The sequence below is a fragment of the Pseudomonas sp. GW822-FHT02D10 genome, from assembly GCF_058802345.1.
Genome location: NZ_JBXAOB010000008.1, coordinates 1 through 113,139, shown reverse-complemented (window position 1 = coordinate 113,139; position 113,139 = coordinate 1). Strand labels below are relative to the sequence as shown.

Below are 113,139 nucleotides of genomic sequence, written 5' to 3'. Positions count from 1 at the left end.
TTTAATATGAACTAACAATATCCTGCACTACACCAGAATATTCCCGCGAAAATTGACCCGGTTGTTTATTTAATCCCGCCACCCCGGCCCGTAAACTCCGTAGTTATGAAAAAGCACAAATGCGGCCCACGCTTCAAAGCGCTCCTGAAAGCGGTGAACATCACCCCGACGGAATTCGCGGCCTTCTGCAACGTTGAGCCCCAGCACGTGAACAACTGGTACATCCGCGGCGTTCCCTACCCGCGGATGGACGAAATCGCCCGCCTTTTAAGCGTCAATAGCCTGTGGCTGCTCAACGGCGAAGGCCCCATGCCCCCCTATCCGGGCCAACTTGCCGATCAGACCGGCAATGTTTTCGACGCGCAAGAAACACGCGGCGTGTACATCGTGAACGTCGATTCGGCCGATATAGAAATTCCGCTGTATAAAGAAGTCCCCACGGCCCCCGGCGCCAGCGACACCCAGGTTGCCGAAATACCCGGCGAGTTCGTCCGCCTGCCGCGCCACTATCTCGAGGGCCTGGAAGTCGAGCCGGCCCAGGCCATCTGCGTGCCTATGGTTGGCGACAGCATGTCGGAGAAAATCGAGGACGGCTCAACGCTGGCCATCGACCGCAGCCTGACCCAGGTCGTCGACGGCCAGATCTACGCCCTCGAACACGCCGGCATGCTGCGCATCAAATACCTGCACCGCCTCCCCAACGGCGCTCTGCGACTGCGCAGCCACAACAGCAGCGGCTACCCCGACGAAATCTTCAGCGCCAAAGAGATCGAAGCGCAGAACATCGAAATCCTCGGCTGGGTTTTCTGGTGGTCCACGCTGAACAAACAGCGGCCGCCGGTGCCGTTCAGTTGAAACCCCACCGCCCTTTTAAGCAGCACAATGCTCTGGGTAGCACTTCAAGCTGGGAATTTTCCAAAAAAATCAGTATGCTGCGCCCCACATTTGCATCGACTCGCCCTGCGCCGGTCCGATCGCACCGACAAGGCAGATGACTTTCTCGCCAAGTCCCACAGCCGGACGCAAGATCCGGGTGTACGTTTTGAAGGCTGGTACGGTTTACCAAAAATGAACCAAGCCCGTCCCCGAGAAGCCGGCCACAAGCCGGCTTTTTAATGCCTGAAATAATCCTGTCACTGCCATAGCCAGCCCCTTGAGGGCTACTTAAGCTGAAACTGCGGGTCGCCCGTCAGTTTGAACATTAACTCAACGCCTTCGGGCCAGGGTCCATATCCGGTTTGGCCGTTGATATGGCCAGCACTTTCCACCCAGACCAATTCACTGCCCCAAGCCTGGGCGCACCAGCACGACGTCCCCATCAGCTGCAGCTATTGCCTCATTCAGGCGCTCAACCCAATCCTCAGCGACTGGCGTTTCCCAGTCCTGTTGCTCAACCCTGCGCAAGCTTGAAAACTGCCGCTAAAGAACCATTGGGCTGCAAAGAACACCAGCACACCGATGAAACTCGACAATGGAACTTTAGACATTCTTCACCTGGGCAGAGGTTAATCAAAAGAATTAAAAACGCAGCTCAAAGTTAAACTTTAACGACTGCCTTACAACCCCCATAAAACACCTTCAAAAAAACATAAACACCACCCACCCCGGCACAACGCAACGCAACATAAACTTTCCAGTTTCAACACATATTTATGCTGGACGCACGCAGGCACCCGTTCCAAGTGGAGGCGTTACTAAAAACGTTGAAACCACGAAACTGTCCGAGCGCACAGCCACAACTAAAGCACCGACGTCTAGTCGACGCTTCGCGAATGCTGGATGCGCATCCTCACTGACTTCCTGGAGGGATCGGGCTAGCCGGCATCAACTCCTTGACAGACATCATGTTTCTCCTGAATCCCTTTCAGTCACCGGTCGAAAGGCATGCCAAGTGCGCCCGATAAAAACCGACGAACATGTGTAGCTGCCACCCCGGCAAAAATCAACCAGCCCCAACGACAAAGAAAACTCCCCCTATGCGTTTAGTAAATTTCACTACATGCGCGCACAATTTTTAATCTGTCTTTAAAAAAGACAACGCTATAGCATCTGGCCATCGAACAACTCCGCAGAAAGGCACTACTTATGTTATGGACAACTAAGCTTTCAGATGACTCGGCAACCTTTATTTTAAGTGCGGATGCCGAAGCGCTGACCCACTACTGTGGCGCCAATGCCTTTGCTCAACCTCGCACCTTCTATACAAGTAGCCCGTATCAGCGACCTTCCAGGCCGCAGGATGTCAACGAATCAATCATCAGCACCCGCCTGACAAGCGACCAGCTTTCAAACAGCCAACATCTATTGGCGCAGCGGTTGTTATTGAATATTTATGAGCAAGACCTGGTCTTTTTACCCAAGCCGCCAATGGAGCTGGACCTCAAGGAATTCAAGAATTTCTACGATCCCCAGCAAGTAGCCTGCGGCAAAAAGATTCGTCCGCTGCTGGAGTACTACCTGTACAACTGGCTCAAGGAAGAGGTCCACATCAACGGTCCCTGGTGCCTGGAATCCTTCGTGGCCCACACCGACAAGGTATTGGATGACGTCGCCCAGTCCGAATCCAAACTCTATGAGGTGCTGACCACCAGCCGGCAGCCAGAACGTGCGGCCAGGTTTTTCATGGCTCAATGCGCAGGCGACTTTCTCAGTGAAGCCTCGGCCATGGCGCGCAATGTGCTGGGCAACTGCGGTGTTTACACCAGCGAGTTGTTCAAGATCCTGATCGACGAGTATGGCTACGGCATCGACAAAAAAAAGCACAGCACCATTTTTGAAGACATGCTCAAGGACCTGGGCATGTCGCATCACGTGCACCACTATTGGCAGTTCTATACCGCCAGCTCGCTATCGCTCACCAACTATTTCCACTATGTTTCGGCCAACCATGGCGAGCTGTTCCGGTATATCGGCGCCATGTACTACACCGAAGCCACGCTGGCCCTGACGACCAAGCATCAGTCACGCGCCATCAAGACTATCTTCAACGGCACTGTGTCCACCGAATACTTCGATGAACATTCACACATCGATGTCCATCACGGAAGAATGGCCCTCCAGCGCCTGATCATTCCCATGATCAAGCAATTCGGCAACAAGATAATCCCCGACCTTATCCGCGGTTTTGAAGAGTTCAAGTTGCTTCAGGACATCGCCGACGAAGAACTCTATGCCCATATCAAATGGCATGACGAGATGGACGAACATCGTGCACAGGCCGCTGCCCTCCAGGGCCGCAAGCCGGTGGACCTGACCATTACCGAATCCGAACATGAACTGTCGGTATTACACACCCACCCGAATGATGAGTTGTTCTGGGTCGAATCGGGCGAGCTGGATTTCATCGCCAGCCCCGAATTGACCATCCGCCTCAAGGCCGGGGAAGGCGTCGTGATTCCCAAAGGGATGATTCATGGCACGTACGTCACCAGCACGTCCTGCACTTACACCGTCACGGCCATTTGAGTAAACCCGCCCAATGAAAGCCATCAGCCTGAGCATCACCCACGCCAACTATGTAGCCGTGGAAGAGAAAACCTACTTTCTCAAGCGCCACGCTTATTCAACCCAACTATTGCCAACGGCTTGCCCCCATCGAGGTGGCCCGTTGCACATGGGCGAAGTGAGCGGTGACGGACAGAGTGTGATCTGCCCGTGGCACGACAATGCTTACAAGGTGTGCAACCTGGAAAAGAAGTCCCTGCCCACCGTCCGTGTCAGAAACCAGATCAGTACTGTCGTGGGCGCCACCGACCGGTGTGTGCCTTTACTTAAAATCTCTCGTTACGATTGACGGATCTTATGACTAATAAATCAACACTTGCGGCGTTCTACTCGATCGTAACCCTCTTTACCGGCCTGGACATGGCGATCGTCATTGCCATGGTCTGGTTTGGCCTGGAGACCACCGGCTCGACGTTCCTGGTCGGTGCGACCTTATGTGTGGCGACGGTGGTGCCTTATTTGTGCGAACAGTACATCGGCAAGTTTTTCACCATTGAACTGAGCATGAAACGGTTGTTGTACATTCGCCTGACAGCGTTCGTCGCCGTCCTGGGCCTTTCGTTTACCGACGCCGCCTTGCTGCCGATCGGTTTCCTGGCCATCGCCTTTGTGGTGGGTGTCACTGACTACTTCACCATCAGCACCCTGGAATCGAAAAACACCAAGCTGGTGCTCGCCGGCCTGACCAACAGCGACACCTCGTCGCGACTGATGCAAACCTCCATCCAGATCGGCGCTTTCGGCGGCGCCCTGCTGGGCGGCGTGATTGTGGATGTGTTCTCGGTCAACCAGACCCTGCAGATCATCAGCCTGGGCGCGATCCTCTCCCTGGTGGCCATGCTCTTCGTCGTGGCGACACCCACTGCCGACATGCACGAGCAAGCAGCAGACATCAACACCGCACAGCCGCTGCACCTGCCGCGCAACCTGTACATCCTGATCATCGTACTGAGCATGATCGGTTTCCATATCGGCGCGTTCAACAGCCTGGTGCCGATCGTTTTTCAAAAGCTCAATGAGTGGAACGCGACCCTGTTTGGCGTAGCCAGCGGCCTCGCCGGTCTGGGTGCATTCAGCGCGGCGGTGTTGCCACGTATCAAGCTCAACAGCTACAGCGCCATCTTGCTGGTGATCCTCGCTGACGTGGCGATCGTTTATTTCCAGAATCTCTACGTGATGATGGCGGCCGCCTTTCTACTGGGCTTCTGTATCAACAGCCTGCGGATCCAGCTGCGTAAAACCCTGATTGAGTCCGCGCCTAACGCTCGGATAGCCGACGTCATCGCCGCCAAAAGCTCGCTCTACTACCTGCTGGTCAGTGGCTCGGCGCCGATGATCCTGACGTTCTTTACCACGGCAGGATTCCTCGGGCTCGAAGGGGCACGCCTGTTGATGATCGTCTCCGCCGCCCTGTTGGCAGTTGCCGTACTGGCCTGGAATCTCACGCCAGCCGTCGTGGCCACCGCCACCACTGAATAAGGAGTACATGACTTGAAAACCGTACTGATTGTTGACCCGTTCTCCACGGGCAAACTCTACGCCCCTTTGCTCAATGCCCAAGGCGTGCGTTGCATTGCCGTGATCTCCACACGCAATTTGCCCGAGCACTTCAGCAATGACCTGATCACGGAAAATTTCCAGGAGGTTTACTACTGGGAAGAGAGCCTGCTGATTACCCTGGAAACCCTGTCGCTGAGCGCCGTGATCGCCGGGTGCGAAACCGCGATCTACCTCACGGATTACCTGACGGAAATCCTCGGTATCCCGGGCAATAGCCGCATCACCAGCGACCTGCGTCGCAACAAGTTTTCCATGCAGCAAGCCCTGAAAAAGCACCAGTTGGCGAACATTGCATCACAACTGCTGAGTTCGCCGACCCGCATTGCCGAAGTGGTCGCCTCACTGGATCCGGCGGCCACCTACGTGGTCAAGCCGCTGAATTCGGCCGCCACCGAGGGCGTGGTGTTTGCTCAAGGCAAGGACGCAGTAGAGACCGCATTGAACAACGCGGCCTGGCAGCAGAAAAACGACCTGGGGGAAATCAACCTAGGTTTTATCGTGCAGCCGTTCGTATCGGGCCCGGAGTACGTTGTCGATATGGTCGCGTTTGCTGGAACGTACATTATTGCCTCGGTGTGCAAATACACCAAGATTCAGAAAAACGGCAGCATGTTTGTCTACGAAAGCCTGGACACCCTCGATCCCCGGGCGCCGGACCTGCAACCCCTGATCGACTATGCCCGCCAAGCGGCAGCGGCCTTGAGCATCGAGGTCGGCCCGATTCACATGGAAATCATCTGGTCTGACGCCGGCCCCGTGATGATTGAAGCAGGCGGCCGATTGCACGGCGGCATCGCACCGCAGCTGTTTCAACAGGTGTACCAGCCCGACTTGCTGTCGCTGGCCATTGACTGCTATCTGAAACGCCCACGCCCCCAGGCTGATGCTGTCAGCCAGACCAGCCATGGCCGCATCGGCTTCTTCTGCTCCGACGAAAGCCGCACCTTCCGTGCGCCATCGCCGCAGGTATTGCAGAGCGCGGTTGAGGATGTTGCCTATTGCGGTCACCGGTACTTCATCAGCCCAGGCGACACCACTGCGCTCACCATCGACTTCGCCACCTGCCCAGGCCTGTTCTGGCTGCAGCATCCCTCGGCTCCGCAACTGGACATCAGTACCGACAATCTACGCAAAAAGTTATGGTGTTAAGTTTATGAAAAGTCGCTTGATCATAAGAAAGTCAGCCCGTGACCTGGGCATCAATAACGCGTGTGCCGCCGTTATCGAAGACATTACAGTGTCTGATGATCAGAGTTTCGTGGGCGTCCTGCAAAGCAACTTGAATCACGTTGCGTCCCGCCTGAACGAGTTGGACTCGAACATCATTTACGACGGCTTTGCCAAGCAACTTAAAAAGCTGGGTTATGAAAACACCGTCAGCGCCAACGAAAAACTGCTCCGGCGCTTCATCGCCAAAGGCGTCCACCCCATCAACAATATCGTGGATGCCTATAACGCCGTGGCGATTCGGCATGGGGTCAGCATCGGCGTGCACACCTATCATCAGCAGGATGATATTTACGTCATGCGTTCGGAGAAACCCAGGGCTTTCCGCCCGCTCTTCGCCAAAAAGGACGTCACGATTCCCGTCGGCGATATCATCTATACCTGCGGTGACGTGCCCTTGGCGAGCATCGGCAAGGTCGACGCCGATGCCCATGACTTCAGGCTGACGAAAGAGTCGTCAAGCCTGCTGGTGGTGGTATTGGGACATGACGACACGCCGTTCGAGTTCAATCAGGCGGTTATTGAAGAACTGGTCGATACCCTTCGCCAGAGAATGCCAGCCTTGAGTCATCACTTTCTCGAAACCGTACACGATCTGAAATACAGCTAACCTCAGGCATCATGCAGCCGCAGCCGCGTACCACGGCGGCGGCTGCATTGCTAGCGCCAGGCCTTCAGTACCGGGTTTACCACCACTTCTCTCACATGCTCGATCTTCAGCAGGTTTTCCTTGAAAACCATCAGTTCTTCAAAGCTCCTGTATTTGACGTCGAGCATCATGTCTACATCGCCAAACAGCGAAAAGGCGTGAACCACCTCGCGATACTGGTAGATCTTCGGAAACACTAGATGGCAACTGCTGCCATTGAGCTTCAACATCAAAAACGCTGATTGCTGTGCTTCATCATCCTCAGCAACACTGATGGTAAAGCCCAGGATAATGCCCTTATCGATCAGCTTTTGAACGCGCGACTCCACAGCGGTTCTAGACTTGTGAACTTGTCGCGCAAGCTGCGCCAGGCTGACCCTGGAGTCATCCTTCAAGGCAGCAATTATCAGTTCATCAACCTTGTCCACTCTGCCGCCCCCACATTTATCTTTTCTATAGCAGACTTTCATTACCGATCACGCACACACCATTGGCCGCACTTGCTAGCACGGCCCTAAAGGTCAGACGAGTGGCTTTACCATGGACTCAAAGGTAGCCAACTGCTCAACGTCGCAGATTTTACCCCGTGGGGAGCACCGAGGTGAGCTTAAATCTGTTCGCTTAACCGCTGCGGCTTTGGTGAAGTGGTCGCGGTGCTTTGTGGGCTTTGCCCGAGCGCAACCATCCGAGGGATTCTTATTCCAACGGGTCTTCGGCCATTAGGGTCGCTAGCTTGATCGCCTACTTGATCGCTTGCTGGAACCCACCAAGACCTCAGTTCATACCGATCCAGAACCTGCCCCCGCGGTACGTGAAAACGATTCCGTCACGGGTGATCTGCTGCAGTTGCAGTTCAGCACTCAACTGCTCGCCTTCGTGCAGAGTCCGGCCGCTCACGCGGATAAAGCGTGCGGGGGGGTTAGCCGAATAAATGTGTACGGTGAAAGCCATTTCCCGTAGCTGTTTCTGGATATCTGCCGGCAGGGTCTTCCAGTGACTCACCCCGTTCAAGACTTCCGCGGGCGGCGCTTCACTGGTCGCTCGCGGGGCCGGTAACGGCTGCCGCGGCACCGTTTCGCGTGGTATGACGCCACCGCCGACCGGCATTTCCAGCACCACCCGGGGACTTGCCGACACTGCCGAGGGGTTCGCCGAAGCGGCACCGGCGCCAGGCATGGCACCCTCCTCGAGATGAATCCGAACGCCGGCCATATCCTGCAAGGCCGGCAGCCCGGGAGCCCGCTCCTGCGACTCCACCACTGGCAAAACGGGCGGCACTACTGGCACTGCTGGCACTGCTGGCACTGCCGGTAAGTGAGGGGGCGCCGCCGGGGCTGCAAGTGGCGGCGACTTAGCCGGGAGCGGCTCGCTGATGACGCTCTTTTCCCCACCGAAGCGAGCCCAACCCAGGCTGAGCAGCAAGGCTGTAACGGCGAGCAAGGCCGCCCATTTCCAGGCACGCTCGCCAAACCTGCCCGACAGGGTCTTGACGAACTCCGGTTGCGAGTCGATGTGGGGAATCTCTCCAAGATTGCGTTGGTTCTCGGAGTTTTTGAGCGCATTGAGGATGTAAGACATGCTCAGTCACTCTCCGGCTCGACGGCCGTCAACAAGGGAATGTTCGTTTCCGTCAGGGTGCTGAGTTGTATGAGGGTCTGCGGCCCGACCACAGCATCGGTCACCAACCGATAATGGTGCTGAAAGGCCAACACTTGCAGCTGCAAGGTCTGATCGTAGTAATCCCTCCTGGTCGCCTGGACCGGGTGCCCTTGCAGTCGCGCCAGCTGTGCGTCCAGCCAAGGTACCAATGCACTGCGCGCCTCCGGACGCAGCGGCATCTGATAACCGGGCGGCATGCGCCAGAGTACCAACTGATTGTGCTGCAACCAGCGACGCAACTCCTCCAGTTCAACACTGCGTACCTCTCCGGCGATGTTCAGGCGCGCCAGGCCCTTTGGCCGCTCGACGCCGATCAAGGTGGCGAAGAACGACTGCCCGGCCGCATTGAACAAATTGATCACCGCCGGCTGATTCAGCTTCAGCAACTCATCGAGATCGGCCGGCTGCTGCAGGCAGCTCAGGCTGTGCAAACGGGCGAATCGGCAGATCAACGGGGTAGCAACCGGGTCGTACTCGATCCCCCATAGACGAAACAGGGCCTGATAGGCCATGGCCTCGGTCGCGGCCAGATCCGTGCCGTCCGGCCAGTGCCAGAGCGATGGGCTGGACGGTAGTGCTGGCCGCTCGGTCTGCGCGCTGATGGGTATCGGGGCTGGCGGTGGTGCAGGCGCTTCTTGCGGCACACTGACCACGGGGGTCTGTACGGGTAGCATGGCCGGGGCGACAGGCTCGGGTGTCTGTACAGGCGCAACGGCCGGAGCGCCGGGTTCGGATGTCTGTGCAGCCGCAACGGCCGAAGCGACGGGCTCGGGCGGCTGTACCGGCGCAATGGCCAGGGTTGAGGCCTGCACCGCGGCCGGCAGTGGCTGCAGCAGGCTGACCTGCTCGAGCCGAAATCCTTTCGAGTACCAAAAGCTCCCCAATAGCAAGCCGATCAACGTCAAGGAGAGCAGCACCAGTCGCCAGCGCGGCGCAGGCCGAGGACGCTGCCCCCGAACTTCACGTGCCGCCCGCGTCAACACCCCCCAACCGACTCTGGAACGGCGCTCCACGAAAGCCCCGAGCAGGGCCCGATCGCAAATGATATTGACCATCCTCGGCACACCGTGGGTCAGCCGGTGCAGTCGCCACAGGGCCGCCCGGGTGAACAACGCAGCATCGCTGCCGCCGACCGCCAGCCGGTGGCACACATAGGCCCCCAGTTCGGAACGGGACAGGGCATTGAGGTGATAACGCGCAGTGATGCGCTGATTCAACTGGCGTAACTCGGGCCGAACAAGCATGTCCAGCAGCTCGGTCTGACCGATCAGAATGATTTGCAAGAGCTTCTGACTGCTGGTTTCCAGATTGGTCAGCAGGCGAATCTGCTCCAGCACCTCAAGACTGAGATTCTGCGCCTCATCGATGATCAAGACGGTATTGATGCCCCGGGCATGTGCGGCCAGCAGATGGGCGTTCAACGCATCGATATAACCCTTGATATTGCTCCGACTGGGGCAATAGTCGATTTTCAACTCATCGCAGATAGCTTCCAGCAATTCGGTGATGCAGTACTTCGGATTGAGGATGAAGGCCACCTCGGCGCAGGCAGGCAACTGTTCGAGCAGACAGCGACAGACGGTGGTCTTGCCCGTGCCGACATCCCCCGTCAGCAGGACGAAGCCACCGTTACAGTTGATGCCGTACAACAGGCTAGCCAGTGCCTCGCGGTGTTGCGCGCTGAGGTACAGGTAGCGCGGATCCGGCGCAATGGTAAACGGCAGTTCCGAGAAGCCGAAATACTTGCTGTACATGGTTATCGAACCTCACCAGCCTCAAGCAACTATAGAGGCCCCAGCGCCAGTTTCCAGTGATCGGCCAAAACCTTTGTCTCGTACTGGCTGGTCGCCATTCCTTTCGTCACTTGGTCAGAAAACTACCAGTGCTGAAACTATGCTCCTAAGTGAGTTGTAACAATTCTGACAGCAGGTAGTTGCAACGTAATAAATGTGTATCAAGGGCTTGAAAAATGTCTTCGACCACTCATCCATTGCCAGGATCGTCCCGCAGAGCACTGCTGCTCGACCTGTCAGACGATGAGCGGTTATATGCCAGCCTGCAGCTACCCTCCTGGACCTTCGACCGGATCACCTCGGCGAGCCATAACCCAACCTTGCTCAAACAAGGCCGCTATCGCATCGGGGTCGCCCTGTTGCCGAACACCCTCACAGAGGAGCAGCGCGAGCAGGTCGAGGCCTTGCTCAGTGCCGACGAGCACCTCTCCTGGGTCGCCCTGACCAACCCGGCGAACCTTGATGATCTGGAGTTCCGTCGGTTGATCTACGAGCATTTCTACGACTACTTCTCGTTGCCGCTGAACGACAACTGCACCCACCTGAAAAACGCTCTCGGCCATCTGCAGGGCATGTCCATGCTGCGCGATCTAGGGCAGGAAATGCTGCTGCCGATCGAGGAGTGCCAGATGGTCGGTGGCACCAAGCAATTTCTCGCGATCTTCGATCTGATCCGCCGGGTCGCGGCGGTCGAAGCGCCGGTGCTGATCCGCGGCGAGACAGGCGTCGGCAAGGAGATGATCGCCCGCGCCATTCACCAGCGTTCCAAACAACACGCCGGCCCCTTCGTCGCAGTGAACTGCGGTGCCCTGCCCGAATCCCTGATCTACGCCGAGTTGTTCGGTTATGAGAAGGGCGCCTTCACCGGTGCCTACAAACGCAAGATCGGGCGCATCGAGTCGGCCGAGTCCGGCACCATCTTTCTCGACGAAGTCGGCGACCTTCCGCTCCAGTTGCAGGTCTATCTGCTGCGTTTTCTCGAACAGAAGACCATCGAGCGACTTGGCGGCAACCAGACCCTGCCGGTCAACGCGCGGGTGGTGGCGGCGACCCACGTCAACCTGGAGCAGGCGGTGATCGATGGGCGTTTTCGCGAAGATCTCTACTATCGCCTGAATGTCCTCAATATCGACGTGCCATGCCTGGCAGAACGCGGCAGTGACATCGAACTGTTGGCACGTTATTTCCTGCACAAATTCGCCAAGGAGCAAGTGAGTAGCGTGCACGGTTTCACCCACCAGGCCATCGCCGCCATGCGGTGTTACAACTGGCCGGGCAATGTCCGTGAGCTGATCAACCGCATCCGCCGCGCGCTGGTGATGAGTGAAAATCACATGATTACCGCCAGGGACCTGGGACTGGAGGAAAGCGAAGAACAGCTTGAGGTCAAACCCCTGGAACAGGTGCGGGCACATGCAGAAGAACTGGCGGTGCGCAACTGCCTGAACCATTCGATGAACAATGTATCCCAGGCTTCCAAGCTGCTCGGCGTGTCCCGCGTCACTCTGTACAGGATCATGGACAAGTACGGCATCCGTTGAGACCAGACACGACTGGCTCGCTTTTTGCAATTTTCTCCCCGAATCGGGAGGAAAACGACTATGTACCGGCGAGAGCGACGCTCAACCGACCGCAAACCACTGCTGAAGAGGCGCGCGGAGGATGTCGACAAGGTGACGCCAGACCGGAAAGCCGACCAGTACACCTTCCCCTTGTTCGCTGCCCCGCCCTTCCTGATCTGGTACCACCGCCACCACAAATACCTCTTGTGGCAGCGGCTCCACCCCAGCGTCACGCCGATGATCCTGCTATGGGATGAGGATGAGGACGCCGAACCCGAACTGCAGTCCTGAACTCAAATCCGCACCAACCATCCCCCACCCCAGGCTTGCACCCGTGCTCGAACCGACGAACGGCGAGCGCCGGGCTAAATGGCCTGGTCCTTTTGGCAAGACCATTTTCAGATCATTTTTTAACCAATTTATACTTGGCTATGCCTTTTTTGTATAAAAAATGAGCAAGTGTCATGTTAGATTTCCGCCCCTTTTAACGACTGCTCAGAAAACGAACAGTGAGTAAAGCATGCTGTACAGGAATCAACCCCGCTGCCACAGGCAGTGAACAGGAGGTATACGGTTCATCCGCTGACGTTACAGTTCTAGTGAGTGATCAAGGGGTCTTAATCAGGTAGCCCGGCTGCCCTCAATCAAGTTGCAGAAAGATCCTCTCCCGACAAAAGCAAAGCCCGAGCAATTGGGCGACGCAACGTCATGGGGCCCACTGGGAACACCGAACTGCCGAAGGAAAACCTCCCTCATGGCACGCCGTGAAGAGGATCTTTTCTGACTCTGCTCAGGAGAGACCCATGCGTCCGCTTCGCCCTTACACGGCCTCCATTCTGGCCATCCTGGCTTTCACCAGCAGCCTGGCCCTCGCCGACCAACCGGTCGCCTCCACCCAGAGCCTCGCCCAGCCCGACATCCCCAGCCTGCAAGCTGCCCGTGAGTCTGCCAGCGGCCGTAGCCAAGAACTGCTGAGCCTGTACAAGCGCTGGAAGAAAGCGCCGGCCAGCGAGCGCTCCGCGCTGCTTGAACAACTGATTGGCAAAGCCGAACAGCGTCGTCAACTGCTCGTCGATCTGGCACAGAGCCATCCGCAGGAAGTGCTGCGGGTGACCGTGCCGACCGACCAGCAGACGGGTATGCCGCCCGAGGTGGTGGCCAAGCTGGAACAGCACCTGGAGCTGGAAGGCGAACTGGAAGTGGTTTACGAGGACTACGAGAACGGCGATCACAAGCTGCGCCACTTCCTCAAGACCCCCTTCGGCGAACGCTTCGAACTGCGCCTGGCCAACGCCCAGCGGGAATGGCGCAGCGGCCTGAAGGTGCGCGCCCAAGGCTGGTTGCTGGCAAATGTCGATGGGGCGAGCGCCTCGATTCAGGGTGATCTGGTGGTCAACGACGACGATACCGGCCTGCTCCTGCTCGCCGGTGGCCCTAACAACACCAGCACCAGCACCAGCACTAGCACCAGCACCACCAGCACCACCAGCACCCCCAGCACCAGCACCACCACCAGCGCGATGCCCAATACCTTGGGCGCCCAGCGCACCCTGGCGGTCCTGGTGAACTTTCAGGATGCCCCGAGCAACAAGCCGTGGACCACCGACCAGGTTAACAGTCTGATGTTCGGTAGCGGCGGCGTCAGCGACTTCTACAAGGAAAACTCCTCCCAGCAAACCTGGCTGACCGGCAGTGTCGCCGGCTGGTACACCATCCCGGTGAGCAGCACGATCTGCGATGCTTCTGCCATCGAAACGAATGCCAGGTCGGCGGCCCAGGCGAGCGGCTACAACCTGAGCCAGTACGACCGCTTCGTCTACATCTTCCCGAAGAACGCCTGCGGTTACTCCGGCATGGGCCAGGTCGGCGCCTTTCCTTCCGCCGCCTGGATCAACGACAGCATGATTCTGCACACCATCGCCCATGAGATGGGCCACAACCTCGGCCTGCAGCATGCCCATGCCCTGGACTGCGGCAACACCACCCTGGGCAGCACCTGCACTTCTCAGGAATACGGCGACACGCTGGACGTCATGGGTTATTTCGGCACCGTCGGTGATTTCAACGGCTTCAACAAGGAGCGCCTGGGCTGGTTGGCCAGCAGCAATATCATCACCGTCAACAGCAGCGGCAGCTTCTACCTGAAGCCGGCAGCCGCCCAGACCTCCAGCGCCAAACTGCTGAAAATCGCCAAGGGCCTGGATAGCAGCGGCGCGCCCAGCTACTACTACGTCGAATACCGCCAGCCGGTTGGCTTCGACGCGCAGCTCCCCAATCTCGGCGTGATCGACCCGAACAACATATTCAGCGGCGTGGCCGTGCGCGAGGCCAGTCCGAGCGACGGCAACAGCGGCTTCCTGCTGGACATGACCCCGGGCAGCGACTTCGTCGACATGAAGGATGCAGCCCTGACTGGCGGCCATAGCTTCAGCGACAGCGGCATCAACATCACCACCCAGTCGACCGATGCCAGTCAGGCCTTGGTCACCGTCGACATCGGTGGCGGCAGCGCGCCGACCTGCACCCGCAGCGCACCGACCGTCAGCGTCAGCCCGGCGCAAAGCACCTGGCTGCCGGCCGGTAGCAGCTTCAGCTACACCGTCACGGTGACCAACAAGGACAGCAGCGCCTGCGCCAGCAACAACTTCAGCCTGAGCCCGATCAATCCCGCTGGCTGGAGCGCCAGCCTGGGCAGCAGCCTGAGCCTGGCCCCTGGTGCCAGCGCCAGCGTCCCCCTCAATGTCACTACGCCGAGCACCGCCGTCGACGGTTTCTATAACGTCGGCGCCAGCGCCGCGGCCAATGGCCTGAGCGCCAGCGGCAGTGCCAACTTCGTGGTGAACAACCCCGCCACGGCGAACCAGCCGCCCAAGGCTGTGAACGACAGCGCGCTGCTCACCAGCCTGAACCCGGTGGACATCGCCGTGCTGGCCAATGACAGCGACCCGAACGGCTATACCCTGAGCATCGTCACCTTCACCCAGGGCAGCAAGGGTAAAGTCAGCCTGAACAGCAACGGCACCCTGAAGTACAGCCCGACCAAGTCGCTGAAGAGCACTGACCAGTTCAGCTACACCATCAGCGACGGCAAGCTCAGCGCCAGCGCGACCGTCAGCATCAGTCTGACGCCCTAACAAAGCGACCGAAGCCGCAAAAAAAAGCGCAGAGCCTAAAGCCCTGCGCCTTCTTTTTAAAAAGGGCGCTGCTGCACAGCGCCCTTTTGCCTTTTGCCAAGCCGGCGGCCCTGTCCTAGAGGGTCGTAAAGCCATTACCCACTATTGGCAGAGAGGGCATTTGGCAGTGTCCGTTTTCGGAGCGACAGGAGTGCCGGTGATGGCCCCCAGGCCCTGAGCACTGGCGGTGTTATTAAAGAACACGGTGCCAGGAGCCGGACCACCCGTGAAGCTGGTAGGAGTGTAGGTCTGTTTGAGCACCACCTTCTCTCCCAACGCCAGGCTGCCGGTGCACTGGCCGCTACCCGCCGTGCAAGTCAGGTTTGCCCCACCGCTATCCTTGACCAGGGTCGGTACTGCCGAGTCTTTGATGAGCACACTGTTCAGTCCCTCTTGGCCGGTATTGGTGACGGTGATGATATTGCTCGACTTGATCACCACCTGACCGTTTTCCACAACTACCTGTACGCCATTGCAGACCTTGGCGATGCTCAGATCCGGCTGCAGAGTCAGTTGGCAGTTCGCAGTGGCGTTCGAGCCACCCAGGAGCGGTCCGCCTGAATTGGCGAAGAAGCTCAGGGCCACTGTATCGGAGTACGAGACAGTCGTGACCGGGCTCACCTGATAGCTGCCCTGGTAGAGCGCCTGCTTATGGGGGGCCAGAGTAAAGCTGGCGGAAGAGCCCAGGGTCAGGTCGGCGGGCACGATATCAGTGGGGTCGCCGCAGACCCCGTTGCCGTCATCGATGCACACCGCGTTGAACGTGGAGCCGGCGGCGTTATCATCCAGCTTGATAAACAACGACTCTCCGCCGGTATTGCTGGCGATACCTGTGAATTTCACCGTGGCTGTATCCCCGGTCGCATTGATGCTCGTGGTACAGGCCTTGGTGACACTGGCGCCGCAGACTGGGAAAGAACTCAGCACGAAATCCTTCAGCTGGGCAGTTTGCGACTCGGCTGAGCGGGTTTCGGCGAGGAAGGAGGCGAAGCAGGGAGTGGTCCCCAACAGCCGGGTGACGTTGATCCCACCCTCGAAGAAGCTCTCGAAGGGCAGCCCGCTGCCAGATTTCGACGCGTAGGGCCAAGGTGGCGAACTCTGCGACGTCAGGTTGGTGATGGCGCAGGCCAGTTTATCGCCGGCCCCATCGCATTTGGCACTGGTCGACCTGATCACCAGATCAAGCGGGCTGAACTTGCCGCTCGTCTCGTCGGGGTCGATGTTACCGTTGTGGTTCGCGTCATTCGGGTCCCATTGATAGACCTTGACGATCGGCACCGCCCCACTGGCCTGCGGGTAATCCACGATAACGAACATATCGCCCGGCAGAAACTTCCCAGGGTTGGCCGGGTCCGGACGCAATGCCACGTGGGTGCCGGTGAAGGTGCCGTTCGGGCCTGGGGTAACCGGGTTCTGGAAGAACCAGAAGCCAGCAAAGGCATCGCCGTTATTGGCTAAACGGTCCAGGCCGAAGTAGACCATCAGATCGCCGGCCTTATGGACCGGAGGCCCGACCGCCGTGGGATCCGAGCAGAGCACCGGCATCTTGCTGCCATTCACGCAGACGTCGGTCGGGTTGGTGTAGGCCGCCGCATAGGCATCGGTGATGTCGTCCTTGTCCGGTACCGCACCGTTGGTAAATCTCCAGGAACTGACATCATTGACATCCTTGGAACCGCCCGTGGTGAAGATGCTGAGGGGTGCCGGGTCGGCAATGATCCCGGTAAAGGTAACCAGGTTGGCGCCTTTGGTGCCCGCAAAGAGTCCGCCCCAATCATCACCAGGGACAGCGGGATCGTCCGGAATATTGCCGTCCAACTCGAACAGCCCTGGGGGGTTACCGTCGACGGCGTGAGCCATCGTGCTGACCATCGTGCTGGCCACGCCAGCCGCAAAGATTGCGCCGAGCAAACAGCTCGGCAGCTTTCTCAACAAGTTCCGCGTGTTCATATGATTGCTCCTCCGCCTTGACCTCTCAGGTCCTGCAAGAGGTGGCGAGCTCAGCTTTCCACTCCGCCCGAGCGGAATACCAACGGCTTTGGACAAAGCCCTTGAACCGACTGGTCAGCTGTAAATCTGGCAGGTGTTAGCAGATCCCGATTTTATTATCTGGCAGAACGCCTCCATCGAAATCCCGATCCGGAGAACAACAGACTCTCCTCGCGATTAAAGCAATCAATTCTTATGCCAGAATATTAACTATCTGTTTTATAAGAACTTTAATAGAAAGCAAGGTAACTAAATAGAGCATTAGAGAGCATTGGCGGGACGCCAAAGGGAAATCGCGGGGAAGGTTGTTAAAGCGGGTTAACAGCCGCACCGGCAATCCAGCCGGCAATGGTTCCATACCTCAATTATTTCAATACCTTGACGGCATGACAGGGGAAATCGCACCTGTACAGATAGCGTAACAGGCCCGAACCTGCTCTGTGTCCGGGCTTGGCTCACGCCATCGCTAAAGCTGACGACCCTGGCCTTGCCAGGCATCCTGCGGCAGTGTCACGCCCTTCAGTTTGTTGCGGTATTCCTTGGTGACATCTCGGGCTTCATCCGTGCTGGTCACCGCTGTCGGGGTAATCATCACCACCAGTTCGGTGCGGCCCTGCTTCTTGCCCTGACTGCCGAACAACCAGCCCAGTACCGGGATGTTTCGCAGGTAAGGCAGCCCCTCGTTGTGGCGCTCGGTGTCCTCCTTGATCAGGCCGCCGAGGACCAGGGTTTCCCCGCTCTGGATCGCCACGTTGGTCTTGATCTTCCTCTGGTTGATGGTCGGCGAGTCGATGCTGGAGGAGGCGGTGGGAGTCACATCGTTCACCTCCTGGGTGATCTCCAGCACGATCATGCCGCCGGAGTTGACCCGCGGGGTGACCTCCAGCAGGACACCGGTGTCGCGGTACTGAATCGTACTGGTGACCAGCGCCGAGGGGTTGGCGATCGGGTTATTGACCACCCCGCTGGTGTTAGCGGTTTCCGAGGTGCGCACCGGCACCTGGTCACCGACGCGAATCGTCGCGGTATGGTTGTCCAGTACCATCAGGGTCGGCGAGGAGACCACGTTGATTTTCGAATCCGCTGCCAGCAAGTCGAGCAACACCTTGGCGCCGGCCGCATCGAAAACGCTCAACGAACCCGTGGGCTTCAGGTCCGTCGGGGTGACCAGGGGAAATTTGCCGAGCGTGCCACTCAGGCTTTTGCTACCAATGGCGCTCTTGAAGAACCACTGCAAACCGTAGCGCAGCTCGTCTTGCAGGGTAACCTCGACAATGGTTGCTTCCACCAGCACTTGCAGCGACAGCACGTCGAGCTTCTGGATCGCCTGCAGGACCTTCTCGTAATCGGCAGGTGTGGCCATCACCAGCAGCGCATTGTTCTCGTCGTCGGCGATGATACTGACGTTGCCCACCTCCATAGCGGTGCCTTCCCCGCCCGTAGTGACCAGTTGCGGAGCGCGCTCGACCTTGGGCTTGGCGTTGGCGTTGGCGTTGGCCTCAGGCTCAGCCGCCGATGTATAGGGCATAGCCGTAGCCGATGCGGCTGGCGTAGCGTCCTTCCCGTTCTCATGGGCGGCCCGCTGCCCCTCGAACAGCTGGGTAAGGATTTCCGCCATGTGCTCTGCCTTGCCATTCTGCACGTGATAGATGTACATGCTCGCGCCCTGGCCGTTGTCGGCAAGATCGAGGCGCTCGATCCAGGTTCGCGCGTCCTCCAGGTATTTGGCCTGGGGGGTAATCACCATCAGGGCGTTGAGCCGTTCGATCGGCAGGAACCGCACCATGCCCGCCAGCGGCCCGGTGGCGGCGTCACCGAAGATGGCCTCCAGTTCCTTGAGCACCACTGGGGCATTCACCGACTGCAGGCGGAACAGACCAATGGACATGCCACGCAACTGATCGACATCGAAGACCCGCACGGTGTCGCGAATGTTGTTCAGCTCCTCCTGGGTACCGGCGACCATCAGCAGATTGCGTGTCTCGTCGACCCGCATCAGCCCCTTGACTGGCTTGAGCGGCTCGAGAATCTTTTGCAGTTCGGCGGCCGAGATGTAGCGCAAAGGGATCACCAGCAATTGGTAACCGCGCAGTTCCACCGGATTCAACCGCGGCACCAGCGCACTCGACGGTGCGGACTCGACAGGCACCACTTCATAGAAGTTCTGTGACTTCACCAGGACCGCGCCGTTGACCTGCAACAGCGTCTCCAGGGTCGGCAGCAGCGCCTCTTTGGTCAGCGGCCGGCTGGTCTGCAAATTGACCGTGCCACTGACGTCTTTGTCCACCACATAGTTCAGATGAAGGATCTCGCCAAGGATGATCTTGATCACCTCCGCGATCTCCATCTGCTGAAAATTCAGGGTGATATCGCCCTCCTCGGTCAAGGGCTGAACAGCACCATTGCCCAGCTCGACCATGCTGCCGGAGCCACGGTATATCTCGGCGCGGGGTGACTGATTGGCCGCGCGGGGCGGCGAGGAAGAGGCCTCACGGCGAAACGCCTCCGCCCCCGTCTTCGGCGCCGTGCGTGACAGGCGCGTGCTACCGGGCGCCGGTGCCGCGGCCTGCTCGGCCTTATGACCCCACGGATTGTCCAGGGTGGCCCGATCGCCACCGGGAGTCATTGCGCAGGCCGCCAACAGCAAAAGACTGTTGAGCAGAAAAGGGCGAGCCACGCACCAGAACTTCTTCATCAGCCTTCTCCTCTACCCCTGCCGGGCCGGCGCGGCGGGTGCCGGCGTGGTCGCGGGGGTCGCTCGAATCGTTGTCTTGCCAGTCGGCGCTTTTGGCGGGACGGGTTTGCCCGGCTTCGTCTTGGCGGTCGGCGGTCTGGAGCCTTCCTGGTGTTCGATCGGCTCACGCAGTGGCATTTCCACCTGCCGGTTGCCGTTACTGAGCAGCACGCGATCAGTGTCGATGCGCTCCAGCCGCCAGTTGTCGACGAGCACCATGTCCAGCTCCAGCAACAGGTGTTGCGTGCCCCGACGCTCGCTGAAGGTCGCCAACCGGCGCCCCTTCTCCAGCGCAATGCCGGTCAAGCGCCAGGCCTCGCGTAACTGCTGCGCATCCAGGCTCTCCTGCCCCCCTCCTTCCCTGACCACCGGCGGGCGCCGTGTGTTGCTGAACAAGGGGCGGTCGATCATCGGCTGGAACTCGGCGAAGGACGGGCGCGCAGCGTCCGGCACAGTCGTAGTCGCAGTCGCAGTCGCAGGCTTACTCGCCTCCGTCTCCTTGGCACCGGCCAGCTGCGGCAAGACAAACAGCACGAGCACGAGCAGCAACACCCACCACCACCAGTGCGCCCGTAGCCAGCGCAGCAGCTCATTCATGGGACGCCTCCTCACGGGAGATGAAGCCCTTGAGATCGAAGGTGACATCCAGCGAGGGTACAGCCTTGATATCCGCCGCCTGACGGACGCGCTGCATGTCGACCCGCGGGTTGCTGAGTACCACCAGGTTCTCCACCAACAGCAACGGTTCGTGATACGCCAGCTCATAGAGCAAATGCACCAGATGTCCGGTTTCGCCGCGCATATGCACCTTGATGCCCACGGATGGCAACACTGTCTCGGCATCCGGACTGTTAAGAATCTGGGTGCTGACCACCTGCCCCCCGATCTGCCCGATCAGTTGGCCGATCAGTTGCTGTAACGCGGCACTGGCCAGCGCCGGCCGAGTCTCGGCAAACACCAGCCGCGACATCGGGTCGTTACGTCGCAGTTCGGTCAGGCGGGCTTCCTGCTCGGGCAGCTCGCCAACCAGGCGCTGATAAACAGCCAGCCGTTGTTGCAGACTGTCGATGGCCTCTTCATCGGACCGGAAACGGCTGAGCAATGGTCCAAGCACCACCCACAACAACAGGCTGACCAGCACCAGCAGAATAAGCACAGCCAGCAACTGCCGCAGACGTAGCGGGATCATGGAGTCTCCTGCACGGACCGACGCTCGGCGAGCAGGCTGAAGCGATCCTTCAGGGTCGTTGGATTACTGGTGATCGGTGACGCATAGCTGACGTTGTGCAGAGTCCTGGACTTTTCGAGCAGACCGATCAGTGCCGAGGCCTCGGCCGATTCACCTTCGAAACGTACCCGCTCACCGCTCAGTTCGAAGCGGCTGAGCCAGGTGGTGTCTGGAAGCAGGGCTGTCAATTCGTTGAGAATCCGCAAAGCCTCACTGGCGTGAACCTGTTGTTCGCGCAGATAACTGCGTCCGGCCTCCAGCCGCTGCAGTTCGACACGGACCGCTGACGCCCGCTCGGCGGCCACCTTGGGCACACCCAGTTCGCTGGCCAGGCGCTCGGCGCGTTGGTGCTGTTGTAACAGCGGGAAAGCCACCAGCAACAGCAGCCCCAGTAGCGCGGCCACCTGCAAGCGGCGGTTACCGCGCCAACCCGCGTTGCGATTGCGCACTCGGCTACCCGGCAACAGGTTGACTGACTTGCCCGTCCAACGCTCCTCACCGTCGGCCAGGGTGATCACTGAAGGCTGCACGCCCAACCCATCGAGGCGCTTGAGCAGCTCATCCAGGTAGGCGCGCAGCACCACCAGCAACTCCACGTGCAAGCGCTGCTGGCGGCGGTCGCGTTCCAGAATACGGTAGCCGAAGTACACCTGATCGCTATTGAAGGGGGTATGACGATCCATCTCGAAGCGCAGCACGTTGCTCAGCCCTGCCTCCGTGGCGGCGGGCAGGCTGAGAATCTTGCGCAGGACCTGCTGGCTCGCCAGCAGCACAATCACTTGGGAGGCCTTCGTCGTCCGGCTGAGCAACGGCTCGATAAGCTCCGTCGGCAGCTCGCCGTCTTGCCCCAGAGCGGCGCTGACCAGCGTTTCACTCTGGCTGTAATTGCCGAAACGGATACTGCACTGTCCCTCTTGCAGGACGATAAACAGCAGATTGCCGCGGCGCCGCAAACGCTCCAGCCAGCGTTCCGGAATCAGGCCGAGCAACTCCTGACTCCACCACAGCCAGAACCGCTGAACCACGACGATCAGGGACGCCATTGCCAGGCGCAAGCGGTTGTTCATGCGTGCCTCCCGTGTTCAAGGACGCTTCAATAGCAACAGACGATCACTGTCGCTCTGTGCTCTGCAATACATCGAAACTCTGTCCGCGCCCGAAACCTTGCACATGTGCCAGCACTTGTTGCCGGGCCGTTACACCTATGCCCAGCGTTGTATCGGTAACGATAGAGTAGTTGACGCCCGGCGCATTGGGTGCCAGAAGCATGGGGTCCACGCCACTCAACAGCGGCGGCCGCTGACCACTGGCGTAGCTACGTCGACGTTCCTCGATAAAGCGATCGACGCTATCGGGGACGATGCCCGGCAATGCCAGCAACACCTCGCGCGGAGCGACCAGGGGATTGACCTCGGCCTTGTTCGAGTAAATGGTCAGTGCCGGTAGCACCTGCTGGTAAAGTTCCTCCGTCATGCCCAGCACCTGGCGCAGCTCCTCCACACTCTCGAAGGGTGCGTTGCGCGGCCCCGGCTTCCCGGCCGCCTTGTACTGCTCCTCCTCGGCACCCATGGGGCTCAGTTCCTGGTCCTCATCACGCCAGTCGATAATCGCACTCGTCATGGCCAATGCTGCCTGCTCTGTCAACCCTACGGATTTGAACAACCCTTGCAGTAGTTGCGGACCCGCTTCGTTGAGGTCAATCTTGCCCTGCTCGTCGAACAGCGCCACCTCGACGCTGATGCCATCAAGCACCAGCGTGCGCGTGCTGCCATCGGCCAGCCAGCCGGCGGTGTTCGTCTGCAGCAGACTCCACAGGCCCCAGTTGACCCCCGCCTCAGTGACATGCCGACCTTGCGCCGCCAGACGCAGGTTGCTGGCCAACTGCAGCTCGATGCGAGTGCTGGCAGAGAGACTCAGAATGATCAGGGACAGCAGCACCAGCAGCCAGAGCACGCTGACCAGCGCTACCCCGCTGCTACGCCTGGGTGCATCAATGGCCATTGACGATGGCATAGGCCATATCCTTCGGCGCCACCAGTAATTGCGGAGCACTGTCACGCTGACGCTTGGGCGGTGTCAGGCGCAACAAGACAGGCAGACCGGCCTGTTTCTGCCATTGCGACTGCCAATCCAGCCCGCCCTCGGGGAGCCGCTCCAGGTAGCCGAAATGCCAGGCGCTGGGCTGGCCCTCGATCAGTACCTGACGTTTGCCGTTATTGGCCAGAGCTTTGACAATCAGCGCCCAGCTGACTTTCTCCGACTTCTCGAAGGGCAAATAGCGCAATTCCAGTTGCCAGGCGAGCCCCTTGCCCGCGAGCTGCTTGTCCTGCACCAATTGCACCCAGTAGAGCTGCTTGCTGTCACCCAGGACCGGCAGGCGCGCAACAAAGATCAGCCCCTGTTCCTCACCGAAGAAGGCCATCTGCTGCTTGTCTTCGTCATCCTGTACCTGGATGGAAACAGGGCTCTCCAGCAGACGGCGCAGCAGCGTCTGAGTCATATAGCGCTGTTCCATGTCCTGCTGGCGCAGCTCGGCAGCATCCCAACTGCGCAGGGCAACATGCAGCCCGCCATAGGCCAGCATCGTCACCAGCATCGCGAGGATCAGCGCCACTAACAACTCGACCAGGGTGAAGCCATGATCCACGCGACTCATGGTGCCTCCCGCAGCAGCCTGACCGTGCTCAGAGAGACCCGCTCGGCCGGACCCGCGCCCCAGCTGACCGAGACCCGGATCAACCAAGGGCTGATGCTGTAATGCTCGCCAGCCTGTTGATTGTCGAAGTGATAGGGTTCGATCTCGCTTTGCCAGCGGTAGTGACTGTCCAGCCGCCCCTCCTTCTTGCCCCGGCTATCGGCGTTGAGCCGGGTCAGCACATCCGCCAGCTGTGACTCGGCCAGTTGCAGGGCCACCTGATGATGCTCGGCGGCTTCCAGGGCCTTGAACGACTGAGAAACAATGCGCATCAACACGCTCATGCTGAGACTGAGGATGAGGAAGGCCACCAGCACTTCCAGCAGGGTAAAACCGCGCGAATTATTCATGCGGCTGATCCTCTGCCTGCGCCGCTGTGCGCTGTACACGCCCGCTCAGCCAGTCGACGCTGATCACCTCATTACGCGCTTCCATCCTCAGCCTGAGGCTGCCGCCGGAGGAGTCGCCGCTCGGGTAAAAAAGGATCTGCGCCGCACCTGTCGCCCTCTCGCCCTGGACCGGGCCGTCCTTCAGATCCAGCTCCAGGTGCTCGGGCAAGGTGTAGGGCTGCTCCCGATAACTCAGGTGCAGGCCTCTGTTCTCGGCATCCTGGCTGATACTCACCACGGTGCCAGTGAGGATCGCCTGACTGCGTGCGTGACGCAGCAGGGCCACCATTTTACGGCTCTCCGCCTCCAGGGTGAGGCCTGGCAGAAAGCGCTGGAACCCCGGGCCTACCAGGCTGATCGCCAGACTGGCGATCACCAGCACCACCAGCAGTTCCAGCAAGGTGAAGCCCCGCTGCTCAGTCCCAGCTATGCACATCGCGGTCCTCTCCCTCACCGCCCTCGCGCTTGTCGGCCCCCAGGCTCCAAAGGTCGAATTCACCGTGCTGCCCCGGCGAGCGGTATTGGAAGTCGTTGCCCCAGGGGTCCTTGCGGATCACATTCTTCTTCAGGTAGGGCCCGTTCCAGCCTTCGACATTGCGCGGCTTGGTGATGAGTGCATCGAGCTTCTGCTCAGTGGTGGGATAGCTGCCCAGCTCCAGCCGGTACAGATCCAGGGCCGCACTCAGTTCCTGAATCTGCAGCGCGGCCGCCTTGGTCTTCGAGCCGCTCAGTTGTTTGAACACCTGCGGCCCGACCAGGCTGGCCATCAGACCCAGGATCACCAGGACCACGAGGATTTCCAGCAAGGTGAAACCCGCACTACGCTTGCCTGTACGGGTCGTTGAAAAAGGATGACGCCAACGTCGATTGTCCATGTGGTTCTCCCCGATCAGATCGGTAGTTCAGTAATACTCATGATGGCCACGAGCACCGAGAGGATGATTCCGGCGATCAGCATGCCGAGGCCAACGATCAGCAACGGCTCCAGCACCGCCAACAGCCGCTGGATGGAGATCTCCACCTCACGGTCGTAGGTGTCCGCGACTTTCAGCAGCATCTCGTCAAGGTGGCCGGTCTCTTCGCCCACCTGAATCATCTGTAACGCCAGCACGGGGAACACACCTGATGCGAGCAGCGGCGCCGCCAGCTGACGGCCTTGTTTCAGACTTTCGGCGGCGATCCCGACCTGCTCCACCATCAACTGATTGCTCAGGGTCTGGCGGGCGATGTTCAAGGCCTGCAGCAATGCCACCCCGCCTGTGAGCAGAGTGCCCAGGCTACGAGCGAAGCGCGCGGTTTCGATGCGCTGGCGCAGCGGCCCGAACAGCGGCAGATGCAGCATCAGGCGGTCCCACTGTTTGCGGTAGCCGGGTTGTTTGAGCATTTGACGCCAGAGCACACCGGTCGCCAGCACGGCCAACAGCAGCCAGATACCCGCGCTGCGCAACAACTCCGCCACACCGATGACGATCTGCGTCGAAAACGGCAAGGCAGCGCCCATGTCGTCAAACAACTGGCGGAACTGCGGGATGACATAGGTAAGGATCACCAGCAGCGACCCCACCGACACCACCAGCAGGATCACCGGGTAGATCAGCGCCGATACCAGCCGGTCGCGCAAGGACTTGCTGCGCTCCAGGTAATAGGCCAGGCTGCCCAACCCCTCCGCCAGGTTCCCGGCCACTTCCGAGGCTTGCACCATGCTGATATAAAAGCCGGAGAACAGCTGCGGGTACTCCACCAGGATCCGCGACAGGCTGACACCACGGCGCACCCCTTCCTGAATCGGCGTGATCAGTTGCTGCATGGGCTGATCGGCGCTGACCCGCAGCATGATCTCCAGCGAGCGGTCCAGCGGCACGCCGGAATGCAGCAACGAGGCCAGGTGCTGAGTGAACAGGATCACCAGCCGGTTACCGCGCGAACGCTGCAACAGATCGTTCAGGTCGAAATGCAACCAGGCCTGCCAGCCACGCCGGGTGCTGATCTCGATCGGGATCAAGCCGCGCGCGCGCAACTGCTCGAGTACTGCCTGCTCATCCGCGACGTCCAGCTGACCTTGCTGGATCTCGCCGTTGTCGCTCACCGCGCGAAAGTGAAAGAGAGCCACACTCAGCCCTCCTGCGTGACGCGAAGCACTTCTTCGATGTTGGTCGTCCCGTCCAGCGCCTTCAGGCAGCCATCTTCATACATGCTCAACATACCCTCCTCGCGAGCCGCATGCCTCAGCGTCCCGGCATCGGCGTGCTGAAGGATCAGCCGACGGATGGCATCGCTCACGACCAGGACTTCGATGATCGCGATCCGGCCGTGATAACCGGTGCCGGTGCAGGCGTTGCAGCCCTTGGGCCGATAAAGGGTCACCGGCTGCCCACCGGCCAGCCGCTCCAAATGCAACTCGCGAAGCATTTCCGGCAACGGCTGGTAGGCCTCGCGGCACTGGGTGCAGAGCTTGCGCACCAGGCGCTGGGCCAGCACGGCATTCAGGGTCGAGGTCAGCAAATAATCCTCAACGCCCATTTCCAGCAGGCGGGTGACACTGCTGGGCGCATCGTTGGTGTGCAGGGTGGACAGCACCAGGTGCCCGGTCAGCGCCGACTGGATGCAGATGCGCGCGGTCTCCAGGTCACGCATCTCACCGACCATGATCACGTCCGGGTCCTGACGCACAATGGAACGCAGGGCACTGGCGAAGGTCAGGCCGATGCTCGGCTTGACGTGGATCTGATTGACGCCCTCGAGCTGATACTCCACCGGATCTTCAACGGTGATCAGCTTGCTCTCACTGGTATTGAGGCTGTTCAGCGCGGTGTACAGAGTCGTGGTCTTGCCACTGCCGGTGGGCCCGGTCACCAGCAGCACGCCGTGGGGAATGTGCAGCACGCTTTGCAGACGCTGCAATGGCTGCTCACTGAACCCCAGAGCGGCGAAGTCGAGCACTACACTCTCGCGATTGAGCAGCCGTAGCACCACGCTTTCGCCGTGCATGGTGGGCACCGTGGAGACGCGGATGTCCAGATCGTTGCCCTGCACCCGCATCTCGATGCGACCGTCCTGTGGCAGGCGTCGCTCGGCGATGTTCAGCCGTGCCATCAACTTGATCCGCGAGATGACCGCAGGCGACAGTTGCACCGGCGGCGCCTCGGTTTCATGCAATACACCGTCAATGCGGAAGCGCACCTTGAGCCGGCTCTCGAACGGTTCGACGTGGATATCCGAGGCTCGTAGCTCCACCGCATGCTGGATGATCAGGTTGACCAGACGGATAACCGGCGCCTCGCTGGCCCGGTCGCGCAATTGTTCGACGTCTTCTACCGACTCCTGCTCGGAGGGCTCGACACGCGCCAGGATATCGCCCATCTGGCTCTGACCCTGACCGTGCATACGCTCGATGGCAGCATCGATCTCAGAGCCGAGCGCCACCAGCGGAGCGATCCGACAGCCGGCTCCCAGGGTCAGCGCTTCCACCACGAAACGGTCCTGCGGGTCAGCCATCGCGACCAGCAATTCACCGTCGTTGAACTCCAGCGGCAAGGCCCGACACTCTTTGAGAAAGCGATAGGACAGCTGCTCGGCCAGCAGGGGCGCGGCAGGAAAGTCGGCAGCAGTCACCCGTGGCAGGTTCAGCAACTGCGACAGCTGCTGGGCGATATCCTGTTCGGAAACCAGGCCCAGGCGGTTGAGCAAGGTCGCGAGCGAAGGTCCCCAGGCCTGCCCGGCCTGCATGCGCAGCACCCGGTTGTAGTCAGCCTCGGACAAACGGCCAGCCTTGACCAGGGCAAGCCCGAGATCGACCGGCGCTACAGGAGGGGTGTCACGTTCCGCGGCCAGCATGGTGCTTCCAACCTCGGGCGATACCTAAAGCACACAGATCCCTCGTGGTCGGTACAACGCCACACATGATCCCATTCAACGTTAAGGTAGCTTTCACTATAGCTGCTGTTGATCGCTTCACCGATTCAGTCGGACCACTGACGGCTCGATCGATTCGCCCGCCTATTTGCCCCTCAATCCCCTATCTGCTAGTGTCGCGCCGGTTTAACGTCAACCGGAAATCGCCGCCATGGCCCGCAAAAAAGCTGCACTGGATTTCGAACAATCCCTCGCTGACCTGCAAACGCTGGTCGAGCGCCTGGAGAACGGCGAGCTGTCGCTGGAAGACTCGTTGACCGCTTTCGAGCAAGGCATCGGTCTGACCCGTGACTGCCAGGCTGCGCTGGCGCAGGCTGAGCAGAAGGTTCAGGTGCTGCTTGAGCGTGATGGCGAGCTGACCGAGGCTCCCTTTGACGCGGAACAGCCAGAATGATCGCGGCGTATTCGGCCAGCAGTCAGGCCCGGGTCAACGCGGCACTCGAAACCCTGTTCAACGCGCCGAGTCCTGAACTCGCACGCTTATATGAAGCCATGCGCTACAGCGTGATGAATGGCGGCAAACGCGTGCGTCCGCTTTTGGCCTATGCCGCCTGCGAAGCGCTGGGCGGTGACGCGGAGCAAGCCAACGGCGCGGCCTGTGCGGTGGAGTTGATCCACGCGTACTCGCTGGTGCACGACGATTTGCCGGCGATGGACGACGACGATCTGCGTCGCGGCCAACCAACTACGCACAAAAAATTCGACGAAGCCTGCGCGATTCTCGCCGGTGACGGCCTGCAAAGCCTGGCCTTCAGCGCCCTGCTCGACTCGCGCCTGAATTCAGCCGATGCCGAGACTCGCCTGCAAATGGTCAGCGCTCTGGCGTTGGCGGCAGGCCCGGCCGGGATGGTCGGCGGTCAGGCCATCGACCTCGGGTCGGTTGGCTTGAAGCTTGATCAAAAAGCCCTCGAATACATGCATCGGCACAAGACCGGCGCGTTGATCGAAGCCAGCGTCAAGCTCGGCGCCCTGGCCAGTGGCCGCGCCGAGAAAGACGAACTCAAATCCTTGCAGACCTATGCACAGGCCATCGGCCTGGCGTTTCAGGTGCAGGACGACATTCTCGACGTCGAAAGCGATACCGAAACCCTCGGCAAGCGCCAGGGCGCCGATATTGCCCGGGACAAACCGACTTACCCGGCGCTGCTCGGCCTCGACGCGGCCAAGGCTTATGCCCTGGAACTGCGCGATCAGGCCCTGCATGCACTGCGACCGTTTGACGCGTCGGCCGAGCCGCTGCGTGATCTGGCGCGCTATATCGTCGAACGCCGCAGCTGATCCGGCGCTCGTTGCCCAGCGCATTTCGGTCAAGTTCCGAGCTCTGCGTGGGCAGCGTGCGATGCATCAGGTAAACTGCCGCCTCTTTTATACCTATAACGATTCGCCTGATGCCCACGACGTTTCATGAGATTCCCCGCAAGCGCCCGACCACGCCCCTGCTCGACCGTGCCAACACGCCGGACGGCCTGCGCCGGTTAGGCGAAGCCGAGCTGGAAACCCTGGCGAATGAGTTGCGCCTGGAATTGCTCTACACGGTCGGTCAGACCGGCGGGCATTTCGGTGCCGGCCTGGGCGTTATCGAGCTGACTATCGCGTTGCATTACGTTTTCGACACCCCGGACGACCGGCTGGTGTGGGACGTCGGTCATCAGGCGTATCCGCACAAGATCCTCACCGGTCGCCGCGAGCGCATGGGCACCCTGCGCCAGAAGGACGGCCTTGCAGCCTTCCCGCGTCGTTCCGAGAGCGAGTACGACACCTTTGGCGTCGGTCACTCCAGCACCTCGATCAGCGCAGCGCTGGGCATGGCGATTGCCGCCCGCCTGCAAAACAGTGATCGCAAGGCGATCGCAGTGATCGGCGACGGCGCACTGACCGCGGGCATGGCGTTCGAAGCGCTGAACCATGCGCCGGAAGTCGACGCCAACATGCTGGTGATCCTCAACGACAACGACATGTCGATCTCGCGCAACGTTGGCGGGCTGTCGAATTATCTGGCGAAGATCCTTTCCAGCCGCACGTACGCGAGCATGCGTGAAGGCAGCAAAAAGGTCCTGTCGCGCCTGCCCGGCGCCTGGGAAATCGCCCGTCGTACCGAAGAATACGCCAAAGGCATGCTGGTGCCCGGCACCCTGTTCGAAGAGCTGGGCTGGAACTACATCGGTCCGATCGACGGCCATGACCTGCCCACCCTGATCGCCACCCTGCGTAACATGCGTGACCTCAAGGGCCCGCAGTTCCTGCACGTCGTGACCAAAAAAGGCAAAGGCTTCGCCCCGGCGGAAGTCGACCCGATCGGTTACCACGCGATCACCAAACTCGAACCGCTGGACGCTCCCGCCGCCGCGCCGAAAAAAGCCAGTGGGCCGAAGTACTCTGGCGTGTTTGGCGAGTGGCTGTGCGACATGGCCGCTGCTGACCCGCGCCTGGTCGGCATCACCCCGGCGATGAAAGAAGGCTCCGACCTGGTGGCCTTCAGCGAACGCTTCCCGCTGCGTTATTTCGACGTGGCAATTGCCGAGCAACACGCTGTGACTCTCGCCGCTGGCATGGCCTGCGAAGGCGCCAAACCGGTGGTGGCGATCTATTCGACGTTCCTGCAGCGCGGCTATGACCAGTTGGTGCATGACGTCGCGGTGCAGAACCTCGACGTGCTGTTCGCCATCGACCGTGCAGGTCTGGTGGGCGAAGACGGCCCGACTCACGCGGGCAGTTTCGACCTGTCGTTCCTGCGGTGCATCCCCGGCATGGTGGTGATGACCCCGAGCGACGAAAACGAACTGCGCAAAATGCTCAGCACCGGCCATCTGTACAACGGCCCGGCGGCAGTGCGTTACCCGCGTGGCACTGGCCCGAATGCCACCATTGAGAAAAACCTCGAACCGATTGAAATCGGCAAAGGCGTGATTCGTCGTCAGGGCAGCACCGTCGCCCTGCTGGTGTTCGGCGTGCAATTGGCCGAAGCACTCAAAGTCGCTGAAAAAATCGATGCGACCGTGGTCGACATGCGCTTCGTCAAACCACTCGATGAAGCGTTGGTACGCGAGATCGCTGGCAGCCATGAGCTGCTGGTGACCGTCGAAGAAAACGCCATCATGGGCGGTGCCGGTGGCGCGGTCAGCGAGTTCCTCGCCCGCGAGAACATCCTCAAGTCGATGCTGCATCTGGGCTTGCCAGACGCCTACGTCGAGCACGCCAAACCGGCGCAAATGCTCGCCGAATGTGGTCTGGACGAAGCGGGTATCGAAGAGGCCGTACGTCAGCGCTTGCAGCTGCTGGGCCTCTAAACCTCAAACCTGCACAAAACCCAGTGGGAGCGAGCCTGCTCGCGATAGCGGACTGACAGTCGACTCTGATGTTGACTGACACACCGTAATCGCGAGCAGGCTCGCTCCCACACTGGATCTATGTCGCGCACAAAATGGTGGCTGGACTCGATTTACTGTGGGAGCGGGCTTGCTCGCGAAGCAGGCACCTCGGTCTCAACGGTCGGGGGCAATCAACCGGCACAACTTGGCCGTCGCTTCGATCATCTGCCCGCTCGGCCGCTCCAGACCTTTATCCGTCACCAACAGCAATTGCCCTTGAGCCACCGCCGTCATCTGCGGCCAGGCTTTCCAGGCGTCGAGCTGCGCCTGGCTGCTGGCGAGGATCATCTGGGGATTACGTGACAGCACCGACTCCACGCTAACCTGCGGCGCCGGCAAGGTCATGTCGGCAAACACGTTGCGCGCACCGCACACCTCAAGCGCATCGCTGATAATCTGCCCACCGCCCACGGTGTACAGCGGCTGATCCCAGACCTGATAAAACACCCGCAGCGGTTCTTTGCGTTGATAGCGCTGGCGTAACTCGTCGAGCTGTTTGCGCAGATCAACCGCAAGCGTGCGCCCACGCTCGGGTCGGCCGAGGTGCCTGGCTATCGCTTCGATTTCGCGGGTCAGTTGTTTGAGGCCATGGGGTTCGGCAACGTAAGTCGGGATACCCAATCGACTCAGTTGCGCACGCTGCGCGGGGCCGACGCTGCCGGGCCAGAGCAACAGCAAATCCGGCTTGAGACTGAGCAGACGCTCCATGTCCAGCTGACCGTAACGGCCAACGGAAGGAATGGACTTGAGTTGCGCAGGACGCTCGCCGGCATCGAGCACGCCCACCAACAGGTCGGCCGAGCCCAGCTCAACGACGATTTCCGAGAGTGAGGGTGCGAGGCTGATGACTCGTTCGACCGCGACCGCCGAGCCACTGATGGCCAGCAGCAGAACCGCCAGCCAACTGCGCATCAGCCGAGTTGACGCGGAATACGGTAGAGGTAGAACAGCACCGTGGTCGACAGCGCCAGCAAGACCAACGGCACCGCTTCGAGGCCGACGAACACCGACAGAGCACCGATCCAGGCCGGCAAGGCCGCGACGAGGAATGCCGTACGGCGTTTAGCCGCCAAGGCCACCCAGGCAGCGGGTTCTTCCGGGGTATCGAGGGCTTTCTGGGTGGCGATCAAGGCATGCTTGTAGCGGCCGAAAAACCGCAAGCTGACAAACATCGAGGCCACGCCAGCAATGAAAAACGGCATCGCCAGCACCGGTAAAATCGCCTCGCTGTGGCCGAACACGCCGTTGATCACCAACAGCGGCAGCAAGGCCAGTGCAAAGTATTGCCACCAGTTGACGGACAGTCGCCGCCGGACCTGGCCGCGAGTCACGCCCGATCGGCCTCGCCCTGATGCTCGTTGCCCATCATGTGGTCGAGCTTGCTGGCCTTGGTTGCCAGGTAGAGCTTGTTGTGCGGATTGTGGCCGGTGTGCAGCGGCACGCGCTCGGCGACCAAGATGCCCATCTCGGTCAGGGCTTTGACCTTGCGTGGGTTGTTGGTCATCAGGCGCAGGGATTTGACGCCCAGGTGCTCAAGCATCGGCAGGCACATGGCGTAGTCGCGCTGGTCAGCAGCAAAGCCCAGACGTTCGTTGGCTTCAACGGTGTCGGCGCCGCCGTCCTGCAGTTCATAGGCGCGGATCTTGTTCAGCAGGCCAATGCCACGGCCTTCCTGACGCAAGTAGAGCAACACGCCACGGCCTTCGCGGGCGATCGCCTGCAACGCCGCCTCGAGTTGCGAACCGCAGTCGCAACGCTGGCTGAACAAGGCATCGCCGGTCAGGCATTCGGAGTGCAACCGGCCGAGTACCGGGGCACCGTCGGCAACATCACCCAGGCTTAGTACGACGTGCTCGCGACCAGTGGCCTCATCGAGAAAGCCATGCATGGTGAATTGCGCAAAAGGCGTGGGCAGCTTGGAAGCGGCGACAAAAACGACAGGCACCGGTGTGCTCCTGATCTGTAGGTACTGGAGATTCGCAGAGGCGGCATTGTAACAGCAGGTTCCTATAGACGCTTAGGCTGAATTATCGGCCATAACGATCAAAAAGTTCGATCACTGCCTTGCCGGCTTGGCGTTCTCATCAAAGGGATAAGGTTGTTTCCAATGCTCGAAAATCGGTTTCAACTGGCCGCTTTTCACCAGCAACTCCATGCGTTTGTCGTACAGCGACATCAAGGCACGGGCCTGTGGTGTATCGGCAAACCCCAGGAACAGCGGCAGTTCGGCCAAGTGAGTTCGCCGGTACTGGAACGGGTCCTCAGCCGCTGCGAGCACCGCATTGATTTCCGTCAGCGCGTCGATGTAGAAATCCGCCCGAGCTTGCTTGAGCATCGGCAGGATCCCGGTGCGGCGCTCGATTTGGTTATAGCGATGGATGTTCGGGAGGTAACGCTCGTAGCTGTAGCCACGGACCCAGACCAGTCGGTACCTGCCCAGGGACTTCAGCGTCGGAGCCGGGTCGCTCGCAAGGCCCAAGGCATAAATATGATCGGTATCGAAATTCCAGTGAGGGTACAACACCTGACCGACTTCATCGCGATAGACGCCAACTAGCGCATCCACCTCACGCCGCTGCACCAGCCCCACCGAACGGGTGTAAGGCACGGTGCGAAAATCCAGTTTCACCCCAGCCGGTTCGAACACTGCGCGCAAAATATCCCAGGCCAGACCATGACCATCGGCGGCGGTGTAATCTTCCCAGTCCTCGCTGGCCAGATGAATCACCGCCGGTGTCGTCGGCACATCCGCCGCACGGGCGACCGAACAGAACACAGCAAAAACCAGAACCCACAACCAGCGCCCCACCATCCTTTAGCCTCTCAATCAGCCTGTCAGGCGAAATACCGGACCAGTCCCTGCAGCACCAGCCAGGCAAACACCCCGGCGAGCACATCATCGAGCATGATCCCGACGCCGCCATGCACATGCCGGTCGATCCAGCGAATCGGCCATGGCTTGAGAATGTCGAAAAAGCGGAACAGCAGGAACCCCGCCAATAACCAGTACCAGCCTGCCGGCACCAGCCACAGGGTGATCCATATCCCGACCATTTCGTCCCAGACGATGCCTTCGTGGTCGTGTACCCGTAAATCGTCGGCGACCTTGCCGCACAGCCAGAAGCCAAACAGCATCGTGATGCCGAGCATCAGCCAGTAACCCCAGTCGGGCAACATCTGCCACAACGGGATAAAGGGTAACGCAACCAGCGAGCCCCAGGTGCCCGGCGCCTTGGGCAAAGTACCCGAGCCGAAGCCGAAGGCCAGAAAATGCCAGGGATTGCTCCAGACCGATGGCGGTACGCGTTCTGTCGGGACCTGTTTGGGATGATCTGTCACGGTGTCTCCCGAAAATGTTGATAACCCCGGGCTTGCGGGGTGATGTCCTGCCCGTTCGCGTCCAGTAGCGTCACGCCCTGCCCGGCCACGACCTGGCCGATAACGTGGATCGGCCAACCGTCGGCGAGCAATGCCGGCAATTGCGCGGGCGGCAAAGTGAAGGCCAGCACGTAATCGTCGCCGCCACTCAAGGCCACCGCGCGGGCCGCATTCTCACCGAGAAAGCTCACCAGTGCCGTGGACATTGGCAGTTTTTCGCTTTCGATCAGCAAGCCGACCGCTGAAGCCTTGGCGATATGCCCGCAATCGGCGAGTAAACCGTCAGAGATATCCAGTGCCGAGGTGGCCTTGCCGCGCAACGCCATGCCCAATTCAAGCTGCGGCTGCGGTGACCAATAATGCGCCAACAAAGGCCCGGCAACATCGGCGGGCGCGACTCGCTCACCCAACACCAGCGACAGCGCACCGGCCGCATTGCCCAGTTCGCCGCCCACACACACCAGGTCACCGGGTTGCGCACCACTGCGGGTCAACGCCTTGCCGGCCGGGACCCGGCCGAACACGGTCATGGTCAGGCTCAACGGGCCGCGAGTGGTGTCGCCACCCACCAGCCGTACACCGCAGTTTTGCGCCATGGCGTTCAAACCGCGGGCGAAGGCGTCCAGCCAATCGGCGGTTACCGTCGGCAAGGTCAGGGCAAGGGTAAAGGCAATCGGGGTGGCGCCCATGGCAGCCAGATCGCTGACTGCTACAGCCAGCGCGCGCTGACCGAGCAGAAACGGGTCGCAAGGGTCTGCGAAATGCACACCGGCCACGAGCGTGTCGGTGGAAATTGCCAGCTGCTCCCCTGCGGGAACAGCGAGCAAGGCGCAGTCGTCGCCGATTCCCAGCGCAACGCCTTCGCCGCCCTGCGCACAAGGCGCGGCGGCGAAGTAATTGCGGATCAGCTCAAACTCGCCCATGGCAGCTGTTCAAGCGCAATTCAGCGCTTGAACGCCTTCACTTCAGCTTCACGCAAACGCGGGGCCAGCTTGTCGAGTACACCGTTGACGAACTTGTGGCCGTCGGTGGAGCCGTAGACTTTGGCCAGTTCGATCCCTTCGTTGATCACCACGCGGTACGGAACGTCGACGCGCTTGATCAGTTCCCAGGTGGACAGGCGCAGAACGGCCAGTTCAACCGGATCGAGCTCATCAATGGTGATGTCCAGGCAAGGCGCGAGCGCAGAATCGATCTCGGTCTTGTGCGCCGGCACACCGTGCAGGATGTCGTGGAAGTAGGCGGCATCGACATCGCTGAAATCGTTATCGACCCGGAACTGCGCTTCAATCTCGTTCAGCGAAGTTTTGGCCATGTGCCATTGGTACAGTGCCTGAGTCGCGAGCTGACGGGCTTCACGACGCTTGACGCTCTTGGATGGCTTGCCAGCGTCCGCAGGTTTCGGATCGCGCGGGTTGAAACGATCGCTTTCGTCGCTAATCACTTGGCCTCCAACTGCGCCAGCAGGCTGACCATTTCCAGAGCGGACAAGGCAGCTTCAGCACCTTTGTTGCCGGCCTTGGTGCCGGAACGTTCGATGGCTTGCTCGATCGAATCGACGGTCAGTACGCCGAAAGCGACCGGTACGCCGAATTCCATGGACACCTGGGCCAGGCCCTTGGTGCACTCGCCAGCCACGTATTCGAAGTGCGGAGTACCGCCACGAATGACCGCGCCCAGCGCGATGATTGCCGCGAACTCGCCCTTCTGAGCGACTTTCTGCGCAACCAGCGGGATTTCGAAGGCGCCAGGGGCACGGATGAGGGTGATGTCGCTTTCGCTCACGCCATGGCGAACCAGGGCATCAACAGCACCGCTTACCAGGCTTTCAACGACGAAGCTGTTGAAGCGGCCAACAACCAAAGCGTAGCGGCCTTTGGGGGCGATGAAGGTACCTTCGATGGTCTTCAGGGTCATTCGACAAATCTCTTAAAGAGCCAGAGCGCGTTCAGTACGCGCTCTTTAGTGATATTTGAACCGCAAATACATGGCCGGAAATACCCGGTCATTATTTGGAGGGCACGTATTCTACAACTTCCAGATCGAAACCGGATATCGCATTAAATTTCATTGGCGCACTCATCAGGCGCATTTTGCGTACACCGAGGTCACGCAGGATCTGCGAACCGGCACCGACAATGCTGTAGGTGGTCGGCTTTTTCGTCGGCGCGTGGTCGGCGGTTTCGCGGATATGCGCCAGCAACACGTCGCCGTCGAGCGGGTGACCGAGCAACAGCACCACACCGCTGCCGGCCTCGGCAACCGCGGCCATGGCGGCGCGTAGGCTCCAGCGGCCAGGCTGCTTGACCATCAACAGGTCGCGCAGCGGGTCCATGTTGTGCACGCGAACCAGGGTCGGTTCTTCGGCGCAAATGGTGCCCAGGGTCAGTGCCATGTGCACGTCACCTTCCACCGAATCACGATAGGTCACCAGATTGAACTGGCCCAGTTCGCTGTCCAGCGGCTGCTCGGCAATCCGCTGAACGGTACGTTCGTGGATCATCCGGTAGTGAATCAGGTCGGCGATGGTGCCGATCTTGATGTTGTGTTCAGCGGCGAAGGTTTCCAGTTCAGCGCGACGGGACATGGTGCCGTCGTCGTTCATCACTTCGCAGATCACCCCGCTCGGCTCGAAACCGGCCATGCGCGCCAGGTCGCAAGCGGCTTCGGTGTGGCCGGCACGGGCCAGGGTGCCGCCGGCCTGGGCCATCAGCGGGAAGATGTGGCCAGGGCTGACGATGTCTTCAGCCTTGGCGTCTTTGGCGGCGGCGGCTTGCACGGTGCGCGCACGGTCAGCCGCGGAGATACCGGTGGTGACACCGGTGGCCGCTTCGATGGACACGGTGAACTTGGTGCCGAAACCGGAACCGTTGCGCGGCGCCATCAAGGGCAGCTTGAGCAGCTCGCAGCGCTCGCGGCTCATCGGCATGCAGATCAGGCCACGGGCGTGCTTGGCCATGAAGTTGATGTGTTCAGGCTGGCAGCACTCGGCGGCCATGATCAGGTCGCCTTCGTTCTCGCGGTCTTCGTCATCCATGAGGATGACCATCTTGCCTTGGCGGATGTCTTCAACCAGTTCTTCGATGCTATTGAGCGCCACGCGGCACCCCCCTTCTTTCAAAAATTGAGTTTCAGGAATTGAGGTAGCCGTTCTCGGCCAGAAAGCTTTCAGTGATGTTGCCCTTCGAGGATTCTGCGGCCTTGTCGCCCAGCAACAGACGCTCCAGGTAACGGGCCAGCAGATCGACCTCAAGGTTGACCCGGCGACCTGGCTGGTAAGAGGCCATGATGGTTTCGCTCAGGGTGTGCGGAATGATCGTCAGCAAGAACTCGGCGCCATCGACCGCATTCACCGTCAGGCTGGTGCCGTCGACGGTGATCGAACCTTTATGGGCAATGTACTTGGCCAGGTCTTTCGGCGCCCGAATGCGGAACTCCACAGCGCGGGCATTCTCGGTACGGGCAACCACTTCGCCGACACCGTCGACATGACCGCTGACCAGATGCCCGCCGAGGCGAGTGGTCGGGGTCAGGGCTTTTTCCAGGTTGACCGGGCTGCCGCTTTTCAGGTCATTCATCGCGGTGCAGTCGAGGGTTTCGCGACTGACGTCCGCTGCAAAGCCATTACCCGGCAGTTCAACCGCCGTCAGGCAGACGCCGTTGACCGCGATGCTGTCGCCGAGTTTGACGTCGCTCAGGTCGAGCTTGCCGGTTTCTACGTGAACCCGTACATCCCCCCCCTTGGGGGTCAATGCACGGATGCTGCCGATGGATTCGATGATGCCGGTAAACATGGAGTCCTCCTCGAGAACAAAACCTTCGCTTGTGGCGCAGGCCGGGAATTATACGCTCGCTGGCGGAACGGGAACCGCGATGACTCGCCAGTCATCGCCCACCGCGCGAATTTCTGTGATTTTCAGTTGTGGCGCATCACCCATTTGCGTCAACGGCCAGTCGAGCAGCGGGCGGGCCGTGGAACCCAAGAACTTGCCGGCCATAAAAATCTGGAATTCGTCCACCAGCCCTTGCTGAGCAAACGCCCCGGCCAGACGCGGGCCGGCTTCCACCAGCACTTCGTTGACGCCGCGTGCGGCGAGTTCGACCAGCAGTTTGCGCAGGTCGACCTGGCCATCGTCACCGGGCACGATCAAACATTCGGGGCCGTTGGCGTACTGCTCTTCCACCGCGACACAGGTGGCGACCAACGCCGGGCCGGCCTTGAAGAACGGCGCATCAAGCGGTACCCGCAGGCGGCCATCGATCAGCACGCGAAGCGGCGGACGGCTCATGACCAACGCAGTTTGTTCGGCATCCAGGCCCAACTCATCGGCGCGCACGGTCAAGCGCGCGTCATCGGCCAGCACCGTATCGGCACCGGTCAACACAACGCTGGCCTGAGCCCGCAGACGCTGCACGGCTGAACGGGCGGCGGGACCGGTGATCCATTGGCTTTCGCCGCTGGCCATGGCGGTACGACCGTCGAGGCTCATCGCCAACTTCACCCGCACGAACGGCAAGCCGTGCTCCATGCGTTTGAGAAAACCTTCATTGAGCGTGCGCGCCTCGCCTTCGAGCACACCGCTGAGCGTCGCGATGCCGGCCTGTTCCAGACGCTGCATGCCGCGACCGGCGACTTCCGGGTTCGGGTCCTGCATCGCCGCAACGACACGCGCCAGACCGGCATTCACCAGCGCATCGGCACACGGCGGCGTGCGGCCGTGATGGCTGCACGGTTCGAGCGTCACGTAGGCGGTGGCGCCCCGGGCGTTTTCACCGGCGGCGCGCAGGGCGTGGACTTCGGCATGCGGTTCGCCGGTGCGCACATGCCAGCCTTCGCCGACAATCTGCCCGTCACGCACGATCACGCAGCCCACCCGCGGATTGGGATGGGTGGTGTAGTGACCTTTGCGCGCCAGTTCCAGCGCACGCGCCATGTAATGGGCGTCGAGAATCGCTTGCTCTGAGGAAATCGTCATGGTTTGACCGGCTCACGGGCCAGGCGATCGATCTCTTCGCGGAACTCGTTGAGGTCCTGGAAGCGGCGATACACCGAAGCGAAACGAATGTAGGCGACTTCATCGAGCTTTTGCAGCTCGGCCATCACCAGTTCACCGACCACGAGGGATTTGACCTCGCGCTCGCCGGTGGCACGCAGTTTGTGTTTGATGTGTACCAGCGACGATTCCAGGCGCTCGACACTCACCGGGCGCTTCTCCAGCGCACGCTGCATCCCGGCGCGGAGTTTTTCTTCGTCGAACGGCTGACGGCTGCCGTCGGTTTTGATCAGGCGCGGCAACACCAGTTCGGCGGTTTCGAACGTGGTGAAACGTTCGCCGCAGGCCAGGCATTCACGCCGGCGGCGCACCTGTTCGCCCTCGGCGACCAGACGCGAGTCGATGACCTTGGTGTCGTTGGCACCGCAGAAGGGACAGTGCATGGTGGCAGGCAACAAAAAAAGGGAGGGCCATGGTAGCGCATCCCACTGGCAAGACAAGCCATAGGGTTACGGTACACAAACGGGCTATCATTGCCTGATCCATGGATTGCACTTTGCTGGAGCCGCAAATGCCGCTACGACCGCTTGTTTTACTCAGTCTCGCCGGCCTGTTGGTCGCGTGTAGCAGTAGCGCACCCAAACCGGCGGCACCGACCCCAGGCCCTGCGCCCGAGATGGCCCAGAAGAAAGCCCAGGCCTCGACCGACCTCGGACCGCTGCCAGCGTATCAACGGGAATTGAGCGGCACCTTGCAGGGCGTGCCGGCCGGCGCCGAGGTTGAACTGGCGCTGCTGGTGATCGACGAACGCTCCCGGCCGCAGCAATTGCTCGCCAGCGCCAACCTGATCGGCAACAACAAGATTCTGCCGTTCCATCTGCGGTTCAATCCCGACGCATTCCCGGTCGGTGCACGCGTCGAACTGCGGGGGCGCGCCAGTCAGTCCGGACAGTTGATTCTGCACCTGCCGGCGCAACGCATCTTTGAGCCGAAGACCCAGGCCCTGGGCCAGCTGCAGTTTTTCAAAGCGCCATGAATGCACCGCTCGACCTGCAACTGGCATTAAGTGAACTGCTCGGCGATGCACGGCTTGTCCCGTGTCCGCTGCCCGAGACTGCGCTGAAACTCTGGCTGATCGACGGCGACAACATGGAGCGCGCCTTCAGCCCGGAAGAAACCCGGCGCATTCTGCACGAGCCGCCGTACTGGAGCTTTTGCTGGGCCAGCGGCCTGGCGATGGCCCGTTACCTGGCGGAGCATCCGCAGTGGGTTGCCGGCAAGCGAGTGCTGGATTTCGGCGCCGGTTCCGGTGTCGCGGGGATTGCGGCGGTCAAGGCCGGGGCGCTGGAAGTGGTGGCCTGTGATCTTGATCCACTGGCGATTGCGGCCTGCCGGGCGAATGCCGAACTCAATGACGTCAAGCTCAGCTACTCAACGGACTTTTTCGCCGAAGCCGATCGCTTTGATCTGATTCTGGTGGCCGACGTGCTGTACGACCGGACCAACCTGCCATTGCTCGATGAATTTCTCAGCCGTGGCCGCGAGGCGCTGGTGGCGGATTCGCGGGTTCGGGATTTCCGTCATCCGCTGTATCAGCGGCTGGAGATGCTTGAGGCGATGACATTGCCGGATCTTGCGGAGCCGGAAGAGTTTCGGCATGTGAGCCTGTACCACGCACAGCGCGGCTAGCTAAAAGCATCGCGAGCAAGCTCGCTCCCACAGTGGTTTTGTGTCGAGCACAGATTTTGTGGCAGGCATTGATCCCTGTGGGAGCGAGCTTGCTCGCGATGGCGGCGTATCAGGCACCAGAGGACTTACCGCCGCCCCCACCAAGCCTTATAGTTGCTCCATTCACGTTTCTTCGAGATGCCCCATGAGTCAGGACACGCCGTATATCTTCGACGCCAGCACTGCCGATTTCGACCAGTCGGTGATCGAGAACTCGTTCCACAAGCCGGTACTGGTGGATTTCTGGGCTGAATGGTGTGCGCCTTGCAAGGCGCTGATGCCAATGCTGCAAACCATCGCCGAGAGCTATCAGGGCGAGTTGCTGCTGGCCAAGGTCAACTGTGACGCAGAGCCGGACATCGTTTCGCGCTTCGGCATTCGCAGCCTGCCGACCGTGGTGCTGTTCAAGGACGGTCAGCCGGTGGACGGTTTTGCCGGCGCGCAGCCCGAATCCGCCGTCCGTGCGCTGCTTGAGCCACATGTGCAGATGCCACCGCCAGCCGCTGCCGACCCGTTCGAGCAGGCTCAGGCGCTGTTCGACGAAGGCCGTTTCGCCGACGCCGAGGCCACGCTGAAAGTGCTGCTGGGCGAGGACAACACCAACGCTCGTGCGCTGATCCTCTACGCCCGCTGCCTGACCGAACGTGGCGAACTGGGTGAAGCCCAGATCGTGCTCGATGCGGTGAAAAGCGATGAACACAAAGCCGCACTGGCGGGCGCCAAGGCGCAGATCAAGTTTCTCGGTCAGGCCGCTGACTTGCCGGATGTCGCCGACCTGAAATCGCGTCTGGCGCAAAACCCGCAGGACGATGAAGCGGTCTACCAACTGGCGGTCCAGCAACTGGCCCGCCAGCAGTACGAGCCGGCGCTGGACTCCCTGCTCAAGCTGTTCATCCGCAATCGCAGTTACAGCGAAGGGTTGCCGCACAAGACCCTGCTGCAAGTGTTCGAACTGCTGGGCAACGATCACCCGCTGGTGACCGTTTATCGCCGCAAGCTGTTTGCTGCGTTGTATTGACCCGTAGGAGCTGCCGAAGGCTGCGATCTTTTGATCTTCGGCCTCCCTAAAAGATCGCAGCCTTCGGCAGCTCCTACGCTGGCTCGCGCCAGCTGTAGAGCGGCGTATCCCCGCCGCTCACGACCTTGACCTCTGCACTGTGGCGCAAGCGCACCAGCAAGCGTTTGCCAGCAACGGTGTTGCCGGTCAAACCCTCCAGCCGTTCCAGCAAATCCGGCCCCGTCAGTTGCCCCGACTGCGCAGCAGATCCTTGGCGAGCTGCCATAGCACCTCATCCTGATTGACCGGTTTGACCAGCGGATCGGCCACCGCTGCACTGTTTTCTGATTGGCTTACCTGCAACTGCGCGCCAAGCCGCGCCCAATCCCCATCGTCCAGTTCAAGGGTCAAATCCACCGGCCAGTCGCCGATGCTTCCACGAATGCGCAACATTGGGGTTTCCTCAGGTTTATGACGAACATGCTCCCACGCGTCTTGCGCAACGCCAAGCGTACAGTCAAACTCTCGCCATTCACGTTATAAGATTACATAACAAACTTTTCATCTTCCTTCACGGAGACTCTCCATGCGCCGTCTGCTTCTCGCTTTGCCGTTTGCTCTGTTGCCGCTGGCTATCGCTCAGGCCGCCGAAGTTCATGATCACGATCATGAACACGGCAGCCTGGGCGCCCACGAACACGGCGTCGGGCGTTTGAACGCGGCGCTCGATGGCCAAACGCTGGAACTGGAACTGGAAAGCCCGGCGATGAACCTGGTGGGTTTCGAGCACGTCGCCAGCAGCGATGCAGACAAAGCCAAGGTTGCCGCCGCCCGTGCGCAGCTGGAGAAGCCGCTGGTGCTGTTCAGCCTGCCAAAAGCGGCCAACTGCGTAATCAGCCAGCAAGAACTGAACAGCCCACTGTTCGGTGACAAACCGGACGCCGATGATCACGACGATGATGACGACCATGCGACCGACGGTAAAGGCGCCGCCGCCGAAGAGCATCACCACGATCACAGCGAAATCCACGCGCACTACCAATTCACCTGCGCCGCTCCTGGCGCATTGAAGACCCTCGACTTGTCGCAGGTGTTCACGACCTTCCCCGCCACTCAGAAAATTCAGGTACAACTCATCAGCCCAAGCGGCCAGCAAGGGGTTGAAGTGACCTCCAAAGCTGCTGCCCTGAAATTCTGATACAACCCGATCCTGTAGGAGCTGCCGAAGGCTGCGATCTGTTGATCTTGATCTTTTAAAGTCAACAGATCGCAGCCTTCGGCAGCTCCTACGGGTCATCAATATCTATGAAACTGGCCACATGACCCAAGCACTCATCGAACTGTCAGACCTGGGCTTCAACTGGCCCGGTCATCCGCCCTTACTGGATATCCCGGCGTTTCGCCTGGAACCCGGTGAAACGCTGTTTCTCAAAGGTCCCAGCGGCAGTGGCAAGACCACCCTGCTCGGCCTGCTCGGTGGCGTGCAGAAGCCCAATCGCGGGAGCATTCGCCTGCTCGGCCAGGAGCTGACCGAACTGTCGGCCGGCGCCCGAGATCACTTTCGGGTCGACCACACGGGCTACATCTTCCAGCAGTTCAACCTGCTGCCGTTTCTTTCGGTTCGCGAGAACGTCGAACTGCCGTGTCACTTCTCCAAACTGCGCGCCAGCCGCGCGATTCAGCGCCACGGCAGTGTCGATCAAGCCGCCGCGACCCTGCTCGCGCACCTGGGGCTCACGGATGAAAACATGCTGAGCCGCCGCGCCGACTCGCTGTCCATCGGCCAACAGCAACGGGTCGCCGCCGCCCGCGCGCTGATCGGTCAGCCGGAACTGGTGATCGCCGACGAACCGACCTCGGCGCTTGATTACGACGCCCGTGAGGCGTTTATCCGCTTGTTGTTCGCCGAGTGCCGCGAAGCCGGTTCCAGCCTGCTGTTCGTCAGCCACGACCAGAGCCTGGCACCGCTGTTCGATCGTCACCTGTCGCTGGCCGAACTCAATCGCGCCGCCACGCCCGCAGAGGTCTGAGATGTATTTGTTTCGTCTAGCGATGGCCAGCCTGGCTAACCGCCGCTTCACCGCGATCCTCACCGCGTTCGCCATCGCCCTGTCGGTCTGCCTGTTGCTGGCGGTGGAGCGCGTGCGCACCGAAGCCAAGAGCAGTTTCGCCAGCACCATCAGCGGCACCGACCTGATCGTCGGCGCGCGTTCAGGCTCGGTCAATCTGCTGCTGTACTCGGTGTTTCGCATCGGCAACGCCACCAACAACATCCGTTGGGACAGCTTCGAGCACTTCGCCAACAACCCGAAAGTGAAATGGGCGATCCCGATTTCCCTCGGTGACTCTCATCGTGGTTATCGAGTGATGGGCACCACTGATGCCTACTTCGAACATTACCAGTACGGTCATCAGCAAAGTCTGCAACTGGCCAGCGGCCGGGCGTTTGCCACGGATCCGTTCGAAGTGGTGCTCGGCGCTGAAGTGGCCGATGCGCTGCATTACAAACTCGGCGACAAGCTGGTATTGGCTCACGGCGTAGCGGTGATCAGCCTGGTCAAGCACGACGACAAACCGTTCACCGTGGTCGGCATCCTGAAACGCACCGGCACCCCGGTCGACCGCACGTTGCACATCAGCCTCGGCGGCATGGAAGCGATTCACATCGACTGGCACAACGGTGTGCCGGCTCAGGGCAACGGCCGGATCAGCGCTGATCAGGCGCGTAACATGGACCTCACGCCGCAAGCCATCACCGCGTTCATGCTCGGTCTCAACAACAAGATTTCGACCTTCGCCGTGCAACGCGAGATCAATGAGTTCCGTGGCGAGCCGATGCTGGCGATCCTGCCGGGCGTGGCCTTGCAGGAACTCTGGAGCCTGATGGGCACCGCTGAAAAAGCCTTGTTCGTGGTCTCGCTGTTCGTCGTGCTGACCGGGTTGATCGGCATGCTCACGGCGATTCTCACCAGCCTCAACGAACGCCGCCGCGAGATGGCGATCCTGCGTTCGGTCGGCGCAAGGCCGTGGCACATCGCGACGCTGCTGGTGCTGGAAGCCTTTGCGTTGGCGCTGTCCGGGGTGATTGCGGGCGTGGCGCTGCTGTATGTCTGCATCGCCGCGGCCCAGGGCTACGTGCAATCGACCTACGGCTTGTACCTGCCACTGGCCTGGCCAAGCGAGTATGAATGGACGCTGCTCGGTGGCATCCTGATCGCCGCGCTGCTGATGGGCAGCGTGCCGGCCTGGCGCGCCTATCGCCAATCGTTGGCCGATGGTCTGTCGATCCGTTTATGAGGACATTAAAGATGCTCCGCGCTCTGCCTGCGCTGTTGATGCTGGTCGCCCTGCCCCTGTGGGCGGCCGCGCCGAAAGACCTGACCTGGGCGGAGATGATCCCGCCGGACGCTCCGGCAGAAGTGCCGAACATGAAACCGCTGCACGACCTGTCGCAGATGAGCAACGCGCTGTCCGCCGAGTCCGCTCCGGCGGCCAAGCAAGACATGCCCAATGCACCGGTGGTGAAAAGCCTCGACGGTAAGAACATCCGCTTGCCGGGTTACATCGTGCCGCTGGAAGTCAGCGAGGAAGGTCGCACCACCGATTTTCTGCTGGTGCCGTATTTCGGCGCGTGCATCCACGTGCCGCCACCGCCGTCGAACCAGATCGTCCACGTCAAAAGCAAAGTCGGGGTGAAGCTCGACGAGCTGTATCAGCCGTACTGGATCGAAGGTGCATTGCAGGTCAAGGCGTCGAGCAGTGAACTGGCGGATGCCGGGTATCAGATGGATGCGGACAAGATCTATGTGTACGAATTGCCGGAGTGAATCCGGTAGTTATTCGTCGCCTGCAAGATAGCCATCGCGAGCAAGCTCGCTCCCACATTTGATCTGTGCATCAACACAATCCACTGTGGGAGCGAGCTTGCTCGCGATGAGGCCCTCGAAGTCGCCAACATAATCAGGACCATCACTGTTTCATTGAGCTGAGTCAAAAGCGCCGTTCCTGACGCTTCGTACCATTGGACATAGAGAATTTGAATCGTCCTTTGGAGCCCCCATGCACAAGTCATTGCTTAGCGCTTCCCTCATTGCATTCGCGCTTGCAGCCCCGTTCGCCCAGGCCCATGAAACCGGTGACATCATCGTTCGGGCCGGTGCAATCACCGTAAACCCGAAAGCCAGCAGCTCCACCGTCAAGGTCGATCAAGGCCCATTGGCCGGCACCAACCTGGGTGGCAAGGCCACCATGAACAGCGATACTCAGCTGGGCCTGAACTTCGCGTACATGCTCACCAACAATATCGGCATCGAGCTGCTCGCCGCCTCGCCGTTCGAGCACGACGTGAACCTCAAAGGCACCTCTCTGGGCGCGGCCAACGGTAAGCTCGGCACCCTCAAACACCTGCCGCCGACGCTGAGCGTGGTTTACTACCCGCTCAACAACAAGTCTGCATTCCAGCCGTATGTGGGCGCCGGCATCAACTACACCTGGATCTACGACGAAAAGCTCAGTAACGAAGCGCAAGCCAACGGCTTCAGCAACTTCAAGGCGAAAAATTCCTGGGGCATGGCGTTCCAGGTCGGTGCCGACTACATGATCACCGACAACATCATGCTCAACGCCCAGATGCGCTACATCGACATCAACACCCGTGCGACCGTGGAAAACGACGCCGTGGCGCCGGGCACTCGGGCCAGGGTCAACGTGGATGTGGACCCGTTCGTCTACATGGTGGGTCTGGGTTACAAGTTCTAAACCGCACACCTACAAAAAAGGCGCCTCGAAAGGCGCCTTTTTCATGGCTGCGAAAAACTCAGCGCCCCAACAACCGCGCCAGCCCGACGCTCATCGGCGTCTGCTCGGGGAAGGTGAAACGCTGCAACAGACGCTGGTTGTTCGCCCGTGAATGGCGAATATCGCCAGAGCGTGCCGGGGCGTAGGTGATCGGAGGCAACTCACCCACTACTTCGCCCAACGCCTGGAGCATTTGCTTGAGGGTCGTCGCCTGGTTCCAGCCGACGTTGACCGCACCCACTTCAAGCGTCGGCACTTCGATGGCCTGCACCAGCAGGTCGACCAGGTCTTCGACATAAACGAAATCGCGGGTCTGTTCGCCGTCACCGAACACGGTGATCGGCAGGCCTTTCTGCGCGCGCTCGCTGAAAATGCTGATCACCCCGGAGTACGGTGATGACGGATCCTGGCGTGGGCCAAAGATGTTGAAGAACCGGAAAATCGCCGGTTCCAGACCGTGCTGTCGACGGTAGAAGTCGAGGTAATACTCGCCTGCCAACTTGTCCGAGGCGTACGGCGTGAGCGGTGCCTTGGTGGTCTCTTCGTCGATCGACTCGCCTTCACCGTTATTGCCATAGACCGCTGCGCTTGAAGCGAACAGCACACGCTTGACTCCGGCCTGGCGCATCGCTTCGCAGACGTTCAAGGTGCCAATGAAATTGCTCTGGTGAGTGCGCACCGGATCGTCGACCGATGCCTGCACCGAAGCCACGGCGGCCAAATGCGCCACGGCGCTGCAACCGAGCATCACCTGCGCCACCAGGGCGGCATCGGCAACGTCACCTTCGATCAGCTCGACCCGTGGATCATCCAGCGGCAGGTTGCTGCGCTTACCGGTGGACAGGTCATCGAGGATGCGTACCGAATGCCCCTTGGCGAGCAAGGCGTCAGCGAGGTGCGAACCAATGAAACCGGCACCGCCGGTGATCAAAACAGGGCCATCAGCCATGACGATAAAACCTATCCAGTAAGCCCGGGAGCGCTGCGCGCCAGGCGCGCGGCTTGATCCCGAAAGTGTGCAGAATTTTCTTGCAGGCCAGTACCGCGTGTTGCGGTTCTTCGGCGGCATCCGGACGCGCGGCATGAGCCTGCGCGGTCGGTGCTTCGATGGCCAGCGGGTGCAGATTGCGGGCTTCGGCAAGGATAGCCTGCCCCAGCGCCAGCGGCGTGGTCGCCTCATGCCCGGCGTAGTGGTAGGTGCCCCACAGTGGCGCGGCGCAATCGAGTTGTTTGAGCACTGAAATGATCACCCGCGCAGCATCATCCACTGGCGTCGGGTTGCCACGCCGGTCATCGGCCATCAGCAGTTCTTCAGGCAGTTCGGCTCGCGCCAGGAAACGCCCGAGGGTGCCGTCGACGCTGTCATCGAGCAACCAGCCAAAACGCAGCATCACGTGTTGCGGGCAAGTGGCGCGAACGCTTTGTTCGATACGCCACAAGGCCTGGCCACGCAGGCCCAGCGGCACCGGTTCGTCTTTTTCACTGTAGGCCGTCGCCCGCGAGCCATCGAACACCCGATAGCTGGAAGGTTGCACGAGGACAATGTTGTGATGCTGACACAGTTCGGCCAGCCGCTCGACCGCCCGTTCCTGTGCGGCCAGACGCGCCTCGGCCACGCTCTCCGCCTGAAACCAGTCGTAGTAATAGGCGAGATTGATCAGCGCGTCGGGGCGCGTGTCATCGAGCAGTTGCGTCAGGCTCGCGGCGTCCCAGCCGTCTTGCGGTGGACGGGGGGCGAGGAAACCGATGTCTTCCTCCGCACCGAGGCGAATCAGCGCCTGCCCAAGGGCATTTCCGCCACCCAATAACATAAGGCGCATTCGCATAGAGTCAGCAGGCCCAGTCTGTTTAATTGTCAGAATCGTTGCATTTTGCGGGTTTAAAGCGCAACCGTCACTCGTAAAGTGTAGATACCTTGGACACAGGGTGCTGCTACTGGCCCCATCGCGAGCAAGCTCGCTCCCACAGGGGAGGTGTGTAGATCACAAAATCCCCAGCCCATCGCAGACCCCATGTGGGAGCGAGCTTGCTCGCGATGGGCCACTAAGGATCGCAGGAGATCTTGAGCGGTACTTGCATCTTCAGCCACCCAGCCGCATAAATTACCGTATGAACCTCCCCGTATCAGCCGACAACGCCCTGAGCGGCTTTCACCCTGCCGTCAGTGCCTGGTTCAACAGCACCTTCCCAGCGGTTACCGCCGCTCAAGCTGGCGCGTGGCCGTTGATCCGCCAGCGCCGCTCGACGCTGGTCGCCGCGCCCACCGGCTCCGGCAAAACCCTCACGGCGTTTCTCGCCGTCATCGATGATCTGGTCCATCAAGGCCTGGCCCAGGGCGGCGAGTTACCCGACGAAACCCTGGTGGTTTACGTCTCGCCGCTCAAAGCGCTGTCCAACGACATCCAGATCAACCTGCAAACCCCGCTGGCCGGTATCACCGAGCAACTGCAACGGCTGGGCTTCCCTGAATTACAGATCAACACCGCAGTGCGCACTGGCGACACACCGCAAAAGGACCGTTTGGCAATGCGCAAAAGCGCGCCGCACATACTGGTCACCACCCCGGAATCGCTCTACGTGCTGCTCGGCTCCGACTCTGGCCGGCGCATGCTCGCCAGCACGCGCACGGTGATCGTCGACGAAATCCACGCCATCGCCGGCAGCAAACGCGGCAGCCATCTGGCCCTGAGCCTGGAGCGTTTGCAGGCGTTGTGCCTGGAACCGCTGATGCGCATCGGCTTGTCCGCCACGCAGAAACCCATCGAAGCGGTTTCGCGCTTTCTGGTCGGCACGGACCGCCCCTGCGAGATCGTCGATATCGGCCACGCCCGTCGACGGGATCTGGGCATCGAAGTGCCGCCAGTGCCGTTGTCGGCGGTGATGGCCAACGATGTCTGGGAACTGGTCTACGACCGTATCGCCACACTGGCACGCGAGCACCGGACCACGCTGATTTTCGTCAACACCCGGCGTCTGGCCGAGCGCCTGAGCCGCCATCTCAGCGAGCGTCTGGGCAAAGACGCGGTCGCCGCCCACCACGGCAGCCTGGCCAAGGAGTTTCGCCTCGATGCCGAACAGCGGCTCAAACGTGGCGATCTGCAAGTGCTGATCGCCACCGCGTCGCTGGAGCTGGGCATCGACATCGGCGACGTCGACCTGGTCTGCCAGATCGCCTCGCCGCGCTCGATTGCCGGGTTTCTGCAACGGGTCGGACGCTCCGGGCACCAGGTCGGCGGCACACCCAAGGGCCGTCTGTTCGCCACCACCCGTGACGACCTGATCGAATGCGCGGCCCTGCTCGACTGCGTGCGCCGGGGCGAACTCGATACCTTGCTGATCCCCAGCGCGCCGCTGGACGTATTGGCGCAGCAGATCATCGCCGAGGTCAGTTGTCAGGAATGGCAGGAACAGGCGCTGTTAGAGGTACTGCGTCGCGCATCGCCCTACGCCGAACTCGACGACTCGCACTATCAAGCGCTGCTCCGGATGCTCGCCGAAGGCTATAACGGCCGCCAAGGGATCCGCAGCGCCTACCTGCACCGCGACGCGCTCACTCGCACCTTGCGTGGCCGACGTGGTGCCAAACTGACCGCGGTGACCAGCGGCGGGACGATTCCGGACAACGCCGATTATGCCGTGTTGCTGGAACCCCAAGCCCTGAACATCGGCAGCGTCAACGAAGACTTCGCGGTGGAAAGCATCGCCGGCGATGTCTTTCAACTGGGCAACACGTCGTACCGGATCCTGCGGGTCGAAACCGGCAAGATCCGGGTCGAGGACGCTCAGGGTCAGCCGCCGACCATCCCCTTCTGGCTCGGTGAAGCGCCGGGGCGCAGTGCCGAATTGTCGCTCGCCGTGGCGCGCCTGCACGCGCACCTCGATGAGCTGCTGAGCGCCACGCCCGGCGATGTACAGCCGAGCCTCGACTGGCTGACCGAGACCCTCGGTCTGAACCTTGCCAGCGCCGAACAACTGGTGGACTACCTCGCCCGCACCCGCCTGACCCTCGGCGCCTTGCCATCTCAGGACACGCTGCTGATGGAGCGGTTTTTCGACGAATCCGGCGGCACTCAGTTGATCATTCACACGCCGTTCGGCAGCCGCATCAACCGCGCCTGGGGCCTGGCCCTGCGCAAGCGCTTTTGCCGCACCTTCAACTTCGAATTGCAGGCCGCCGCCAGCGAAGACGCAATCGTCTTGTCGCTGTCCACCAGCCACAGTTTCGAGCTGGACGAGGTCTGGCGTTATTTGCACAGCAACAGCGCCGAACAGATCCTGGTTCAAGCGGTACTCGACGCGCCGCTATTCGGTGTGCGCTGGCGCTGGAATGCCGGTGTCGCGCTGGCGCTGCCGCGCTACAGCGGCGGCCGCAAAGTGCCGCCGCAGATCCAGCGGATGAAAAGCGAGGACCTGATCGCCAGCGTGTTTCCCGACCAGATCGCCTGCCTGGAAAACCTCGCCGGCGAGCGCGAAATTCCCGATCACCCGTTGGTCGAGCAGACCCTCGACGATTGCCTGCACGAAGCCATGGACTGCGATGGCTGGCTGGCGCTGTTGCGACGCATGGAGCGCGGTGAAGTGCGCTTGATCAGCCGCGACTTGCCGGCGCCCTCGCCGCTAGCGGCGGAAATCCTCAGCGCCCGGCCTTACACTTTTCTCGACGACGCGCCGCTGGAAGAACGCCGTACCCAAGCGGTGCTCAACCGGCGCTGGAGCGACCCGCAATCGACCGACGACCTCGGCGCGCTGGATGCCGAGGCCATTCAATCAGTGCGTGACGAAGCCTGGCCGCTGCCGACCAACGTCGATGAGATGCATGAAGCGCTGATGAGCCTGGCCGCCATCAGCGACACCGAAGCGCAGGCCAATCCGCAGTGGCTGCACTGGCTGCAAACCCTGGCCGACGGTGGTCGCGCCAGCCGTTTGCAGATCAATGCGGATCAGGCGTTATGGCTGGCGCTGGAACGGCTGACCTGCCTGCAAGCGATCTATCCACACGCCGCGTTACAGCCACCGTTGCAGGCCTTGCCGGGTTTCGATGAAGTTTGGGACGTCGATGAAGCGCTGGTCGAACTGATCCGTGCACGCCTCAGCGCATTCGGTCCGCTGCCGATTCAGGCGATCGCTCAACCGCTGGGGCTTTCGACGGCTCACGTCACTCAAGCCCTGGCGCAACTGGAGCGCGAAGGTTACGTGTTGCGCGGGCGTTTCAGCCCAACTGCCACGCAGGAAGAATGGTGCGAGCGGCACTTGCTGGCGCGCATTCATCGCTACACGGTCAAACGCCTGCGGCGGGAAATCGAGCCGGTGGCGTTGCAGGACTTCATGCGTTTTCTGTTTGACTGGCAGCATCTGTCCCCGGCAACGCAAGGCCAAGGCAGCGCGATATTGCCGGCGATTGTCAGTCAGTTCGAAGGCTACCCGGCGGCCGCGTCGGCCTGGGACAGCGATATTCTGCCGGCGCGGCTCAAGGGCTATTCATCGACGTGGCTGGATGAGCTGTGCCGCGGCGGCAAACTGGTCTGGACCCGACTGACCGCCCGCAACAAGGCCGCTGGCGTAGCGCTGCGCAGCACACCGATTGTGTTGCTGCCACGGGCGCAAGCGGCGCTCTGGAGCAGCCTGACCGAGCAACCGGACGTCGGCGAACTGTCACCCAAAACCCAGAAAGTCCATCAAGCGCTGAGCCAGCATGGCGCACTGTTTTTCGATGAGCTGCTGCACGAAGCCCATCTGCTGCGCAGTGAACTGGAGATCGCCTTGCAGGAACTGGTCGGTGCCGGGCTGGTCAACGCCGACAGCTTCGCCGGCCTGCGCGCGTTGATTACGCCGGCCAGCAAACGCCAGGCGCGCAGCAGCCGACGTGGGCGCGGAGCGTTTGTCGGCGGGATGGACGATGCCGGGCGCTGGGCCTTGTTGCGCCGTCAATCGCCGCCGCCGGCTGTGGATAACCATGGCACGCCGAGCGACACCCTCGAACACATCGCCCTGACCTTGCTCAAGCGCTACGGCGTAGTGTTCTGGCGTTTGCTGGAACGCGAGGCCGACTGGCTGCCGAGCTGGCGCGAATTGCTGCGCACCTTTCATCGACTGGAGGCACGCGGAGAGATCCGCGGCGGACGCTTTGTCAGTGGTCTGGCGGGTGAACAATTCGCTTTGCCCGAGGCCATCCCGTTACTGCGCGAAGTACGCCGCCGCCCGCATGACGGCAGCCTGATCGGCGTCTGCGGCGTCGACCCGCTGAACCTCGCCGGCACCTTATTGCCGGGGCACAAAGTCCCCGCTCTCGTCAGCAACCGACTGGTGTACCGCGATGGCCTGCCGGCCGCCGCCGAGATCGCCGGCACGCAGCATTACTGGCTGGAGCTGGATCAACACGACAGCGCCGAACTGCACAAGAAACTGACCCAATACCGCCTCACCCCACCAACCGCGTAGGAGCTGGCGAAGCCTGCGATCTTTTGATCTTCAGCGACCTTGCCGACGCCAAAAGATCGCAGCCTTCGGCAGCTCCTACAAAGTCCTCGCGGGTGCCGTCACCCCAAACCGTGCTCGATAGTCACTCGGTGCAAGACCGGTGATTTTCTTGAACGTGGCGCGAAACGCACTGGGGTCCGAATACCCCACGTTCCAGGCGATGTGGTCAATGGTGCCGTTGGTGAACTCGAGCATTTCCCGAGCCTTGCCGACCCGCAGGTGTTGGCAGTACTCGGTCGGTTTCAAACCGGTCGCCGCTCGAAAGCGCCGCAGGAATGTCCGCTCCTCCAGCCCCGCCTGCCGGGACATCACGCTCAGCGACACCTCGACCGCACCGTTGCCTTGCAGCCAATGCTGAACCTTGAGAATCGCCGCATCGCCATGACTCAGAATCGGCGCGAAGTTACTGCCGCATTCGCTCGCACTGTCGCTGTGTTCGATCACCAGAAAGCGCGCGGTGCTGGTGGCGATACTCGGGCCGAGTAAACGGTCGACCAGGCGCAACCCGAGCTCCGACCAGGCCATCAACCCGGCGGTGGTGATCAGGTCGCCATCGTCAACGATAGGTTTGTCGGCGTTGAGTGTGATCTTCGGGTAACGCTCGGCGAATTTTTTCGCCGAGGTCCAGTGAGTCGTGGCGCTGCGACCATCGAGCAGACCGCTTTCGGCCAACAGAATAGACCCCACGCAGACCCCACCGAGGGTCGCGCCGGCCGCGTGTTGCTGGCGAATCCAGCGAATCAGCGCCGGCGGAGCCTGGCCTTCGGAAAAACCGCCAATCGACGGCGGAATCAACAGTGCGATCAGTGCGCCGTCGGGAGCCGGATGACTGTCGTAAATGCGTTGAGGCGCGTGTTCGGCATCCGCCTGCCAGTGGCTGACCCGCAACAACGGCAATTGCGCGCTCTGATGTTCGGCAGCGATGCGATTGGCGACACCGAACAAATCCGTCAAACCATGGACCGCCGCCATCTGCGCGCCGGGATAGATCAGCACGCCCAACTCGGCGACTGCGCGTTCTATGCCCATTGTCAGTTTTCCCCCTTCTATTGTCGGTGCGGCCAATCCTCGAACAGCCAGCGAAACCCAATACTTCGTTCCACACCAACCCATCCGAGGAAACCCCATGGCCAAGCAAGCACTCATCGTAGTCGATATCCAGAATGACTACTTCCCCCAGGGCAAATGGCCGCTGGTCGGCGCCGACGCCGCTGCCGACAACGCCGCGCGGGTACTCCAGGCCTTCCGGGATGCCGGCGATCAGGTGGTGCATATCCGCCACGAATTCACCTCTGACGCTGCGCCGTTCTTCACGCCGGGCTCGGCGGGCGCGCAACTGCACCCCAAAGTCCTCAATCGCAGCCATGAGCCGGTGGTGCTCAAACACTTCGTCAACGCGTTCCGCGAAACCGAACTGGAGTCGATCCTTGACCAACACGGCATCGACAACCTGGTAATCGTCGGCAGCATGAGCCACATGTGTATCGACGGCGCGACACGTGCCGCGGCCGACCTTGGCTACGGCGTCACGGTGATCCACGACGCCTGCGCCACCCGTGACCTTGAGTTCAACGGCGTGACCGTCCCGGCTGCCCAGGTGCATGCCGCGTTCATGTCGGCCTTGGGCTTTGCGTACGCCAACGTGGTGTCCACCCAGGATTTCCTGGCGGCCAGCCACTGAGTTCCACCCACCCGAGCATTCATTGGAGACGATAGACATGGCAACGCTTGCGACTATGACTCAGGAACGCATCGGCGTTGCCCGAGCCCGTCCTTCGAACACCAAGTACCTTGCTGACATGAGATTATTGGCCATTACCGACACGCTGCAGTTTATAAATAATCACGAAATATAAGTGCTTAACTCTGACGACCGAATGCCATAGACCCTCTTCAACTTATGGAGGGTTTATTTTGATCTGGAACTTATATAACCAGACACAATAAACCCTATAGCCAGTCTATCTGGCATAGCGACTGAGCCGTCATTTTCCAGGCGCCAATAAAGGTTTTTCAGCGAAAAACCATCATCGAGCGGAATCGCTAAAAACACTTCATCGTTCAGGCCGGCAAGCGCTTCTTGACGTTCAACCATCAAACACACTTGCAAAAACACAACCGTTGACTAAGTTCATAACTATTCTTTGCGCTCACCGTCAGGCACGCATTCGACTAACACTTAAAACAGCGGCGCACGCTCTAAAACGGCCCAGCGCCCACTAGCCGAATACTGTTCTACACACCTGACACTGACACGGAATTCAGTCATCACAATCAAGAGGGATGCTTGATGAAGCGCAGCCCGTTATTAGTGTTGCCCGGTATTCTCATCGGTGGACGCAGCCTGCTCGGGGCCTGCAGAGATTACGCCACGCGCAGCGCAGATTGCCCACTGCAAGGCCGCTTTGAGGTGAGTTACGACTACCCGGTCGTGTTCACTGATCACCTGTTCGATCCCGATAATCTCTGCCTGCATCAACAACTCACTGCGCATCAGACTGACCCGACGACAGCGCTGGTGTTTGCCGATGAAGAGCTTTTGCAGTGCTCCCCCTATCTGGCGCAGCAGATCGGTCAGTACTTTGCCGCCCACTCCACGACGCTCCGATTGCTGGCGGCCCCTATCCCGGTGCCAGCGGGAGAGCTGAGCAAAGATCCTCAAATACTGCAGCAGCTGTATGCACACATGTTGCAGCACGGGCTCGACAGGCATTGCTACGTGCTGGCACTGGGCGGCGGTGCCGTGCTGGATGCGGTGGGTTATGCCAGTGCCACCTTTCATCGCGGCATTCGCCTGATCCGGATACCCACCACGGTGTTGGCGCAAAACGACGCCGGCATTGGTGTGAAAAATGGCATCAACGCCTTTGGCCAAAAAAATCTGCTCGGTGCTTTTTATCCCGCCACCGCTGTGATCAACGACTTCCAGTTACTGCTCAGTCTGTCGCGACGGGACCAGATTGCGGGCCTGGCCGAGGCCGTGAAAGTGGCGGTGATCAAGGATCAGGTCTTTTACCAATGGATGGAACAACACGCCGACAGCCTCGCCGCGTTCGAGCACAAGGCCAGCCGCTACGCCATCCGGCGATGCGCCGAACTGCATCTGGCGCACATCACGGGCGCTGGCGATCCCTTCGAGCGCGGCAACGGCCGGCCACTGGATTATGGTCATTGGGCCGCCCATAAGCTGGAAAATCTGAGCCAGCATCGTCTGCGCCATGGCGAAGCCGTTGCCGTGGGCATGGCGCTGGATGCGCTCTACGCCAACGCTCTGGGCTTGTTGTCCTGCACCGATGCGCAGCGCTTGCTGCAACTGCTGCTCAAACTCGGCTTTTGCCTGAACCCGCCCGAGCTGACGTTAACCGATCCGCAGGGACGCCCACGGGTACTGCAAGGACTGGAAGAGTTCAGACAGCATTTGGGCGGCCAGCTCTCCATTCCCATGCTGAGCAAGCTTGGCGCGTCTGTCGACCTGCATGAAATCGAGCTACCCCTGATGGAGCAAGCCCTGCTGCGACTTTCAACCTGCAGCAGCCTGCCCTTCGCCTTGACAGAGGGCTGTGCGCAATGACCAACACCCATCTGAACCTGAGGACCTGGATGACCCTGGGGCGCGTGTCCAACCTGCCGACAGTGTGGACCAATGCGTTTGCCGCCGCCTTGCTGGCCAGCAGCGCGGGTGCGCTGGCACCGCCGTCGTCGATGGTCTGGGTACTGCTGCTGGTGGCATTGTCGCTGCTGTACCTGGCCGGCATGCTGATGAACGATCTGCTGGACGCCGACTGGGACCGGCAACACCAAAACCCGCGCCCCATCACTCTCGGCCTGGTCAGCCGGCAACAGGTCGGCCTCGTCACCGGCCTGCTGTTGCTACTGGCCGCGGCGTCAGTGCTGGGCCTGAGTCAGCTTATCGACGAACCCCGATGGCTACTGGGCAGCGCCACGCTGCTGGCCGGTTTTATCCTGGCCTACAACCTGTTGCACAAGAAATATCCGCACAGCGTCTGGCTGATGGGCGCCTGTCGTTCTGCCTTGTACATCACCGCGGCCGCCAGCCTTGCCGTGCCGCCAGAACCGATCTGGCTCTGTGCCGTGCTGCTGGGGGTCTACATCAGCGGCCTGACGTATCTGGCCAGCCAGGAACATCGCAACCAGCTGCTCAGCCGCATTCCCCTGGTCCTTATGTTGAGCCCATTGGCGTTGGCGGCCTATGCGAACAATGGCGGGTTCTGGCTCGTGCTGCTGCTTTGGCTGGGCTGGCTGGGCTGGCACTACTGGCGGCACCTGGCAAACCCTCGGCATCGGCAGGTACGCGCCTTTATCGGCGCGGGCCTGGCGGCCCTGCCACTGTTTGATGCCCTGGTGCTGACATTGGCCAATCAGCCAGTCGGCAGCCTGTTATGTGTTCTGGTGTTTTTCCTGCTTCCACACCTCCAACGCTGGATCAAACCGACATGACCATGGACGTCGCCCCTCAAAGGCCTGCGGCGCTCGAGATGCGGCACGATGCCCTCGCCGACCTGCTGCAGCATTTTACCGAGCACCTCGACGGCACCGCGCTGCAGTGGTGGCAACAGGCACGCAATCGGCTCGCACAGCAGCCCGATGCCAACACCGTGGCGCTCTTGAGCAGCCAGTGCAAACGCTGTCTCGGTGAACATGAACTGCCCGTCCTGCCTAACGGTGCGGCCTGGACGCAAACTCAGTTGGCCCGCGCGCTGCTGCTGGCCCAGGTCCTGGCGCATCCGGCGACTGCAGAGCCGTTGCCGCTGCTGCGCCAGCTGTTTTTGTGGGGAGACGATCAGGAAAAGATCGCCACATTGAAAGCCCTGGACTGGCTCGATGACAGCGGACGCTGCGTGGACCTGGCGCAACAGGCCGGTCGCACCCATAACAGCCAGGTATTTGCCGCCATCGCGCTGGACAACCCCTTCCCGTCGCGCCACTACCACGACCGGGCCTTTCATCAATTGGTGTTGAAAGCACTGGGCATGGGGCTCGACGTACGTCGCATCCTCGGCCTGCCCCAACGTCGCAGCGAAGCCCTCAACCAGCTCGCACTGGACCTGCTGGAAGAGCGGCTCGCCGCAGACCGGACCGTCTGCGGCGGGCTCCTCCACGTCATCGCGTTCGCGTTGCTCAGCCCGGCCCAGACCCATCGCCTTGCAGCCTTATACCAACAGCGACGATTGCCTGCGAACTGGCAGGAGCACCTGCCTCAACACGACTGAACCTCACAGAGCTGACGCTCGTTGGCCCTTTTACCTTCACGAGGACTCACCATGCTGAAGTACTTCGACCCGCACATCCATATGGTCAGCCGCACCACGGATGACTACCAGAATATGGCGGCCGCCGGCATCACGGGCGTCATCGAACCGGCCTTCTGGCAGGGGCAGGCCAGGACCAGTGTCGGCAGTTTTATCGATTACTTCGATACCTTGCTGGGCTGGGAGCGCTTTCGTGCGAGCACGTTTGGTATTCATCACTTCTGCACCATCGGACTGAATCCCAAAGAGGCCAATGACCTGTCCGTGGCTGACGAGGTGCTGAAGATTTTGCCCCGTTATCTGGTGAAAGACGGTGTGGTGGCGGTCGGCGAAATCGGTTACGACGACATCACCCCCGAGGAAGACCGATTCCTCGCCGCCCAGCTGGAACTGGCCAAACAGTTCAATTTGCCGGTGCTGGTGCACACCCCGCACCGCGACAAGATCGGCGGCACCAAACGCACGCTGGCGGTGATTCGCGAGGTGGGCATCGCCGAGCACATGGTGATCATCGATCACCTGAACGAGCTGACCCTGCCCCTGGTGCTCGACAGCGACTGTTGGCGCGGGCACTCCATCTACCCCAACACCAAAATGTCGGAGCAGCGCATGGTGGCCCTGTTGAAGCAGTACGGCACCGAGAAAATGGTGGTCAACAGCGCTGCCGATTGGGGAATCAGCGACCCGCTCAAGGTGCCCAAAACGGGTCAGGCGATGCTCAATGCCGGATTCACCGAGGCTCAGGTCGAACAGGTGCTGTTTCACAACCCGGTGGATTTCTTTGCCCAAAGTGGCCAACTGGATAAAGCCCTGGTCAGCACCCCGTTGCGCATCGACCAACGTCGGCAATGGCAGGATAACTCCGCGTTGCGGGGCCAGGAACCGGTGGTCGAATGAGCGCCAACGCGGGGTGGACTGCCGCCCAGGTCGGCTATTGCAGCAACGTGCACCCGACCCCCGACCTGGCCGCGCTGCGCGCCTCGATCGAGCAGCATTTCCAGGGTGTGCGACAACAACGCGGACTGAGCGAGCAGGACAGTGGGCTGTGGATCAGTGCCCGCGCGGCGGCCCAATTGCAGCAGGTGTCGGTTCGTACGGAATTTCTGAGCTTGCTACAACGTACTGGTCTGCGTCTGACCTCGCTCAACGGTTTTCCCTACGGCCAATTCCATCAAGGTGCGGTGAAAGCCGACGTCTATCTACCCGACTGGTCCGATCCGAAACGGCTGGCATATAGCCTGCAACTGGCGCAGTTGCTGGCGATCGCTCTGCCGCAGGACTGTAGCCTGGGCGTGATATCCAGCGTACCGCTGGGCTATGCCGCCAAGTGGAACTCAAGGCAGCAGCAGCGCGCCGAGCATTTGCTGCGCCAACTGACGGCTTCACTGGCCAGATTGCATCTGGAAACCGGCAAAAAAATTGTGTTTTGCCTGGAGATGGAACCGGACTGCGTACTGGAAAACACTGACCAGGCCATCGCGTTTTTCCGCCACTGGCAAGCCACGGACCCGCACCATGAACATCTGGCGCTGTGTTTTGACGTCTGCCACCAGGCCGTGGTGTTCGAGCACTGCTATCAGTCGCTGGACAGACTGCGCCGGGCTCAGGTGCCCGTGGGCAAGATTCAGCTGTCCAGTGCCCTGATTTGTCGCTTGCCCACACACGACCCCGATCGACGCCAACACATCCTCAAGACCTTGAGCGACTTTGCGGAAACCACCTATCTGCATCAGGTCAAAGCCCGCGATGCACAGGGCCGGCTACTGGCCTGGGCAGATCTGCCCACAGCGCTCGCCAACGGCGGAAAAACCCTGGAGCAATGCAGCGAGTTGCGGATTCATTTCCACGTTCCATTGTTCAGCGAACACCTGCTGCTGCCGGAGCTTCGCGGCAGCCAGAACGCCTTGGCGCAGACCTTCGACTTTCTGGCAGACCATCCGGACTTCCGTCCCGTACTGGAGGTGGAAACCTACAGCTGGGGCGTTCTGCCTTCAGCGCTGCGCCCCGCTACCGAGCAGGCCCAACTCCAGGGCATCGCCGCAGAACTGCACTGGGTCGAAGAGCAACTGCGCCAGCGGCAATTGTTGCAATCCCAAGCGCGGGAGGCGTGTGCCGATGCCCTCTGATCATCACCGCCAACCGCTGCTGCTGATCAACGTGGTGGGACTGACGCCAGCCTTGTTGGGGGCGGCGACGCCCCACATCAACGCCCTGCTGCAAACGGCGAAAATGGCGTATTTGCAACCGGTGTTTCCCGCAGTCACCTCGACGGTACAGGCGTCGATTCTCACCGGCGCGCCGCCGTCGGAGCACGGTATCGTGGGTAATGGCTGGTATTTTCGCGACCAGGCCGAAGTCCGCTTCTGGCTGCAACCCAACGCGCTGATCCAGGGCGAGAAGGTCTGGGAGCACCTGAAACGCCAACTCCCCGGTTTCCGCTGCAGCCAGTTGTTCTGGTGGTACAACATGTACGCGGACGTGGACGCCGCCATCACTCCGCGTCCTCACTACCCGGCCGATGGCCGCAAAATGTTCGGTTTGTATTCGTCACCGCCATCGCTGCACGAGCGCATTGAACAGCAGATTGGCCAGTTCCCTTTCCATAGCTTCTGGGGACCCGCTGCCGGCATTGCGTCCAGCCGCTGGATCGTGGACTGCGCCATCGCCGAGTTCCAGCTCGATCGACCCGATCTGCAACTGATCTACCTGCCCCATCTCGATTACAGCCTGCAACGCCTGGGCCCCGATGACCCGGCGATCGCCGACGAAGTGCGGGCCATCGACAGTGAAGTGGGACGTCTGCTGGCCTTTGCCCAACAGCAAGGCGCCGCCGTGATGCTGTTGTCCGAGTACGGTATCGAACCCGTACAGCAATCGGTGTCGATCAATCGGCTACTGCGCTCGGAAGGTTTGCTGCAGGTGCGCAACTCGCTCACCTGGGAATTGCTCGACCCCGGCGCAAGCGCAGCCTTTGCCGTCGCCGATCACCAGATCGCTCACCTCTACGTGAGGCAGGCGCACGACGTGCCCCGCGTCAAAGCACTGTTGCAGCGCCAACCGGGCATCGAGCAAGTGCTGGATAAAACCGAGCAACGGGTCTGGCAGCTGGATCACCCCCGCAGCGGTGAACTGGTGGCCGTGGCCGCGCCCGGTTACTGGTTCGATTACTACTACTGGTTTGACGATCGCAAGGCACCCGACTTCGCCCGCACCGTGGACATCCACCGCAAGCCGGGCTACGACCCGCTGGAGCTGTTCATCGACCCGGCCATTCGCTTCCCCAAACTGAAAGTGGCGCGCCGCCTGCTGCAAAAAAAGCTCGGCTTTCGCTACTACATGGACCTGATTCCGTTGGACACCGGACTCATCCGTGGCAGCCATGGACGCCTGCCCGACAACGACCAGGTCGGCCCCCTCCTCATCACCAATTGCGATCTGCCGTTGCCGCAGCATCTTGCAGCCACAGCGGTGAAACAACTGCTCCTGGAACATTTCCTGGGGCCCTCACACACCGACCCGGCCAATGCCAAGGAGCTTCCATGCGGCGAGCCATTTCTATAACAGTTTTGAGTGCTCTGGCCGGTTTGGCTCAGGCTCAGAACGCCAACGCCTTCGACTGCAAAAACTTCCTTCAATATGGAGGAAACGTCGATAAAACCAGGGCAGAGTTTCTCCAGAGCCCCGAGACCCTGACCTGGAACTGGTTCGTCTGCCTGAACCAACCCGCCGCCACGGGAAGCCCCAACCTCGAGTGGGAAATCATGAAGCCCTCCGATCAGGTCTACTTGAGCGATGGCGCCAAACCCTTGCCTTACAACCAGAGCGTGCCCCCGCCGGCCGCTGTGCTCAATCAAGCCAAGACACTGGGAATGAACCCCGGCAGAACCTTCCACAACCTGAATGCCACGCAACAGGTCGATGGCATGATCCTGGAAATGGGCGGCGCAGTACCGCAGACGCAGAAAGGCAAGCCGGTACGCTTTCAGCTGTTGATGGGCCAGGGCACGTTCGATTACATCGTGCAGCGTCAGGTCTACAACGTGAATGGCCAGGCGGCGCTGACCAGCAACCTGGACTTCCCGTCCACAGCCTGGGAGCTCAAAGCCGCCTGGCTGTGGATCGGCGCAGACACCACCTACCAACAACAGCTGGAAAAAGACGGCTACTACATCGCCCAGGCCTATTACCTGGACGGTAACAAGTATCAGGTCGGCTATGCGGCGCTCAGTGGCTTGCACGTCATCAACAAGCTGAACCCTCAGTGGGTCTGGACCACCTTCGAGAACCGGAACAACAGCAAGTACACCGTCACCAACGCGACACCGCCCACCCCGATGACCAACAGCACCGGGCCGACTACTGCCGCGAAGCCGGTGAATACGGCTTTCCAGGCCAAGTACCCCGCACTGTCGCAGTACGAACTCATCGGAACCCAGTCCAGGACAACCCCGACCTTGCTGGCCAACTCCCAGCTGGAGTCAGCCTTCCAGAGCCAGTCGTCCTGCTTTGCCTGCCACGGCACCGCTGCGTACTCGGCCCAAAAGGGTTACTTCAATTTCGCCATGAAAGAACAGGGCGGCATTGTCTATCCCACCGCCCCCGTGCCGGAATCCAAATTTGCCGGCTACAACAAACTGGACTTTGTCTGGTCGCTCAAACGCGCCCAGTGGCAACGCTAAGGAGCATGACATGAGCGTATTGAATTTCCCCCGCATCTACTTCAATGGCCATATGTTCTGGAATCCACCCACGGCCAACAACAACGACGTTTACCCGCTCTATGACGCAGTAAAAATGCAGATGAACTGGCCCTTCCTCGCGTACTACGGCATCCACCCCGAAAACGCCGCCACCAAGCTGATGCCCTGGACCATCGCCCCTCTGGCGATGAGCGACGTCCCCGCCTATGTTCTGCAAGTGCCGGGCAATGCCGACCCGGGCAACTACCCAATGATCCCTGCCGAATGGGACCTGTTTGGTGATAACGCCTGCGGCACTGTCAGCTACAAGCAGATCCGCTCCGTCATCATTGGCGGCGAGCTCCCGACCGGTGGTTATGTCGAACAGGATGCGCTGATCGACAAACCCTACCAACTGCTCGGCAACCCTCTTGGCAGCACCAACCCCACCCCCGCCCGCTTTGTCGACATCAGCCCGTGGCAGAACACCTTCACCGCGCTGTACTTCGACAAGCTGGTACTGGGCGACGCCCACTGTGGCCTGACCCTCAATCGCCAGTACCGGATGCTCGACCGTTTCCTGAACTTCAATTGGGGGGCCTTTGGCGGCCTGAACTATGTCACGACCACCTGGCAGACCTGCTTTCCCAAGGAGAATCTGCAATGGGTGATCGGCGACTCGGTCCTGCTGAAAAACCTTCAAGAGCAGATGGAAAAACAAAATGCCCGGGGCCTGATGTTCAGGTTCTGCGCCTACCTGACCTACTACGACAAAAACGGCATTTTCAACGACTACCCGCTGATCGACACGCGCTCCCACACCGCTGAGGCCCTGGCTCAGGTGCAAGCGATGTATCAGAAGGGCCTGGACAACGTCGCCGATATTTTCTTCAACCCTGCCTACAGCCGTACCGCCGGTACTCTGGGCCTGTGGTTCGACGATGAGTTCCCTACTGCACCGGCGGGCCGGCGGCTGGTTCCCGTCAGCCAGGTGCTCGTTTACAAAACGTCGCCTGACGATCCAGACGCGACCAAAACGACACTCGGCGTGATCTCGGCACAGGCCCATGGCAATACCTTGTCGCTGGATCTGGCCAACACCTTTCCGTTCTATCCGGTCGTTCCGGATGCCGACATTCCGGTGGCGCAAAAATTCAAGGCCGGCAGCTATCAACTGGGGATACGCGATGCAGGTCAATTCAGCCCGCTGGCCAGTTTTGGTTATGAGCAGTATCAACAGACAGCCTTCGACAAACGTTCCGGCATCCTTGACCTGACGCTCAGCGCCGACGCCAGAAAAAAACTGCAAACCGGATCGCTGGAACTGCAACTGCAGGGTTCGACGCCGGTGCAAGCCGCGACCCAGCAAATGTGGACCGCCGAAGTGGTAGAGAGCGGAGGCTTCATCGATGTGGGCGACAGCAAAACGCTGCAGGTCATGGTGCAATACGATGGTCTGCCTGCACCGGCCGGCACTGTGCTGTGGGTCGCGGAATACGGCAATGCCTTCATGCTGAGTACCAGTAACTACTACCTGGCGTTCAATAACAAGGCCGACTTCACGCTGTTTTACGACGTTCCGGCAGACCGCACAAAGAACTACGCCAACCTGCCGCAGTTTGCCAATACCGACAGGGTTCAAAACCTGGTGACCACGGGCAGCGGTCGCCGGCTCACGGCGGTGCGCGGCGCAGAACAGTCCGCCGCCCAGATCCCCGTGAGCTATCAGCAATACCTGCCGACACCCGCTTCAGTCGCCTTGCGTCCTTGTCTGTCCTTCCACAACCCCATCCCAATGGAAGGCAATCTGCAGGATCCCCTGGGAAGCACTGTGCATTACTATCTGACGCAGATTCAGACCGATGCCAAAGGCATCGCACAACTGAAGATCAAAGCCGAGGCTCCGGGCTTCCCGACCCTGCGCTTCTTCGTGCAGGAAGGCGACCAGCCTCCAGAGATCCCCTTCAGTTTCAACTTCATGGAAGCCTACACCGACTTCCTGGCCCCGTTGCGCGTACTGCCGCTGGAGCCACAACTGGAGCAGGACTTCGTTGAGGAGTGGAACCGTATCTACACGAAGACCAATGCCCGGGTCCTGATCTGGGAAAGCTTCATCTACCCGCGCATCCTCCGGCCCTTCTACTACCTCTATCCCATCATGAACAAGTTCATGCCGCTCAACTCCCTGGAGCGAATAGAGGGCGCCGTCGACCAGTTGATTGTGCTGATCAGCAAGGAGTACCAGGAGCAAAGCACACTGTCGATGCCCATCACCCGCGACATGTCGCAAAGCCGCCGCTCTGTACTGGAGCTCTGGGCCCAGGCGTTGGTGAAACGCAATTACCCGCCCACCCCACTGAGCATGAGCGACTACGTACGCATCTGATCCGATAACGCTTCACACAGGACAGCCGGGTGGCGCTTGCGTCGCCTGGCCTTCCACAGGAGTGCACACATGAACGTCCGTATCCTGAACCGGCTGCTACTGTTGACCCTGTTGCTCAGCCAACCCCTGTTCGCCGAACAAGACAGCGGCGCCGTCTACTTCACCATGGGGGTACACAACACCCTCGGCTGCAATGAGCAAAATGGCAACTGCATCGCCAAGCGAGCGCCGACCGATCCGCCCGACCCGTTCTTTCCGGCCTTCTGGGTCAGCGACTGGACCATGTATCGGGTGACCAGTAATTACGAAAAAAACCCGCCGCCCTACAGCAACCCACCAACCACCCTCAAGCCTGGGGACTACACCGTTTCCTACGGCAGCAGTTACTACGACACCACCTACATTCCGCCGGACGGGGACGGCTACGGCGCCATGATGGAGCACTACGATAAGTACTGCCTGCCGATCTTCCCGATCAAGAACAACAACTACACCTGCTCGTTCGTGTCTCTGGGCAACAAGGCGTACTTCCTCACCTATCCGCAAGACCGCCCCAAGGACATGCCGGCCTGCTGCAGTTTCTCGCCGATGAATCACCCGCCTCGGCAAGATTTCATCCAGCACCTGCCCTACAGCGTCGAGCGCAGCAAGAACCTCAGCGGCAGCGTGCAGGCCTACGCCCTGGAACTGGATTCACCGCAAGGTCCCATCCTGTTCGGCTATGCATTCTTCAAGGCGCTGACCGGACAACCGCCGTACCGGCATCCCCAATCGTTCTTTTTCTCCGGTGACGTCAGCGTCGCCAATGCGCCTATCGTCAGCCAGAACTACACCCACTTTCGCATCGCCAAACCGGACCCGGCCCAGACCTGGGCGCAGGTGGCCGCGATGTGCCCGGCGAACCCGCCGCCCTGCCAGTTGTTCGAACCTGCGCAAGAGCAAAGCAACGGGCACAAGGCGCAGTGGAACAAGCTCATGCAGCGCAAACCCTGAACCACGACGAAGGATCGCCATGAAAATCTCACGATGTCTCACCCTGGTGTTACTCGGCCTGGCCAGCCTTCCGGCACTGGCCAGGGAACAGGCCATGCCGTCGGCGCAGGCCACCACCCTCAACTGCCAGCCTCCCGGCAGTGCCCCAAGCGCCACGGCCAGCCAGGACCTGTTCGATCAGTACAGCTGGCAGATGTTTATCGCCCTTAACTGGCCCGCAGAAGACGGACAGCGCGGCACGCCCGACTGCAGCAAACAACCGGGAGCCCCCGGCTACACGGTCTGGCAGACCTATAAAACCGTGGAGGAAATCTTCCTGCCCGGCGGCATCGATCCAGGCCCCTGGAACACCCGGCAGACCGCCAAAAGCCTGGGCATCATCAACATTGCGGCGCTGAAGAACAGCAATCACGTGCAGGCCATCGATCAGGCGGTCGGCGGCTGGCTGATCGACCAGGCCGGCCATCCCACCTTCTACGATATCTCGGCCAACGAGACGTCCTACAACTACATCGTCGCCAATCAGTTCTATAACGCCTCTGTCGTGTCCAGGGCCAACAACATCTCGTTCCCCAACGGGGTCATCGAGATCAAGTCGAGCTGGCGCATCCTCACCCCCACGGACAACGCCAGCCGCTACCTGACCCTGCTGGCGCGCGTGCCCACGTTCGACAATCAGGGCAACCGCACCGGCGTCACCGAGGCTTACCTGGGACTGGTCGGCTTGCACATCATCACCAAGGTGCAGGGTTATCCACAGTGGATCTGGTCCACCTTCGAGCAGATCGACAACGTCCCAAACCAGGGGATCGCGCAGTCGGTCCCCTATTCCTACTTCAATCCCGCCGCCCCGGCCAACACGCTCAACCAGTCACCCTGCGACTGGCAAACCCAGGGTACCCAGATGGTCTGCGTGCCCAAACCCGGCACCACGTTCCAGACCCCCAACCCGCTGAGCCGGGTCACGCCGATTGCGCAGGTCACCGCCACAATCAACACCCAATACCGCGCCAACCCGGACCTGCAAAAAAGCGCCTTGAAGTACTACCAGCTCATTACCACCCAGCGACCGCTGATGCCGAACAACCCCAGCAATCCGCTGGGTCAGCCGACCCCCGCGCTCTCGGCCAACGTGACCATGGAAAGCTACATCCAGCCCAACAGCAGCTGCATGAACTGCCACTCCCTGGCGACACCGGTCAAGAGTCCCTACAAGTCCGACTTTTCTTTCCTGTTCAAATTCGCAAAAGCCCCGATCAACATCCCCAAGGACGAGAAATAGACCATGAGCATCCTGAATGGACCACGGCTGAACTTTTGGGGCGGTATTCGCACCGACGTCAGCCTGCCGAACAACTCCCCCACCATTCCGTATGGCGACAATCCGGAATGGCCACTCTTCGACCTGACCACCTCGACACTGGCACCGGGGGCCGAGTCTTATACCGACGACGAATTGAACAACATGATCAACGCGCCCACCGGTGACTACTACACCGCAGGCGGCTGGAATCACTATGGGCAGCATGTCGTCGACATGCAGGACGCCTTGATCAGTTCGCAGGGCAATCCGGGCAGTATCAGCACCAGTGGCGATCAGGTGGGGCAGCCGGTTTATCTGCTCGGCTCCGTGGATCCGGTCACCGGCCAGGGGCCCTTCTCCGGCCCCATGATGGTGGACCTGGACCCCACGGCCTCGACCACCACCCAGATTTTCGTCGGCGGCCTGCAGATTGGCGGCAACGACAACATCCAGCTGCTGATCCGCGCCAATGCGGTCTGCAGCAGCCTGGATGTCACAAAGCGGGTGCTGGAACCCCCACACATGGATGCACCGGGGTCCTTCCGTTTCAGCGGCACGTTCCAGCTGACCTTCCCCCTGAGCAGCATTGTCAGCTGGAACCAGGACAGCAGCGGCCTGCAATCCATCATCCAGGCACCTGGCGCGACGGGGATCGTCTTGCGCTTCGTCATGTTCGAGATGTGCCCCGCAATGACCACCGAACAACTGGACGCCGATTACGCCGCCGGAAAATTCACTCCCAACCCCAGTATTGGCCGGGTCATCGGCACGCTGGCCCCCGCCTTCGCGGGCGAACCGATCAATTGCCAACCCGGCAGGCAACTGGTCAACCAGAGTACGAAGAACACCGGCTATGCCAGCCTGGGCGACAGCGGCATGCTGAGCATCGACATGGTGAACGTCATTCCGAAGCAAACCTTCAGGGCCATCAGAGACGACATTACCAGCCCCATCGGGCCCAACGCGGATTACGGCATTGTCACCATCGCTGCCGGCACCACGACCCTGGCCACCCTGGCCCCGACCAGCGATATTCTGTTCAACTATTACGTGTACGGTGGCATCGTCGACCTGCCCCTCACGTCCAGCCAGCAGCAGGCAGTACAGACCACACCGCTGGCCATCAGCGCCCCCGGCAAGGTCGCCGCAACGACATTGAACGCCCCCGAATCGACCTATCGGGTGTATGCCGATCAGCGCAACGTTTATCTGGAGGACTACCCCAAGGGCCTGTCGATCACCTTGCAGGTGAGATACCTGGGGGGGCCGGTTCCCAGCGCCACCGAAATCGACCTGCAGGCCGGTGCACCTGCGGCGTATGACGACCCGCAATACTGGGACTTCCTCAACTTTCCTGAATCACTGACCCTCGAAGAGGGCCAGCTCTCGGTCAGTTTTCCCGTCACCGTCAAACCGGGCAAAGCGGCCAATGCAGGCTTTGTCGCCCTGACCTACACCGTCAACGGCCTCCCAAGCGGCGGATACTTCACCAGTCTGCGTAAATACTCACAGACCGACTTCGGCATTCCCACGGGCACCACCATCACCTGGGAACTGATGTACCCGAACGTCCTGCGCTTCAACTACCTGGCCTTCCCCGCCATGTCGCGCTACATCCCACTCAATCAGCCTGACGCGATCATGGGTGCCAAGAACGCCATCCTCGCCCGAACCTCGGACGTCTACAAAGGCACCAGCCTCTTCATGCCGGTGGTGCGCTCGATGTCACTCTGCCAGCGAGCACTGCTCAAGGCCTATCTCACGGGTGAGCCGTGGCAACCACCACAGTGATCCTGTCCGCCCACTGTCCATGGAGAGACCCTATGCCCCTACCCCTTCATATCCCCGCACGGCCCGTCGAAGCCCTGCGTTCGAACGCGATCATCGCCGAAGGCCTGCTGAACCCACGCGGCCTCTGTGTACAGGCCGATGGCAGCCTGCTGCTGGCCGAGGCCGGCTCCGGTCTGCCGGAGCAGCCCTTCAGCGGTCGCATCAGTCGCCTGCGACCGGACCCGCACCGACCCGGCGCCTATCTGCCTGCCGAGGTACTGGCACAGGGTTTTCGCTCGATGAACATGCAAGCCCGCATGTTGCGCGATGAAATCATGGGACTGTCGGACATCGCTTGCGGTGACGGGCGCTGCCTGGTCAGCCTGACCGACTATGTGGAAGGCTCGAAAATACTGGACCTGCAATTCACCCCGCCTGAACCGGTCTTCCACAGCCGCGGAAATTTGAACGGTTTGTGCTATCACCCGACTCGACGCAGTTGGCTGGCCGTCAAGCCCGATACCAATCAGTTGGTCGAGTTCAGCGCCGAACGGGACGAACAGGTACTGGCCCAGTTGCCCGATCTGGATCAGGGGCAGGACGCCGTGCCGGTGACGCTGATCTACGAGCCCGCGACCGACGCGGTGCTCATCAGCCTGTTCTCCGGAGAGTTGCTGGGCAACCCGACACGTAAAGGCATCGACTTTGCCGACAAGGCCGGTCAGGTGATCCGGGTCTGGCCCGCGACCGGACAGATCGACATTCTGATTCGCGGGCTGCAACTGCCCACCGGTTTGGCGCTGGGACCCAAAGGCGAGGTGCTGGTACTGGAACTCTGCGACCGACTGCTGGAACCCTTGCCACAGGACTGGGCTGGCGAGCCCCTCCATGGTGGCTTCGCGCGCTTCAGCGGTCGACTGCTGAGCTGCAATCTGCAAACCTGCGAAGTCAGCATCCTCGCTACCGGCCTGGATACCCCGTCCAACCTGTGCCTGCTGCCAAACGCCGTGCTGATCAGCGAAGGCATGGGCCTGACCGGACGCCCCCTGCCCACCCCGGACAACACCATCGTTCCACTAAGCGGCCGACTGCGCCGGGTGCAACTCTGACCCACAAATGCCCATCAACCGACCACCCAAGAAAAAGCCCCTGGTTGAATCAACCAGGGGCTTTTGTCTGAAACGATGAAACCGGTCAGTTAAAACGGAATATCGTCATCAAAGCTGTCGAAATCCGGAGCCGGTTGCGGAGCGGCCTGCTGTTGTGGCGCTGGACGCGACTCACGCTGCGGCTGCTGCGATGGCTGTGGACGGGACTGCTGTGGACGCGGCGCCGAGTTGGACATGCCGCCTTGGCCTTGTTGGTCGCCCTGCGGACGGCCGCCCAGCAGTTGCATGGTGCCTTGCATGTCGACCACGATTTCAGTGGTGTAACGCTTGATACCGTCTTTTTCCCACTCGCGGGTCTGCAGCTTGCCTTCGATGTAGACCTGCGAACCTTTACGCAGGTATTCGCCGGCGATTTCCGCAACCTTGCCGAACATCGATACACGGTGCCATTCGGTCTTTTCGACTTTCTGACCGGTTTGCTTGTCGGTCCATTGTTCGCTGGTCGCCAGACTCAGGTTGGTCACGGCGTTACCGTTAGGCAAGTAGCGAACTTCGGGATCCTGGCCGCAAGTGCCGACCAATATGACTTTGTTAACCCCACGGGCCATAACGTTCTCCTAGGCTTCGCACGCTGTCGGGGCCGGGTTGTTGACCAGGCGCTCGAGGGTCGTGCGATCCAATAGTTCGGTGTCCAATTTGATGTAAATGGCCGCTTCATCAGCAACCACCACTGCATCTGTTACCCCAACGACGGCCAGCAGGCGCTCGACCAGGCCAGCCTCGCGGATCGCTTCAGGCGATAACGGCAAGCGCAGGCTCGTCACATAGGGAGGTTCACGCATGGTAACAGCAAAGGCCAACCAGAGGGCAGCCAGCGCGGCACATCCGATGAACACCGCCGATAGGCCGCCGTGCTGGAACAGCCAGCCGCCCATGATCCCGCCCAGTGCCGAACCGAGGAACTGACTGGTGGAATAAACCCCCATCGCCGTGCCCTTGCCGCCCGCCGGTGAAACCTTGCTGATCAGCGACGGCAACGAAGCTTCGAGCAGATTGAACGCGGTGAAGAACACCACCGTACCAATCACCAAAGCCCGCAAGCTGTCGCCGAACTGCCAGAAGAATAGCTCAGTGAGCATCAGCGTACTGACCGCACCGAGTAAAACTCGTTTCATTTTGCGTTTCTTCTCACCGTAGATGATGAACGGGATCATGGCGAAGAACGAAATCAGCAGTGCGGTCAGGTACACCCACCAGTGCTGCTCCTTGGGCAGCCCGGCTTTCTCGACCAGCGCCAGCGGCAAGGCGACGAAACTCGACATCAACATCGCGTGCAACACAAAAATACCCAGGTCCAGGCGCAGCAGGTCCGGGTGCTTGAGCGTCGGAATCAGCGCCTGACGGGCAACGCCGGATTCGCGGTGCTGCAACGGCCCGGTGGAACGCGGCACCATGAACATCACGATCACGATGCCAAACAGCGCCATGCCGCCAGTGGCGAGGAACAGCCCGGACAGACCGAAGGCACGGGTCAGCAATGGCCCTACAACCATGGCGACAGCGAACGACAAACCGATCGTCATGCCGATCATCGCCATCGCTTTGGTGCGGTGCTGTTCGCGGGTCAGGTCCGACAACAAGGCCATAACTGCGGCGGAAATCGCCCCGGCGCCTTGCAGGATTCGTCCGGCGATCACGCCCCAGATCGAATCGGCATTGGCGGCCAAAACGCTACCGAGGGCGAAGACGATCAGCCCCAGGTAAATCACCGGGCGGCGGCCGATACGGTCGGAAATGATCCCGAACGGAATCTGAAAAATCGCCTGAGTCAGGCCGTAAGCGCCAATCGCCAGACCGATGAGGGCCGGGGTCGCTCCTGCGAGATCCATTCCATAGGTCGCCAATACCGGCAACACCATAAACATGCCAAGCATACGGAAGGCGAACACCAGGGCCAGACCGCTTGCTGCGCGGGTCTCGCCACCACTCATGCGTTCGCTGTGGGGATCGTGCATGGAATTACCTCATGTGAACCGGCGGCGATTCTACCAGTCCCATCGGTTGACGGGGTATAGGGCGACGCTTTGTCGCGAGCCGGCTTCGCGCACTTGTCAGGTGCCGTTCAGCGAGCGCCATTTGATAGTGTGCATCCATCCAGTATTTGCCCGTATACTCCTACGTTTTCGACGCCCGCCAAGCGAGGCCACCTTGGACAAGATCCTGATTCGTGGGGCTCGAACCCACAACCTGAAAAACATCGACCTGACCCTGCCACGGGACAAGCTGATCGTCATCACCGGTTTGTCCGGGTCCGGCAAGTCTTCCCTGGCATTCGACACCTTGTACGCCGAGGGTCAGCGACGCTATGTCGAGTCGCTGTCGGCCTACGCCCGGCAGTTCCTGTCGATGATGGAAAAACCTGACGTCGACACCATCGAAGGTCTGTCGCCAGCGATCTCCATCGAACAGAAGTCGACCTCGCACAACCCGCGCTCGACGGTCGGCACCATCACCGAAATCTACGACTACTTGCGCCTGCTTTATGCTCGCGTGGGCATTCCGCGCTGCCCGGATCACGACATTCCGCTGGAAGCGCAGACCGTCAGCCAAATGGTCGATCTGGTCCTCGCCGAACCCGAGGGCAGCAAGTTGATGCTGCTGGCACCGGTGATCCGCGAGCGCAAGGGTGAACACCTTTCGGTCTTCGAAGAACTGCGTGCCCAGGGCTTTGTCCGCGCTCGGGTCAACGGCAAGCTCTTCGAGCTGGACGAGCTGCCGAAGCTGGATAAACAGAAGAAGCATTCGATCGATGTCGTGGTCGACCGCTTCAAGGTCCGCGCCGATCTGCAACAGCGGCTGGCCGAGTCGTTCGAGACTGCACTGAAGCTGGCGGATGGCATTGCACTGGTCGCGCCGATGGACGACGAGCCGGGCGAAGAAATGATCTTCTCTGCGCGCTTTGCCTGCCCGATCTGCGGCCATGCGATCAGCGAACTGGAACCCAAGCTTTTCTCCTTCAACAACCCGGCCGGCGCCTGCCCGACCTGCGACGGTTTGGGGGTTAAACAGTTCTTCGACATCAAGCGTCTGGTCAATGGCGAACTGACCCTGGCCGAGGGCGCGATTCGCGGCTGGGACAGGCGTAACGTCTACTACTTCCAGATGCTCGGCTCACTGGCCTCACATTACGGCTTCAGCCTGGAAGTGCCGTTCAACCAACTGCCGGCCGATCAGCAGAAAGTCATCCTGCATGGCAGCGGCACGCAGAACGTCGACTTCAAGTACCTGAACGACCGTGGTGATATCGTCAAACGCTCGCACCCGTTCGAAGGCATTGTGCCGAACCTGGACCGTCGCTACCGCGAAACCGAGTCCGCGTCGGTGCGCGAAGAACTGGCCAAATTCCTCAGTACCCAGCCATGCCCGGATTGCCGCGGCACTCGCCTGCGTCGTGAAGCGCGGCATGTGTGGGTCGGTGAAAAAACACTGCCAGCGGTGACTAACCTGCCGATTGGCGATGCGTCCGAGTACTTCGGCACGCTGAAACTGACCGGTCGACGCGGCGAAATCGCCGACAAGATTCTCAAGGAAATCCGCGAGCGTTTGCAGTTCCTGGTCAACGTCGGCCTCGACTACCTGTCGCTGGACCGCAGCGCCGACACGCTGTCTGGCGGTGAAGCACAACGTATTCGTCTGGCCAGCCAGATCGGCGCCGGCCTGGTGGGCGTGTTGTACATTCTCGACGAACCGTCGATTGGCTTGCACCAGCGCGACAACGATCGCCTGCTGGGGACGCTCAAGCATCTGCGCGATATCGGCAACACGGTAATCGTGGTCGAGCACGACGAAGATGCGATTCGTCTGGCCGACTATGTGGTGGACATCGGCCCGGGTGCTGGCGTGCACGGCGGTCACATTGTCGCCGAAGGCACCCCGGCCGAAGTCATGGCGCACCCTGACTCGCTGACCGGTAAATACCTGTCCGGCCGCGTGAAGATCGAAGTCCCGGCCAAACGCACACCGCGCAACAAAAAGCTCTCGCTGTCGCTCAAGGGCGCCCGGGGCAACAACTTGCGCGATGTCGATCTGGACATTCCGATTGGCTTGCTGACCTGCGTGACCGGCGTGTCCGGTTCGGGCAAGTCGACGCTGATCAACAACACCCTGTTCCCGCTCAGTGCCACCGCACTGAACGGCGCGACCACCCTGGAAGCCGCAGCCCACGACAGCATCAAAGGCCTTGAGCATCTGGACAAAGTCGTCGATATCGACCAGAGCCCGATCGGCCGTACGCCGCGCTCCAACCCGGCGACCTACACCGGGTTGTTCACACCGATTCGCGAACTGTTTGCCGGCGTGCCGGAATCCCGCTCACGCGGCTACGGTCCGGGGCGTTTCTCCTTCAACGTCAAGGGCGGACGCTGCGAGGCCTGCCAGGGCGACGGCCTGATCAAGGTAGAAATGCACTTCCTGCCGGACATCTATGTCCCGTGCGACGTCTGCAAGAGCAAGCGCTACAACCGCGAAACCCTGGAGATCAAGTACAAGGGCAAGAGCATCCACGAAACGCTGGAAATGACCATCGAAGAAGCCCGAGTGTTTTTCGATGCGGTTCCGGCGCTGGCGCGCAAGCTACAGACGTTGATGGATGTAGGCCTCTCATACATCAAGCTGGGGCAATCGGCGACCACCCTGTCGGGCGGTGAAGCGCAACGGGTCAAGCTATCCCGCGAGCTGTCCAAGCGCGATACCGGCAAAACCCTGTACATCCTCGATGAGCCGACCACCGGTCTGCACTTCGCGGATATCCAGCAACTGCTTGATGTGTTGCATCGTCTGCGCGATCACGGCAACACCGTGGTGGTGATCGAGCACAATCTGGACGTGATCAAGACCGCCGACTGGCTGGTGGATCTTGGGCCGGAAGGCGGCTCCAAGGGCGGACAGATCATTGCTGTGGGTACGCCGGAGGAAGTCGCCGAGATGAAACAGTCTTATACCGGTTACTACCTCAAGCCGTTGCTGGAACGCGACCGGGCTTAACATCGGCGCATGAAAAAGCCCCGGTCACTTCATCAGTGACCGGGGCTTTTTTGTAGCCGTTGGAATCAGAACTGCGATTGCAGGTAGTTTTCCAGGCCGACCAGCTTGATCAGACCCAACTGCTTCTCCAGCCAGTAGGTGTGATCTTCTTCGGTGTCGGCCAATTGAACTCGCAGGATCTCGCGAGTGACGTAATCCTTGTGCAGCTCGCAGAGCTCGATGCCCTTGCAGAGCGCGGCACGGACTTTATATTCCAGGCGCAAGTCGGCAGCGAACATCTCAGGCACTGTGGTGCCGATGTCCAGATCGTCTGGACGCATACGTGGCGTGCCTTCAAGCATGAGGATCCGCCGCATCAGTGCGTCGGCGTGCTGGGCCTCTTCTTCCATCTCGTGATTGATGCGCTCGTAGAGCTCGGTAAAGCCCCAGTCCTCATACATCCGCGAATGGACGAAATATTGATCCCGCGCCGCCAGTTCGCCCGTGAGCAACGTGTTGAGGTAATCGATTACGTCCGGGTGACCTTGCATCGCCCTACATCTCCCTGCTTGAAAGGCTGTAGTTTGAACCAAGCCTGCCGAATGGTCACTCGAATAGCGCGATAAAAGCGAAGATATTCTGAGAAAAGTGGTTTAAATAACGCAAAAACCGCCCAGATGAGGGCGGTTCTGCTTATCGTTTAGACTTAGTTAAGCTGTACACCCAAGGCCTTTGCGATACCTTCTCCGTAAGCGGCATCCGCCTTGTAGAAATGCTGCAGCTGACGCTGAACCACATTGCTGGAAACGCCCGACATTGCACCGGCAATGTTGTTGATCAACAGGGCTTTCTGCTCATCGCTCATCAAGCGGAACAACGCCCCGGCGTGACTGTAGTAGTCAGCATCTTCACGGTGATCGTAACGATTAGCCGCGCCGCTCAGAGCCAGCGCTGGCTCTGCATACTGTGGAGCCTGTTTCGGCGCATTGGCGTAGCTGTTTGGCTCGTAGTTCGGCGTACCGCCACCGTTGCTGCCAAATGCCATCGAGCCGTCGCGCTGGTAGCTGTTAACCGGGCTGCGCGGCGCATTCACCGGCAATTGCTGGTGATTGGTGCCGACACGGTAGCGGTGAGCATCGGCGTAGGCGAACACCCGACCTTGCAGCATACGGTCCGGCGACAGGCCCACACCCAGCACCATGTTGCTTGGACCAAACGCCGCCTGCTCAACTTCAGCAAAGTAGTTCTGCGGGTTGCGATTGAGCTCAAGCTCACCGACTTCGATCAGCGGAAACTCTTTCTGCGACCAGGTTTTGGTCACATCGAACGGGTTCTCGTAATGCGCGGCAGCCTGGGCCTCGGTCATGATCTGAATGCACACACGCCATTTCGGAAAGTCACCGCGCTCAATCGCACCGAACAGGTCGCGTTGAGCGTAATCCGGATCAGTACCGGCCAGGCGTGCAGCCTCTGCCGGCGCCAGGTTCTTGATGCCCTGCCTGGTTTTGTAGTGCCACTTCACCCAGTGACGCTCGCCTTTGGCGTTGATCAGGCTATAGGTGTGACTACCGAAGCCGTGCATGTGCCGGTAGCCATCAGGAATGCCGCGATCCGAGAACAGAATGGTGACCTGGTGCAACGCCTCAGGCGAATGCGACCAGAAGTCCCACATCATCTGCGCGCTTTTCAGATTGCTTTGCGGCAGACGTTTTTGGGTGTGGATAAAGTCTGGAAATTTCAGCGGATCACGAATGAAGAACACTGGCGTGTTGTTGCCAACGATGTCCCAGTTACCTTCCTCGGTGTAGAACTTCAGCGCAAAACCACGCGGGTCACGCTCGGTATCTGCCGAACCGCGCTCACCGCCGACAGTGGAGAACCGCAGAAAGGTTGGGGTTTGCTTACCAACGGATTCAAACAGCTTGGCGCTGGTGTACTGGGTAATGTCGCGGGTCACGGTGAACGTACCGTAAGCACCCGAGCCTTTGGCGTGTACGCGGCGCTCCGGGATGTTTTCACGATTGAAGTGGGCAAGCTTCTCGATCAGGTGAAAGTCGTCGAGCAGCAGCGGGCCACGAGGGCCGGCGGAACGGGAATTCTGGTTGTCGGCGACTGGGGCGCCACTGGCGGTAGTAAGCGTTTTATCCTGGCTCATGCTCAATCTTCCTCTTCAGCCTTGAAAACTGCCGGTTAATCGGCTGGGAGGGAGTATTGGCCATGAACATGACACCATCTAATTCATTAAATTGTCTTGATCGATAGAAATTAACTAATGATCAACCCTTGCAGACAGTAAGGGTATCGGCATAACGCTTCAGTGCACTTTTCTTGCGGGCACAAAAAACCGGGCACTAGGCCCGGTTTTTTGTTTCAGACTGACGTCTTACTCAGCGGATACAGCTTCACCGCCGACAGCACGATCAACCAACTCGACGTACGCCATAGGCGCGTTGTCGCCAGCGCGGAAACCGCACTTGAGGATGCGCAGGTAGCCACCCTCACGGGTAGCGTAACGCTTGCCCAGGTCGTTGAAGAGCTTACCAACGATAGCTTTCGAACGAGTACGGTCGAAAGCCAGACGGCGGTTAGCCAGGCTGTCTGTCTTGGCCAAAGTGATCAGCGGCTCAGCAACGCGACGCAGTTCTTTAGCTTTTGGCAGTGTAGTTTTGATCAGCTCGTGCTCGAACAGCGACACCGCCATGTTTTGAAACATGGCCTTGCGGTGCGAGCTGGTGCGGCTCAGGTGACGACCACTTTTACGATGACGCATGGTTCATTCCTTACCAAACACAACGTTCGGTGATTACGACGATCAGGCAGTCGCCTTGTCGTCCTTCTTAAGACTTGCAGGCGGCCAGTTGTCGAGGCGCATGCCGAGGGACAGACCGCGGGAGGCCAGAACGTCCTTGATTTCAGTCAAGGATTTCTTGCCAAGGTTCGGAGTCTTCAACAGTTCTACTTCGGTACGCTGAATCAGGTCGCCGATGTAGTAAATGTTTTCCGCCTTAAGGCAGTTAGCCGAACGTACAGTCAGTTCCAGATCGTCAACCGGGCGAAGCAGGATCGGATCGATCTCGTCTTCTTGCTCGATTACCACTGGTTCGCTGTCACCCTTGAGGTCGACGAACGCAGCCAACTGCTGTTGCAGAATGGTTGCAGCGCGGCGGATAGCCTCTTCAGGATCCAGAGTACCGTTGGTTTCCAGATCAATAACCAGCTTGTCCAGGTTAGTACGCTGTTCGACACGGGCGTTTTCCACCACGTATGCGATACGGCGAACCGGGCTGAACGAAGAGTCAAGCTGCAAGCGACCAATGCTGCGGCTTTCGTCTTCATCGCTCTGACGCGAGTCGGCCGGTTCATAACCACGACCACGAGCTACTACTAGCTTCATGTTCAGGGCGCCGTTAGACGCCAGGTTAGCGATTACGTGATCGGGATTAACGATCTCGACATCATGATCCAGCTGAATATCGGCAGCGGTAACCACCCCCGAACCCTTCTTCGACAAGGTCAGCGTAACTTCGTCACGGCCGTGCAGCTTGATAGCCAGACCTTTAAGGTTCAACAGGATTTCAATTACGTCTTCCTGTACACCTTCGATGGCGCTGTACTCGTGGAGCACACCGTCAATCTCGGCCTCGACTACTGCACAGCCGGGCATTGAGGACAACAGGATGCGGCGCAGCGCGTTGCCCAGGGTGTGGCCAAAACCACGCTCGAGAGGCTCGAGAGTGATCTTGGCGCGGGTTGGACTGACAACCTGCACATCAATATGGCGGGGTGTCAGGAACTCATTTACCGAAATCTGCATGGATGCACCTATTTTCTAGCCCTTACTTGGAGTAGAGCTCGACAATCAGGCTTTCGTTGATGTCGGCGGACAGATCACTGCGAGCTGGAACGTTCTTGAAAACGCCCGACTTCTTCTCAGTGTCTACTTCTACCCATTCTACGCGGCCACGTTGGGCACACAGATCGAGAGCTTGGACAATGCGAAGTTGGTTCTTTGCTTTCTCGCGAATCGCGACCACGTCACCAGCACGAATCTGGTAGGACGGAACGTTTACGGTCTGACCGTTAACGCTGACGGATTTGTGCGATACCAGCTGACGGGATTCGGCACGAGTCGAACCAAAGCCCATACGGTATACAACGTTGTCCAGACGGCATTCGAGCAGCTGCAACAGGTTTTCGCCAGTTGCGCCTTTCTTGCCAGCAGCTTCTTTGTAGTAGCCGCTGAATTGACGCTCGAGAACGCCGTAGATACGACGGACCTTCTGCTTTTCACGCAGCTGGGTGCCGTAATCGGACTGGCGACCGCGGCGTTGGCCGTGGATACCAGGTGCTGCTTCAATGTTGCACTTCGATTCGATCGCGCGCACGCCGCTCTTCAGAAAGAGATCGGTGCCCTCGCGACGAGCGAGTTTGCATTTTGGACCAATGTAACGAGCCATTCTTTACAATCTCCTGGATTACACGCGGCGCTTCTTCGGCGGACGGCACCCGTTGTGCGGGATTGGCGTCACGTCGGTGATGCTGGCGATCTTATAGCCACAGCCGTTCAAAGCACGGACAGCGGACTCACGACCTGGACCTGGACCTTTGACGTTAACGTCGAGGTTTTTCAGGCCATATTCCAGCGCAGCTTGACCAGCACGTTCAGCAGCTACTTGAGCAGCAAACGGAGTGGACTTGCGGGAACCGCGGAAACCCGAACCACCGGAGGTAGCCCAGGAAAGAGCGTTACCTTGACGGTCGGTGATGGTCACGATTGTGTTGTTAAAAGACGCGTGGATGTGGGCGATGCCATCAACCACTGTCTTTTTGACTTTTTTACGAGGACGAGCAGCAGGTTTTGCCATGATTAAATTCCTGTCGATTCGCTGGGGCGATTACTTGCGGATCGGCTTACGCGGACCTTTACGGGTACGCGCGTTGGTCTTGGTACGCTGACCGCGTACTGGCAGACCACGACGATGACGCAGACCGCGATAGCAACCGAGGTCCATCAAGCGCTTGATTTTCATGTTGATTTCGCGACGCAGGTCACCTTCAGTGGTGAACTTCGCCACTTCGCCACGCAGCTGTTCAATCTGCTCGTCGCTCAGATCCTTGATCTTTGCGGCTGGGTTTACCCCAGTCACTGCACAGATCTTCTGCGCAGTTGTGCGACCAACACCATAGATGTAGGTCAGCGAGATAACAGTATGCTTGTTATCTGGAATGTTGACGCCTGCAATACGGGCCATTCAGTGGGACTCCAATTGACAGCTACCTACGCCCCGGAAGCCAAGAAATAGGGCGCGAGATAATATCGCTGTAATAACAAATAATCAACCCAGCAGCGCACTAGCTGCTGGGCTTGAAGCACAATCACACTCAGCCTTGGCGCTGTTTGTGACGCGGTTCCGCGCTGCAAATTACTCGAACAACACCTTCGCGGCGAATAATCTTGCAGTTACGGCACAGCTTTTTCACCGATGCACGAACTTTCATCACCAACTCCTCGAACCTTATGGGTCAGCGCAGCATGCCGCTGCCGTAACCCTTCAGGTTGGCTTTCTTCATCAGGGATTCGTACTGGTGCGAAACGAGGTGCGATTGTACTTGGGACATGAAGTCCATCACAACCACGACCACGATCAGCAACGAGGTCCCGCCAAGGTAGAACGGAACGTTTGCTGCAACCACCAGGAACTGGGGCAACAGGCACACGGCCGTCATATAAAGAGCACCGAACATGGTCAAGCGAGTCAGAACGCCATCAATATAGCGCGCAGACTGCTCACCTGGACGGATACCCGGAATAAAGGCACCGGACTTCTTCAGGTTTTCCGCTACGTCTTTCGGATTGAACATCAACGCCGTATAGAAGAAGCAGAAGAAAATAATCCCTGCACTAAACAGCAGAATATTCAACGGCTGACCAGGAGCGATCGACTGCGAGATGTCCTGCAACCAGCCCATACCTTCAGACTGGCCGAACCAGGCACCCAACGAAGCCGGGAACAGCAAAATGCTGCTCGCGAAAATAGCCGGAATAACACCGGCCATGTTCACTTTCAGCGGCAAGTGGCTAGTCTGCGCAGCAAACACCTTGCGGCCCTGCTGACGCTTGGCGTAGTGAACAGCAATACGACGCTGACCACGCTCAATGAACACCACGAAACCGATAATCGCTACTGCCAGCAAACCGATGGCAACCAGGGCGAAGATGTTGATATCACCCTGACGCGCAGACTCGAAAGACTGCCCGATTGCTCTCGGAAGACCGGCGACGATACCCGAAAAAATCAACATCGAGATACCGTTGCCAACACCACGCTCAGTAATCTGCTCACCCAGCCACATCATGAACATCGCACCGGCCACAAAAGTGGATACCGCGACGAAATGGAAGCCAAAGTCACCAGTGAACGCAACGCCCTGCCCCGCCAGACCAATGGACATGCCAATAGCCTGAACGAGAGCGAGGACGACAGTGCCGTAGCGGGTGTACTGGCTGATCTTGCGACGGCCAGCTTCACCTTCCTTCTTCAACTGCTCCAGCTGCGGGCTGACGGCCGTCATCAGCTGCATGATGATCGATGCCGAAATGTACGGCATGATCCCCAGTGCAAAGATGCTCATCCGCTCCAGCGCGCCGCCGGAAAACATGTTGAACAAGCTAAGAATGGTCCCCTCATTCTGTCGAAACAGGTCTGCGAGTCGGTCCGGGTTGATACCTGGAACCGGGATGTGTGCGCCTATTCGGTAGACGATAATCGCCAGGAACAGAAAACGCAGACGAGCCCAGAGTTCAGACATACCGCCTTTGCCGAGCGCAGAGAGAGCACCTTGCTTAGCCATTTATTCCTCGAACTTGCCGCCAGCTGCTTCGATAGCCGCACGCGCACCTTTGGTGGCGCCGATTCCCTTTCCGATGGTGACAGCGCGAGTAACTTCGCCGGACAGCATGATTTTTACACGCTGAACGTTGACGTTAATTACGTTGGCATCTTTCAGGGACTGCACGGTGACGATGTCGCCTTCCACTTTAGCCAGCTCGGACAGACGCACTTCTGCGCGATCCATGGCCTTCAGGGAAACGAAACCGAACTTCGGCAGGCGACGATGCAGCGGCTGTTGACCGCCTTCAAAGCCTGGAGCAATGGTGCCACCGGAGCGGGAGGACTGACCTTTGTGACCACGGCCACCAGTCTTGCCCAAACCACTACCGATACCACGGCCCGGACGATGCTTTTCGCGACGGGAACCCGGCGCTGGACTCAGATCATTGAGTTTCATCGATTAACCCTCGACACGCAGCATGTAGTAAGCCTTGTTGATCATCCCGCGATTCTCGGGAGTATCCAGCACTTCTACAGTGTGACCGATGCGACGCAGACCCAGACCCTTAACGCACAGTTTGTGGTTAGGGATGCGGCCGGTCATGCTTTTGATCAGCGTTACTTTAACGGTAGCCATGATCAGAAGATCTCCTTGACGCTTTTGCCACGCTTGGCGGCAATGGATTCAGGAGACTGCATAGCCTTCAAACCTTTGAAAGTGGCGTGAACCACGTTTACCGGGTTAGTCGAGCCGTAGCACTTGGCCAGAACGTTCTGAACGCCAGCAACTTCGAGGACAGCACGCATAGCGCCGCCAGCGATGATACCGGTACCTTCAGAAGCAGGCTGCATGTACACCTTCGAAGCGCCATGGGCGGACTTCATTGCGTACTGCAGAGTGGTGCCGTTCAGATCAACCTGGATCATGTTGCGGCGAGCAGCTTCCATTGCCTTCTGGATCGCAGCAGGCACTTCACGCGACTTGCCACGGCCGAAGCCAACGCGCCCTTTACCATCACCAACCACGGTCAACGCGGTGAAAGTGAAGATACGGCCGCCTTTAACGGTTTTGGCTACGCGGTTAACTTGAACCAGCTTCTCGATGTAGCCTTCGTCGCGCTTTTGGTCGTTATTTGACATAACTTAGAACTCCAGCCCAGCTTCACGAGCAGCATCAGCCAGCGCCTTGACGCGACCGTGGTACTTGAAGCCAGAGCGGTCGAAAGCCACCTGCGAGACGCCAGCGGCTTTAGCACGCGTAGCGACCAGCTGGCCAACCTTAGTGGCCGCGTCGATGTTGCCAGTGGCGCCATCACGCAGTTCTTTATCCAAAGTCGAGGCACTTGCCAGGACTTTGTTGCCGTCGGCCGAAATGACCTGGGCGTAGATGTGCTGCGACGAGCGGAACACGCAGAGACGCACGACTTCGAGTTCGTGCATTTTCAGGCGTGCTTTGCGAGCGCGACGCAGTCGAGTAACTTTTTTGTCGGTCATTTGCTATGCCCTACTTCTTCTTGGCTTCTTTACGACGGACGACTTCGTCCGCGTAGCGCACACCTTTGCCTTTGTACGGCTCTGGTGGGCGGAAGTCGCGGATCTCGGCGGCCACTTGACCTACCAGCTGCTTATCGATACCCCGGATCAGGATATCGGTCTGGCTAGGAGTCTCAGCGGTGATGCCTTCCGGCAGTTCATAATCCACTGGGTGCGAGAAGCCAAGAGCCAGGTTCAGCACTGTGCCTTTTGCTTGCGCTTTGTAACCAACACCGACCAGCTGGAGCTTGCGCTCGAAGCCTTGGCTTACGCCTTGGACCATGTTGTTTACCAACGCACGAGTGGTACCAGCCATTGCGCGAGTTTGTTGATCGCCATTGCGAGCAGCGAAACGCAGCTCACCAGCTTCTTCAACGATCTCAACGGACGAATGGATGTTCAGTTCAAGAGTACCCTTGGCACCCTTCACCGAAAGCTGTTGGCCTGCGAATTTTACTTCGACACCGGCTGGCAGCTTAACGGGGTTCTTAGCGACGCGAGACATGCTTATCCCCCCTTAGAACACAGTGCAAAGAACTTCGCCGCCGACACCGGCAGCGCGCGCAGCACGATCCGTCATCACACCTTTGTTGGTGGAGACGATAGACACACCGAGACCGCCACGAACTTTTGGCAGATCATCGACGGACTTGTACTGACGCAGGCCTGGACGGCTAACGCGCTTCACTTCCTCGATGACCGGACGGCCTTCGAAGTACTTCAGCTCGATGGAAAGCAGTGGTTTGATTTCGCTGCTGATCTGATAACCCGCGATGTAACCTTCGTCCTTCAGGACTTTAGCTACAGCCACCTTCAACGTGGAAGACGGCATGCTTACGACGGACTTTTCAGCCATCTGGGCATTACGGATTCGAGTTAGCATGTCCGCTAACGGGTCCTGCATACTCATGGGCTAGACGCTCCTAATACAAAAAAATAAGCCTTGCGGCTACTACCTTCGCCGAGAAACTCCGCACGGAAAAAGCACGGGCTCAGGCGAGCCGGGTATTCTAGACACACCCCACAAATGAATCAAGCCCCAATAGGGGCTTGATTCAAGTTCAAGGTCACCGGCGGTCAGGATCTCGCGATCCCGAACACCGAGACTTTGACAGTGCTTACCAGCTGGCTTTAACCAAACCAGGTACGTCACCACGCATTGCCGCTTCACGCAGTTTGTTACGGCCAAGGCCGAACTTGCGGTAAACGCCGTGCGGACGACCGGTCAGGCGGCAGCGGTTACGCATGCGCGAAGCGCTTGCGTCACGCGGCTGCTTTTGCAGAGCTACTGTAGCTTCCCAACGCGCTTCTGGACTTGCGTTCAGATCAACGATGATAGCTTTCAGTGCTGCACGCTTTTTGGCGTACTTGGCAACCGTGAGCTGACGCTTCAGCTCGCGGTTTTTCATGCTCATCTTGGCCATTTTCCTACTCCAATCAGTTGCGGAACGGGAATTTGAAAGCACGCAACAGGGCGCGACCTTCATCATCGTTCTTGGCAGTGGTGGTCAGGGTAATGTCCAGACCGCGGAGAGCATCGATCTTGTCGTAGTCGATTTCCGGGAAGATGATCTGCTCTTTAACGCCCATGCTGTAGTTACCACGACCATCGAAGGACTTGGCATTCAGGCCGCGGAAGTCGCGAACCCGAGGCAGGGAGATCGACAGCAGACGATCCAGGAATTCGTACATACGCTCACGGCGCAGGGTCACTTTGACGCCGATTGGCCAACCTTCACGGACTTTAAAGCCAGCGATGGATTTCCGAGCGTAAGTCACAACGACTTTCTGGCCGGTGATCTTTTCCAGGTCAGCAACAGCGTGCTCGATGACTTTTTTGTCGCCGATCGCTTCGCCCAGACCCATGTTCAGGGTGATTTTGGTAACGCGCGGAACTTCCATCACGTTCGACAGCTTAAGTTCTTCCTTAAGCTTCGGTGCGATTTCCTTCCGGTAAATCTCTTTTAGTCGTGCCATGGTCTTCTACCTAGCAGTGTTCAAGCATCAACCGCTTTTTGGGTCGACTTGAAGACACGAATTTTCTTACCGTCTTCTACTTTGAAACCAACGCGATCAGCCTTGTTGGTTTCGCCGTTGAAAATGGCAACGTTGGAAGCGTGCAGTGGCGCTTCTTTCTCGACGATACCGCCTTGTACGCCCGACATCGGGTTTGGCTTGGTATGACGCTTAACCAGGTTCAGACCACCAATGACCAGACGGTCATCAGCGAGAACCTTAAGCACCTTACCGCGCTTACCTTTGTCTTTGCCGGCGATCACGATGATCTCGTCGTCACGACGAATCTTTTGCATGTCGGATCTCCTTACAGCACTTCTGGGGCGAGCGAGACGATCTTCATGAACTTCTCAGTACGAAGTTCACGGGTCACTGGCCCAAAGATACGGGTGCCGATCGGCTCTTGCTTGTTGTTCAGAAGAACAGCAGCGTTGCCATCAAAGCGGATAATGGAGCCGTCAGCACGGCGAACGCCGTGGCGAGTGCGGACTACAACAGCAGTCATCACTTGGCCTTTTTTCACTTTACCGCGAGGAATTGCTTCCTTCACGGTAACTTTGATGATGTCACCGATACCAGCGTAACGACGATGGGAGCCACCCAGCACCTTGATGCACATAACGCGGCGAGCGCCGCTGTTATCGGCCACATCGAGCATGGATTGAGTCTGAATCATATAATTTCTCCGACCCCTAGTCCTTAGACTTCCACAGCGCGTTCGAGAACATCAACCAGCGCCCAAGACTTGGTCTTGGCCAAAGGACGAGTTTCACGAATAGTGACTTTGTCGCCGATGTGGCACTGATTGGTTTCGTCGTGCGCGTGCAGCTTAGTCGAACGCTTAACGTATTTACCGTAGATCGGGTGCTTTACGCGACGCTCGATCAGAACGGTGATGGTCTTGTCCATTTTGTCGCTGACAACACGGCCAGTCAGCGTACGGACGGTTTTTTCGGCTTCAGCCATGATTACTTACCTGCCTGCTGTTTGAGCACAGTCTTCACGCGAGCGATGTCACGCTTAACTTGCCGGAGCAGGTGAGACTGCCCCAACTGGCCAGTTGCCTTCTGCATACGCAGATTGAACTGGTCGCGCAGCAGGCCGAGCAGTTGCTCGTTTAGCTGCGGCGCGTCTTTTTCACGAAGTTCATTCGCTTTCATCACATCACCGTCCGTTTAACAAAGGAGGTGGCGAGCGGCAGCTTTGCAGCAGCCAGGGCGAAAGCCTCACGCGCCAGCTCTTCAGAAACGCCCTCGATTTCATACAGGACTTTGCCTGGCTGAATCTGGGCAACCCAGTATTCCACGTTACCCTTACCTTTACCCATCCGAACTTCGAGTGGCTTTTTGGTTACAGGCTTGTCCGGGAACACACGGATCCAGATCTTGCCGCCACGTTTTACGTGACGGGTCAGAGCACGACGCGCTGACTCGATCTGACGAGCGGTGAGACGACCACGAGCAACAGACTTCAGCGCGAACTCGCCGAAGCTGACTTTGCTACCGCGCAATGCCAGACCACGGTTGTGGCCAGTCATCTGCTTGCGGAACTTCGTACGCTTTGGTTGCAACATTTGGCGTACCCCTTACTTAGCAGCTTTTTTACGAGGCGCTGGTGCTTGTGGCTTCAGCTCTTCTTGGCGACCACCAATTACTTCGCCTTTGAAGATCCAAACCTTTACACCGATCACACCGTAGGTGGTGTGAGCTTCGTAGTTGGCATAGTCGATGTCGGCACGCAGGGTGTGCAGTGGCACACGACCTTCGCGATACCATTCAGTACGTGCGATTTCAGCACCGCCGAGACGACCGCTCACTTGGATTTTGATGCCTTTGGCACCAATGCGCATGGCGTTCTGAACAGCGCGCTTCATAGCGCGACGGAACATTACGCGACGCTCCAGCTGCTGAGCTACGCTCTGCGCAACCAGCATACCGTCGAGTTCCGGCTTGCGGATCTCTTCGATATTGATGTGCACAGGCACACCCATTTGCTTGGTCAGGTCCTGACGCAGTTTCTCAACATCTTCACCTTTCTTCCCGATAACGATACCTGGACGAGCGGTGTGGATGGTGATACGTGCAGTTTGGGCCGGACGATGGATATCGATACGGCTTACGGACGCGCTTTTTAGTTTGTCTTGGAGATACTCGCGCACCTTCAGATCAGCGAACAAATAGTCCGCATAAGTCCGACCGTCTGCGTACCAGACGGAGGTGTGCTCCTTGACGATTCCCAGGCGAATGCCAATGGGATGTACTTTCTGACCCATCTCTTCGACTCCGTTACTTGTCAGCAACCTTGACAGTGATATGGCAAGACCGCTTGACGATGCGATCAGCACGGCCTTTGGCACGTGGCATGATGCGCTTCAGCGAACGCCCTTCGTTGACGAAAACGGTGCTGACTTTAAGGTCATCAACGTCTGCGCCTTCGTTATGCTCGGCGTTGGCTACGGCCGACTCCAGCACTTTCTTCATGATCTCGGCGGCTTTCTTACTGCTGAAAGCCAACAGGTTGAGCGCTTCGCCCACCTTCTTCCCGCGGATCTGGTCGGCGACCAAGCGGGCTTTCTGGGCGGAGATTCGAGCGCCCGACAACTTAGCGGCTACTTCCATTTCCTAACCCCTTAACGCTTGGCTTTCTTGTCAGCCACGTGCCCACGATATGTGCGGGTACCGGCGAACTCGCCCAGTTTGTGGCCGACCATGTCTTCGTTAACGAGAACTGGGACGTGTTGACGACCGTTGTGTACTGCGATGGTCAGACCGACCATTTGTGGCAGGATCATGGAACGGCGCGACCAGGTCTTAACTGGTTTGCGATCGTTCTTTTCCGCCGCCACTTCGATCTTCTTCAGTAGGTGAAGATCGATAAAAGGACCTTTTTTCAGAGAACGTGGCACTGTCGTATCCCTCTATTTACTTGCGACGACGGACGATCATTTTGTCGGTACGCTTATTACCACGAGTCTTCGCGCCCTTAGTCGGGAAGCCCCATGGCGATACCGGATGACGACCACCAGAGGTACGACCTTCACCACCACCATGTGGGTGGTCAACCGGGTTCATGGCAACACCACGAACGGTTGGGCGAACGCCACGCCAGCGTTTGGCACCAGCTTTACCCAGCGAACGCAGGCTGTGCTCGGAGTTCGAGACTTCGCCCAGGGTCGCGCGGCATTCAGCCAGCACTTTACGCATCTCACCAGAACGCAGACGCAGGGTCACGTAGACACCTTCACGAGCGATCAGCTGAGCCGAAGCACCAGCGGAACGAGCGATTTGCGCGCCTTTACCTGGCTTCAATTCGATGCCGTGTACGGTGCTACCAACTGGAATGTTACGCAGTTGCAGAGCGTTGCCCGGCTTGATCGGTGCCAGAGCACCTGCGATCAGCTGGTCACCAGCACTCACGCCTTTAGGGGCGATGATGTAGCGACGCTCGCCATCTGCGTACAGCAGCAGAGCGATGTGAGCAGTACGGTTTGGATCGTATTCGATACGCTCGACAGTGGCAGCGATGCCATCTTTGTCGTTGCGACGGAAATCGACCAGACGATAATGCTGCTTATGGCCACCACCGATGTGACGAGTGGTAATACGACCATTGTTGTTACGACCACCAGTCTTCGATTTTTTCTCGAGCAGCGGTGCGTGAGGAGCGCCTTTATGCAGCTCCTGGTTGACCACCTTGACCACAAAACGGCGGCCAGGGGAAGTCGGTTTGCATTTAACGATTGCCATGATGCACCCCTTCCTTACTCAGCACTGCTGCTGAAATCGAGATCTTGGCCTGGCTGAAGGGAGATAACCGCCTTCTTCCAGTCATTACGCTTGCCCAGACCGCGAGCAGTGCGCTTGCTCTTACCCAGAACATTCAGGGTAGTAACACGCTCTACTTTCACGCTGAACAGGCTTTCGACGGCCTTCTTGATTTCCAGCTTGGTTGCGTCAGTAGCAACCTTGAAAACGAACTGGCCTTTCTTGTCTGCCAGAACCGTAGCCTTCTCGGAAACGTGCGGGCCAAGCAGAACTTTAAATACGCGTTCCTGGTTCATCCCAGCAGCTCCTCGAATTTCTTCACGGCCGACACGGTGATCAACACCTTGTCGTATGCGATCAGACTAACTGGATCGGAACCTTGCACGTCACGTACATCAACGTGTGGCAGGTTGCGAGCAGCCAGGTACAGGTTCTGATCAACCACTTCAGACACGATCAAGACATCAGTCAGACCCATGCCAGTCAGCTTGTTCAGCAGATCTTTGGTCTTCGGTGCATCAACAGCGAAGTCCTGAACCACGACCAGACGATCAGTACGCACCAGCTCAGCAAGGATGGAACGCATTGCTGCGCGATACATCTTCTTGTTCAGCTTCTGGGTGTGATCCTGTGGACGAGCTGCGAATGTGGTACCGCCGCCACGCCAGATTGGGCTACGGATAGTACCGGCACGAGCACGGCCAGTACCTTTCTGACGCCATGGGCGCTTACCGCCACCACGAACGTCGGAACGGGTCTTTTGCTGCTTGCTACCTTGACGGCCGCCAGCCATGTAGGCCACGACTGCTTGGTGAACCAGCGTCTCGTTGAACTCGCCGCCAAATGTCAGTTCGGAAACTTCGATCGCTTGAGCGTCATTTACATTTAATTGCATGTCAGCTTCCCCTTAACCGCGAGCCTTGGCTGCTGGACGTACAACCAGGTTGCCGCCAGTAGCGCCAGGAACAGCGCCCTTGACCAACAACAGATTGCGTTCAGCGTCCACGCGCACTACTTCCAGGGACTGCACGGTCACGCGCTCAGCGCCCATATGACCGGACATTTTTTTGCCCTTGAATACACGACCAGGAGTCTGGCACTGGCCGATAGAGCCCGGGACGCGGTGGGATACGGAGTTACCGTGGGTGTTATCTTGCCCGCGGAAATTCCAACGCTTGATCGTACCCTGGAAGCCTTTACCTTTGGACTGACCGGTTACATCAACCAGTTGACCAGCAGCGAAGATTTCAGCGTTGATCAGATCGCCGGCCTGGTACTCGCCTTCTTCAAGACGGAATTCCATTACGGTACGACCAGCGGCAACGTTCGCTTTAGCGAAGTGGCCAGCTTGAGCAGCTGTAACACGCGAAGCACGACGCTCGCCGACAGTGACTTGCACTGCACGATAGCCATCGGTCTCTTCAGTTTTGAACTGGGTGACGCGATTCGGTTCGATCTCAATGACCGTGACCGGAATGGAGACACCTTCTTCGGTGAAAATACGGGTCATACCGCATTTACGACCGACTACACCAATAGTCATGTTGTAAACCTCATGAGTGTACGGGGCTTTCACCCGCTATGGCCGCCCATTTCAGAGCGTTACACGACTAAGACCGAGTCTTAGCCGAGGCTGATCTGCACTTCCACACCGGCCGCAAGATCAAGCTTCATAAGTGCATCAACGGTTTTATCCGTTGGCTGGACGATGTCCAGAACGCGCTTATGAGTACGGATCTCATACTGGTCACGCGCGTCTTTGTTGACGTGCGGGGAGACCAGAACGGTGAACCGCTCTTTACGGGTAGGCAGTGGAATTGGACCACGCACTTGAGCACCAGTACGTTTCGCGGTTTCCACGATTTCCTGGGTGGATTGGTCGATCAGGCGATGGTCAAAAGCCTTCAACCTGATACGGATTTGCTGATTTTGCATTGGATTTCAGACTCCGGCTGCTATTCCCACCGAGCGCACTGCGCCCGTTAAAAGGAGGCGCAATTCTATAGACGGGCCAACATAGTGTCAACCCAATAAAAAAGCCCCCGCAAGCGGGGGCTTTTTATCAAATCAACGATTACTCGATGATTTTGGCTACGACGCCAGCGCCGACGGTACGACCGCCTTCACGGATAGCGAAACGCAGACCGTCTTCCATTGCGATGGTCTTGATCAGGGTGACAACCATTTTGATGTTGTCGCCCGGCATTACCATTTCAACGCCTTCCGGCAGTTCGCAGTTACCGGTCACGTCAGTGGTCCGGAAGTAGAACTGTGGACGGTAGCCTTTGAAGAACGGAGTGTGACGACCGCCTTCTTCTTTGCTCAGAACGTACACTTCAGCTTCGAACTTGGTGTGCGGCTTAACCGAACCCGGCTTAACCAGAACCTGGCCACGCTCAACGTCGTCACGCTTGGTACCACGCAGCAGAACGCCGCAGTTCTCGCCAGCACGACCTTCGTCGAGCAGCTTACGGAACATTTCAACACCGGTGCAGGTGGTGACGGTAGTGTCACGCAGACCAACGATTTCCAGTGGATCCTGAACCTTGACGATACCGCGCTCGATACGACCAGTTACAACAGTACCGCGACCGGAGATCGAGAATACGTCTTCGATTGGCATCAGGAACGGCTTGTCGATAACGCGAACCGGATCCGGGATGTAGGTATCCAGAGTCTCAACCAACTTCTTGACGGCAGTGGTGCCCATCTCGTTGTCGTCTTGGCCGTTCAGAGCCATCAGAGCCGAACCAATGATGATCGGAGTGTCGTCACCCGGGAAGTCGTAAGTGCTCAGCAGATCGCGCACTTCCATCTCAACCAGTTCCAGCAGCTCAGCGTCGTCAACCATGTCAGCCTTGTTCAGGAAGACAACGATGTACGGAACGCCTACCTGACGGGACAGCAGGATGTGCTCACGGGTTTGCGGCATCGGACCATCAGCGGCCGAGCAAACCAGGATAGCGCCGTCCATCTGGGCAGCACCGGTGATCATGTTCTTCACATAGTCAGCGTGACCTGGGCAGTCAACGTGAGCGTAGTGACGGATCGCCGAGTTGTATTCAACGTGCGCGGTGTTGATGGTGATACCACGAGCCTTTTCTTCCGGAGCGCTGTCGATTTTGTCGAAAGCAACAACGGCCGAACCGAAAACTTCGGAGCAGACGCGAGTCAGAGCAGCAGTCAGAGTGGTTTTACCGTGGTCAACGTGACCGATGGTGCCAACGTTGACGTGCGGTAGGGAACGATCAAATTTTTCTTTAGCCACGACAATTAACTCCTTGCCTAAAGGGCTGAATCAGCCTTGTTTTTTGGTGACAGCTTCGACGATGTGCGCCGGAGCCGTATCATATTTTTTGAATTCCATAGAGTAGCTTGCGCGACCCTGAGACATGGAACGGACGTCGGTCGCATAACCGAACATCTCACCCAGCGGAACTTCAGCACGAATTACTTTGCCGGAGACCGTGTCTTCCATACCCAAGATCATGCCGCGACGACGATTCAAGTCGCCCATCACGTCACCCATATAGTCTTCAGGCGTAACAACCTCTACCGCCATGATCGGCTCAAGCAACACACCGCCACCTTTGGTAGCCAGTTGCTTGGTTGCCATGGAAGCAGCCACCTTGAACGCCATCTCGTTGGAGTCGACGTCGTGGTAAGAACCGTCAAACACGGTCGCCTTCAGGCCGATCAGCGGATAGCCGGCCACAACGCCGTTCTTCATCTGCTCTTCGATACCCTTCTGGATAGCCGGGATGTATTCCTTAGGAACCACACCACCAACCACTTCGTTCACGAATTGCAGACCTTCCTGACCTTCGTCAGCAGGAGCAAAACGGATCCAGCAATGACCGAACTGGCCACGACCGCCGGATTGACGAACGAACTTGCCTTCGATTTCGCAGTTCTTCGTGATCTTCTCACGATAGGAAACCTGAGGCTTACCGATGTTGGCTTCGACGTTGAACTCACGGCGCATCCGGTCAACCAGGATGTCCAGGTGCAACTCGCCCATGCCGGAGATGATCGTTTGACCAGTCTCTTCATCAGTCTTGACGCGGAAAGACGGGTCTTCCTGAGCAAGTTTGCCCAGAGCGATACCCATTTTTTCCTGGTCATCCTTGGTTTTAGGCTCAACGGCAACCGAAATAACCGGCTCCGGGAAGTCCATACGAACCAGGATGATCGGCTTATCAGCCGAGCACAGAGTGTCACCTGTGGTGACGTCCTTCATGCCGATCAGGGCCGCGATGTCACCAGCGCGCACTTCCTTGATCTCTTCACGGGTGTTTGCGTGCATTTGCACCATACGACCCACGCGCTCTTTCTTGCCTTTAACCGAGTTGATCACGCCGTCGCCGGAGCTCAACACGCCCGAGTAAACGCGAGCGAAGGTCAAAGTACCCACGAATGGGTCGGTAGCGATCTTGAACGCCAGAGCCGAGAACGGCTCGCTGTCGTCTGCGTGACGCTCCATTTCAACAGTCTCGTCATCCGGGTCGGTACCCTTGATGGCAGGAATGTCGACTGGTGCCGGCAGGTAGTCGATAACGGCGTCGAGAACCAGGGGAACACCCTTGTTCTTGAAGGAAGAACCGCAAACAGCCAGAACGATTTCGCCAGCGATAGTACGCTGACGCAGAGCGCCCTTGATTTCTGCGATGGTGAGCTCTTCACCCTCGAGATACTTGTTCATCAGCTCTTCGCTGGCTTCGGCCGCAGCCTCTACCATGTTGCTGCGCCACTCTTCAGCCAGCTCCTGCAGTTCTGCAGGGATCGCTTCGCGACGAGGAGCCATACCTTTGTCAGCGTCGTCCCAGTAGACCGCTTCCATGCTGATCAGATCGATCTGACCCTGGAAGTTGTCTTCGGAACCGATAGCCAACTGGATTGGCACTGGAGTGTGACCCAGACGCTTTTTGATCTGATCAACGACACGCAGGAAGTTCGCGCCAGCACGGTCCATCTTGTTTACGTAAACAAGACGCGGAACGCCGTACTTGTTGGCTTGACGCCATACGGTTTCCGACTGAGGCTCAACACCCGAAGTACCGCAGAACACAACGACCGCGCCGTCGAGTACGCGCAGGGAGCGCTCTACTTCGATGGTGAAGTCAACGTGGCCCGGGGTATCGATGATGTTGAAGCGATACTTGTCGAACTGCTTGGTAGAACCCGACCAGAAGGCCGTGGTTGCAGCGGAGGTGATAGTAATACCACGCTCCTGCTCCTGCACCATCCAGTCCATGGTCGCGGCGCCGTCATGCACCTCGCCCATTTTGTGGTTTACGCCAGTGTAAAAAAGGACGCGCTCAGTGGTGGTGGTTTTACCAGCATCCACGTGAGCAACGATACCGATGTTACGGTAGCGGTTAATCGGAGTAGTACGAGCCATAAAGCCCTCGCAAAATTAGTGACGCTAAAATTAGAAGCGGTAGTGCGAGAAAGCTTTGTTAGCTTCAGCCATACGGTGCACGTCTTCACGCTTCTTAACTGCAGCACCTTTACCTTCAGCAGCGTCCAACAGTTCGCCAGCCAAACGCAGAGCCATAGACTTCTCGCCGCGCTTACGGGCGTAGTCTACCAACCAGCGCATTGCCAGGGCGTTACGACGGGACGGACGAACTTCGACCGGAACCTGGTAAGTAGCACCGCCTACACGGCGCGACTTCACTTCGACCAGCGGAGCGATGGCGTCGAGAGCTTTCTCGAAGATTTCCAGGGGGTCGCTGTTCTTGCGCTCTTTAACCTTTTCCAGCGCGCCATAAACGATACGCTCGGCAACGGCTTTCTTGCCGCTTTCCATCACGTGGTTCATGAACTTGGCCAGGATCTGGCTTCCGTATTTTGGATCGTCAAGCACTTCGCGCTTGGCTGCTACGCGTCTTCTTGGCATGGATAAGCCCTCAAACGGTCTTCAGGTTCGCTCGGAATCGGTGCCCTTTCGGGACGCCTCCGACCTTACTCTTATCGACTCAGAAAAATAGATAATTCAGTTTTTACAAAAAGCCGCTACTACTTAGGCTTCTTGGTACCGTACTTCGAACGACCCTGGTTACGACCTTTAACGCCGGAAGTATCCAAAGAACCGCGTACGGTGTGGTAACGAACACCTGGCAAGTCTTTTACACGACCGCCGCGGATCAGTACCACGCTGTGCTCTTGCAGGTTGTGGCCTTCACCGCCGATGTACGAGGAAACCTCGAAACCGTTGGTCAGGCGCACACGGCATACTTTACGCAGTGCCGAGTTAGGTTTTTTCGGCGTGGTGGTATACACACGGGTGCATACGCCACGACGTTGCGGGCAGTTCTGCAGCGCAGGCACGTCGGATTTCTCGACGATACGCTTACGCGGCTGACGTACCAGCTGGTTGATAGTTGCCATCTACTAGCTCCACTGTTGTCTTGCGACGCTATTGTCTTGCAAGAAAAGCAAAATGGCAGGAACGAATTCCCGCCAAATTTAGGGGTACAAGAGTCTAAAGAGGATCTTGTCCCCAGTCAAGGCAAGGCCCCGACCTCCCCGCTCATCCAGCCTCGACAAATTGTCTCGATTCGATGAGCGGGGCCGCCAGGGCCCCACACTTATTTATCGCAGAACTCAGTTACCGCTCGAGTTCAGCGCTTCGGTCAGTGCAGCTTCCACTTCACTGGCGCTTACGCGCAACGGTTTGTCAGCATCACGGCGGCGCTTGCGCTCGCTGTGGTAAGCCAGACCGGTACCTGCCGGGATCAAACGACCCACGACCACGTTTTCTTTCAGGCCGCGCAGGTAATCGCGCTTGCCGGTTACCGCCGCTTCGGTCAGTACGCGAGTGGTCTCTTGGAAAGAGGCCGCCGAGATGAACGATTCGGTGGACAACGACGCCTTGGTGATACCCAGCAGAACGCGAGTGAACTTGGAAACGAACTTGTCGTCGCCAGCCAAACGCTCGTTCTCTACCAGGACGTGAGTCAATTCCATCTGGTCGCCCTTGATGAAAGTGGAATCGCCGGATTCAGCGATTTCAACTTTACGCAGCATCTGACGCAGGATGGTCTCGATGTGCTTGTCGTTGATCTTCACGCCTTGCAGACGGTAAACGTCCTGGATCTCGTTAACAATGTACTTGGCCAGCGCACTCACACCCAGCAGACGCAGGATATCGTGTGGATCGCTTGGACCGTCGGAGATAACTTCGCCGCGGTTCACTTGTTCGCCTTCGAAGACGTTCAGGTGACGCCACTTCGGAATCAGCTCTTCATACGGATCGCTACCGTCGTTCGGGGTAATGACCAGACGGCGCTTGCCTTTGGTCTCTTTACCGAACGCGATAGTGCCGCTGACTTCAGCCAGAATCGAGGCTTCTTTCGGACGACGAGCTTCGAACAAGTCGGCAACACGCGGCAGACCACCAGTGATGTCACGGGTTTTCGAAGTCTCTTGCGGAATACGAGCGATAACATCACCGATCGCGATTTTCGCACCGTCCGCCACACCGACCAGGGCGTTGGCAGGCAGGAAGTACTGAGCAATTACGTCGGTACCCGGCAGCAGGAGATCCTTGCCATTGTCATCAACCATCTTCACAGCAGGACGGATATCTTTACCGGCAGCTGGACGGTCTTTGGCGTCGAGTACTTCAATGTTGGTCATACCGGTCAATTCGTCAGTCTGACGCTTGATCGTGATGCCTTCTTCCATGCCCACGTAGGTCACGGTACCTTTCATTTCGGTAACGATTGGGTGAGTGTGCGGATCCCACTTGGCCACGATTGCGCCAGCGTCGACCTTGTCACCTTCTTTAATCGAAATCACAGCACCGTACGGCAGCTTGTAGCGCTCGCGCTCACGACCGTAGTCATCAGCGATTGCCAGCTCACCGGAACGGGACACAGCGACCAGGCAACCATCCACTCGCTCAACGTGTTTCAGGTTGTGCAGACGGACGGTACCGCCATTCTTCACCTGAACGCTGTCAGCTGCGGAGGTCCGGCTTGCCGCACCACCGATGTGGAACGTACGCATTGTCAGCTGGGTACCCGGCTCACCGATCGACTGGGCAGCGATAACGCCGACAGCTTCACCGATGTTCACCTGGTGACCACGAGCCAGGTCACGGCCGTAGCACTTGGCGCAAATACCATAACGGGTTTCGCAGCTGATCGGCGAACGCACGATCACTTCGTCGATGCTGTTCAGCTCGATGAATTCAACCCACTTCTCGTCTACCAAAGTGCCGGCAGGAACGATGATTTCTTCGGAACCTGGCTTGAATACGTCACGGGCGATAACACGACCCAATACGCGCTCACCCAACGGCTCTACAACGTCACCGCCTTCAATGTGCGGAGTCATCAGCAGACCGTGTTCGGTACCGCAATCGATCTCGGTTACAACCAGATCCTGCGCCACGTCTACCAGACGACGAGTCAGGTAACCGGAGTTCGCAGTTTTCAACGCGGTATCCGCCAGACCTTTACGAGCACCGTGAGTGGAGATGAAGTACTGAAGTACGCTCAAACCTTCACGGAAGTTCGCAGTAATCGGCGTTTCAATGATGGAACCGTCCGGCTTGGCCATCAGACCACGCATACCGGCGAGCTGACGGATCTGCGCAGCAGAACCCCGTGCGCCCGAGTCGGCCATCATGTACATCGAGTTGAAAGACTCCTGGTCGACTTCGACGCCATGACGGTCGATGACTTTCTCTTTCGAGAGGTTGGCCATCATCGCCTTGGAAACTTCGTCGTTCGCCTTGGACCAAAGGTCGATCACTTTGTTGTACTTCTCGCCCTGGGTTACCAGGCCGGAGGCGTACTGACTTTCGATCTCTTTCACTTCATCGGTGGCAGCACTGATGATGCGGGCTTTTTCATCCGGGATAACGAAGTCGTTAACACCGATGGAAACGCCGGAAATGGTCGAATAGGCAAAGCCGGTGTACATCAACTGGTCAGCGAAGATCACGGTCTCTTTCAAACCAACCACGCGGTAGCATTGGTTGATCAGCTTGGAGATCGCCTTTTTCTTCATTGGCAGGTTGACGACATCGTACGACAGACCTTTTGGCACAACCTGGAACAACAGCGCACGGCCGACAGTGGTGTCGACGATACGGGTGTTGCTCACGCTGCCACCGTCACGGTCGTTGACGGTTTCGTTGATCCGCACTTTAACCTTGGCGTGCAGTGCGGCTTCGCCGGCACGGAACACACGGTCAACTTCTTGCAGATCCGCGAACACACGACCTTCGCCTTTGGCGTTGATCGCTTCACGAGTCATGTAGTACAGACCCAATACAACGTCCTGCGACGGAACGATGATTGGCTCACCGTTGGCTGGCGACAGAATGTTGTTGGTCGACATCATCAACGCGCGCGCTTCCAACTGGGCTTCCAGTGTCAGCGGTACGTGCACGGCCATTTGGTCGCCGTCGAAGTCGGCGTTGTACGCGGCGCAGACCAGCGGGTGCAGCTGGATAGCTTTACCTTCGATCAGAACCGGTTCAAATGCCTGGATACCCAGACGGTGAAGGGTCGGTGCACGGTTGAGAAGCACTGGGTGTTCGCGGATAACTTCAGCGAGAACGTCCCAAACTTCCGGCAGCTCGCGCTCAACCATCTTCTTGGCAGCTTTGATGGTGGTCGCGAGACCACGCATTTCCAGCTTGCCGAAAATGAACGGTTTGAACAGCTCGAGAGCCATTTTCTTCGGCAGACCGCACTGGTGCAGACGCAGGGTCGGACCTACGGTAATTACCGAACGACCGGAGTAGTCAACACGCTTACCGAGCAAGTTCTGACGGAAACGACCTTGTTTACCCTTGATCATGTCAGCCAGGGATTTCAGAGGACGCTTGTTGGAACCGGTGATAGCGCGACCACGACGACCGTTATCGAGCAAGGCGTCGACGGCTTCCTGCAACATACGCTTTTCGTTGCGCACGATGATGTCCGGAGCGGACAGATCAAGCAGGCGCTTCAAGCGGTTGTTACGGTTGATCACTCGACGATACAGATCGTTGAGGTCGGAAGTCGCGAAACGACCGCCATCCAATGGGACCAGTGGACGCAGATCTGGCGGCAGCACCGGCAGAACGGTCAGCACCATCCACTCTGGCAAGTTGCCGGAACCCTGGAAGGCTTCCATCAACTTCAGACGCTTGGACAGCTTCTTGATTTTGGTTTCAGAGTTGGTTTGCGGAATTTCTTCACGCAGACGGCCAATCTCGTGTTCCAGGTCGATAGCGTGCAGCAGCTCACGGACAGCCTCGGCACCCATGCGGGCATCGAAATCGTCGCCGAACTCTTCCAGCGCTTCGAAGTACTGCTCGTCGTTGAGCAGCTGACCTTTTTCAAGGGTGGTCATGCCTGGATCGATAACGACATAGCTCTCGAAGTAGAGAACGCGCTCGATGTCACGCAGGGTCATGTCCATCAGCAAGCCGATACGGGACGGCAGCGATTTCAGGAACCAGATGTGGGCAACTGGCGAGGCCAGTTCGATGTGCGCCATGCGCTCACGACGAACTTTAGCCAGCGCGACTTCAACGCCGCACTTCTCGCAGATCACACCACGGTGCTTCAAGCGCTTGTACTTACCGCACAGGCACTCGTAATCCTTTACCGGGCCAAAGATCTTGGCGCAGAACAGGCCGTCACGCTCAGGTTTGAACGTACGGTAGTTGATGGTTTCCGGCTTTTTAACTTCACCGAACGACCACGAACGGATCATCTCAGGCGATGCCAATCCGATACGGATGGCGTCGAACTCTTCGACTTGACCCTGGTTTTTCAGCAAATTCAGTAGGTCTTTCAAGGCCTTTCCTCCTGGCGGAGCAGAGAGCGGGCAATCCTGCCCCGCTCTCATTCGCGTCACGTGTTATTCGGTTTCCAGATCGATATCGATGCCGAGGGAACGAATTTCCTTGATCAACACGTTGAAGGACTCGGGCATGCCCGGCTCCATACGGTGATCGCCGTCCACGATGTTTTTGTACATCTTGGTCCGACCGTTCACATCGTCCGACTTCACTGTGAGCATTTCTTGCAGAGTGTATGCAGCACCGTATGCTTCCAGTGCCCAGACCTCCATCTCCCCGAAACGCTGACCACCGAACTGCGCCTTACCACCCAGCGGCTGCTGGGTAACCAGGCTGTACGAACCGGTAGAACGAGCGTGCATCTTGTCGTCTACCAAGTGGTTCAGCTTCAGCATGTACATGTAGCCAACGGTAACCGGGCGCTCGAACTTGTTGCCGGTACGGCCGTCGGTCAGCTGCATCTGGCCGCTTTCTGGCAGGTCTGCCAGTTTCAGCATGGCCTTGATTTCGCTTTCCTTGGCACCGTCGAACACCGGAGTGGCCATCGGTACGCCGCCGCGCAGGTTCTTCGCCAGATCCATGATTTCCTGGTCGGAGAAGTCATCGAGGCTTTCCTGACGACCGCCGATCTCGTTATAGATCTCGTGCAGGAATTTACGCATCTCGGCAACTTTACGCTGCTCTTCGATCATCCGGTTGATCTTCTCGCCCAGACCTTTGGCCGCGAGGCCCAGGTGGGTTTCAAGGATCTGACCAACGTTCATACGCGAAGGTACGCCCAACGGGTTGAGGACGACGTCGACCGGGGTGCCATTGGCATCGTGCGGCATGTCTTCAACCGGCATGATCACGGAGACCACACCTTTGTTACCGTGACGACCGGCCATCTTGTCGCCCGGCTGGATGCGGCGACGGATTGCCAGGTAAACCTTGACGATTTTCAGCACGCCTGGAGCCAGGTCATCGCCCTGCTGCAGTTTGCGCTTCTTGTCTTCGAACTTGTCGTCCAACAGACGGCGGCGATCAACGATATAGGCCTGAGCCTTCTCGAGCTGCTCGTTCAGAGCATCTTCAGCCATGCGCAGTTTGAACCACTGGCCGTGCTCAAGACCGTCGAGTACTTCGTCGGTGATTTCCTGACCTTTCTTCAGACCGGCGCCGCCTTCGGCTTTGTGGCCGACCAGAGCGGAACGCAGACGTTCGAAAGTAGCGCCTTCAACGATACGGAACTCTTCGTTCAGGTCCTTGCGGATCTCGTCGAGTTGAGTCTTCTCGATCGACAGAGCACGAGCATCACGCTCAACGCCGTCACGGGTGAAGACCTGTACGTCGATGACAGTACCCTTGGTACCGGTAGGTACGCGCAGGGAAGTGTCTTTAACGTCGCTGGCTTTTTCACCGAAGATCGCACGCAACAGCTTCTCTTCTGGAGTCAGTTGAGTCTCGCCTTTCGGAGTGACCTTACCGACCAGAATGTCGCCTGCGCCAACTTCAGCACCTACGTAAACGATACCGGCTTCGTCCAGCTTGTTCAGTGCAGCTTCACCCACGTTCGGGATGTCTGCAGTGATTTCCTCTGGCCCAAGCTTGGTATCACGCGCCACACAGGTCAGTTCCTGAATGTGGATCGTGGTGAAGCGGTCTTCTTGAACGACTCGTTCCGACAGGCAGATGGAGTCTTCGAAGTTGTAACCGTTCCAGGCCATGAACGCGATGCGCATGTTCTGACCCAGTGCCAGCTCACCCATGTCGGTGGACGGACCGTCGGCCATGATGTCGCTACGCTGAACCCGATCACCCTTGCTCACCAGCGGACGCTGGTTGATGCAGGTGTTCTGGTTGGAGCGGGTGTACTTGGTCAGGTTGTAGATGTCGACACCAGCTTCGCCAGTTTCAACTTCGTCATCCGCAACACGAACCACGATACGGCTGGCATCAACGGAATCAATCACGCCGCCACGACGAGCCACGACGCAAACACCGGAGTCGCGAGCCACGTTACGTTCCATACCGGTACCTACCAGCGGCTTGTCAGCGCGCAGGGTTGGTACAGCTTGACGCTGCATGTTCGAACCCATCAACGCACGGTTGGCGTCATCGTGCTCGAGGAACGGGATCAGCGACGCAGCAACCGAAACTACCTGCTTCGGCGATACGTCCATCAAGGTGACGTCTTCCGGCGCCTTGACGGTGAACTCGTTCAAATGACGAACAGCTACCAGTTCGTCGATCAGCATTTTCTTGTCGTTCATCGTGGCCGAAGCCTGAGCGATCACGTGATCAGCTTCTTCGATGGCGGACAGGAACACGATCTCGTCGGTGACCAGAGCGTCTTTCACCACGCGGTACGGGCTCTCGAGGAAGCCGTACTGGTTGGTGCGCGCATAGGCGGCCAGGGAGTTGATCAGACCGATGTTCGGACCTTCCGGCGTTTCAATCGGGCATACACGACCATAGTGAGTCGGGTGTACGTCACGAACTTCAAAGCCAGCACGCTCACGAGTCAGACCGCCAGGGCCGAGTGCAGAGACACGACGCTTGTGGGTGATCTCGGACAGTGGGTTGTTCTGGTCCATGAACTGGGACAGCTGGCTGGAACCGAAGAACTCTTTCACCGCCGCAGCCACTGGCTTGGCGTTGATCAGGTCTTGCGGCATCAGGCCTTCGCTTTCAGCCATCGACAGACGCTCTTTGACCGCACGCTCAACACGTACCAGGCCAACGCGGAACTGGTTCTCGGCCATTTCGCCTACACAGCGAACACGACGGTTACCCAGGTGGTCGATGTCATCGACAATGCCTTTACCGTTACGGATGTCGACCAGAGTCTTCAGTACCGCGACGATATCTTCTTTGCACAACACGCCCGAACCTTCGATCTCGGTACGACCGATACGACGGTTGAACTTCATCCGGCCGACCGCAGACAGGTCATAGCGCTCAGGGCTGAAGAACAGGTTGTTGAACAGAGTCTCGGCAGCGTCTTTGGTTGGCGGCTCGCCTGGACGCATCATGCGATAGATCTCGACCAGCGCTTCCAATTGGTTGCTGGTGGAGTCGATCTTCAATGTGTCGGAGACGAACGGGCCACAGTCGATATCGTTGGTGTACAGAGTTTCGATGCGAACAACCTGAGACTTGGCGATTTTCGCCAGGATCTCGGTGTTCAGCTCGGTGTTGCACTCTGCCAGGATTTCGCCGGTTGCCGGATGCACGATGACCTTGGCGGTGGTGCGACCCAGGACGTAGTCCAGAGGCACTTCCAGAGCCTTGATACCGGCTTTTTCGATCTGGTTGATGTGGCGCGCGGTAATACGGCGGCCTTGCTCAACGATGACCTTGCCCTTCTCGTCCTGGATGTCCAGAACGGCAATCTCACCACGCAGGCGCTGAGGCACCAGTTCCAGGCTGAGGTTTTCACCTTGCACGTGGAAGACGTTGGTGGTGTAGAACGCATCGAGCACTTCTTCAGTGGTGTAACCGAGCGCGCGCAGCAGTACCGATGCAGGCAGCTTGCGACGACGGTCGATACGCACGAATACGCAGTCTTTCGGGTCGAACTCGAAGTCCAGCCACGAACCGCGGTAAGGAATGATCCGCGCGGAGTACAGCAGTTTGCCGGAGCTGTGCGTCTTGCCACGATCGTGGTCGAAGAACACGCCCGGGGAACGGTGCAGCTGGGAAACGATTACACGCTCGGTACCGTTGATTACGAAGGTACCATTCTCAGTCATCAGGGGGATTTCACCCATGTAGACTTCTTGCTCTTTAATGTCCTTGATCGCTTTGTTCGACGATTCTTTGTCGAAAATGATCAGGCGCACTTTTACCCGCAAAGGTACGGCGTAAGTTACACCGCGCAATACGCATTCTTTGACATCAAATGCCGGTTCGCCCAGGCGATAACCGACGTACTCCAGCGCAGCATTGCCGGAGTAGCTGATGATCGGGAAAACGGATTTGAAGGCCGCATGCAGGCCCACGTCGCGGAACTGATCTTTAGTCGCTCCCGCTTGCAAGAATTCACGATACGAATCCAGCTGGATGGCCAGGAGGTACGGCACATCCATGACGTCCGGCAACTTGCTAAAGTCCTTGCGGATACGTTTTTTCTCAGTATATGAGTAAGCCATCAGCGTTCCCCAGCTTGGTCACCTGCTTGTTTGGCCCCTCCCGACGGGAGCAGCCAGAAAATCGTGCAAACCCCATGGTTTGCGCCACCGCATCGGGTGGTTACAGCTCGTTATCAACACCGACCCAGTCGGCTGCCAATAACGGAAAAAGGCCGGTGGCAAGAGCCACCAGCCATCAGCCTTTCGCTTAACGCTCGGGCTGGAGACGCAAAGTCGATGCTTACTTCAGCTCGACTTTAGCGCCTGCTTCTTCCAGAGTGGCTTTGGCTTTGTCAGCTGCGTCTTTGGTAACAGCTTCCAGAACCATGCCAGGAGCGCCGTCAACTACAGCCTTGGCTTCTTTCAGGCCCAGACCGGTCAGTTCACGTACAGCCTTGATCACGTTAACTTTCTTCTCGCCAGCTTCCAGCAGCATGACGTTGAATTCGGTTTGCTCTTCAGCAACGGCAGCAGCAACGGCAGGACCTGCCGAAGCAGCAGCAGCGGTAACGCCGAATTTTTCTTCGAAAGCTTTGATCAGCTCAACAACCTGGATAACCGACATTTCAGCTACGGCGTTGAGGATATCGTCTTGAGAGATAGACATGACTCTAATTCCTGATTTGGGGACGGCCTACGCGACCATCGAAATAAACAAAAAAGCGCGAAAGGAAGTGCTCAGCCTTAGGCTGCAACAGCTTCTTTTTGGTCGCGAATAGCCGCCAGAGTACGAGCCAACTTGCTGGTAGCGCCTTGAATCACGCTCATCAGCTGGGAGATTGCTTCGTCACGGGTCGGCAGAGTTGCCAGTACGTCGATCTGATTAGCTGCGAGGAACTTGCCCTCGAACGCAGCTGCCTTGATCTCGAACTTATCCTGACCTTTGGCGAACTCCTTGAACAAACGGGCAGCAGCGCCAGGATGTTGGTTGGAGAACGCGATCAAGGTCGGGCCGGTGAACACGTCGTTGAGAACACTGTATTCAGTGTCAGCAACTGCGCGCTTGAGCAGGGTGTTACGTACAACACGTACGTAAACGCCAGCTTCACGAGCCTCTTTACGGAGTCCGGTCATAGCGCCTACTGTTACGCCACGGGCATCAGCCACGACAGCGGACAGAGCAGCTTTGGCAGCCTCGTTGACTTCAGCGACGATGGCCTTCTTGTCTTCGAGTTTAATTGCCACGGGTTTAACTCCTGCTTGTTACCGTTTCATCCAGCCGAAGCCGGATGTCGTTTTGGTGTCTGATTCGGTAAGGAACCGGGAGCACCATCTGCGTAGGCTTGAGGTTTAAGACTTGCGTCGCCTACGGTCTTGGATAGCCCCCGCCAGGCAGGGACCCCAATTTTTTTCAATTGGCACGATCACTCGCGCCAATTTGTGTCTTATGCGTCGAGCGAACCTTGGTCGATGACCAGACCTGGGCCCATAGTGGTGCTCAAGGTAACGCGCTTGACGTAGATACCTTTCGAAGAAGCTGGCTTGATACGCTTCAGATCAGCGATCAGGGCTTCAACGTTTTCCTTCAGCTTGACGGCGTCGAAACCGACCTTGCCAACGGAAGTGTGGATGATGCCGTTTTTGTCGGTGCGATAACGAACCTGACCAGCTTTTGCGTTTTTAACCGCGGTAGCTACGTCTGGAGTTACGGTGCCGACTTTAGGGTTAGGCATCAGGCCACGTGGACCGAGGATCTGACCCAACTGACCTACAACGCGCATTGCATCCGGAGAAGCAATAACTACGTCATAGTTCAGGTCGCCGCCTTTCATTTCGGCAGCCAGGTCGTCCATGCCTACGCGATCAGCGCCGGCAGCCAGAGCAGCTTCAGCTGCTGGGCCCTGGGTGAACACAGCAACGCGAACGGTCTTGCCAGTGCCGTGTGGCAGCACAGTAGCGCTACGAACAACCTGGTCAGATTTGCGCGGGTCAACACCCAGGTTCACAGCAACGTCGAACGACTCGCTGAACTTGACAGTCGACAGCTCAGCCAGCAGAACAGCGGCGTCTACAAAATTGTAGGCCTTGCCCGCTTCGATTTTGCCGGCGATAGCCTTTTGGCGCTTGGTCAGCTTAGCCATTACACACCCTCCACGTTAAGGCCCATGCTACGAGCAGAACCGGCGATAGTACGCACGGCTGCTTCCATATCAGCTGCAGTCAGATCCGCGTTTTTGGTTTTCGCGATCTCTTCCAGCTGAGCACGAGTTACAGTGCCAACCTTAACGGTGTTTGGACGAGCGGAACCGCTAGTCAAACCAGCAGCCTTCTTCAGCAGAACCGAAGCCGGGGTGCTTTTAGTTTCGAAAGTGAAGCTACGGTCGCTGTAGACAGTGATGATCACTGGAGTCGGCAGACCTGGCTCAATACCCTGAGTACGGGCGTTGAAAGCCTTGCAGAATTCCATGATGTTTACGCCGTGCTGACCCAGAGCAGGACCAACAGGTGGGCTTGGGTTAGCCTGAGCGGCTTTCACTTGCAGCTTGATGTAAGCGGTAATCTTCTTGGCCATGAGGCACTCCAATTACGGGTTCGAACGCCTCGAGAGGCTCCCCGGTTACTTGCGCGTTTATCCCAGTGACGACAAAACCCCACAGCCTAGGGCTGCGGGGTTGGGATGCTTGTCCGGCTAGACCTTTTCGACCTGGCTGAACTCTAGCTCTACCGGAGTAGAGCGACCGAAAATGAGCACAGCGACCTGGATCCGGCTCTTTTCGTAGTTAACTTCTTCGACCGTGCCGTTGAAATCAGCGAACGGACCGTCGGTAACACGAACCACTTCACCCGGCTCGAACAATGTCTTCGGCTTCGGCTTGTCGCTACCATCAGCAACGCGACGCAGAATTGCTTCTGCCTCTTTATCAGTGATCGGCGCCGGCTTATCAGCAGTACCGCCGATGAAGCCCATCACCCGAGGAGTGTCCTTGACCAAGTGCCAAGTACCCTCGTTCATATCCATCTGGACCAGCACATAGCCAGGGAAGAACTTACGCTCGCTTTTGCGCTTCTGGCCATTACGCATTTCAACCACTTCTTCAGTGGGAACCAGAATTTCGCCGAAGCCATCTTCCATGCCAGCCAGCTTTACACGCTCTACCAACGAGCGCATGACATGCTTCTCGTAACCCGAGTAAGCATGCACAACATACCAACGCTTAGCCACGGGACACCCTTAGCCAACAATCAAGGAAACAAGCCAGCCGAGCAGGGAATCAAGCCCCCACAACAGCAACGCCATAACCAGAACAACAGCCACCACAATCAGGGTGGTCTGCGTGGTTTCTTGGCGAGTTGGCCACACGACTTTTCGAATCTCGGTGCGAGCTTCCTTAACCAGTACAAAGAAAGACTTGCCCTTGACCGTCTGCAGGCCTACAAAGGCAGCTACAGCAGCAATAACAAGCAAAGCGAGCACACGGTACAGGATCGGCGCAGCATGGTAATACTGATTGCCGACAACGCCAACAACCACCAAGGTGACTACTACAAGCCACTTGAGCAGATCGAAGCGAGAGCCTTGAGCTTCAGCTTTAGGAGTCATCTATGAAGATCCTGTGAAAAGAAAGCCAGACACACCAAGTGAATCTGGCAGGTCAGGAGGGAATCGAACCCCCAACCTACGGTTTTGGAGACCGTCGCTCTGCCAATTGAGCTACTGACCTAAAACAAAATCAGGCCGACCATTATGCCGGCCCGAAAAAGACATTACAACAATTTACTCGATGATTTTGGCTACGACGCCAGCGCCGACGGTACGACCGCCTTCACGGATAGCGAAACGCAGGCCATCTTCCATCGCGATGGTTTTGATCAGGGTAACAGTCATCTGAATGTTATCGCCTGGCATTACCATTTCAACGCCTTCTGGCAGCTCGCAGTTACCAGTCACGTCAGTAGTACGGAAGTAGAACTGTGGACGGTAGCCTTTGAAGAACGGAGTGTGACGACCACCTTCTTCCTTGCTCAGAACGTAAACTTCTGCGGTGAACTTGGTGTGCGGCTTAACCGAACCCGGCTTAACCAGAACCTGACCACGCTCAACGTCGTCACGCTTGGTGCCACGCAGCAGCACGCCACAGTTCTCGCCAGCACGACCTTCGTCGAGCAGCTTGCGGAACATTTCAACGCCGGTGCAGGTGGTGACGGCAGTGTCACGCAGACCAACGATTTCCAGCGGATCTTGAACGCGAACGATACCGCGCTCGATACGACCAGTCACAACAGTACCGCGACCCGAGATCGAGAATACGTCTTCGATTGGCATCAGGAATGGCTTGTCGGTCAGACGAACTGGTTCCGGGATGTAGCTATCCAGAGTTTCAACCAGTTTACGAACAGCAGTGGTGCCCATTTCGTTTTCGTCGTTGCCTTCCAGAGCCATACGAGCAGAACCGATGATGATCGGAGTGTCGTCACCCGGGAAATCGTAAGTGCTCAGCAGATCGCGCACTTCCATCTCAACCAGTTCCAGCAGCTCAGCGTCGTCTACCAGGTCAGCCTTGTTCAGGAAAACCACGATGTACGGAACGCCTACCTGACGGGACAGCAGGATGTGCTCACGGGTTTGCGGCATCGGACCATCAGCGGCCGAGCAAACCAAGATAGCGCCGTCCATCTGAGCAGCACCGGTGATCATGTTCTTCACATAGTCAGCGTGACCTGGGCAGTCAACGTGAGCGTAGTGACGGATCTTCGAGTTGTACTCAACGTGTGCGGTGTTGATGGTGATACCGCGAGCTTTCTCTTCTGGTGCGCTGTCGATCTTGTCGAAGTCAACACGAGCCGAGCCGAAAACTTCGGAGCAGACGCGAGTCAGAGCAGCAGTCAGAGTGGTTTTACCGTGGTCAACGTGACCGATGGTACCAACGTTGACATGCGGCAGGGAACGATCGAACTTTTCCTTAGCCATCGAAATAACCCCCAGCAGAAGAATTAAGCAAGCAATACCGACCATTAAAACAAAGGCAGATATTTTCATATCTGCCTTGTTATATGGAGCTCTTGAGCGGATTTGAACCGCTGACCTCACCCTTACCAAGGGTGTGCTCTACCAACTGAGCTACAAGAGCGAAACACTTTGCACAACCTGAAAACTTGGAGCGGGTAGCGGGAATCGAACCCGCATCATCAGCTTGGAAGGCTGAGGTTCTACCACTAAACTATACCCGCGTAAGCTTGCAGCTCACGCTAAAAATGGTGGAGGGGGAAGGATTCGAACCTTCGAAGTCGTAGACGTCAGATTTACAGTCTGATCCCTTTGGCCGCTCGGGAACCCCTCCTAAGCGAGCCGGCATTCTATATCATGCCAGCCTTCTGTCAAGCATTTTCTCATTAAAAACCTGAGGTTAGCTGCGTTGACCTCGCTTCGCGCCGTTGACCGTTAAAGGTCTTCACTGCGAAGCGGGCGCCATTCTATGCAACCTATTCAGCAGTTGCAACCCCCTCACACGGCATTATTTTATGTTTTAACTCATTGAATTCTTTAGCAAGGTTCTGCAACAAGGAATCATCCGCCAAACGCCGGCTTTCTGGAGCCACACGCATCCAATATCCAACAGAATCAGGAAGAGAAACCGATAGCTGCTGAACCTTGATGTCGAGAGCAGTCAATCGTTGCTCGAGCGTCTTTGCCGTTTCCTGGCGAGCAAAGCCCCCCAGATAAAGACAGCTGTTATCCGCCTGCGCAGATTTCCCCTTGTCACGTGCAGTTGCTGCATCAGTCGTTTCACTCAACAGGCGAATGTCCTGCTGCGAACCTTTATACAAACTCAACGGAGTGACGTCCTTCGCACGCAAGGGCGCCTCCTGCTGATGCCAGACGTAATAAAACACATTGAGGACCAGCAACAGCAGAAACAACCAACGCATAAAAACCTCAGGACAATGGGCACGCCATGGCCAAACCTACGAATACGAGATCTGGTACCACCCGCGCCTCTGGCACGACTCCGGAAACCAGGCTTGCGTCACCACCAGTGAGGAACACCGAGAACTCCCGTCCCCAATAGCTGCGCGCCAGCTCCAGCTGCGTCAGGACAAACCCTCTCAACATCAACGAACACCCACGCTCGACGGCCTCCACCGTATTTTGCCCAGGCTCAAAGCTCTCGAGCGCTCTCGATGCCGCGAGATCGTCATAGCGAATTCGCCGGGTATGGGTGCGCAACTGGTTACGCATCAAGGGCATTCCGGGACAAATGAACCCTCCCAGGTGCTTGCCATCCGCCGCAATAAAGTCCGCAGTAAGCGCTGTACCAAAATCGAGAACAAGACAAGCCCCTGAGGCAAGATGAAATGCCCCAAGCATTGCGAGCCAGCGATCAAGCCCCAATCGCCGATAATCCTCGTAACCGTTGTGGACTCCAGACATTTCACGGGCCGGCGCCGCACAGGACACCGTTACACCGAACGCCTCAACCAGCGAGGAAACAAGTGCAGCGGTTTCTTCATTGGTTCTTACGCTTACCAGGCGACAGTACTTGAGAGTCAACCCATCACAGCCGTGCAAGCTCTCCAACAAGGCAAGATCCGAGTCGACAACCCCCTCGGCAACCAAACGCGCCGCATCAGCATGCAGCACACGCCACTTAATGAAGCTGTTCCCGCAGTCGAGCTCAAGAATCATCGCGCAACCTCAGACTTAGCTCACCACCACTAAACACCTTTTCTACGCCATCTACTTTCAAACGCAATGCGCCCTGTCCGTCGATCCCCATCACCACACCGTCAATCCGATTCACGCCGGCAATCAGTGAAACCGCACGCCCCTGCCATAGGTGCCCTCGTTCCCACTCTGCCTGAAGCGCTGAAAACCCTGCCGACTGGTGACGACTCAGGTATTCCTGGAGAACAACCCCCAAACGCGCAATAAGAAGATTACGATCAAACGCCCTACCCGCCTCGAGACGCATAGAGGTCCATTGCTGGTCAACCTCATCAGCCATTTGCATATTTACATTGATTCCCACGCCCAGAACGACGTGACACACATCAGCAGGATCCCCAACCAACTCCAACAATATGCCAGCGATTTTCTTCTCACCGACAAGGACATCGTTAGGCCACTTCAAACCAGCCCCAGCAATCCCCAAATCGCGCAGCGTCTGCATCACAGCAAGACCGACAACCAGGCTAAGCCCTTCAAGCTGTCGCATACCGCCATCGATACGCAGCACGAGGCTGTAGTAGATATTTTCGGCAAACGGACTCACCCACTTGCGGCCGCGTCGACCGCGACCAGCAGTTTGCCGCTCCGCCAGCACAAGAAACGGCGCAACCATTCCGCGCTCTATAGAGCGCAAGGCTTCAGCGTTGGTGGAATCAATCGAATCAAAGACAAGTACGGACCAGTCGCAAGCAGGTGAATGCTCACCGATCTCCGCGGAATTGAGCAGAGTCAACGGCGCACTCAACTGATAACCACGACCACGTACCTTATGGATAGAAAGACCCAATTCAACCTCGAGGTGCTGGAGCTGCTTCCATACAGCGCTACGACTAATACCTAGAGCAGCACCCAGCGCTTGGCCGGAATGGAAACGACCGTCCTTCAGGAGCTTTAACAACGTCAGCATGCAAGTATCGCCTCACAATGAGGCCCGCATGATAGCCATGCCCCGAGCCGTTGCATAGAAATCGTAAGAATCAACTTTCTCGCAGGCAAAACAAAACCCCTACCTGCATACGCAGATAGGGGTTTCGGAATTTAATCTTGACGATGACC

General features: G+C 58.8%; 115 protein-coding genes, 4 tRNA genes and 2 pseudogenes. 35 read left to right on the top strand and 86 right to left on the bottom strand.

The window, feature by feature from the left end; all coding sequences use genetic code 11:
* Nucleotides 1-105 precede the first annotated feature (105 nt).
* Nucleotides 106-855, top strand: coding sequence for a S24 family peptidase (locus AC1RPZ_RS15325; RefSeq protein WP_493137848.1), 750 nt, complete (start codon nt 106-108; stop codon nt 853-855).
* A 305-nt stretch (nt 856-1,160) separates the two neighbouring features.
* Here AC1RPZ_RS15325 and AC1RPZ_RS15320 read toward each other — a convergent pair whose 3' ends face one another.
* Both AC1RPZ_RS15320 and AC1RPZ_RS15315 read right to left on the bottom strand, forming a co-directional pair.
* Nucleotides 1,161-1,319 carry an alpha/beta hydrolase gene (locus AC1RPZ_RS15320; RefSeq protein ID WP_493137847.1) on the bottom strand — a complete coding sequence of 53 codons (159 nt, stop codon included), beginning with the start codon at nt 1,317-1,319 and terminating at the stop codon, nt 1,161-1,163.
* On the bottom strand, nt 1,279-1,404 hold the full coding sequence (locus AC1RPZ_RS15315; RefSeq protein ID WP_493137846.1) for an alpha/beta hydrolase: 126 nt from the start codon (nt 1,402-1,404) through the stop codon (nt 1,279-1,281). The genes AC1RPZ_RS15320 and AC1RPZ_RS15315 overlap by 41 nt, the downstream gene beginning before the upstream one ends.
* Before the next feature lie 681 nt (nt 1,405-2,085).
* Between AC1RPZ_RS15315 and AC1RPZ_RS15310 the strand changes: the two genes are divergently transcribed.
* Genes AC1RPZ_RS15310 through AC1RPZ_RS15290 form a run of 5 tightly spaced genes read left to right on the top strand, consistent with a single transcriptional unit; the run spans nt 2,086 to nt 6,901 of the window.
* Nucleotides 2,086-3,465 carry an iron-containing redox enzyme family protein gene (locus AC1RPZ_RS15310; RefSeq protein WP_493137845.1) on the top strand — a complete coding sequence of 460 codons (1,380 nt, stop codon included), beginning with the start codon at nt 2,086-2,088 and terminating at the stop codon, nt 3,463-3,465.
* Between the two features lie 13 nt (nt 3,466-3,478).
* Nucleotides 3,479-3,793 carry a Rieske 2Fe-2S domain-containing protein gene (locus tag AC1RPZ_RS15305; RefSeq protein ID WP_493137844.1) on the top strand — a complete coding sequence of 105 codons (315 nt, stop codon included), beginning with the start codon at nt 3,479-3,481 and terminating at the stop codon, nt 3,791-3,793.
* A gap of 8 nt (nt 3,794-3,801) precedes the next feature.
* Entirely contained in the window at nt 3,802-4,983 is a 1,182-nt protein-coding gene (locus AC1RPZ_RS15300) for an MFS transporter (RefSeq protein WP_493137843.1), read from the top strand.
* Between the two features lie 12 nt (nt 4,984-4,995).
* Nucleotides 4,996-6,213: an ATP-grasp domain-containing protein gene (locus tag AC1RPZ_RS15295; RefSeq protein ID WP_493137842.1), complete on the top strand. Its 1,218-nt coding sequence runs from the start codon at nt 4,996-4,998 to the stop codon at nt 6,211-6,213.
* A 4-nt stretch (nt 6,214-6,217) separates the two neighbouring features.
* Nucleotides 6,218-6,901: a phenylalanine--tRNA ligase beta subunit-related protein gene (locus AC1RPZ_RS15290; RefSeq protein WP_493137841.1), complete on the top strand. Its 684-nt coding sequence runs from the start codon at nt 6,218-6,220 to the stop codon at nt 6,899-6,901.
* Nucleotides 6,902-6,951: 50 nt separating this feature from the next.
* Here the strand turns inward: AC1RPZ_RS15290 and AC1RPZ_RS15285 are convergent, their stop codons facing one another.
* From AC1RPZ_RS15285 to AC1RPZ_RS15275, 3 genes are all read right to left on the bottom strand, one after another.
* Nucleotides 6,952-7,368 carry an Lrp/AsnC family transcriptional regulator gene (locus AC1RPZ_RS15285; RefSeq protein WP_493137840.1) on the bottom strand — a complete coding sequence of 139 codons (417 nt, stop codon included), beginning with the start codon at nt 7,366-7,368 and terminating at the stop codon, nt 6,952-6,954.
* Nucleotides 7,369-7,714: 346 nt separating this feature from the next.
* Nucleotides 7,715-8,518, bottom strand: a complete 804-nt coding sequence (locus AC1RPZ_RS15280) for a general secretion pathway protein GspB (RefSeq protein ID WP_493137839.1) — start codon at nt 8,516-8,518, stop codon at nt 7,715-7,717.
* A gap of 2 nt (nt 8,519-8,520) precedes the next feature.
* Nucleotides 8,521-10,353, bottom strand: a complete 1,833-nt coding sequence (locus AC1RPZ_RS15275; protein WP_493137838.1) for an ExeA family protein — start codon at nt 10,351-10,353, stop codon at nt 8,521-8,523.
* Between the two features lie 215 nt (nt 10,354-10,568).
* Here AC1RPZ_RS15275 and AC1RPZ_RS15270 point away from each other — a divergent pair, with 215 nt between their 5' ends.
* The 3 genes from AC1RPZ_RS15270 (at nt 10,569) to AC1RPZ_RS15260 (ending at nt 15,088) form a co-directional block, all read left to right on the top strand.
* Nucleotides 10,569-11,933 (top strand): sigma-54 dependent transcriptional regulator, encoded by a 1,365-nt coding sequence (locus tag AC1RPZ_RS15270; RefSeq protein ID WP_493137837.1) that lies wholly within the window; start codon nt 10,569-10,571, stop codon nt 11,931-11,933.
* Nucleotides 11,934-11,993: 60 nt separating this feature from the next.
* The gene (locus AC1RPZ_RS15265; RefSeq protein ID WP_493137836.1) at nt 11,994-12,245 is read left to right on the top strand and encodes a hypothetical protein; all 252 of its coding nucleotides are present in this window, start codon (nt 11,994-11,996) and stop codon (nt 12,243-12,245) included.
* Between the two features lie 512 nt (nt 12,246-12,757).
* Entirely contained in the window at nt 12,758-15,088 is a 2,331-nt protein-coding gene (locus AC1RPZ_RS15260) for an Ig-like domain-containing protein (RefSeq protein ID WP_493137835.1), read from the top strand.
* Nucleotides 15,089-15,229: 141 nt separating this feature from the next.
* Here AC1RPZ_RS15260 and AC1RPZ_RS15255 read toward each other — a convergent pair whose 3' ends face one another.
* The 12 genes from AC1RPZ_RS15255 to gspE form a co-directional block, all read right to left on the bottom strand.
* Entirely contained in the window at nt 15,230-17,077 is a 1,848-nt protein-coding gene (locus tag AC1RPZ_RS15255) for a hypothetical protein (RefSeq protein ID WP_493137834.1), read from the bottom strand.
* A gap of 505 nt (nt 17,078-17,582) precedes the next feature.
* A complete protein-coding gene (gspD, locus tag AC1RPZ_RS15250; protein WP_493137833.1) occupies nt 17,583-19,811 on the bottom strand; it encodes a type II secretion system secretin GspD in 2,229 nt (742 codons plus the stop codon).
* Between the two features lie 12 nt (nt 19,812-19,823).
* Nucleotides 19,824-20,462 carry a hypothetical protein gene (locus tag AC1RPZ_RS15245; RefSeq protein WP_493137832.1) on the bottom strand — a complete coding sequence of 213 codons (639 nt, stop codon included), beginning with the start codon at nt 20,460-20,462 and terminating at the stop codon, nt 19,824-19,826.
* The gene (gene gspM, locus AC1RPZ_RS15240) at nt 20,440-21,039 is read right to left on the bottom strand and encodes a type II secretion system protein GspM (RefSeq protein ID WP_493137831.1); all 600 of its coding nucleotides are present in this window, start codon (nt 21,037-21,039) and stop codon (nt 20,440-20,442) included. The genes AC1RPZ_RS15245 and gspM overlap by 23 nt, the downstream gene beginning before the upstream one ends.
* Nucleotides 21,036-22,145, bottom strand: coding sequence for a PilN domain-containing protein (locus AC1RPZ_RS15235; protein ID WP_493137830.1), 1,110 nt, complete (start codon nt 22,143-22,145; stop codon nt 21,036-21,038). Before AC1RPZ_RS15235 ends, gspM begins: the two co-directional genes overlap by 4 nt.
* 43 nt (nt 22,146-22,188) lie before the next feature.
* Nucleotides 22,189-23,091 (bottom strand): type II secretion system minor pseudopilin, encoded by a 903-nt coding sequence (locus AC1RPZ_RS15230; protein ID WP_493137829.1) that lies wholly within the window; start codon nt 23,089-23,091, stop codon nt 22,189-22,191.
* On the bottom strand, nt 23,069-23,734 hold the full coding sequence (locus AC1RPZ_RS15225) for a prepilin-type N-terminal cleavage/methylation domain-containing protein (RefSeq protein WP_493137828.1): 666 nt from the start codon (nt 23,732-23,734) through the stop codon (nt 23,069-23,071). The genes AC1RPZ_RS15230 and AC1RPZ_RS15225 overlap by 23 nt, the downstream gene beginning before the upstream one ends.
* Nucleotides 23,731-24,123: a type IV pilus modification PilV family protein gene (locus AC1RPZ_RS15220; RefSeq protein ID WP_493137827.1), complete on the bottom strand. Its 393-nt coding sequence runs from the start codon at nt 24,121-24,123 to the stop codon at nt 23,731-23,733. The genes AC1RPZ_RS15225 and AC1RPZ_RS15220 overlap by 4 nt, the downstream gene beginning before the upstream one ends.
* Nucleotides 24,116-24,598 carry a GspH/FimT family pseudopilin gene (locus AC1RPZ_RS15215; RefSeq protein WP_493137826.1) on the bottom strand — a complete coding sequence of 161 codons (483 nt, stop codon included), beginning with the start codon at nt 24,596-24,598 and terminating at the stop codon, nt 24,116-24,118. Before AC1RPZ_RS15215 ends, AC1RPZ_RS15220 begins: the two co-directional genes overlap by 8 nt.
* Nucleotides 24,579-25,037 carry a type II secretion system major pseudopilin GspG gene (gene gspG / locus AC1RPZ_RS15210; protein WP_493137825.1) on the bottom strand — a complete coding sequence of 153 codons (459 nt, stop codon included), beginning with the start codon at nt 25,035-25,037 and terminating at the stop codon, nt 24,579-24,581. Before gspG ends, AC1RPZ_RS15215 begins: the two co-directional genes overlap by 20 nt.
* A gap of 14 nt (nt 25,038-25,051) precedes the next feature.
* Nucleotides 25,052-26,272, bottom strand: a complete 1,221-nt coding sequence (locus tag AC1RPZ_RS15205; RefSeq protein ID WP_493137824.1) for a type II secretion system F family protein — start codon at nt 26,270-26,272, stop codon at nt 25,052-25,054.
* Nucleotides 26,273-26,274: 2 nt separating this feature from the next.
* Nucleotides 26,275-27,996 carry a type II secretion system ATPase GspE gene (gene gspE, locus AC1RPZ_RS15200; RefSeq protein ID WP_493137823.1) on the bottom strand — a complete coding sequence of 574 codons (1,722 nt, stop codon included), beginning with the start codon at nt 27,994-27,996 and terminating at the stop codon, nt 26,275-26,277.
* A 229-nt stretch (nt 27,997-28,225) separates the two neighbouring features.
* Here gspE and AC1RPZ_RS15195 point away from each other — a divergent pair, with 229 nt between their 5' ends.
* From AC1RPZ_RS15195 to dxs, 3 genes are all read left to right on the top strand, one after another.
* Nucleotides 28,226-28,468 carry an exodeoxyribonuclease VII small subunit gene (locus AC1RPZ_RS15195; RefSeq protein ID WP_019693836.1) on the top strand — a complete coding sequence of 81 codons (243 nt, stop codon included), beginning with the start codon at nt 28,226-28,228 and terminating at the stop codon, nt 28,466-28,468.
* A complete protein-coding gene (gene ispA / locus AC1RPZ_RS15190) occupies nt 28,465-29,352 on the top strand; it encodes a (2E,6E)-farnesyl diphosphate synthase (protein ID WP_493137822.1) in 888 nt (295 codons plus the stop codon). Before AC1RPZ_RS15195 ends, ispA begins: the two co-directional genes overlap by 4 nt.
* 110 nt (nt 29,353-29,462) lie before the next feature.
* Nucleotides 29,463-31,361: a 1-deoxy-D-xylulose-5-phosphate synthase gene (gene dxs, locus AC1RPZ_RS15185; RefSeq protein ID WP_493137821.1), complete on the top strand. Its 1,899-nt coding sequence runs from the start codon at nt 29,463-29,465 to the stop codon at nt 31,359-31,361.
* A 195-nt stretch (nt 31,362-31,556) separates the two neighbouring features.
* Here the strand turns inward: dxs and AC1RPZ_RS15180 are convergent, their stop codons facing one another.
* The 12 genes from AC1RPZ_RS15180 to nrdR form a co-directional block, all read right to left on the bottom strand.
* Entirely contained in the window at nt 31,557-32,354 is a 798-nt protein-coding gene (locus tag AC1RPZ_RS15180; RefSeq protein WP_493137820.1) for a cobalamin-binding protein, read from the bottom strand.
* Nucleotides 32,354-32,773 (bottom strand): MFS transporter, encoded by a 420-nt coding sequence (locus AC1RPZ_RS15175; RefSeq protein WP_493137819.1) that lies wholly within the window; start codon nt 32,771-32,773, stop codon nt 32,354-32,356. Before AC1RPZ_RS15175 ends, AC1RPZ_RS15180 begins: the two co-directional genes overlap by 1 nt.
* Nucleotides 32,770-33,387 (bottom strand): GTP cyclohydrolase II, encoded by a 618-nt coding sequence (ribA, locus tag AC1RPZ_RS15170; RefSeq protein ID WP_493137818.1) that lies wholly within the window; start codon nt 33,385-33,387, stop codon nt 32,770-32,772. The genes AC1RPZ_RS15175 and ribA overlap by 4 nt, the downstream gene beginning before the upstream one ends.
* Before the next feature lie 111 nt (nt 33,388-33,498).
* Nucleotides 33,499-34,254 (bottom strand): substrate-binding periplasmic protein, encoded by a 756-nt coding sequence (locus AC1RPZ_RS15165; RefSeq protein WP_493137817.1) that lies wholly within the window; start codon nt 34,252-34,254, stop codon nt 33,499-33,501.
* A 23-nt stretch (nt 34,255-34,277) separates the two neighbouring features.
* Nucleotides 34,278-34,781 (bottom strand): phosphatidylglycerophosphatase A family protein, encoded by a 504-nt coding sequence (locus AC1RPZ_RS15160; RefSeq protein ID WP_493137816.1) that lies wholly within the window; start codon nt 34,779-34,781, stop codon nt 34,278-34,280.
* On the bottom strand, nt 34,778-35,743 hold the full coding sequence (gene thiL / locus AC1RPZ_RS15155; protein ID WP_493137815.1) for a thiamine-phosphate kinase: 966 nt from the start codon (nt 35,741-35,743) through the stop codon (nt 34,778-34,780). Before thiL ends, AC1RPZ_RS15160 begins: the two co-directional genes overlap by 4 nt.
* Before the next feature lie 20 nt (nt 35,744-35,763).
* Nucleotides 35,764-36,264 (bottom strand): transcription antitermination factor NusB, encoded by a 501-nt coding sequence (gene nusB, locus AC1RPZ_RS15150; RefSeq protein WP_123423461.1) that lies wholly within the window; start codon nt 36,262-36,264, stop codon nt 35,764-35,766.
* Nucleotides 36,261-36,737: a 6,7-dimethyl-8-ribityllumazine synthase gene (ribH, locus tag AC1RPZ_RS15145; protein WP_077045597.1), complete on the bottom strand. Its 477-nt coding sequence runs from the start codon at nt 36,735-36,737 to the stop codon at nt 36,261-36,263. Before ribH ends, nusB begins: the two co-directional genes overlap by 4 nt.
* Before the next feature lie 91 nt (nt 36,738-36,828).
* The gene (gene ribBA / locus AC1RPZ_RS15140) at nt 36,829-37,920 is read right to left on the bottom strand and encodes a bifunctional 3,4-dihydroxy-2-butanone-4-phosphate synthase/GTP cyclohydrolase II (RefSeq protein ID WP_493137814.1); all 1,092 of its coding nucleotides are present in this window, start codon (nt 37,918-37,920) and stop codon (nt 36,829-36,831) included.
* Nucleotides 37,921-37,951: 31 nt separating this feature from the next.
* Nucleotides 37,952-38,614 (bottom strand): riboflavin synthase, encoded by a 663-nt coding sequence (locus tag AC1RPZ_RS15135; RefSeq protein WP_054594247.1) that lies wholly within the window; start codon nt 38,612-38,614, stop codon nt 37,952-37,954.
* Between the two features lie 48 nt (nt 38,615-38,662).
* Nucleotides 38,663-39,796, bottom strand: coding sequence for a bifunctional diaminohydroxyphosphoribosylaminopyrimidine deaminase/5-amino-6-(5-phosphoribosylamino)uracil reductase RibD (gene ribD, locus AC1RPZ_RS15130; protein ID WP_493137813.1), 1,134 nt, complete (start codon nt 39,794-39,796; stop codon nt 38,663-38,665).
* Nucleotides 39,793-40,257: a transcriptional regulator NrdR gene (gene nrdR, locus AC1RPZ_RS15125; RefSeq protein WP_162530215.1), complete on the bottom strand. Its 465-nt coding sequence runs from the start codon at nt 40,255-40,257 to the stop codon at nt 39,793-39,795. The genes ribD and nrdR overlap by 4 nt, the downstream gene beginning before the upstream one ends.
* A 128-nt stretch (nt 40,258-40,385) precedes the next feature.
* Here nrdR and AC1RPZ_RS15120 point away from each other — a divergent pair, with 128 nt between their 5' ends.
* The 3 genes from AC1RPZ_RS15120 (at nt 40,386) to trxA (ending at nt 42,560) form a co-directional block, all read left to right on the top strand.
* Nucleotides 40,386-40,850: a hypothetical protein gene (locus AC1RPZ_RS15120; RefSeq protein ID WP_493137812.1), complete on the top strand. Its 465-nt coding sequence runs from the start codon at nt 40,386-40,388 to the stop codon at nt 40,848-40,850.
* Nucleotides 40,847-41,503: a class I SAM-dependent methyltransferase gene (locus AC1RPZ_RS15115; RefSeq protein WP_493137811.1), complete on the top strand. Its 657-nt coding sequence runs from the start codon at nt 40,847-40,849 to the stop codon at nt 41,501-41,503. Before AC1RPZ_RS15120 ends, AC1RPZ_RS15115 begins: the two co-directional genes overlap by 4 nt.
* 184 nt (nt 41,504-41,687) lie before the next feature.
* The gene (gene trxA, locus AC1RPZ_RS15110; RefSeq protein ID WP_493137810.1) at nt 41,688-42,560 is read left to right on the top strand and encodes a thioredoxin; all 873 of its coding nucleotides are present in this window, start codon (nt 41,688-41,690) and stop codon (nt 42,558-42,560) included.
* A gap of 73 nt (nt 42,561-42,633) precedes the next feature.
* Here the strand turns inward: trxA and AC1RPZ_RS15105 are convergent.
* A pseudogene (locus tag AC1RPZ_RS15105) lies at nt 42,634-42,992 on the bottom strand (hypothetical protein).
* Between the two features lie 133 nt (nt 42,993-43,125).
* On the opposite strand from AC1RPZ_RS15105, the gene AC1RPZ_RS15100 reads away from it, so the two are divergent.
* From AC1RPZ_RS15100 to AC1RPZ_RS15080, 5 genes are all read left to right on the top strand, one after another.
* The gene (locus AC1RPZ_RS15100) at nt 43,126-43,737 is read left to right on the top strand and encodes a DUF2796 domain-containing protein (protein WP_493137809.1); all 612 of its coding nucleotides are present in this window, start codon (nt 43,126-43,128) and stop codon (nt 43,735-43,737) included.
* A gap of 121 nt (nt 43,738-43,858) precedes the next feature.
* Entirely contained in the window at nt 43,859-44,569 is a 711-nt protein-coding gene (locus AC1RPZ_RS15095) for an ABC transporter ATP-binding protein (RefSeq protein WP_493137808.1), read from the top strand.
* Nucleotide 44,570: 1 nt separating this feature from the next.
* Complete coding sequence (locus tag AC1RPZ_RS15090; RefSeq protein WP_493137807.1) at nt 44,571-45,836, top strand: ABC transporter permease; 1,266 nt, start codon at nt 44,571-44,573, stop codon at nt 45,834-45,836.
* An 11-nt stretch (nt 45,837-45,847) separates the two neighbouring features.
* Nucleotides 45,848-46,366, top strand: a complete 519-nt coding sequence (locus AC1RPZ_RS15085) for a DUF3299 domain-containing protein (protein WP_493137806.1) — start codon at nt 45,848-45,850, stop codon at nt 46,364-46,366.
* A gap of 232 nt (nt 46,367-46,598) precedes the next feature.
* On the top strand, nt 46,599-47,297 hold the full coding sequence (locus tag AC1RPZ_RS15080; RefSeq protein ID WP_493137805.1) for an OmpW/AlkL family protein: 699 nt from the start codon (nt 46,599-46,601) through the stop codon (nt 47,295-47,297).
* Nucleotides 47,298-47,355: 58 nt separating this feature from the next.
* Here the strand turns inward: AC1RPZ_RS15080 and AC1RPZ_RS15075 are convergent, their stop codons facing one another.
* Nucleotides 47,356-48,285 carry an NAD-dependent epimerase/dehydratase family protein gene (locus tag AC1RPZ_RS15075; protein WP_493137804.1) on the bottom strand — a complete coding sequence of 310 codons (930 nt, stop codon included), beginning with the start codon at nt 48,283-48,285 and terminating at the stop codon, nt 47,356-47,358.
* Nucleotides 48,278-49,162, bottom strand: coding sequence for a sugar nucleotide-binding protein (locus AC1RPZ_RS15070; protein ID WP_493137803.1), 885 nt, complete (start codon nt 49,160-49,162; stop codon nt 48,278-48,280). Before AC1RPZ_RS15070 ends, AC1RPZ_RS15075 begins: the two co-directional genes overlap by 8 nt.
* A 283-nt stretch (nt 49,163-49,445) precedes the next feature.
* Between AC1RPZ_RS15070 and AC1RPZ_RS15065 the strand changes: the two genes are divergently transcribed.
* A complete protein-coding gene (locus AC1RPZ_RS15065) occupies nt 49,446-53,774 on the top strand; it encodes a DEAD/DEAH box helicase (RefSeq protein WP_493137802.1) in 4,329 nt (1,442 codons plus the stop codon).
* Between the two features lie 75 nt (nt 53,775-53,849).
* On the opposite strand, the gene AC1RPZ_RS15060 is transcribed toward AC1RPZ_RS15065, so the two are convergent.
* Nucleotides 53,850-54,842, bottom strand: coding sequence for a GlxA family transcriptional regulator (locus AC1RPZ_RS15060; RefSeq protein ID WP_493137801.1), 993 nt, complete (start codon nt 54,840-54,842; stop codon nt 53,850-53,852).
* A gap of 97 nt (nt 54,843-54,939) precedes the next feature.
* Here AC1RPZ_RS15060 and AC1RPZ_RS15055 point away from each other — a divergent pair, with 97 nt between their 5' ends.
* Complete coding sequence (locus tag AC1RPZ_RS15055; protein ID WP_493137800.1) at nt 54,940-55,494, top strand: cysteine hydrolase family protein; 555 nt, start codon at nt 54,940-54,942, stop codon at nt 55,492-55,494.
* A gap of 228 nt (nt 55,495-55,722) precedes the next feature.
* Here AC1RPZ_RS15055 and AC1RPZ_RS15050 read toward each other — a convergent pair whose 3' ends face one another.
* Nucleotides 55,723-55,908 (bottom strand): hypothetical protein, encoded by a 186-nt coding sequence (locus AC1RPZ_RS15050; RefSeq protein WP_493137799.1) that lies wholly within the window; start codon nt 55,906-55,908, stop codon nt 55,723-55,725.
* Between the two features lie 213 nt (nt 55,909-56,121).
* Here AC1RPZ_RS15050 and AC1RPZ_RS15045 point away from each other — a divergent pair.
* From AC1RPZ_RS15045 to AC1RPZ_RS14990, 12 genes and pseudogenes are all read left to right on the top strand, one after another.
* Nucleotides 56,122-57,384 (top strand): annotated as a pseudogene (locus tag AC1RPZ_RS15045) (3-dehydroquinate synthase); the annotation flags it as partial.
* Nucleotides 57,381-58,271 (top strand): UbiA family prenyltransferase, encoded by an 891-nt coding sequence (locus AC1RPZ_RS15040; protein WP_493137798.1) that lies wholly within the window; start codon nt 57,381-57,383, stop codon nt 58,269-58,271. The pseudogene AC1RPZ_RS15045 and the gene AC1RPZ_RS15040, both read left to right, overlap by 4 nt.
* Nucleotides 58,268-59,044 carry an EboA domain-containing protein gene (locus AC1RPZ_RS15035; protein ID WP_493137797.1) on the top strand — a complete coding sequence of 259 codons (777 nt, stop codon included), beginning with the start codon at nt 58,268-58,270 and terminating at the stop codon, nt 59,042-59,044. Before AC1RPZ_RS15040 ends, AC1RPZ_RS15035 begins: the two co-directional genes overlap by 4 nt.
* A 51-nt stretch (nt 59,045-59,095) precedes the next feature.
* Nucleotides 59,096-59,980 carry a TatD family hydrolase gene (locus tag AC1RPZ_RS15030; protein WP_493137796.1) on the top strand — a complete coding sequence of 295 codons (885 nt, stop codon included), beginning with the start codon at nt 59,096-59,098 and terminating at the stop codon, nt 59,978-59,980.
* Nucleotides 59,977-61,209 carry a metabolite traffic protein EboE gene (gene eboE / locus AC1RPZ_RS15025; protein ID WP_493137795.1) on the top strand — a complete coding sequence of 411 codons (1,233 nt, stop codon included), beginning with the start codon at nt 59,977-59,979 and terminating at the stop codon, nt 61,207-61,209. Before AC1RPZ_RS15030 ends, eboE begins: the two co-directional genes overlap by 4 nt.
* The gene (locus AC1RPZ_RS15020) at nt 61,199-62,644 is read left to right on the top strand and encodes an alkaline phosphatase family protein (RefSeq protein WP_493137794.1); all 1,446 of its coding nucleotides are present in this window, start codon (nt 61,199-61,201) and stop codon (nt 62,642-62,644) included. Before eboE ends, AC1RPZ_RS15020 begins: the two co-directional genes overlap by 11 nt.
* Nucleotides 62,623-63,762: a hypothetical protein gene (locus AC1RPZ_RS15015; protein WP_493137793.1), complete on the top strand. Its 1,140-nt coding sequence runs from the start codon at nt 62,623-62,625 to the stop codon at nt 63,760-63,762. The genes AC1RPZ_RS15020 and AC1RPZ_RS15015 overlap by 22 nt, the downstream gene beginning before the upstream one ends.
* A 10-nt stretch (nt 63,763-63,772) precedes the next feature.
* The gene (locus tag AC1RPZ_RS15010; RefSeq protein WP_493137792.1) at nt 63,773-66,148 is read left to right on the top strand and encodes a hypothetical protein; all 2,376 of its coding nucleotides are present in this window, start codon (nt 63,773-63,775) and stop codon (nt 66,146-66,148) included.
* 69 nt (nt 66,149-66,217) lie between these two features.
* On the top strand, nt 66,218-67,141 hold the full coding sequence (locus AC1RPZ_RS15005) for a hypothetical protein (protein WP_493137791.1): 924 nt from the start codon (nt 66,218-66,220) through the stop codon (nt 67,139-67,141).
* A 19-nt stretch (nt 67,142-67,160) separates the two neighbouring features.
* A complete protein-coding gene (locus AC1RPZ_RS15000; protein ID WP_493137790.1) occupies nt 67,161-68,423 on the top strand; it encodes a hypothetical protein in 1,263 nt (420 codons plus the stop codon).
* Nucleotides 68,424-68,426: 3 nt separating this feature from the next.
* The gene (locus AC1RPZ_RS14995) at nt 68,427-70,235 is read left to right on the top strand and encodes a hypothetical protein (protein WP_493137789.1); all 1,809 of its coding nucleotides are present in this window, start codon (nt 68,427-68,429) and stop codon (nt 70,233-70,235) included.
* Nucleotides 70,236-70,267: 32 nt separating this feature from the next.
* Nucleotides 70,268-71,323, top strand: a complete 1,056-nt coding sequence (locus tag AC1RPZ_RS14990) for a hypothetical protein (RefSeq protein ID WP_493137788.1) — start codon at nt 70,268-70,270, stop codon at nt 71,321-71,323.
* 89 nt (nt 71,324-71,412) lie between these two features.
* On the opposite strand, the gene AC1RPZ_RS14985 is transcribed toward AC1RPZ_RS14990, so the two are convergent.
* Both AC1RPZ_RS14985 and AC1RPZ_RS14980 read right to left on the bottom strand, forming a co-directional pair.
* Complete coding sequence (locus tag AC1RPZ_RS14985; RefSeq protein WP_071553156.1) at nt 71,413-71,931, bottom strand: single-stranded DNA-binding protein; 519 nt, start codon at nt 71,929-71,931, stop codon at nt 71,413-71,415.
* A gap of 9 nt (nt 71,932-71,940) precedes the next feature.
* Entirely contained in the window at nt 71,941-73,338 is a 1,398-nt protein-coding gene (locus AC1RPZ_RS14980) for an MFS transporter (protein WP_493137787.1), read from the bottom strand.
* 193 nt (nt 73,339-73,531) lie between these two features.
* Between AC1RPZ_RS14980 and uvrA the strand changes: the two genes are divergently transcribed.
* Nucleotides 73,532-76,366 (top strand): excinuclease ABC subunit UvrA, encoded by a 2,835-nt coding sequence (gene uvrA, locus AC1RPZ_RS14975; protein WP_493137786.1) that lies wholly within the window; start codon nt 73,532-73,534, stop codon nt 76,364-76,366.
* Between the two features lie 65 nt (nt 76,367-76,431).
* On the opposite strand, the gene bfr is transcribed toward uvrA, so the two are convergent.
* From bfr to birA, 50 genes are all read right to left on the bottom strand, one after another.
* Nucleotides 76,432-76,896 (bottom strand): bacterioferritin, encoded by a 465-nt coding sequence (gene bfr / locus AC1RPZ_RS14970; protein WP_493137785.1) that lies wholly within the window; start codon nt 76,894-76,896, stop codon nt 76,432-76,434.
* A 155-nt stretch (nt 76,897-77,051) separates the two neighbouring features.
* On the bottom strand, nt 77,052-78,500 hold the full coding sequence (locus AC1RPZ_RS14965; protein ID WP_493137784.1) for a catalase: 1,449 nt from the start codon (nt 78,498-78,500) through the stop codon (nt 77,052-77,054).
* Nucleotides 78,501-78,728: 228 nt separating this feature from the next.
* On the bottom strand, nt 78,729-79,115 hold the full coding sequence (gene rplQ, locus AC1RPZ_RS14960) for a 50S ribosomal protein L17 (protein ID WP_007924175.1): 387 nt from the start codon (nt 79,113-79,115) through the stop codon (nt 78,729-78,731).
* 42 nt (nt 79,116-79,157) lie between these two features.
* Complete coding sequence (locus tag AC1RPZ_RS14955) at nt 79,158-80,159, bottom strand: DNA-directed RNA polymerase subunit alpha (RefSeq protein ID WP_007924176.1); 1,002 nt, start codon at nt 80,157-80,159, stop codon at nt 79,158-79,160.
* 22 nt (nt 80,160-80,181) lie between these two features.
* A complete protein-coding gene (gene rpsD / locus AC1RPZ_RS14950; protein ID WP_133103474.1) occupies nt 80,182-80,802 on the bottom strand; it encodes a 30S ribosomal protein S4 in 621 nt (206 codons plus the stop codon).
* A gap of 18 nt (nt 80,803-80,820) precedes the next feature.
* On the bottom strand, nt 80,821-81,210 hold the full coding sequence (rpsK, locus tag AC1RPZ_RS14945) for a 30S ribosomal protein S11 (protein ID WP_002555466.1): 390 nt from the start codon (nt 81,208-81,210) through the stop codon (nt 80,821-80,823).
* A gap of 30 nt (nt 81,211-81,240) precedes the next feature.
* A complete protein-coding gene (rpsM, locus tag AC1RPZ_RS14940; protein WP_003186020.1) occupies nt 81,241-81,597 on the bottom strand; it encodes a 30S ribosomal protein S13 in 357 nt (118 codons plus the stop codon).
* A 130-nt stretch (nt 81,598-81,727) separates the two neighbouring features.
* Entirely contained in the window at nt 81,728-81,844 is a 117-nt protein-coding gene (rpmJ, locus tag AC1RPZ_RS14935) for a 50S ribosomal protein L36 (RefSeq protein WP_002555468.1), read from the bottom strand.
* 24 nt (nt 81,845-81,868) lie between these two features.
* Entirely contained in the window at nt 81,869-83,197 is a 1,329-nt protein-coding gene (secY, locus tag AC1RPZ_RS14930; RefSeq protein WP_003228718.1) for a preprotein translocase subunit SecY, read from the bottom strand.
* Nucleotides 83,198-83,635, bottom strand: a complete 438-nt coding sequence (rplO, locus tag AC1RPZ_RS14925; protein WP_007896782.1) for a 50S ribosomal protein L15 — start codon at nt 83,633-83,635, stop codon at nt 83,198-83,200.
* A gap of 3 nt (nt 83,636-83,638) precedes the next feature.
* On the bottom strand, nt 83,639-83,815 hold the full coding sequence (rpmD, locus tag AC1RPZ_RS14920; protein WP_003186033.1) for a 50S ribosomal protein L30: 177 nt from the start codon (nt 83,813-83,815) through the stop codon (nt 83,639-83,641).
* 2 nt (nt 83,816-83,817) lie between these two features.
* Complete coding sequence (gene rpsE, locus AC1RPZ_RS14915; protein ID WP_003186035.1) at nt 83,818-84,318, bottom strand: 30S ribosomal protein S5; 501 nt, start codon at nt 84,316-84,318, stop codon at nt 83,818-83,820.
* A 3-nt stretch (nt 84,319-84,321) separates the two neighbouring features.
* Entirely contained in the window at nt 84,322-84,672 is a 351-nt protein-coding gene (rplR, locus tag AC1RPZ_RS14910) for a 50S ribosomal protein L18 (RefSeq protein ID WP_003186037.1), read from the bottom strand.
* A gap of 10 nt (nt 84,673-84,682) precedes the next feature.
* Nucleotides 84,683-85,216 carry a 50S ribosomal protein L6 gene (gene rplF / locus AC1RPZ_RS14905; protein WP_007896774.1) on the bottom strand — a complete coding sequence of 178 codons (534 nt, stop codon included), beginning with the start codon at nt 85,214-85,216 and terminating at the stop codon, nt 84,683-84,685.
* A gap of 12 nt (nt 85,217-85,228) precedes the next feature.
* Nucleotides 85,229-85,621 carry a 30S ribosomal protein S8 gene (rpsH, locus tag AC1RPZ_RS14900; protein WP_003186040.1) on the bottom strand — a complete coding sequence of 131 codons (393 nt, stop codon included), beginning with the start codon at nt 85,619-85,621 and terminating at the stop codon, nt 85,229-85,231.
* Nucleotides 85,622-85,829: 208 nt separating this feature from the next.
* Nucleotides 85,830-86,135, bottom strand: coding sequence for a 30S ribosomal protein S14 (gene rpsN, locus AC1RPZ_RS14895; RefSeq protein WP_003176414.1), 306 nt, complete (start codon nt 86,133-86,135; stop codon nt 85,830-85,832).
* A 13-nt stretch (nt 86,136-86,148) separates the two neighbouring features.
* Nucleotides 86,149-86,688: a 50S ribosomal protein L5 gene (rplE, locus tag AC1RPZ_RS14890; protein WP_003210069.1), complete on the bottom strand. Its 540-nt coding sequence runs from the start codon at nt 86,686-86,688 to the stop codon at nt 86,149-86,151.
* Between the two features lie 20 nt (nt 86,689-86,708).
* Complete coding sequence (gene rplX, locus AC1RPZ_RS14885; RefSeq protein ID WP_071553151.1) at nt 86,709-87,023, bottom strand: 50S ribosomal protein L24; 315 nt, start codon at nt 87,021-87,023, stop codon at nt 86,709-86,711.
* An 11-nt stretch (nt 87,024-87,034) separates the two neighbouring features.
* On the bottom strand, nt 87,035-87,403 hold the full coding sequence (gene rplN / locus AC1RPZ_RS14880; RefSeq protein WP_002555479.1) for a 50S ribosomal protein L14: 369 nt from the start codon (nt 87,401-87,403) through the stop codon (nt 87,035-87,037).
* Between the two features lie 23 nt (nt 87,404-87,426).
* Nucleotides 87,427-87,693, bottom strand: a complete 267-nt coding sequence (gene rpsQ / locus AC1RPZ_RS14875; RefSeq protein WP_003176419.1) for a 30S ribosomal protein S17 — start codon at nt 87,691-87,693, stop codon at nt 87,427-87,429.
* Nucleotides 87,694-87,695: 2 nt separating this feature from the next.
* Nucleotides 87,696-87,887: a 50S ribosomal protein L29 gene (gene rpmC / locus AC1RPZ_RS14870; RefSeq protein WP_008030901.1), complete on the bottom strand. Its 192-nt coding sequence runs from the start codon at nt 87,885-87,887 to the stop codon at nt 87,696-87,698.
* Nucleotides 87,887-88,300, bottom strand: coding sequence for a 50S ribosomal protein L16 (gene rplP / locus AC1RPZ_RS14865; protein WP_003186052.1), 414 nt, complete (start codon nt 88,298-88,300; stop codon nt 87,887-87,889). The genes rpmC and rplP overlap by 1 nt, the downstream gene beginning before the upstream one ends.
* A 12-nt stretch (nt 88,301-88,312) precedes the next feature.
* A complete protein-coding gene (gene rpsC / locus AC1RPZ_RS14860) occupies nt 88,313-88,999 on the bottom strand; it encodes a 30S ribosomal protein S3 (RefSeq protein ID WP_003176422.1) in 687 nt (228 codons plus the stop codon).
* A gap of 13 nt (nt 89,000-89,012) precedes the next feature.
* Nucleotides 89,013-89,345, bottom strand: a complete 333-nt coding sequence (rplV, locus tag AC1RPZ_RS14855) for a 50S ribosomal protein L22 (protein ID WP_003103908.1) — start codon at nt 89,343-89,345, stop codon at nt 89,013-89,015.
* Between the two features lie 11 nt (nt 89,346-89,356).
* Entirely contained in the window at nt 89,357-89,632 is a 276-nt protein-coding gene (rpsS, locus tag AC1RPZ_RS14850) for a 30S ribosomal protein S19 (protein ID WP_002555486.1), read from the bottom strand.
* A 16-nt stretch (nt 89,633-89,648) separates the two neighbouring features.
* Nucleotides 89,649-90,473, bottom strand: a complete 825-nt coding sequence (gene rplB, locus AC1RPZ_RS14845; RefSeq protein ID WP_003210080.1) for a 50S ribosomal protein L2 — start codon at nt 90,471-90,473, stop codon at nt 89,649-89,651.
* Between the two features lie 14 nt (nt 90,474-90,487).
* Entirely contained in the window at nt 90,488-90,787 is a 300-nt protein-coding gene (gene rplW, locus AC1RPZ_RS14840; RefSeq protein WP_002555488.1) for a 50S ribosomal protein L23, read from the bottom strand.
* Nucleotides 90,784-91,386, bottom strand: coding sequence for a 50S ribosomal protein L4 (gene rplD, locus AC1RPZ_RS14835; protein ID WP_007896707.1), 603 nt, complete (start codon nt 91,384-91,386; stop codon nt 90,784-90,786). Before rplD ends, rplW begins: the two co-directional genes overlap by 4 nt.
* Before the next feature lie 12 nt (nt 91,387-91,398).
* Entirely contained in the window at nt 91,399-92,034 is a 636-nt protein-coding gene (gene rplC / locus AC1RPZ_RS14830) for a 50S ribosomal protein L3 (RefSeq protein ID WP_003186059.1), read from the bottom strand.
* A gap of 80 nt (nt 92,035-92,114) precedes the next feature.
* Nucleotides 92,115-92,426, bottom strand: coding sequence for a 30S ribosomal protein S10 (gene rpsJ, locus AC1RPZ_RS14825; protein ID WP_003186070.1), 312 nt, complete (start codon nt 92,424-92,426; stop codon nt 92,115-92,117).
* A 139-nt stretch (nt 92,427-92,565) separates the two neighbouring features.
* Nucleotides 92,566-93,759, bottom strand: a complete 1,194-nt coding sequence (gene tuf / locus AC1RPZ_RS14820; RefSeq protein ID WP_493137783.1) for an elongation factor Tu — start codon at nt 93,757-93,759, stop codon at nt 92,566-92,568.
* Between the two features lie 30 nt (nt 93,760-93,789).
* Complete coding sequence (gene fusA / locus AC1RPZ_RS14815) at nt 93,790-95,892, bottom strand: elongation factor G (RefSeq protein ID WP_493137782.1); 2,103 nt, start codon at nt 95,890-95,892, stop codon at nt 93,790-93,792.
* Nucleotides 95,893-95,922: 30 nt separating this feature from the next.
* Nucleotides 95,923-96,393, bottom strand: coding sequence for a 30S ribosomal protein S7 (gene rpsG / locus AC1RPZ_RS14810; RefSeq protein ID WP_093426586.1), 471 nt, complete (start codon nt 96,391-96,393; stop codon nt 95,923-95,925).
* A 119-nt stretch (nt 96,394-96,512) separates the two neighbouring features.
* The gene (gene rpsL / locus AC1RPZ_RS14805) at nt 96,513-96,884 is read right to left on the bottom strand and encodes a 30S ribosomal protein S12 (RefSeq protein WP_002555494.1); all 372 of its coding nucleotides are present in this window, start codon (nt 96,882-96,884) and stop codon (nt 96,513-96,515) included.
* Between the two features lie 216 nt (nt 96,885-97,100).
* Nucleotides 97,101-101,300: a DNA-directed RNA polymerase subunit beta' gene (gene rpoC / locus AC1RPZ_RS14800; RefSeq protein WP_493137781.1), complete on the bottom strand. Its 4,200-nt coding sequence runs from the start codon at nt 101,298-101,300 to the stop codon at nt 97,101-97,103.
* 63 nt (nt 101,301-101,363) lie between these two features.
* Nucleotides 101,364-105,437 carry a DNA-directed RNA polymerase subunit beta gene (rpoB, locus tag AC1RPZ_RS14795; RefSeq protein WP_493137780.1) on the bottom strand — a complete coding sequence of 1,358 codons (4,074 nt, stop codon included), beginning with the start codon at nt 105,435-105,437 and terminating at the stop codon, nt 101,364-101,366.
* A 220-nt stretch (nt 105,438-105,657) separates the two neighbouring features.
* The gene (gene rplL / locus AC1RPZ_RS14790; RefSeq protein WP_493137779.1) at nt 105,658-106,023 is read right to left on the bottom strand and encodes a 50S ribosomal protein L7/L12; all 366 of its coding nucleotides are present in this window, start codon (nt 106,021-106,023) and stop codon (nt 105,658-105,660) included.
* A 77-nt stretch (nt 106,024-106,100) separates the two neighbouring features.
* Nucleotides 106,101-106,601: a 50S ribosomal protein L10 gene (gene rplJ, locus AC1RPZ_RS14785; RefSeq protein WP_123423425.1), complete on the bottom strand. Its 501-nt coding sequence runs from the start codon at nt 106,599-106,601 to the stop codon at nt 106,101-106,103.
* A 200-nt stretch (nt 106,602-106,801) separates the two neighbouring features.
* Complete coding sequence (gene rplA, locus AC1RPZ_RS14780; RefSeq protein WP_493137778.1) at nt 106,802-107,497, bottom strand: 50S ribosomal protein L1; 696 nt, start codon at nt 107,495-107,497, stop codon at nt 106,802-106,804.
* The gene (gene rplK, locus AC1RPZ_RS14775) at nt 107,497-107,928 is read right to left on the bottom strand and encodes a 50S ribosomal protein L11 (protein WP_008008888.1); all 432 of its coding nucleotides are present in this window, start codon (nt 107,926-107,928) and stop codon (nt 107,497-107,499) included. The genes rplA and rplK overlap by 1 nt, the downstream gene beginning before the upstream one ends.
* A 117-nt stretch (nt 107,929-108,045) precedes the next feature.
* The gene (gene nusG, locus AC1RPZ_RS14770) at nt 108,046-108,579 is read right to left on the bottom strand and encodes a transcription termination/antitermination protein NusG (RefSeq protein ID WP_003186097.1); all 534 of its coding nucleotides are present in this window, start codon (nt 108,577-108,579) and stop codon (nt 108,046-108,048) included.
* A 9-nt stretch (nt 108,580-108,588) separates the two neighbouring features.
* Entirely contained in the window at nt 108,589-108,957 is a 369-nt protein-coding gene (gene secE / locus AC1RPZ_RS14765; protein ID WP_493137777.1) for a preprotein translocase subunit SecE, read from the bottom strand.
* Nucleotides 108,958-109,002: 45 nt separating this feature from the next.
* Nucleotides 109,003-109,078: transfer RNA gene (locus tag AC1RPZ_RS14760), tRNA-Trp, on the bottom strand.
* Between the two features lie 53 nt (nt 109,079-109,131).
* Nucleotides 109,132-110,325 (bottom strand): elongation factor Tu, encoded by a 1,194-nt coding sequence (gene tuf, locus AC1RPZ_RS14755; RefSeq protein WP_493137776.1) that lies wholly within the window; start codon nt 110,323-110,325, stop codon nt 109,132-109,134.
* Between the two features lie 84 nt (nt 110,326-110,409).
* Nucleotides 110,410-110,485, bottom strand: a tRNA-Thr gene (locus tag AC1RPZ_RS14750).
* A gap of 26 nt (nt 110,486-110,511) precedes the next feature.
* Nucleotides 110,512-110,585, bottom strand: a tRNA-Gly gene (locus tag AC1RPZ_RS14745).
* A gap of 25 nt (nt 110,586-110,610) precedes the next feature.
* Nucleotides 110,611-110,695: transfer RNA gene (locus tag AC1RPZ_RS14740), tRNA-Tyr, on the bottom strand.
* A gap of 142 nt (nt 110,696-110,837) precedes the next feature.
* Nucleotides 110,838-111,284: a hypothetical protein gene (locus tag AC1RPZ_RS14735; protein WP_493137775.1), complete on the bottom strand. Its 447-nt coding sequence runs from the start codon at nt 111,282-111,284 to the stop codon at nt 110,838-110,840.
* 7 nt (nt 111,285-111,291) lie between these two features.
* The gene (locus AC1RPZ_RS14730) at nt 111,292-112,041 is read right to left on the bottom strand and encodes a pantothenate kinase (RefSeq protein WP_493137774.1); all 750 of its coding nucleotides are present in this window, start codon (nt 112,039-112,041) and stop codon (nt 111,292-111,294) included.
* The gene (gene birA, locus AC1RPZ_RS14725; protein ID WP_493137773.1) at nt 112,031-112,990 is read right to left on the bottom strand and encodes a bifunctional biotin--[acetyl-CoA-carboxylase] ligase/biotin operon repressor BirA; all 960 of its coding nucleotides are present in this window, start codon (nt 112,988-112,990) and stop codon (nt 112,031-112,033) included. The genes AC1RPZ_RS14730 and birA overlap by 11 nt, the downstream gene beginning before the upstream one ends.
* Between the last annotated feature and the right edge of the window lie 149 nt (nt 112,991-113,139).

Excerpts from the sequence above, each read along its gene's own strand:
- AC1RPZ_RS15325 (WP_493137848.1), top strand. The coding sequence starts at position 106 with ATGAAAAAGCACAAATGCGGCCCACGCTTCAAAGCGCTCCTGAAAGCG.
- AC1RPZ_RS15320 (WP_493137847.1), bottom strand. The coding sequence starts at position 1,319 with ATGGGGACGTCGTGCTGGTGCGCCCAGGCTTGGGGCAGTGAATTGGTC.
- AC1RPZ_RS15310 (WP_493137845.1), top strand. The coding sequence starts at position 2,086 with ATGTTATGGACAACTAAGCTTTCAGATGACTCGGCAACCTTTATTTTA.
- AC1RPZ_RS15305 (WP_493137844.1), top strand. The coding sequence starts at position 3,479 with ATGAAAGCCATCAGCCTGAGCATCACCCACGCCAACTATGTAGCCGTG.
- AC1RPZ_RS15300 (WP_493137843.1), top strand. The coding sequence starts at position 3,802 with ATGACTAATAAATCAACACTTGCGGCGTTCTACTCGATCGTAACCCTC.
- AC1RPZ_RS15290 (WP_493137841.1), top strand. The coding sequence starts at position 6,218 with ATGAAAAGTCGCTTGATCATAAGAAAGTCAGCCCGTGACCTGGGCATC.
- AC1RPZ_RS15280 (WP_493137839.1), bottom strand. The coding sequence starts at position 8,518 with ATGTCTTACATCCTCAATGCGCTCAAAAACTCCGAGAACCAACGCAAT.
- AC1RPZ_RS15275 (WP_493137838.1), bottom strand. The coding sequence starts at position 10,353 with ATGTACAGCAAGTATTTCGGCTTCTCGGAACTGCCGTTTACCATTGCG.
- AC1RPZ_RS15270 (WP_493137837.1), top strand. The coding sequence starts at position 10,569 with ATGTCTTCGACCACTCATCCATTGCCAGGATCGTCCCGCAGAGCACTG.
- AC1RPZ_RS15265 (WP_493137836.1), top strand. The coding sequence starts at position 11,994 with ATGTACCGGCGAGAGCGACGCTCAACCGACCGCAAACCACTGCTGAAG.
- AC1RPZ_RS15260 (WP_493137835.1), top strand. The coding sequence starts at position 12,758 with ATGCGTCCGCTTCGCCCTTACACGGCCTCCATTCTGGCCATCCTGGCT.
- AC1RPZ_RS15255 (WP_493137834.1), bottom strand. The coding sequence starts at position 17,077 with ATGAACACGCGGAACTTGTTGAGAAAGCTGCCGAGCTGTTTGCTCGGC.
- gspD (WP_493137833.1), bottom strand. The coding sequence starts at position 19,811 with ATGAAGAAGTTCTGGTGCGTGGCTCGCCCTTTTCTGCTCAACAGTCTT.
- gspM (WP_493137831.1), bottom strand. The coding sequence starts at position 21,039 with ATGATCCCGCTACGTCTGCGGCAGTTGCTGGCTGTGCTTATTCTGCTG.
- AC1RPZ_RS15235 (WP_493137830.1), bottom strand. The coding sequence starts at position 22,145 with ATGAACAACCGCTTGCGCCTGGCAATGGCGTCCCTGATCGTCGTGGTT.
- AC1RPZ_RS15230 (WP_493137829.1), bottom strand. The coding sequence starts at position 23,091 with ATGCCATCGTCAATGGCCATTGATGCACCCAGGCGTAGCAGCGGGGTA.
- AC1RPZ_RS15225 (WP_493137828.1), bottom strand. The coding sequence starts at position 23,734 with ATGAGTCGCGTGGATCATGGCTTCACCCTGGTCGAGTTGTTAGTGGCG.
- AC1RPZ_RS15220 (WP_493137827.1), bottom strand. The coding sequence starts at position 24,123 with ATGAATAATTCGCGCGGTTTTACCCTGCTGGAAGTGCTGGTGGCCTTC.
- AC1RPZ_RS15215 (WP_493137826.1), bottom strand. The coding sequence starts at position 24,598 with ATGTGCATAGCTGGGACTGAGCAGCGGGGCTTCACCTTGCTGGAACTG.
- gspG (WP_493137825.1), bottom strand. The coding sequence starts at position 25,037 with ATGGACAATCGACGTTGGCGTCATCCTTTTTCAACGACCCGTACAGGC.
- gspE (WP_493137823.1), bottom strand. The coding sequence starts at position 27,996 with ATGCTGGCCGCGGAACGTGACACCCCTCCTGTAGCGCCGGTCGATCTC.
- AC1RPZ_RS15195 (WP_019693836.1), top strand. The coding sequence starts at position 28,226 with ATGGCCCGCAAAAAAGCTGCACTGGATTTCGAACAATCCCTCGCTGAC.
- ispA (WP_493137822.1), top strand. The coding sequence starts at position 28,465 with ATGATCGCGGCGTATTCGGCCAGCAGTCAGGCCCGGGTCAACGCGGCA.
- dxs (WP_493137821.1), top strand. The coding sequence starts at position 29,463 with ATGCCCACGACGTTTCATGAGATTCCCCGCAAGCGCCCGACCACGCCC.
- AC1RPZ_RS15180 (WP_493137820.1), bottom strand. The coding sequence starts at position 32,354 with ATGCGCAGTTGGCTGGCGGTTCTGCTGCTGGCCATCAGTGGCTCGGCG.
- AC1RPZ_RS15165 (WP_493137817.1), bottom strand. The coding sequence starts at position 34,254 with ATGGTGGGGCGCTGGTTGTGGGTTCTGGTTTTTGCTGTGTTCTGTTCG.
- thiL (WP_493137815.1), bottom strand. The coding sequence starts at position 35,743 with ATGGGCGAGTTTGAGCTGATCCGCAATTACTTCGCCGCCGCGCCTTGT.
- ribH (WP_077045597.1), bottom strand. The coding sequence starts at position 36,737 with ATGACCCTGAAGACCATCGAAGGTACCTTCATCGCCCCCAAAGGCCGC.
- AC1RPZ_RS15135 (WP_054594247.1), bottom strand. The coding sequence starts at position 38,614 with ATGTTTACCGGCATCATCGAATCCATCGGCAGCATCCGTGCATTGACC.
- ribD (WP_493137813.1), bottom strand. The coding sequence starts at position 39,796 with ATGACGATTTCCTCAGAGCAAGCGATTCTCGACGCCCATTACATGGCG.
- nrdR (WP_162530215.1), bottom strand. The coding sequence starts at position 40,257 with ATGCACTGTCCCTTCTGCGGTGCCAACGACACCAAGGTCATCGACTCG.
- AC1RPZ_RS15120 (WP_493137812.1), top strand. The coding sequence starts at position 40,386 with ATGCCGCTACGACCGCTTGTTTTACTCAGTCTCGCCGGCCTGTTGGTC.
- AC1RPZ_RS15115 (WP_493137811.1), top strand. The coding sequence starts at position 40,847 with ATGAATGCACCGCTCGACCTGCAACTGGCATTAAGTGAACTGCTCGGC.
- trxA (WP_493137810.1), top strand. The coding sequence starts at position 41,688 with ATGAGTCAGGACACGCCGTATATCTTCGACGCCAGCACTGCCGATTTC.
- AC1RPZ_RS15100 (WP_493137809.1), top strand. The coding sequence starts at position 43,126 with ATGCGCCGTCTGCTTCTCGCTTTGCCGTTTGCTCTGTTGCCGCTGGCT.
- AC1RPZ_RS15095 (WP_493137808.1), top strand. The coding sequence starts at position 43,859 with ATGACCCAAGCACTCATCGAACTGTCAGACCTGGGCTTCAACTGGCCC.
- AC1RPZ_RS15090 (WP_493137807.1), top strand. The coding sequence starts at position 44,571 with ATGTATTTGTTTCGTCTAGCGATGGCCAGCCTGGCTAACCGCCGCTTC.
- AC1RPZ_RS15085 (WP_493137806.1), top strand. The coding sequence starts at position 45,848 with ATGCTCCGCGCTCTGCCTGCGCTGTTGATGCTGGTCGCCCTGCCCCTG.
- AC1RPZ_RS15080 (WP_493137805.1), top strand. The coding sequence starts at position 46,599 with ATGCACAAGTCATTGCTTAGCGCTTCCCTCATTGCATTCGCGCTTGCA.
- AC1RPZ_RS15075 (WP_493137804.1), bottom strand. The coding sequence starts at position 48,285 with ATGGCTGATGGCCCTGTTTTGATCACCGGCGGTGCCGGTTTCATTGGT.
- AC1RPZ_RS15070 (WP_493137803.1), bottom strand. The coding sequence starts at position 49,162 with ATGCGAATGCGCCTTATGTTATTGGGTGGCGGAAATGCCCTTGGGCAG.
- AC1RPZ_RS15065 (WP_493137802.1), top strand. The coding sequence starts at position 49,446 with ATGAACCTCCCCGTATCAGCCGACAACGCCCTGAGCGGCTTTCACCCT.
- AC1RPZ_RS15060 (WP_493137801.1), bottom strand. The coding sequence starts at position 54,842 with ATGGGCATAGAACGCGCAGTCGCCGAGTTGGGCGTGCTGATCTATCCC.
- AC1RPZ_RS15055 (WP_493137800.1), top strand. The coding sequence starts at position 54,940 with ATGGCCAAGCAAGCACTCATCGTAGTCGATATCCAGAATGACTACTTC.
- AC1RPZ_RS15050 (WP_493137799.1), bottom strand. The coding sequence starts at position 55,908 with ATGGTTGAACGTCAAGAAGCGCTTGCCGGCCTGAACGATGAAGTGTTT.
- AC1RPZ_RS15040 (WP_493137798.1), top strand. The coding sequence starts at position 57,381 with ATGACCAACACCCATCTGAACCTGAGGACCTGGATGACCCTGGGGCGC.
- AC1RPZ_RS15035 (WP_493137797.1), top strand. The coding sequence starts at position 58,268 with ATGACCATGGACGTCGCCCCTCAAAGGCCTGCGGCGCTCGAGATGCGG.
- AC1RPZ_RS15030 (WP_493137796.1), top strand. The coding sequence starts at position 59,096 with ATGCTGAAGTACTTCGACCCGCACATCCATATGGTCAGCCGCACCACG.
- eboE (WP_493137795.1), top strand. The coding sequence starts at position 59,977 with ATGAGCGCCAACGCGGGGTGGACTGCCGCCCAGGTCGGCTATTGCAGC.
- AC1RPZ_RS15020 (WP_493137794.1), top strand. The coding sequence starts at position 61,199 with ATGCCCTCTGATCATCACCGCCAACCGCTGCTGCTGATCAACGTGGTG.
- AC1RPZ_RS15015 (WP_493137793.1), top strand. The coding sequence starts at position 62,623 with ATGCGGCGAGCCATTTCTATAACAGTTTTGAGTGCTCTGGCCGGTTTG.
- AC1RPZ_RS15010 (WP_493137792.1), top strand. The coding sequence starts at position 63,773 with ATGAGCGTATTGAATTTCCCCCGCATCTACTTCAATGGCCATATGTTC.
- AC1RPZ_RS15005 (WP_493137791.1), top strand. The coding sequence starts at position 66,218 with ATGAACGTCCGTATCCTGAACCGGCTGCTACTGTTGACCCTGTTGCTC.
- AC1RPZ_RS15000 (WP_493137790.1), top strand. The coding sequence starts at position 67,161 with ATGAAAATCTCACGATGTCTCACCCTGGTGTTACTCGGCCTGGCCAGC.
- AC1RPZ_RS14995 (WP_493137789.1), top strand. The coding sequence starts at position 68,427 with ATGAGCATCCTGAATGGACCACGGCTGAACTTTTGGGGCGGTATTCGC.
- AC1RPZ_RS14990 (WP_493137788.1), top strand. The coding sequence starts at position 70,268 with ATGCCCCTACCCCTTCATATCCCCGCACGGCCCGTCGAAGCCCTGCGT.
- AC1RPZ_RS14985 (WP_071553156.1), bottom strand. The coding sequence starts at position 71,931 with ATGGCCCGTGGGGTTAACAAAGTCATATTGGTCGGCACTTGCGGCCAG.
- AC1RPZ_RS14980 (WP_493137787.1), bottom strand. The coding sequence starts at position 73,338 with ATGCACGATCCCCACAGCGAACGCATGAGTGGTGGCGAGACCCGCGCA.
- bfr (WP_493137785.1), bottom strand. The coding sequence starts at position 76,896 with ATGCAAGGTCACCCGGACGTAATCGATTACCTCAACACGTTGCTCACG.
- AC1RPZ_RS14965 (WP_493137784.1), bottom strand. The coding sequence starts at position 78,500 with ATGAGCCAGGATAAAACGCTTACTACCGCCAGTGGCGCCCCAGTCGCC.
- rplQ (WP_007924175.1), bottom strand. The coding sequence starts at position 79,115 with ATGCGTCATCGTAAAAGTGGTCGTCACCTGAGCCGCACCAGCTCGCAC.
- AC1RPZ_RS14955 (WP_007924176.1), bottom strand. The coding sequence starts at position 80,159 with ATGCAGATTTCGGTAAATGAGTTCCTGACACCCCGCCATATTGATGTG.
- rpsD (WP_133103474.1), bottom strand. The coding sequence starts at position 80,802 with ATGGCTCGTTACATTGGTCCAAAATGCAAACTCGCTCGTCGCGAGGGC.
- rpsK (WP_002555466.1), bottom strand. The coding sequence starts at position 81,210 with ATGGCAAAACCTGCTGCTCGTCCTCGTAAAAAAGTCAAAAAGACAGTG.
- rpsM (WP_003186020.1), bottom strand. The coding sequence starts at position 81,597 with ATGGCCCGTATTGCAGGCGTCAACATTCCAGATAACAAGCATACTGTT.
- rpmJ (WP_002555468.1), bottom strand. The coding sequence starts at position 81,844 with ATGAAAGTTCGTGCATCGGTGAAAAAGCTGTGCCGTAACTGCAAGATT.
- secY (WP_003228718.1), bottom strand. The coding sequence starts at position 83,197 with ATGGCTAAGCAAGGTGCTCTCTCTGCGCTCGGCAAAGGCGGTATGTCT.
- rplO (WP_007896782.1), bottom strand. The coding sequence starts at position 83,635 with ATGAAACTCAATGATCTGAGTCCAGCGCCGGGTTCCCGTCGCGAAAAG.
- rpmD (WP_003186033.1), bottom strand. The coding sequence starts at position 83,815 with ATGGCTACCGTTAAAGTAACGCTGATCAAAAGCATGACCGGCCGCATC.
- rpsE (WP_003186035.1), bottom strand. The coding sequence starts at position 84,318 with ATGTCAAATAACGACCAAAAGCGCGACGAAGGCTACATCGAGAAGCTG.
- rplR (WP_003186037.1), bottom strand. The coding sequence starts at position 84,672 with ATGACCGACAAAAAAGTTACTCGACTGCGTCGCGCTCGCAAAGCACGC.
- rplF (WP_007896774.1), bottom strand. The coding sequence starts at position 85,216 with ATGTCTCGCGTCGCTAAGAACCCCGTTAAGCTGCCAGCCGGTGTCGAA.
- rpsH (WP_003186040.1), bottom strand. The coding sequence starts at position 85,621 with ATGAGTATGCAGGACCCGTTAGCGGACATGCTAACTCGAATCCGTAAT.
- rpsN (WP_003176414.1), bottom strand. The coding sequence starts at position 86,135 with ATGGCCAAGATGAGCATGAAAAACCGCGAGCTGAAGCGTCAGCTCACG.
- rplE (WP_003210069.1), bottom strand. The coding sequence starts at position 86,688 with ATGGCACGACTAAAAGAGATTTACCGGAAGGAAATCGCACCGAAGCTT.
- rplX (WP_071553151.1), bottom strand. The coding sequence starts at position 87,023 with ATGCAAAAGATTCGTCGTGACGACGAGATCATCGTGATCGCCGGCAAA.
- rplN (WP_002555479.1), bottom strand. The coding sequence starts at position 87,403 with ATGATTCAGACTCAATCCATGCTCGATGTGGCCGATAACAGCGGCGCT.
- rpsQ (WP_003176419.1), bottom strand. The coding sequence starts at position 87,693 with ATGGCTGAAGCCGAAAAAACCGTCCGTACGCTGACTGGCCGTGTTGTC.
- rpmC (WP_008030901.1), bottom strand. The coding sequence starts at position 87,887 with ATGAAAGCGAATGAACTTCGTGAAAAAGACGCGCCGCAGCTAAACGAG.
- rplP (WP_003186052.1), bottom strand. The coding sequence starts at position 88,300 with ATGTTGCAACCAAAGCGTACGAAGTTCCGCAAGCAGATGACTGGCCAC.
- rpsC (WP_003176422.1), bottom strand. The coding sequence starts at position 88,999 with ATGGGTCAGAAAGTACATCCCATTGGCATTCGCCTGGGAATCGTCAAG.
- rplV (WP_003103908.1), bottom strand. The coding sequence starts at position 89,345 with ATGGAAGTAGCCGCTAAGTTGTCGGGCGCTCGAATCTCCGCCCAGAAA.
- rplB (WP_003210080.1), bottom strand. The coding sequence starts at position 90,473 with ATGGCAATCGTTAAATGCAAACCGACTTCCCCTGGCCGCCGTTTTGTG.
- rplW (WP_002555488.1), bottom strand. The coding sequence starts at position 90,787 with ATGAACCAGGAACGCGTATTTAAAGTTCTGCTTGGCCCGCACGTTTCC.
- rplD (WP_007896707.1), bottom strand. The coding sequence starts at position 91,386 with ATGCAATTAAATGTAAATGACGCTCAAGCGATCGAAGTTTCCGAACTG.
- rplC (WP_003186059.1), bottom strand. The coding sequence starts at position 92,034 with ATGACTATTGGTGTAGTCGGTCGTAAATGCGGTATGACCCGTATTTTC.
- rpsJ (WP_003186070.1), bottom strand. The coding sequence starts at position 92,426 with ATGCAAAATCAGCAAATCCGTATCAGGTTGAAGGCTTTTGACCATCGC.
- fusA (WP_493137782.1), bottom strand. The coding sequence starts at position 95,892 with ATGGCTCGTACTACTCCGATTAACCGCTACCGTAACATCGGTATCGTT.
- rpsG (WP_093426586.1), bottom strand. The coding sequence starts at position 96,393 with ATGCCAAGAAGACGCGTAGCAGCCAAGCGCGAAGTGCTTGACGATCCA.
- rpsL (WP_002555494.1), bottom strand. The coding sequence starts at position 96,884 with ATGGCAACTATCAACCAGCTGGTACGTCAGCCGCGTAAGCGTATCGTC.
- rpoB (WP_493137780.1), bottom strand. The coding sequence starts at position 105,437 with ATGGCTTACTCATATACTGAGAAAAAACGTATCCGCAAGGACTTTAGC.
- rplL (WP_493137779.1), bottom strand. The coding sequence starts at position 106,023 with ATGTCTATCTCTCAAGACGATATCCTCAACGCCGTAGCTGAAATGTCG.
- rplA (WP_493137778.1), bottom strand. The coding sequence starts at position 107,497 with ATGGCTAAGCTGACCAAGCGCCAAAAGGCTATCGCCGGCAAAATCGAA.
- rplK (WP_008008888.1), bottom strand. The coding sequence starts at position 107,928 with ATGGCCAAGAAGATTACCGCTTACATCAAGCTGCAAGTGAAAGCCGCT.
- secE (WP_493137777.1), bottom strand. The coding sequence starts at position 108,957 with ATGACTCCTAAAGCTGAAGCTCAAGGCTCTCGCTTCGATCTGCTCAAG.
- tuf (WP_493137776.1), bottom strand. The coding sequence starts at position 110,325 with ATGGCTAAGGAAAAGTTCGATCGTTCCCTGCCGCATGTCAACGTTGGT.
- AC1RPZ_RS14735 (WP_493137775.1), bottom strand. The coding sequence starts at position 111,284 with ATGCGTTGGTTGTTTCTGCTGTTGCTGGTCCTCAATGTGTTTTATTAC.
- AC1RPZ_RS14730 (WP_493137774.1), bottom strand. The coding sequence starts at position 112,041 with ATGATTCTTGAGCTCGACTGCGGGAACAGCTTCATTAAGTGGCGTGTG.
- birA (WP_493137773.1), bottom strand. The coding sequence starts at position 112,990 with ATGCTGACGTTGTTAAAGCTCCTGAAGGACGGTCGTTTCCATTCCGGC.